The sequence below is a fragment of the Delftia sp. WSY_10 genome, assembly GCF_043104705.1.
GTDB lineage: Bacteria > Pseudomonadota > Gammaproteobacteria > Burkholderiales > Burkholderiaceae_C > Comamonas > Comamonas tsuruhatensis.
Window position 1 is genome coordinate 675,509 of the sequence record NZ_JBICKY010000012.1, and the last position, 115,343, is coordinate 790,851.

Below are 115,343 nucleotides of genomic sequence, written 5' to 3' on the forward strand. Positions count from 1 at the left end.
AAGACGACCCGGCACGGCCCGGCAACTGAGGTGCCCGCGCTTCACTCCATACAGGAGCAACCCCATGCCCGACATTCCCGACTGGCTCCAGTGGCCTGCCTTTCTGGCCTCCATCGCCGGCGCCTGGTGTGTGGGCTCGCGTTCTGCGCAAAGGCGCAACCTGGGCTTCTGGATCCTGATGCTCAGCAATGCGCTGTGGGCGCTGTGGGGCTGGTCCACGGCGGCCTGGGCGCTGGTGAGTCTGCAGTTCTGCCTGGCCATCACCAACATCCGCGGCTCCATCAAGGCCGAGCGGTGAGCAGGCCATGGCAGCAGACGCTTTCCTGATGTCGTTCCACGAAACCGGCAACCCATACCCTGGCGCCTCCATGGAAACACCCCCATCCCCCACCTGCAGATCCGCACTGTTCCTCGACTTCGACGGCACGCTCGTGCCGCTGGCCGAGACCCCGGACGCCATTGCGCCAGACCCCGGCCTGATCCCGATGCTGACCAGGCTGCAGGGTCTGTTGGGCGGTGCGCTGGCCATCGTCACGGGTCGGCAGGTCGAGATGCTGGACCACTATCTGGCGCCGCTGCATCTGCCCGCCGCCTGCGAGCACGGCCTGCAGCGGCGGGATGCCGCAGGCCGCCTGCACATGCAGGCATCGGCCATGCCAGAGACCGTGCTGCAGATGTGCAATGCCTTGGCGGCCGATCATCCCCGCCTGCTGGTGGAGCGCAAGCGCTCCTCGGTCGCACTGCACTACCGGCGTGCGCCAGAGCTGGCGGCGCTGTGCCTGGACATGTTGGTCCGCGCACTGCGGCACCAGCCCGGGCTGGAGTTGCTGCACGGCAAATGCGTGCTGGAGGTCAGGCCCGCAGGCGTGGACAAAGGCCACGCCATTGCGGCCTTCCTGCGCGAAGCGCCGTTCGCCGGCCGCACCCCGGTGTTTGCCGGTGACGATGTCACGGACGAGAGCGGCTTTGCCGTGGTGCAGGCACACGGCGGCATGGCGATCAAGGTGGGCGAAGGCGCAAGCAGGGCCAGCCACCGGCTGGGCAGCCCGCAGGCCGTGCATGCCTGGCTGAAGTCCGCATGCATGCACCTGGCTGCGCAGACCTGCGCGGAGGTGCTGCCATGAGCCGGCTGGTGGTGATCTCCAACCGCGTGGCCGATCCGCGCAGGGCCGCGGCCGGGGGCCTTGCCGTGGCCATGGGCGATGCGCTGCGGCAGACGGGCGGCCTGTGGTTCGGCTGGAGCGGGGCCGTCACCGACGACGGTGCCCAGGCCGCGCCGGCCGGCCATGTGCACCGCACCCAGGCAGGCAACGTCACGCTGGCCACGGTGGACCTGGACCGCGCGGACCATGACAGCTACTACGCGGGCTTCAGCAACGGCGTGCTGTGGCCCGTCTTTCACGGACGGCTGGACCTGGCGAGCTTCGACACGGGCCATGCGGCCGGCTACCGCCGCGTGAACCAGCTGCTTGCGCGCAGGCTGCTGCCGCTGCTGGCGCAGGACGACATCCTCTGGGTGCATGACTACCACCTGATCCCGCTGGCGGCCGAGCTGCGCGCCCTGGGCTGCCGCCAGCGCATCGGCTTTTTCCTGCACATCCCATTGCCCCCGCCGACCCTGCTGGCGGCCATTCCCGAGCATGCATGGCTGATGCGCTGCCTGTTTGCCTACGACCTTGTGGGCCTGCAGACCCGCCAGGACGTGCAGCATTTCGAGCGCTATGTCTGCGACGAGGCCGGGGGCCAGTCGCTGGGCGATGGCGCCTTGCGTGCCCATGGGCAGCGCCTGGTGTGCCGCGCCTTCCCCATCGGCATCGATGTGGAGGGCTTCGCGGCGCTGGCCCTGTCCGGCGCATCGCAGGACATGCATGCGCGCATGAAGCACGAGTACGCACAGCGTCGCCTGATGCTGGGCATAGACCGGCTGGACTACTCCAAGGGCCTGCCGCAGCGCCTGCGTGCCTTTCGGGAGCTGCTGGCCCGCCATCCCGAGCAGCGCCGGCGCGCCACGCTGATCCAGATCGGCTCGCCCACGCGCGAGGGCCTGGACGCGTATGCCGACATACGGCGGGAGCTTGAATCGCTGTGCGGCGCCGTCAACGGCGACTACGGCGAGCTGGACTGGATGCCCGTGCGCTACATCCACCAGACCCTGCCGCGCGATGGCATTCCGGGCCTGTGCCGCGCGGCGGCCGTGGGCCTGGTCACGCCGCTGCGCGACGGCATGAACCTCGTGGCCAAGGAATATGTGGCGGCCCAGGACCCGGCCGACCCGGGCGTGCTGGTGCTGTCGCGGTTTGCCGGCGCGGCCGAGCAGCTGCAGGAGGCGCTGCTGGTCAATCCCTACGACGTGCACGGCACGGCCGCCGTGGTGCAGCAGGCCCTGCAGATGCCGCTGCAGGAAAGGCGCCAGCGGCACCAGCGGCTGCTGCAGCGCATCGCCGAGCAGGACGTGCACTGGTGGCGCAAGGCCTTTCTGTCTGCCTTGAAAGAGGCCAGGCCGCTGGAGCACAGGGAAAGGGAAGCCTTCGGCATCCCCGTTCCCTCGATCAGGCAGGAGCAGGCACCGCTGCGCCTGGAGCTGGCCGCCTGCCCTGCCGACGGCGTGGAACGGGACGCCTGCCGGTCGGTGGTCTCCGACAGGTAATGCCTTCCTGCTCCTGCGGCGCCGCGTTCATCCTCCCGGCACCATGGCATCGCCCGGCCCCACCCCCATTTCCCGGGCTGCGCACGACACACAAAAGGAAGGCAAGCGGCGATGGCCCAGCACGACAACGAGCACGCCCATGCGTGGACATGCAGCGACACGCTGGCGCAGGCCTTGCGCGGCCACACGGACCTGTCGCCAGCGGACCAGTTGGCCCTGCTGGTGGCGCAGGGCGCCGACCGCCTGCCGCTGCCGGGCCATGGCCACACGCTGCAGCGCTGGCGCGCACTGGCCGAGGTGGCCGCCCACAGCCTGAGCCTGGCCAAGCTCTATGAAGGCCATACCGATGCCCTGGCCATCCTGTCCGAGCTGCAGGCCGACCTGGCCACCGAAGGCCTGCGCTGGGCCGTCTGGTGCGCCGAGCCGCCGGGCGAGCGCGTGCAGGCCACGCCCACGGCCCCCCATGCTGCGGCACATGCCGGCATGGCCGTGCAGCTGTCCGGCCACAAGCCCTGGTGTTCGGGCGCGCGCGCGGTGGACCGTGCCCTGGTCAGCGGCTGGCTGGCCGACGGCCGGCGCTGCCTGATCGCCGTCACCATGGACCAGCCCGGCATCCGCAGGGACGACAGCCACTGGCAGGCCGTGGGCATGGCCGCCAGCGCCAGCGCCGACGTGCACTTCGACGGCGCCACCGGCGTGCTGGTCGGCGAACCGGGCCAGTACCTGAGCCGCCCCGGCTTTCACCATGGCGGCGCGGGCGTTGCGGCCTGCTGGCATGGCGCGGCAGCGCGCATCGCCAGCCATCTGCAGCAGGCCGTCGGTCAAGGCGAGGACCCGCACCGCCAGGCCCACCTGGGCGCGCTGGATGTGGCCCTGGCCGGCGCGGCCGGCCTGCTGCGCGACGCTGCGGCCCGCATCGATGCCACGCCCTCGGACCCCTGCCTGCTGGCCGTGAGCCGCGCCCGCCTGGCCGTGGAAGCCGCCGCCGAAGAGGTGCTGCGGCGCGTGCCGCGCGCCATCGGACCGGGCCCGCTGTGCAAGAACAGGGGCCTGGCGCAGCTGATGGCCGACCTGCCCGTCTTCATCCGCCAAAGCCATGCCGAGCGTGACCAGGCCGCGCTGGGCCGCCTGCTGGCCGACAAGGCACAGGCCTCGCAGGCACCGGGAGGCGCGGCATGGATGCTGTGAAGCCGCGCCTCATCGAGGGCCGGGGCACGCCGGAATCGCGCTGGCAGGCCTGGTTTGCGCAGCGCCGGCCAGCGCAGGTATCCATGGACGACCTGCTGGACGGCCGGCGCCGCGCCGTCATCGTCGCGCCGCACCCCGATGACGAGATCCTGGGCTGCGCCGGCCTGCTGCGCCGCTGTGCCGAGCGGGGCATGCCCTGCCTCATCGTCTCCGTGACCGATGGCGGAGCCAGCCACCCCGACTCGACGCTGTGGCCGCCGCAACGTCTGGTGCGCGAGCGCGTGCAGGAAAGCACCCAGGCCCTGGCCCTGCTTGCGCCGCAGGCGCAGGTGCTGCGGCTGGGCCTGCCCGACGGCCATATCGCCGAGCATGCAGCGCAGTTGCTGCAACGGCTGGAGCCGTTGCTGCAGCCCTCGGATGCGCTACTGTGCACCTGGCGCGAAGACGGGCACCCGGACCACGAGGCCACGGGCCAGGCCTGCGCCACGGCAGCCCGGCACGCGGGCTGCCGGCTCTTCGAGCTGCCGATCTGGGCCTGGCACTGGGCCGAGCCCGGCGACGCGCGCGTGCCCTGGCACCGCGCCGCCGCCATTGCGCTGGCGCCGCAGGAGCTGGCGCTCAAGCGCCAGGCCCTGTCGTGCTTTCGCAGCCAGCTGCTGCCGGACCCGTCCACGGGCCGCGACGCCATCCTGCCGTCCTGGGCCACTCAGCGCCTGCTGCGTCCGTTTGAAGTGGTGTTTCTATGAACGGCGCCAGGCAGCACTTCGAGCACATGTACCAGGCCGACCCCGACCCCTGGCAGGTCGCATCGCGCTGGTACGAGCGGCGCAAGCGCGACCTGCTGCTGGCCGCCCTGCCGCGCGAGCGCTATGCCTACGGCTTCGAGCCCGGCTGCGGCAATGGCGAGGCCACGCAGCGCCTGCTGCAGCGCTGCGACCGGCTGTGCGCCGTCGACTTCTCGGACAGGGCCGTGGATCTGTGCCGCCAGCGGATTGCGCCGCAGGACCGCGCCCGCCTGGACCTGCAGGCCCTGCCCCTGCCCTGGCAATGGCCACAGGTGCCCCAGGCGCCGCAGCAAGGCTTCGATCTCATCGTGGTCTCGGAGCTTGCCTACTACTTCGACGACGCGGCACTGGCGCATTTCAACCGCCAGTGCCTGGCCTCGCTGCAGGGCGGCGGCCACTGGCTCATGTGCCACTGGCGGCATGGGGCGCACGATCACCTGCAGAGCACCCGCGCCCTGCATGACAGCGTGTCGGCCCATGCGCAGCTGCACTTGCTGCTGAGCCACAGCGAACCGGATTTCCAGCTGGACATCTGGCAGAAAACCCCTGAAAGGACGGACAGATGATCGGCGTGTGCATCCCAGCCCATGACGAGGAAGACCTCATAGGCCGCTGCCTGGACAGCGTGTTTTGCGCGGCCGCCCATGCCGACCTGCAAGGCGAGACCGTGGCCGTCGTGGTGGTGCTGGACAGTTGCCAGGACGCCACCGAATCGGCCGTGCGCCGCTGGCCCGCCATCCCGTTGTCCATTGCCGCGCGCAACGTGGGCAAGGCGCGGGCCCTGGGCTCGGAGTACCTGCTGCTGCTGGGCGCCCGCTGGCTGGCCTTCACGGACGCCGACACCACCGTCTCGCCGAGCTGGCTGGCCGACCAGCTGGCACTTCAGTCCGACGTGGTCTGCGGCACGGTGCAGGTGGCCGATTGGTCGGACCACGGCGTCCAGGCGGACACGGCGCGGCGGCACTTCGAGACCACCTACACGGACCGCGACGGCCACCGCCACGTGCATGGCGCCAACCTGGGCATCTCGGCCTGGCACTACCGCCAGGCCGGCGGGTTCGACGCACGCACCTGCGGCGAGGACCAGGACCTGGTGGACCGCCTGGCGGCCGGCGGCGCCCGCATCGCCTGGTCGGCCCGGCCCCGGGTGATGACCAGCGGCCGCGCCTACTCGCGCGTGGCCGACGGTTTTGCCGGTGCGCTGCGCCAGGGATGGGCCCTGCCCGGCGACGCGCCGCCTGCGCTGCCCGTGCGCCAGGGCGCCCTGGCGCAGCAGGCCCTGGCCCTGCCTCAACCGCAGGCCGGCTCGTCCACGCGGTAGCAGTCCCTGAGGAACACCGGCAGGTCGTTGGCCGGCGGCACGAAGGGCACCTGGTACATCATGTCGCTGACAAAGCCACGGTGGTAGCTGCCGTGGTTCACCACATGCAGCACGATCTGCTCGCGCGTCATGGCACCCTGCCCGCCGCCCACGAACTCGAAGTGCACGACCTTCGCCAGTTCCTCGTCCGGGCACGCATCGACGAACTCCACATACCAGCGGTCCATTGCCTGCACCGATTCCCACAGCGCCTGCAGCGTGGGCGTGTGGTCGGTGTTGCGCATGGTGTAGCCATGTTTGCGGCCCTGCAGGTGGTGCCTGAAGATGTCCTCCACCACAAGGACGTGGTTCAGCGTGCGCACCATGTTGCCGAAGCTCGTGGGCCGCTGTTTCAGAGCCTCGCCTTCGGGCAGCTCCATCACGCTCTTGAAGGTCAGGCCGTTGGCCCAGGCCTTGTAGCGCACCAGCATTTTCAGGTTGGCCCTGGCCGATGAGACGGGAGCGCGCGGGCTCTCTTGGATCGCTGTCATTCGTGGGTTCTTTCGGTGTGGATCAAAGGCCGCTCAGTGCGCCTTCGACATGGGTGCGCGCCGTGCCGCCCACCCAGACCTGGCCCGTGCCGTCACGGGTCAGGAAGATGCGGCCGTCACGGCCCAGACAGCGGCCCTGGGCGGCAACGTAGTCGCTGTCCATCACCCCCGTCGCAAACAGCCACTGCGCCAGCGAGGCGTTGAGGCTGCCGGTGACGGGGTCTTCGACGATGGCGCCCTGGTGATCGGAGAAGAAGGCGCGCACCTCGCAGGCGGCAGGGCTGGCATCGCTGGCACCGCTGGCACCACCGATACCCCTGGCATAGGGCCCCACCACGCCCACGTCCATGCGCGTGGGCCACTGCCGGGCCGGGTTCAGCGCCAGCACCTGCTCGGCCGAGGCCAGGCGGATGCCCAGCCAGCCGGGGCCGTTGTCTATCCACGAGGCGGCCTGCACCTCTTCGGCGGTGATGCCCAGCATGCGCAGCGCGGCATCCAGCTCGTCGGCGGTGGGCGCGCCAAAGCGCAGCATGGGCGGCGCGGCGAATGCCAGCCGCCCATGCTCCTGCCGTATCTGCACCAGGCCCGCCCCGCACTCCTGGACGATGTGGCCTGCGTTCCTGGGCGCAACGCGCTGGGACAGCCAGGCATGGCAGCTGCCCAGCGTGGGATGGCCGGCAAAAGGCATCTCCCGGTCCAGCGTGAAAATCCTCACGCGGTAGTCGGCCTGCGCCTGCGTGGGCGGCAGCAGGAACGCGGTTTCGGAGAGATTGAACCAGCGCGTCAGCTGCTGCATCTGTGCGGTGGTCAGCGCCTGCCCACCGGTGATCACGGCCAGCGGATTGCCGGACAGCGGGCCGCTGGCGAAAACGTCGACCATATGAACGGCAATGCTCATGAAGACAGTCCTTGTTGCATGGGAAGGAAAAGAAGGGGAAACGGACGGCGGTCCCGATCTGCGCTACGGCCGCACATCGGCGCGATGCACCACATGGACCTTGTTGCCGTCGGGGTCGCGCAGGTAGGCACCGTAGTAGCCATCGCCGTAATGAGGTCGCGGGCCGGGCGGGCCTTCGTCGCTTCCGCCACGCGCCAGGCCGGCGGCATGGGCCGCATCCACCGCCTCGGGCGACGGCGCCAGAAAGGCCGCCATGCTGCCGTTGCCCGCCGTGGCCGGCTCGCCGTTGAAGGGGCTGTAGACATAAAAGCGCGGCAAGGAAGCCTGCGGCGCCACCCAGCACAGCGCGGCCGGCCCGCCATCGGGCTGGACGGCGCGGCGCTGCAGTCCCAGCGGGGAAAGCACCGCGTCATAGAAGCGGCCGGCCCGCTCGAGATCACGGGCGCCGACGGTGATGTGGCTGAACATGGGGTGAACGTTACACTATCGAGAAATGAAATAGTGTCACGGCACACTCTTTTTTTCCTTGCCCCGACCATGCTCCTGCCCTCCCCCTGGACACCCCGTCTTGCGCGCATTGAAGCCAGTGCCGCCGAGCGGCTGGCGCGCGCCCTGGCCGACGACATCGTCGAAGGCCGGCTGGCCGGCGGCGACCGCCTTCCCGCCCACAGAGACCTGGCCGACAGGCTGCAGATCGGCCTGGGCTCGGTGACCAGGGCCTATGCGCTGCTGGAGCGCCGGGGGCTGACGCGCAGCGTCAAGGGCAGGGGCACCTTCGTGGCCGCCCGGCGGACGCAGGGCGGCGAGGCCATCGACCTGTCCTCCAACGCGCCGCCGGCCGCCATCAGCGAACGCCTGCTGGCGCGCACGCTGACCGCGATTGCGCGCCGCATCGATGCCGATCACTTCAATTCCTACGCGCCGCCGGGCGGACATGCGGAGCATCGCCGCGTGCTCGCGCGCTGGCTGCAGACGCTGGGCCTGAACGTGGAACCCGGCCACATGGTGCTGACCAGCAGCGCGCGCCAGGCGCTGTCCCTGGCCCTGGACCTGGTCTGCCAGCCCCGGGGCCGGCTGCTGACCGAGCGCATCACCTACCCCGGCGCCATTGCCCTGGCCCGGCGCAAGGGCTGCGCCCTGCAGGGCCTGGCCATGGACGCGCAGGGCCTGCTGCCGCAGGCGCTGGCCGATGCGCTGGAGGGCATTCCCGCCGCCGAAGGCAAGGTGGTCTACCTGACCCCCACGCTGCACAACCCGACCACGGCCACCATGGGCGCGGAGCGCAGGCGGGCGATCGTGGATATCTGCCGGAACGCAGGCGCCTGGATCATCGAGGACGGCGTGTATGCCGCCTGCTCGCCAGATCACGCGCGCCTTGCGCACCTGGCGACCCTGGCGCCCGAGATCACCCTGCATGTGAACGGGCTGTCCAAGTCGCTGGGCCCGGGGCTGCAGGTGGGCACGCTGGTGCTGCCGCCAGCGCTGTGCGGCGCCGCGCTGGCGACGCTGCAGGAGCTGTCCATGGCGCCTTCGGCCCTGTCATGCGCCGTGGTCGATGAATGGCTGTCCCAGGGCGTGGTCGCCTCCCTGCAGGCCGACCTGCGCCATGAGGCACAGCGGCGCGTGCGGCTGGCCGCATCGCACCTTGCCCCACACCTGGGCGACAGCCGCCTGGTGCTGCACCCCGAGGCCTACAACGCCTGGCTGCCCATGGAGCGCGAGGCCGCCGACCGCCTGGTGTCGGCCGCAGCGGCGCTGGGCGTGACGCTGACCGATCCGGGCTCGCTGATGGTGGAGCCGCACGACCGTGCCAGCGGGCTGCGCATCTGCCTGGGCGCCCCAGGCCTGGACGACCTGGACGGCGCCCTGGCGCAATTGGCCCGGCTGCTTACTGCGGAGCCCTGAGCTTGTTCTGCAGCGCCCTGGCCACGGCACCCAGCACGGGCACCTTGGCAAAGATTTCCTCCACCGGGTCCCAGAAGTCGCGGTGCACTGCCACCAGTCCCTGCGCATCGAACTCCAGGTAGCTGGTGCCGCAGATGTGCATGGGCTGGCCCGATGCCCTGACAAAGCCCAGCTCCCACAGCAAAAAGCCGCTGTCCCCCTGCACCGCGCCCTGGCTGACGGCGAAGCGGGGCCGGTCCAGTTGCTCGAACATGTGGGCGAACACGCGCTGTATCGCTGCGTGGCCGCGCACATCGTTGAACGGGTCCTTGAACCGGGCCTGTTCCGCATAGAGGGCCAGCAGCGCCGGCAGGTTGTCGCGGCGCAGCGCCTCATAGGCCTGGGCCAGCCGGTCCAGTCGGGGATCGCCGAGGGCAGTGCTCATCGGTTTCAGGCTCCTGTGATGCGGCGAACCGCCGAGAAATACCAGGCATCGGGCAGGCAGCGCAGCAGCCGCACCCAGCGCGTGAAGCGGCGCGGAAAATTCATCTCGAAGCGCCCCTGTGCCCAGCCCTGCAGCATGTGCCGGGCGGCCTCGTCGGCACCGATCAGGGCCGGCATGCTGAAGCTGTTTTGCGCCGTCAGCGGCGTATCGACAAAGCCGGGGTTGATGATGGACACGCCCAGGCCCGGGCCGTGCAGGTCCAGGTAGAGGTTTTCTGCCAGGTTGTTGAGCGCCGCCTTGGTAGGACCGTAGGCCAGGGACATGGGCAGCCCGCGATAGCCTGCCACCGAGCCGACCAGGGCCAGATGCCCCTGGCCGGCCTCCAGCAGCATGGGCAGCACCGCATCGAGCAGGTGCAGCGCGCCGCCATAGTTCACGGCCAGGTGGCGCTGCATCTCGGCCAGGTCGAACTCGGTGGCGCGCTGGGGCCGGTAGTGGCCGGCACAGTACACCACCAGGTCGGGCGCCCTGCCCACATGGGCCCGCACGGCACGGGCTGCCTGTGCCACGGCCTGGGCATCGGTCACGTCCAGCGGCAGGGCCAGGCAGCCTTCGCGGCCGCGCACGAAATCCTGCAGCGCACCGCCATGCCGCGCAGAGACAATCACGCGCGCGCCCTGGCCGTGCAGCGCTTCGGCCGTGGCGCGCCCTATGCCCGAGGAGGCGCCCAGAAGCCATGCCGAGCGGCCCTTCCAGTCGCGCAGCGGCGGGTTCAGCCGGCGGGATAACAGTGGCATGGCCATCACTCCTTGATGATGGCCAGCGTCACGTCGCCCAGGTGCAGGCCGAGCTTGCTCATGGCCGTGCGGTTGAGCAGGGTGCGCCCGTCCATCAGGTACATCCAGTCGTCCATGCTGACGTTCCAGACCCTTCCGTCCACGGGCAGGGCCAGCACATAGCTCCAGCGGATGGCATTGCCCGCGCTCTGGCCCTGGGCCTCGCCCACCACGTCGTCGGCCCGGCCGCTGTAGCGGCCCTCGCCCAGGTGGCGGATATGCCAGATGCGCTGCTGCGTGCTGCCGTCGCTGTAGACGAAGTGCTCATCGAGCGTGCCCTCGTCGCCATTCCAGCGGCCCGTCATGCGCACGGTGAATCGCTTGACCACCTTGCCCGAGCGGTCCGTGAACATGCCGTGGGCCGTCAGCGGCCCGTTGAAGTACTGGCGCAGGTCCAGCGTCGGCTGCTCCTTGGCGTAGTCCTGCACGGAAGGACCGGCGCAGCCCGCCAGAGACAGCGCCAATGCCGCCCCCAGGCAGGCGCGCCGCAGTGGTGAAAACGAAGCGCAGTGGGTGATGTGGCTCATGTGTGCCTCCAGGAAGAATGCAGTCGCTCGGCGCGCCAGAGCAGCCCGGCCGCCGCCAGTTTGAGCAGGCAGGGCAGCCCGCCATAGGCCCAGGCCAGGGCCTGCAGGCCGGCCGGATCGGTGCTGCCGCTGCGGTAGCCCGCAACGGACAGCAGGGGCAGGGCCAGGCCCGCGGCCAGGGCCAGGTTGAGCTTGGTGGCGCAGGTCCACCACCCCAGGTAGCGGCCCTCGCCCTGGCCGCCCTGGCCGGACTCGTGGATCACGCCCGTGAGCAGTGCGCCCGGCAGGGCCAGGTCCGCGCCCAGGGCCAGCCCGCTGGCCAGGCAGATCACGGCGAAGGCCAGGCCGTCACCCGTGCCCAGCCAGGGCGTGAAGCCGAAGGCCAGCACGCTGGCCAGCATGCCCGCGCGCCAGCTGGGCGCCAGGCCCCAGCGCGAGACGGCCTTCACCCACAGCGGCAGGCCCAGGGCGGCCGCGCCAAAAAAGCACAGCAGCAGCAGGGGCTGCATCCCGGGCACCTGCAATCTGTCGGCCACGAAGAAGGGCAGCAAGGTGGCCGGAATGGCCGCGGCCACGCCGTTGACCATGAAGACGGCCAGCAGCCGGCGAAAGCCGGCATCCGCCCATGGTGAGATCCGAGAGGTGTCCGCCGTGGCCTGCTGCGGCAGCGTCACCGGCGCCTTGAGCCGGCACAGCCCCACCAGCCCCAGCGCCAGCCCCAGCGCCAGCACGGCGCTGGTGGTGTCGAACCCCAGCCAGGCCGGCAACACGCTGGCCAGCAGCACACCGCCCAGCGTAGCGCCCTCGCGCCAGGCCGTGACGCGGGCCCGCCAGGCGGGCTGCCCGCCCCAGCGCGTGCCCCAGGCCTGGTGGACGATGGTGACGAAGCTGTAGGCCAGCGTGCACACCAGCAGGCTGCAGGCCAGCCAGCCCAGCATGGCGGCCTGGGCACCGCGCGGCGGATGCCACAGCGCCCAGAAGCCCAGGACCATCAGCAGGCTGGCCAGTGCAGCCGCCCACCACGCTGGCCGCATGCCCCGGCGCAGCAGCCGGTCGGCCTGGCGGCCGATGGCGGGGTCCACCAGGGCATCGAAGGCACGCGTGGCCAGCAGCACCGCGCCCAGCCCCGCCAGCGGCGCACCGGCCACGCTGGCGTAGTGGTAGGGCAGGTTCACATACAGCGGCAGGGACACGAACGCCAGCGGCGCGGCCAGGCCGCCATAGGCCAGCCCTGTGCGCCAGGGCAGCAAGGGGGCGGCGGCAGGGTGCGAGGCCATGGCGTGGTCCCGGGCGCTCAGGATTGGCCCAGCAGCGAGCTGCGCATGGCAGGTGCCGAGGTCTGGGGCGCGAGCCAGATGCCGAAGAACAGGCGCGCATAGTCGGCATCGCGCAGCTGTGCAGTCTGGCGGCCGTTGTGGAAGAAGCGCACCTCGCCCTGGCCGTCGTTCAGGCCCAGCAGCCGGTCCTGGGCCGCCACATCGGGAAATGCCTGCTTCATCAGCGCCAGCCATTGGCGGGACTGCTCCTCGGTGAAGCCGTCGACCCTGCGCATTTCGGCGATGGAGCGCTCGGCGATGGCCGCGCCTTCGAGCTTGCGGTCATAGACCAGCTCCAGCGCGAACGGGTGGCGGGCGTAGTCTTCGGGCACAAAGCCCGGTGCGGCCCACAGCCGTGCCTCGTACACGCGCAGGCCGAAAAAGCGCAGCACGCCCGTGCCCACCAGGCGCGCGGCCGGCAGGGCGCTGCGCAGTTCGGCCGGAAGGTCGGCAGTCGGAGTCTTGGCGTGGAGTTCGTTGGGCATGGCGATCAGTGAAGGGACAAGGGCGCAGGCGGCGCCCCAGGCCAGCGCCTGGCGGCGCGGCATGTGACGTGGTGGCGATTTCATGGCAGGGGCCTGCGCAGCGTGAACTGGACGACATCGGTGTTGCCGGTGTCGAAGGCCGCCTCGCAGTAGGCGAGGTAGAAGGTCCAGATGCGCACGAAGCGCTCGTCAAAGCCCTGGGCCCGCACGGCGTCGAGGTGGTGATCGAAGGCCTGGCGCCAGCGCCGCAGCGTCTCCGCATAGTCGCGGCCGAAGGCCATGCGGCGCTCCACCACCAGGCCGGCGCGCCGTGCCTCCTGCTCGAAGGCAGGAATGCTGGGCAGCAGCCCGCCCGGGAAGATGTACTGCTGGATGAAGTCGGTGGAGCGCAGATAGCGCGCGAACAGGTCCTCGCGCAGCGTGATGGTCTGTATGCAGGCCAGGCCCCCGGGCTTGAGGCAGTCGCGCAGCGTCTGGAAGTAGCCGCGCCAGTATTCTCGGCCCACGGCCTCGAACATCTCGATGGAGACGATGGCATCGAAGGGCTCGCCCGCATGCTGTGCCGGCAGGTCGCGGTAGTCCTGGTAGCGCAGCTCCACGGCGTCGGCCAGGCCGGCCCGCCGCATGCGCTGCTGACCCCAGGCAAGTTGCTCGCGCGACAGCGTCACGCCCGTGACCCGGGCGCCGAACTCCTGCGCCGCCGCCTCGGCCAGCCCGCCCCAGCCGCAGCCGATCTCCAGCAGGCGCTGGCCGGGCTGCAGCCGCACCTCGTCCAGCGTGCGCCTGAGCTTGGCCTGCTGGGCGTCCTGCAGGTCGGCGTGGCGCAGCGATTCACCCGTGCGCCCCTGGAACCAGGCGGCGCTGTAGCTCATGCCGGGGTCCAGCCACAGGCGGTAGAAATCGTTGCCCAGGTCGTAGTGGGCATGGATGTTCCTGGCGCTGCCGGCCCGCGTATTGCGCTGCAGCAGGTGGCGCAGGCGGTAGCCCAGCCGGCCCCACCAGCTGCCGTACACCAGGCTTTGCACATGGTCGCGGTTGGCCATGCACAGGCGCAGCAGGGCGGCCAGGTCGGGGCTGTCCCATTCGCCGGCGATATAGCCTTCGGCCAGGCCGATGTCGCCCGATTTCAGGGTGCGCTCCAGCGCCCGCCAGTCGTGCAGCACGCAATGCGCGTCGGCAGCCCCCGACGGCGGACGGGGCAGGTGCAGCAGGCGGCCATCGGGCTGCTCCAGGTCCAGCTGCCCGTGGGGCAGGCGTTCGAGCAGGCTCAGCACACGGCGTGCCCGCGCAGGCGTGCGGCGCGGCGCTGCGGCGGTGGGGCTCAGCAGGGGGGCGGCGGTAGTGTTCATCTTGTGACGAAGCGCTTGGGCGCGGAGGGTTTGCCATGGAAAGGCACGCGCTTGGCCCAAAGGCGCAGCGCGTGCCAGTGGATGCGGGCGACCACGCCCAGCGTCATCAAAGGGGTGCCGAAGAAGGCGCGGCGCACGGCGGCGGCATCCAGCGCCTGCAGCACGCCGCCCACGCTGGTCTGCAGCAGCGGGCCGTCCTCGTCATGCAGGTCCACGCGCGCCAGGGTGCGGTCTTCGCTGCGCTCGAAGCGGAAGCGGTACTCGCCGCGCACCTCGCAGAACGGCGAGACGTGGAATTGCTTGCGCGCCACCTGCTCCCGGCCCCAGGCCAGGTCCGGCCCCGCCAGCAGATAGGCATGGCGCTCGCCAAAGGTGTTGTTGACCTCGGCCAGCACGGCGGCCAGCGTCCCGTCGGCGCGGTGCGCATACCAAAAGCTCACGGGCTTGAACACGTAGCCCAGCACGCGCGGAAAGGTGTGCAGCCAGACTTCGCCATCGGCGTCGGCTATGCCTTCGCTGTGCAGCAGCTGCTCGAACCAGGCCAGTGCGTCGCAGCCGCCCTCGCCGTGGTCGCCGTCATGGAAACTCAGCCAGCCACGGCGGTTGCGCCTGAGCGCGGCGTCCGGGTGCGTGCGCAGGCTGCGCATGGGCAGCATGAGGAAATAGCCCGGGTAGCGGAAGGCATGCTCCACCGGCCGCAGGCGGCGGTGCCAGACATGGCCGAAGCCGATGAGCGGCCGGGCCGTCATGCGACCCCCTCGAAGGCCGCGCTGGCGGGCAGGACGGGCAAGGTCGGCAGGGCATGCAGCAGGCCGTCGGCCGCGACCAGGCCCGAGCGCAGGCCGTCCTCGTGGAAGCCGTAGCCGCACCATGCGCCGCAGAACCAGGTCCTGCGCTGGCCTTGCAGGGCATCCACCCGGCCCTGGGCCTCGATGGCGGCCAGGTCGAACACCGGGTGGCTGTACTCGATGCGCGCGTGGACCTGGCTGTCATCGATGGGGCGCACCGGGTTCAGCGACACCATCACGGGCTGCTGCCACGGCAGGGGCTGCAGGCGGTTGAGCAGGTAGTGCAGGCAGACGCCGGCCCGGTCTTTTCCGGGATCGGCGGCGCGTTCGTAGTTCCAGGCGGCCCAGGCCGCCGGGCGGCGCGGCAGCACGCCGGCATCGGTGTGCAGCACGGCCTGGTTGGGCTGGTAGCGGATGGCGCCCAGCACGCTGCGCTCGAGCGGCGTGGCATCGGAGCCCAGCAGGCGCAGGGCCTGGTCGCTGTGGCAGGCCAGCACCACGGCGTCGAACCGCTCCGTGCCGTGCGCCATCTGCAGCAGCACGCCGTGCGCGGCGCGGCGCAGGCCCAGCACGGGCGCGTTCAGCCGGACCTCGTGGCGGCCGTCCTTTTGCAGCGCGGCCACCATGCGCCGCACATACTGGCGCGAACCACCGCGCACGGTGCGCCACTGCGGCCGGTCCGTGACCTGGATCAGGCCGTGGTTGTGGCAAAAGCGGATCAGCGTGGCCACGGGAAAGCGCAGCATCTGGTCGGTGGGGCAGGACCAGATGCAGCCCATCATGGGCAGCAGATAGTCCTGGCGAAAGGCCGGCCCGAAGCCGTGGTCGTCCAGGAAATCTTCGATGCAGCTGCGCAGCCGCGCTTCATCGCCTTCCTCGGCGATGCGCGTGGTCAGGCGGTTGAAACGCAGGATCTCGGCCAGCATCTTCAGGAAACGGGGCCGCAGCAGATTGCTGCGCTGGGCGAACACACCGCCCAGCGAACTGCCGCTCCACTCCAGGCCCGCCCGGCCGCCGGCCTGCGGCACCTGCACGGAAAACGACATCTCGGCCTCCGCCGTGGGCACCTGCAGCTCTTCGAACAGACGGGTCAGCAGCGGATAGGTGCGGTGGTTGAACACCAGAAAGCCCGTGTCCACCCCCTGGCTCACGCCGCCCAGCGCCAGATCGACCGTGTTGGCATGGCCGCCGAAATGGCTGCCTGCCTCCAGCAGGGTCACGCCATGCCCGCCCGGCGCGCCGGCCAGCCGCCGTGCTGCTGCCAGCCCCGCAATCCCCGACCCGATGACTGCAATGCGATGCATGGGAGCGTCCTTCCTGGTTGAATCGATCAGTCAGACCATGAAGATCAAACTGTGAACTGATGAGTTCAAACTATATACCAAACGTATCCGCTTTGCACTATTTGGTATCGGATATGACCTGCCGGGTCTAAAATATGGCTATGACAAGCCGCTCCTCCATCAAAGAACAGATACAGCGCGTGCGCGAGCAGGCCATCGTGGCGGCCGTCAACCGGCTGCTGGCCACCAAGGGCTACGACGCCATGACGGTGGACGAGGTGGCGGCCGAGGCCGGCATGGCCAAGGCCAGCCTGTACAAGCTGTTCACCTCCAAGGAAGAACTGGCAGGGGCCGCCATGGTGGGCGTGCTGGACCGCGCCCTGGCCTTCGTGGACGGCCTGCGCGACGAAGCCAGCCTGGCGGCCGAGGCCGGCACGCCCACGCGCCCGCTGGACCAGCTCAAGGCCGTTACGCGCTGGGCCATGCAGACCCAGCTGGAAGGCGAGATGCCCTCCCTGCCCGCGCAGAACTCCAACCTCAGCGCCTCGCTGCAATCCAACGACGACTACATGGACCGGCTGATCGCGCTGAGCAACCGCCTGAGCATCTGGATCACCGAGGCCCAGACCAGCGGCCAGATGCAGGCCACGCTGCCGGCCGAACTGGTGCTCTACACGCTGTTCGCGCGGGCCTGCGATCCGGTGGTGGCCCTGCTCAAGGAGTCGGGCCAGTACACGCACGCGCAGATCATCGACTGGGTGACCAGCACGACCTTCGACGGGCTGGCGGCGGCGGGCTGATCCGGTGCGCGGGATCGCACCGATCCCAATGCAAATGAGAATTCATATCAACTGGATAAAATGCCGGCAGTTTCTTGACGCACAAGAGGAAAGGCCCGGCACGTGCATCCATCCACCGACAGTGGCGCCAGCCAGGCTCTGGGCAGCATGTACGCGCAGCACAACCCTTGGCTGGTCGCGTGGCTGCAACGCAGGCTGGGCAACCGCTGCGATGCGGCCGACCTGGCCCAGGACACGTTCACGCGCATCTGGGTCAGCGCCAGGACGCAGGCCATCGAGGACATCCGGGAGCCCCGGGCCTATCTGACGACAGTGGCCCGGCGGCTGCTGGTCAATCACCTCGAACGCCGCTCGCTGGAGCAGGCCTACCTGGCGTCGCTGCACCTCCTGCCCCAGGCCACCGTGCCGTCCGTGGAGGCGCGGGCCATCCTGCTGGAGACGCTGCAGGAGCTCGATGCGCTGCTGGACGCCCTGCCCGCCAGGGTGCGCACGGCCTTTCTCATGTCCCAGCTGGAAGGCCTGTCCTACGAGGACATTGCCGACCGGATGCAGCTGAGCGTGCGCACCGTGACGCGCTACATGGCCCAGGGCTTTCGGCAATGCCTGCTGGTGATGCTGGAGCGCTGAGCATGCAGGCCGCAGACGCACGCATCCTGGACGAGGCCGCCCGCTGGCTGGCCCGCAGGCACGCCTCGGACTTCAGCGCGGCCGAGCAGGCCGAACTGGCGCGCTGGCGCAGCCAGAGCAGCCGGCATGAACAGATCTGGCAATGCGCCGAGCAGCTCAAGGGCCGCTTCAACACCGTGCCCGCCGCCGTCGGCATGGCCACGCTCAACCGCACGCGCCCCTCGGCGGCACGGCGCCAGTTGCTGCGCTCGGCCGTGCTGGCCCTGGCCACGCCTGCGCTGGGCTGGCTGGCCTGGCGCCATCTGCCCTGGCAGGACTGGACGGCCGACTACCGCACGGCCAGGGGCGAGCGCCGCGCGGTCACGCTGGCCGACGGCAGCCGCGTCCAGCTGAACACAGCCTCCGCCATCAGCGTGCGCATGGATGGCACGGCGCGGCGCATCCGCCAGCATGCCGGGGAAATCCTGGTCGAGACCGCGCATGCGCCGCCCTACGCCTCCCAGCCTTTCATGGTGCAGACAGACGACGGCCAGATGCAGGCCCTGGGCACGCGCTTCATCGTGCGCAAGCTGGAGCGGGGCACGGCGCTGGCCGTGCTGGAGGGCGCGGTGCGCGTCACGCCGGCAGCATCGGCCACGGCCGTGGTGGTGCATGCGGGCGAGCAACTGCAATTCGATGGACAAGGCGCCAGCGCCACCCGCCCGGTGGCGCCGCGGGACTCGGCCTGGACGCTGGGCGTGCTCTATGCCGAGAACCTGCGGCTGCAGGACTTCCTGGCCGAGCTGTCGCGCTACCGCGAAGGCCTTGTGCGGTGCGACGACGATGTCGCCGACCTGCGCGTCTCCGGCACCTACCAGCTGCATGACACCGACCGCATCCTGGCCCTGCTGGCCCAGACCCTGCCGGTGCGCGTGCACGAGCGCAGCCGGTACTGGGTGACGGTGGCGCGGCGCTGATTCGATTTTTTTCTGCCGTGGCTGTCCGGTTTTTCGCTCTCGCCTGTCAAGGCTTACGAAGACCACTTTCATCGACAGCCCAGAGGACAGAACACCATGCACTCCCCTTCTTCCACCGCCGGACCACGCGCCAGCCTGCGCGCCACCGCCTTGGCGGCCCTGGCCGTCAGCACCTCGCTGCTGCTGCACGCGCTGCCAGTCCAGGCGGCCGAGCCGGCCGCCAGCGCCGCTGCCAGGAGCTACCAGATCCAGCCGGGTCCGCTGGGCCCGGCGCTGATGGCCTTTGCCGCGCAGGCAGGCGTGAACCTGGGCATGGACCTGCAGCAGCTCGGCGGCATGGAGACACGCGGCCTGTCCGGCACGTTCTCCGTGGAAGACGGCTTTGCGCAGCTGCTGAACACGTCAGGCTGGACAGCGCGCCGCGTGGGTGCGGGCAACTACGCGCTGGAGAAGCTGCCTGCGGCGGCCCGCCAGGCGCCGTCTGCCGCAGCGGCCGTGCCCTCACCCTCAGCCCCAGCCGCAGCACAGGCCACGGAGCTTGCCGCCATCACGGTGACCGCACGCACGCAGAACAACCTGGTCGCACCCTCGCGGCAGGTCACGATCCTGGAAGGCCAGGAGGTGGAGCAGCTGCGCCAGGGCTCGGACAGCCTGGCCACCATGCTCAGCAAGGTGGTCCCCGGCATGGCGGACTCCAGCCACACCATCACCGACTACGGCCAGACGCTGCGCGGCCGCAACATGCTGGTGCTGGTGGACGGCGTTCCGCTGAACACCAACCGCGACTCGTCCAGGAACCTGGCCAACATCAACCCGGCCGACATCGAGCAGATCGAGGTGCTGCGCGGCAGCAGCGCCATCTACGGCAGCGGTGCGGCGGGCGGCATTGTCTCCATCCGCACCAAGCGGCCCTCGGGCGAGACGCGGGCCGAGACCATCGTCACCGGCTCGACCCCGCTGTCGCGCCTGCGCGGCGCGGGGCTGGGCGGCGAGGTGCAGCACTACCTGTCCGGCGGTGGCGAGGTGGTCGACTATTCGGTGAGCCTGGGCGCCAGGCACATGGGCGGCGCCTTCGACGCCAGGGGCGACCGCATTGCGCCCGAGCCCAGCCAGGGCGACCTGTTCGACTCCAACATCTACAACGCCTCGGCCAAGATCGGCTTCAAGCTCGATGCCGACCAGCGCCTGCAATTGACCGCCAGCCACTACAACGCGGCCCAGGACACGGACTACGCCTCCGACCCGTCGGTGGCGCGGCTGCCGGCAGGAACGGCGGCGGCCCGCCCCATCAAGGGCCTGGTGCTGGCCGACCAGAACCAGATCAAGAACACCATGCTGGGCCTGGACTACGAGAACCGGGACATCGCAGGCAGCACGCTGGCCGCCCAGCTCTACTACCGGGACTTCTTCACGCGGTTTGCGCCCTTCGACGCACGCGCCGTGCCGGTGCGGGGCGCCAATGTCGACCAGTCCATGCAGAACTCCGAGGTCTTTGGCGGGCGCCTGACCCTGAAGACGCCGCTGGGCGCCGGCAAGAAGAGCCTGCTGATCTGGGGTGCGGACTTCAACCAGGAGCGCACCGACATGCCCATCGACATCTTCGATCCCCGGGCCTATGACGCCAGCGGCGGCCTGGTCTTTCACAAGACGGGCCAGCTGATCTACATGCCGCCCGTCACCACGCGCAGCATCGGCGCCTTCGCCCAGCTGCAGCACCGGTTCAATGCGCAATGGTCGGCGGAAGGCGGCCTGCGCTACGACCGCGCCCAGGCCAGCTTCAATGACTTCACGCCGCTGTCGCAGTCACGCGCCCCCAGCCCCCAGTCCGTGAACGGCGGCACCGTCAGGTACAACGCCTGGACCTACAACCTGGGCACGGTCTTCACGCCGGTCCCCGGCCAGGAGCTCTATGCCTCGTACAGCCAGGGCTTCGAGCTGCCGGACATCGGCGTGGTGGTGCGCAATGCCACGCCGGCCTTCAACCTGGGCAACTCCAACCTGCAGGCGGTCAAGACCAACACCTATGAAATGGGCTGGCGCGGCAAGTTCTCCAACGTGATGGCCAACCTCAGCGTCTTCCAGTCGCGCTCCAACCTGGGCGCCGTGCAGAGCTTCAACAATGGCCTGACCCTGCTGCGCACCCGCGAGAAGATCCATGGCATCGAAGGCGGCCTGGACTACTTCAGCGACGACGACCACTGGAGCGTGGGCGGCAGCTTCACCTGGATGAAGGGCCGCGAGCTGCCCCAGGCCGCCAGCGGCTACCAGGACATGACGGGCTTTCGCATCCCTCCGCTCAAGCTCACGGCCTATGTGGAGTACCGGCCCGACACGCGCTGGAGCCACCGCCTCCAGGCCACCGCCTATGCCTCCAAGGACTACCGCCTGGACGGCAAGACCGGCTTCGGCCGCTATGACACACGGGGCTACACCACGGTGGACCTGATCAGCCAGTGGAAGATCGCCCCCAAGAACCGTGTGTCCCTGGGCGTGGAAAACCTGTTCAACCGCCAGTACTTCCCGCTCTACAGCCAGCTGCTGCGCAGCAACAACAACACCAGCCGCCTGCCAGCGGCCGGCACGGTGCTGAAGATCAGCTACGCGCACACCTGGTGACCCCATAGGCAGGCACCGGTCGCCGCAGCCCGCCAACAATCGGCCGGGCACGGAAAGGGCAGCCACCCGACGCAGCCGATCAACGACCATCGGCCATCGGCTGCGCCCGGACCTCAAGGCCCCTTGCGCAGCGAGATCGGCGTGCCCCAGATCGGATCGACGGCGCCCTGGCGGCCCAGGGTGGTGACCTGCATGGGCACCAGCCGCGCCATGAGTTTTTCCTGGTCAGAGGTCAGGTTGGCGCGGGAGGCCAGATAGGTGCGCGTGAATTCCATGGGCACCGGCAGCGTGTGGACGGTGAAGTCCTCCAGCGGGCATTCGACCTTCTCGGCCGCCACCTTGCGGCAGCCCGCCTGGCGGAACTGGTAGCTGGGCGTCTTCAGATACGAGCGCTGGCTCAGCACCAGCTGCCCGCCTTCCAGCGTGAAACTGGCCAGGGCCTGCCGGGGCGGCACGCGCACCTGGACCTTGAGCGCGGGGATGTCGCGCGAGTCCGTGTCCTGGTAGTAGCCCGCACCCATGCCCGGCGTACTGTCCGTGACCTGCCGCTCGCCCCAGGCCACGCAATGGCCCGAGGCACGGTGCACCGTGGTGCAGTACTTCTCGGTGCGGGTCTGCGTGTGCGTGGTGGCCTCCTTCCAGTTCATCTCGGTATAGAACTCTCGGTAGGTCTCGGGCGCCAGGGACACCGTGCCGCTGGCGCCGCGGCCTGCGCCCGCAGCGCCCGCCTTGGCCCCCAGCTGGTCGAGCCGGGCATTGAGCCAGTAGTCATCGCCGCCCGTCAGCAGGTACTTGCCGGGGGGCAGGACATGGACCTCGAAGGCCTTGAAGAGGTAGGTGGTCTTGGGATCGCGCTGCAGCGCGTTGTTCTGGAACTTGCGGCCGAACACGATCTCCGGCCTGTCCTGGTGGGTCCACAGCACGTTCGAGGTCCATTTGGACATGCCTTCGGCGTCGGCCAGCGACTTGTGCGGCGTCAGGTCAGCCACCAGCACCACGGCCATGTGGGCCTTCAAGGCCTCGCTGATCACCCACAGCGTCTTCGCCTGCTCCGCTTCCTCCTTCTCGAGCTGCCCGCTGGAAGGCGGCGCGGCACACCCCGACAATCCCAGGGCGAGCACCAGGGTCGGCAAAACGAAGCAGGGGCGCTGCAGTGTCATCGTTGAAATCCTTGGAGGTTGATGCTGGAAAGGCGTCATTGTGCTGGGAGATCTCCGGCGGCCCCGGCCAGGGCAGGCCCTCGACACGGAAAAGCCGCCCGAAGGCGGCCGGTTCCAGGGAGCGCTGCACCAGCGCTGGCTGCGATCAATCAGCGTTGCTGTGGCTGGCGCAAAGGCTGCCCTTGTTGGCGGACGTTCGCCTTGCACTGCATCTGGCTGTAGTTCCTGTCCGTGATGGGTTGCCCCATCTGCATGGGAACATAGGCCGGATGCTGCGGGCCTCTCGTGGGAAGAAGCTGTTTCATGGTTCCATCCTCACGTCAAACGGAACGCCGCCCAGCCTGTCAGAGGGGCTGATTGGGCTGCTGCTGGCCTGGCTGGTTCTGGCCAGGCTGCTTGTGCTGGGGGTTGTCCTGCTGCTGCTGTCCCGGGTTTTGCTGGTTCGGGTTCTGCTGCTGCGGGTTGTTTTGCTGCTGTTGCTGGTCGTTTTGCTGAGCCATGGGTATCTCCTTCACATGGTGGTCAAAGAGGCGCGTCAAACGAAGCGCCCGACTGCAGCGCAGATATGCACTGCGCTGGTAACCAGTGTGGGCCCGGACATGCGGCTCAGCCGTAGGACCGGCCAGAGCGTGCGCAGCCCCATGTTGCGACACCGCAGGTAGGCCAGCCGCCGGGTGTCCGACGGACATTTCGCACAGGGGGCAACGAAGGACCAGGGCAGGCCACGGCCTGCGCCCTACCCCGCCCCCGCCTCACTCCACCGTCACGCTCTTGGCCAGGTTGCGCGGCTTGTCCACATCGGTGCCGCGTGCGCAGGCCGTGTGGTAGGCCAGCAGCTGCAGCGGGACCACGTGCAGGATGGGGCTGAGCGCGCCGTAGTTCTCGGGCATGCGGATGACGTGCATGCCTTCGCTGCTTTCGATGTTGGTCTTGGCATCGGCCAGCACATAGAGCACGCCGCCGCGCGCACGCACTTCCTGCATGTTGCTCTTGAGCTTTTCCAGCAGCTCGTCGTTGGGCGCCACCGTGACCACGGGCATGGCGCTGTCCACCAGGGCCAGCGGGCCGTGCTTGAGCTCGCCGGCCGGATAGGCCTCGGCGTGGATGTAGCTGATTTCCTTGAGCTTGAGCGCGCCTTCCAGCGCAATCGGGTAGTGGATGCCACGGCCCAGGAAGAGCGCGTTCTCGCGCTTGGCGAAGTCCTCGGACCAGCTGATGACCTGGGGCTCCAGCGCCAGCACGGATTGCAGGGCCACGGGCAGGTGGCGCATGGCGGCCAGATATTGCTGCTCCTTTTCCTCGCTCAGCCGCCCTTGCGACTGGGCCAGGGCCAGGGTCAGCAGGAACAGGCCCGCCAGCTGGGTGGTGAAGGCCTTGGTGGAGGCCACGCCGATCTCCACGCCGGCGCGCGTGATGTAGGCCAGCTCGCATTCGCGCACCATGGCGCTGGTGGCCACGTTGCAGACGGTCAGCGTGTGCTTCATGCCCAGGTTCTGGGCATGGCGCAGCGCGGCCAGGGTGTCGGCGGTCTCGCCCGACTGGCTGATGGTGACGACCAGGGTCTTGGGATGGGGAACGCTGGTGCGGTAGCGGTATTCGCTGGCCACTTCCACGCTGCAGGGCAGGCCGGCCAGCGACTCGATCCAGTACTTGGCCGTGCAGCCGCTGTAGTAGCTGGTGCCGCAGGCCAGGATGAGCACGCGGTCGATCTCCTTGAACACGCGCCAGGCCGAAGTGCCGGCCTTGCCGTCCGAGGCCACGCCGTCGAACAGCTCGGGCACGATGGCCTGCACGCCTTCCAGCGTGTCGGCAATGGCGCGCGGCTGCTCGAAGATTTCCTTTTGCATGTAGTGGCGGTAGGGACCCAGCTCGGCCGCGCCGCTGTGGGCGTGCACGGTGCGCACGGGGCGCTGCTCGGGCGCCAGCCGCTCGCCGCCCTTGCCCACCAGCCAGTAGCGGCCAGGCTGCAGGTCCACGATGTCGCCCTCTTCCAGGTAGACGATCTGGTCGGTCACGCCGGCCAGGGCCATGGCGTCGCTGGCCAGGAAGTGTTCGGCACCATCCTGGCACACGCCCAGGATCAGCGGCGAGCCGGCGCGCGAGCCCACCACGCGCTGCGGTTCGTCCTTGTGCATGACGGCGATGGCGAAGGCGCCATGCAGGCGCTGCGTGGCGGCCTGCACGGCCTCGAACAGGTCGCCGCCGTAGAGGCTGTCCACCAGGTGGGCGATGACCTCGGTGTCCGTCTGGCTGGCGAAGACATAGCCCTTGGACTGCAGCTCGGCGCGCAGGGCTTCGTAGTTTTCGATGATGCCGTTGTGCACCAGGGCCACGCGGGCCGGCTGGTCGGTGTCGGCCACGGGCGAGACGCCAGGGCCGTGGCTGAAATGCGGATGGGCGTTGCGCACCGCCGGCTCGCCATGCGTGGCCCAGCGCGTGTGGGCAATGCCGGTGTGGCCGATGACCTTGTCCTGTTGCACCTGGTCCATGAGTTCGGCCACGCGCGCCGTGGAGCGGGCGCGCCGCAGGCCCAGGCTGTGCACGCCCTGTGCGTCCAGCGCCTGCACGGCCACGCCGCAGGAGTCATAGCCGCGATATTCCAGGCGCTGCAGGCCCTGGACGAGAACGGGGACGATATCGCGGAAGGAAACCGCTGCGACGATGCCACACATGGACAAGCTCCTTGTTTCGAGATGACGACGGATGCTACGCAGGTTGAAAAGAAATTTCTCTCCAGATTTCCTTATCTATTGAACTAATATTTCATCATCAGGCATTCAAGAAATATTATTTCAATATAAATAACAAAATGAACCAAAATTCCATTCAACTGGACGCTACCGACCTGCAGTTGCTGCAGCTGCTGCAAGAAGACTGCAGCCGCAGCAACCAGGCACTGGCCGCGCTGCTGCAGCTGTCGCCGCCCACCTGCCTGCGCCGCGTGCGGCGGCTGCAGGAGTCCGGGCTGATCGAGCGGCAGGTGGCCATCCTGCAGCCCGAACGCCTGGCCGCCGCCCTGGGCCATGGGCTGCAGGCCATTGTGGAGGTCTCGCTGGACCGCCAGGACAGTGACGCGCTGGACGGATTCGAGCGCCGCGCCGTGGCGCTGGACGCCGTGCAGCAGTGCTGGCGCGTATCGGCGGGGCCTGATTTCATCCTCGTGGTGGCCGCGCCCGACATGCCGGCCTACCTGGAGTTGAGCCGGGCGCTATTCACGGGCGACGCCAACGTGCGCAATGTCAAGAGTTTTTTCAGCATCAGGCGCGCCAAGTTCTCCACCGCCATGCCGCTGCCGCCGGCAAATCCCGGAACAGGCGCCCAATGAGGCCTGGACGCTTGATTTTGCGAGTAATTGTGCGCATCAGGAAACTGCGCGGCGGCGGGACTGCGTAGGACAGCAAGCCTGCAATGTGTCCCGAACGCCAACTTTGGGCAACGTTGGACTTTAAGGCGTTGCGCACGCACGGGGACAATGATACAAATTGATGCAACAACACTTTCTGACGCGCTAGGCAATCGGCGCGCACTCGGCTCGCACCGCCATGTCCTTGCGCCAGCGCATCCATCGCCGCACCTATCCCTTGCGCGTCTCCAGCATGGCTTTGGGTGGCCTCGTCGTGGGCACGACCATGACCGAGCTGGGCGCCAGCACGGCTGTCTGGGGCTTTGTGCTGGTGAGCGCCCTGGTCTGGCCGCACATCGCCTTTCTCCACGCCCGCCACAGCCGTGACAGCCACCGCGCCGAACACGCCAATCTGAAGATAGATGCGCTGATCATCGGCAGCTGGATTCCCGTCATGCATTTCTGTGCATTGCCCAGCATTGCGCTGCTGGCCATCAGCATTGCAGACCGCAACCACACGGCCACGCGCGACGGCTGGCTGCAATCGCTGTTCGCCACCTTCCTGGCCGCCGCCGCGGGGGCCCTGCTGCTGCGGCCCGCGCCCGAGTGGGAGGCCAGCCTGGCAGTGCAGCTGAGCATGCTGCCCCTGCTCCTGCTGCACAGCGTGTTCTCCAGCTGGTCCACGCGCCAGCTGGTGCGCAAGCTGGCACGACAGAACGTGAAGCTGCAGGTGCTCAGCCGCATCGACCCCCTGACCACGCTGTACAGCCGCGACTACTGGTGGCAGAAGGCGCGCGCCGCGCTGCGCGACTACCGGCAGACGCAGACCTCGGCCTGCCTGCTGATCGTGGACATAGACCACTTCAAGCGCATCAACGACAGCTTTGGGCACACCGTGGGTGACGAGGTGCTGCAGGCCATCGGCCTGACCATCCGGCACTGCCTGCGATCGCATGACGCGGCCGGCCGCTACGGAGGCGATGAATTCGCCGTGCTGTGCATGCACACCCATCTGGACGATGCCTATGCGGTGGCCCTGCGCATACGCAACCAGCTGAGCCAGCTGCGCGTGCGCGAGCACCCGCATCTGCGCGTCAGCGCCAGCATTGGCGTGGCGGCGGCGGACCCCAGCTTTCTGTCGGTCAAGGACTGGATCAATGCGGCCGACAGCGCGCTCTACAGCGCCAAGGACGCCGGGCGCGACCAGGTGATACCTGCTGCGCCGCTGATGGCCGGCAGCGCGCCCACCAGGTCGGGCACGGACGCGGGCAGCGAGGCCTCGCGCCAGGCACACCAGCCCGAGCCGGACGACACGCTGATCTGAGGGCTGGCGCAAGCGGCAGGCAGACTCAGAGCCCGCGATCCGTGCGCCGCACTTCGCCGCCGGGCCAGTTCAGGCATACGCTGCAGCCGCCCGCGGGCGTGGCGCGGATGGTGGCCTCGCCGCCGTGGCGGCGCATGACGCCGCGCACCAGGGCCAGGCCCGTGCCCAGGCCCGGAAACTCCGACTCACGGTGCATGCGCTGGAAGATGCCGAACAGCGCGCCCGCACGCGAGGGGTCGAACCCCACGCCGTTGTCCGTCACGCTGAGCGTGATGCCGCCGTCGGCATGGCGCTCCACATCGATGGCAATGCGCGGCTGGTCCACGGGCCGGGTGAACTTGACGGCGTTGTCCAGCAGCGCCTCCAGCACCTGGCGCAGCAGGGCCGCGTCGGCACGCACGGCGGGACTTTGCTGCGGAAGGCTCCATTGCAGCCGCGCCGCCGCGCCGCAGGCCGCCCAGCGCGGCTGCGCCAGCACCGCCGTGCGCGCCTGCTCCAGCAGTTCCTGCAAGGCAATGGGCTGCCACTGCATGGGCGTGCGGGCGGCGCGCGCCAGGGCCAGCAGGCCGTCGAGCATGCCGCCCATGCGTCGGGCGGACTGGTCCATGGTCTGCAGGAAGCCGCGTGCCTCCTGCAGTTCCTGCGGCGAAGGCGCGGCCTGCGACAGCAGCTCGTCCACCAGGGGGCCGAAGGACAGCACATGGCGCAGCGGCGCGCGCAGGTCGTGCGACACCGCGTGCAGCCATTCCTGCTGCGCGGCGCGCAGGGCCTGCAGCTCCTGCTCGCGCTGGGCCAGGCGCTCCAGCGCGTCCTGCAGCGTGCGGGGCGGGCCTTGCAGGTCGGCGGCAGGGTCAGGCGGAGGGTGGGCGAAAGGTTCCGTCATGGCATGAACAGGGTCAGGAGATTCGGAAAATCGGCTTGCCCCGTACGGGACCCGCCGGCGATGCGGGCCCTCGAGCCCACGTGTCTCGGAAGTCTCAGGACTTGGGCAGTTTGACCGGGCGCTTCCAGCTGGTGATGCTCACCTGCCTGCCCCGCGATACCGTGAGCACGCCAGGCTCGGTGCTCTTGGTGACCGTGGAGCCGCCGCCCACCGTGCCGCCCGCGCCAATGGTCACGGGCGCCACCAGCACGCAGTTGCTGCCGATGTGCACGTCGGCCTCGATCACCGTGCGGTGCTTGTTCACGCCGTCGTAGTTGGCCGTGATGGAGCCGGCGCCGTAGTTGACGCGCTCGCCCACCGTGGCATCGCCCAGGTAGGCCAGGTGGTTGGCCTTGGCGCCATCGGCCAGCACGGAGTTCTTGACCTCGACGAAGTTGCCGATGTGCACTTCGCGGCCCAGCTGCGCCCCGGGGCGCAGGCGCGCAAACGGGCCCACCAGGGCGCCCTCGCCCACGCTGACGCCGGCCTTCTCGCCATCGACATGCGTGTACGGATGGATGACGGCGCCCGCCGCAATCGTGGCGTTGGCAATGCTGCAATAGGCGCCGATGCGCGCGCCTTCGCCAATCTCCACATGGCCGCTGAAGATGCAGCCCACGTCGATCTCCACATCCTGCCCGCAGACCAGGCGGGCCGCGCGGCCGGTGCGCGGGTCATCGCGCAGGTCAAAGCGCGCGGGGTCGGCCAGGCGCACGCCCTGCTCCATCAGCGTGCGGGCCTGGGCGCCCTGGTGGGCGCGCTCCAGCTCGGCCAGCTGCAGCGGGCTGTTGACGCCTGCCACCTGCACGGGGTCGGCAATGCAGTGCGCGACCACGGGCACGCCGTCGGCCACGGCCATGGCGACCACGTCGGTCAGGTAGTACTCGCCCTGGGCGTTGTCATTGGTCAGGCGGGCCAGCCAGCCGGCCAGGTGGCGGGCCGGCACGGCCATGATGCCGCTGTAGATTTCCTGGATGGCGCGCTGGGCGTCATTGGCATCCTTTTGCTCGACGATGCGCTGCACCGTGCCGTCTTCGCCGCGCACGATGCGGCCGTAGCCCGTGGGATCGGGCAGGCGCACGGTCAGCAGCGCCAGCCGCTGGCCATCGGCCGCATCGACCAGGGCGCGCAGCGTGTCGGCCTGCGTCAGCGGCACATCGCCCGAGAGCACGATGACCATGCCGTCGCCCGCCAGCGCAGGCACGGCCTGCTGCACCGCATGGCCCGTGCCCAGCTGCGGCTCCTGGCGCACGAACTTCAGCGCCATGGAGCCGCCCTGGCAGGCCGCCGCCATGGCGGGCTCCACCTGGTCCGCGCCGTGGCCCGTGACCACCACGGCCGAGCGCGCATCCAGCTGCGCCGCCGTGGAAAGCACATGGCCCAGCAACGGGCGCCCCGCCAGGCGCTGAAGGACTTTGGGCAGGCGGCTTTTCATGCGCGTGCCCTTGCCCGCGGCCATGATGACGAGATCCAGAGGTGCTGTCATAGGTGATTCATCCAAAACGCCAGAACCTGTGCCGGCAACGCCGCCGATTATCTGTCCGCCAAGGGCTGCGGCCGGTCACACGATTGACGTATGCTGGCGGCGCCATGCCCCATGCCACCACTGCACCCGTTCCCCTGCTGCGCACACGCGCCATCGGAGCCGGCCATCTGCGTGCCTTCCTGGCCGTGGCCCGGCACCTGAATTTCCGCGCGGCCGCCGACGAGCTGTCGCTGACGCAGTCGGCCGTGAGCCGCCAGATCCAGTCGCTGGAGGATGAAGTCGGCGTGCCGCTGTTCCTGCGTCACACGCGCGCCGTGGAGCTGACCGGGGCCGGCGCCCAGCTGCTGCGCTCGGTGGCGCCCGCGCTGGAGCAGATCGACGCCTCGGTGCGCCAGATCCGCCAGACCGTGGGCCGCAAGAGCGTGGCCATCACCACCTGGGCCAGCTTTGCCGCCATGTGGCTGATCCCGCGCCTGGAGTCCTTCCAGCGCGCCTGGCCCGATATCGACATCCGCATCGACACCAGCGACACCGTGATGGACCTGGACACCACCGATGTGGACCTGGCCCTGCGCTACGGCCGCGCGGGCGACGGCTGGCCCCAGGCGCAGCGCCTGTTCGGCGAGCAGCTGGCCGTGGTGGCCAGCCCGCGCCTGCTGGCCGGCGGCCCGCCGCTCAGGACGCCGGCCGACGCGGCCCGCTACACGCTGATCGAGACCGGCGACGCCCACCGCATGCCCCAGCTGGAGTGGCTGGGCTGGCAGCGCTGGTTCGGCGTGCAGGGCTGCGACCAGCTGCAGCCGCCGCGCTGGCTGTACTTCAACTACGCCCACCAGATCGTGCAGGCCGCACTGGCCGGACAGGGCCTGGCCATTGCACGGCTGCCGCTGGTGGCCGATGCGCTGGCGGCTGGCGACCTGGTCGAGGTGCTGCCCGCGCACCGGCTGGAATCGCCGCTGGCCTACTGGCTGATCGTGGGCCCGCGCAGCGCCGCGCGTCCCGAGGTGGCCGCCTTCTGCCGGTGGCTGCAGGAGCAGGCCGAGGTCACGCGCGAAACCGTCGAATCGCCCCCGGCTTGAAAAATAACCCCCACGCTCCCCTTGCTGCGCAAGGTCCGCGCCCCCCCGAGGGGGTCATTTTCATCTTGGGGCGGCCCGGCGATGAAAAAAGGACGCGGGCATGCCGGCGTCCTTCATTCCTGTGCAGCCGGGCGCATGGCCCGGCGCGGGCATCAGCCCAGCGTCACGCGCGCAAACTTGCGCTTGCCCACCTGCACCACATAGGTGCCGGCTTCGAGCTTGAGGCCCCGGTCGCTGATGGCCGTGCCGTCCACGCGCACGCCGCCGCCGTCGATCAGGCGGTTGGCCTCGCTGGTCGAGGGCGCCAGGTTGGCCTGCTTGAGCAGGGCACCGATGCCCAGCGGCGCGCCCGACAGGCTGACCTCGTCGATCTGGTCGGGAATGCCGCCCTTGCTGCGGTTGTTGAAATCCTGCTCGGCCGCATCGGCCAGCGCCGCGCTGTGAAAGCGCGCCGTGATTTCCTTGGCCAGCAGCACCTTGGCGTCCTTGGGATTGCGCCCGCCTTCCACCTCGGCCTTGAGCGCGGCGATCTCGGCCAGGCTCTTGAACGACAGCAGGGTGTACCAGTTCCACATCAGCGTGTCCGAGATGCTCAGCACCTTGGCGAACATGGTGTTGGCGTCCTCGGTGATGCCGATGTAGTTGTTCTTGGACTTGGACATCTTGTGCTCGCCGTCCAGGCCCACCAGCAGCGGCATGGTGAGCACGCACTGCGTGTCCTGCCCGTATTCCTGCTGCAGGTGGCGGCCCATGAGCAGGTTGAACTTCTGGTCCGTGCCGCCCATTTCCAGGTCGGCGCGCAGCGCCACCGAGTCATAGCCCTGCAGCAGCGGGTAGAGGAATTCATGCAGGCTGATGGAGCTGCCCTCGGTGAAGCGCTGGTGGAAGTCGTTGCGCTCCATCATGCGGGCCACCGTGTACTTGGCCGACAGCTCGATCATGCCGCGCGCGCCCAGCTTGTCGCACCACTCGCTGTTGTAGCGCACCTCGGTGCGCGCCGGGTCCAGCACCTTGGCGGCCTGGGTGTAGTAGGTCTCGGCGTTGACCTTGATCTGCTCGGCCGTCAGCGGCGGGCGCGTGCTGTTGCGGCCCGAAGGGTCGCCGATCAGGGTGGTGAAATCGCCGATCAGGAAGATCACCTGGTGGCCCAGGTCCTGCAGCTGGCGCATCTTGTTGAGCACCACGGTGTGGCCCAGGTGGATGTCGGGCGCCGTCGGATCCAGGCCCAGCTTGATGCGCAGCGGCACGCCCGTGGCCTCGGAGCGGGCCAGTTTCTGCACCCAGTCGGCCTGGGGCAGCAGTTCATCCACGCCGCGCAGGGTGATTTCAAGCGCTTGGCCTACACCTTCAGTGACCGGGTATGTTGTAACAGCAGATTGATTCATAAGGGTTTTTCGCCAGGCCGCGTAGGACCGCGTCGGTATACTCCGGGGATTTTCCCGCTGCGGCGAATTCTAGACGCCCGCCTTTCCGCACCACAGAGCGCGGACTTGTTGCCCGTCTGGAGAGCGTATCCCGCCGCTGCGATGCTGTCCGGCCCCCAGGCCGGATGCGCGCAACCCAAGGATCTGATGTTGTGAAATATGGCTTGAACCATGCCAGCGGTGCTCTTGTTGCGCGGCTGACCTCCGTGATCCAGCAACACCCCAAGCGTGTCACCGCAGCACTGGCAGCCATCTTGCTCACGGGCGGCGGCGGCGCCTTCGCCGTGGCCAACCTGGGACCCGATCCGGCCGACCTGCCGGTGCGCATGCTCTCCACGCCCGTGGAATCGCTGGCAGAAGGCCAGACCCTGGCCGAGCTGACCGACAGTGTGCAGGGCATGTCCCTGTACCGTTCCGAATACACGCGTGGCAGCGACACGGCCGAAACCCTGCTGCAGCGCCTGGGCGTGGCCGATCCGGCCGCCGCCGCCTTCATGCGCGGCAACGACCAGGTGCGCCAGCATGTGCTGGGCCGCGCCGGCCGCCTGGTGACGGCCGAGACCACGCCCGACCACCAGTTGTCCCTGCTGACCGTGCGCTGGGCACCTGACGAGGACGGCAGCTTCCGCCGCCTCGTGGTCGAGCGCAAGAACAATGAACTGAGCACACGCATCGAGACGGGCAAGCTGACCGCCTCGCCGCGCCTGGCCGGCGGCATCATCCGCAGCTCGCTGTTCGCCGCCACCGATGCGGCCTCCATTCCCGACGCCGTGGCCATGCAGATGGCCGACATCTTCCAGGGCGACGTGGACTTCCGCCGCGGCCTGCGCAAGGGCGACCGCTTCTCGGTGGTCTACGAATCGCTGGAAGCCGATGGCGAGCCGCTGCGCGCGGGCCGCGTGCTCAGCGCCGAGTTCCACAACAACGGCAAGGTCGTGCAGGCCCTGTGGTTCCAGGACGAAGGCAAGGCCAAGGGCGACTACTACACCATGGACGGCAAGAGCCGCCGCCAGGCCTACCTGACCTCGCCCGTGGAGTTCTCGCGCATCAGCAGCGGCTTTGCCATGCGCATGCACCCCATCCACAAGACCTGGCGAGCCCACCTGGGAACGGACTTCGCGGCGCCCACGGGCACCAAGGTACGCACCGTGGGCGACGGCACCGTCTCCTTCGCGGGAGTGCAGAACGGCTACGGCAACGTGATCTTCGTGGACCACGCCAACAACCACACCACGGTCTATGCCCACCTGAGCCACATCGGCGTCACGCGCGGCCAGCGCGTGGAACAGGGCGACATCATCGGCAACGTGGGCTCCACGGGCTGGGCCACGGGCCCGCACCTGCACTTCGAGTTCCGCGTCAATGGCGAGCACCGCGACCCCATGACCATCGTCCAGGCCACCGATGCCGCCCGCCCCGTCTCCAAGGCCGGCCGCGCCTCCTTCGACAAGATGGCCGCGCAGATGCGCATCGAGCTGCAGGCATCGAACGAGGCGCTGGCCTTGGCCAGCGAACGCTGAACCATCGCTGCGATCACGCAAAGGCTGCCCTGGCAGCCTTTGTTGTTTCAGGCGCATCCTTTTGTGATCGCCAGCCCCGGGGTCCCGCAGGGCTACCATTGCCGGCATGAACCAGCCAGCCCCCTCCCCCATCGCCCACCGCTACTGCATCGGCCTGATGTCCGGCACCTCGCTCGACGGGGTGGACGGCGTTCTCGTGGACTTTGCCGAAGGCACGCAGGTGCTGTGGCATGCCAGCCGGGGCTTTGATGCCGCGCTGCGCGCCGAGCTGCTGGCCCTGAACACCCCCGAGGGCCGCGACGAGCTGCACCGCGCGGCGCTGGCGGCCAATGCGCTGGCGCGCAGCTATGCCGAGGTGGTGCGGGAGCTGCTGCAGGCCACGGGCCTGGCGCCCAGCCAGATCGCAGCCATCGGCGCCCACGGCCAGACCGTGCGCCACCGGCCGCAGATGTTCGACGGCACGGGCTACACGCTGCAGCTCAACAGCCCGGCCCTGCTGGCCGAGCTCAGCGGCGTTGCCGTGGTGGCCGACCTGCGCAGCCGCGACGTGGCCGCTGGCGGCCAGGGTGCGCCACTGGTGCCCGCCTTCCACCAGGGCGTGTTCGGCCGGCCCGGCGAGACGGTGCTGGTGCTCAACATCGGCGGCATCGCCAATCTCAGCGTGCTGGCCGGCGATGGCACGGTGCTGGGCTTCGACTGCGGCCCCGGCAATGCGCTGATGGACGGCTGGTGCCAGACCCACACGGGCCAGCCCTATGACGACGGCGGCCAGTGGGCGGCCACGGGCCAGGTGCTGCCCGCCCTGCTCGACCGCCTGCTGGCCGAGCCTTTCCTGCAGCAACCGCCACCCAAGAGCACGGGGCGCGACCTGTTCCACGCGGACTGGCTGGCCGGCCATCTGTCCGCCAGTGCAACCAGCGCCGCCGATGCCCGCCCCGCCGAAGTGCAGGCCACGCTCACCGAATTCACGGCCCGGGCCTGCGCCAGTGCCGTGCAGCGCTTCGGGCGTGGCGGCGGCGAGCTGCTGGTCTGCGGCGGCGGCGCCTTCAACACGCAGCTGATGCAGCGCATCGCCGCCCTGCTGCCCGGCGTGGCCGTGGACACCACGGCCGCGCGCGGCCTGCCGCCGCAGCAGGTGGAGGCCGCCGCCTTCGCCTGGCTGGCGCGCCAGGCCCTGCTGGGTTTGCCAGGCAACTTGCCCGCCGTGACGGGCGCACGCGGCCCGCGCATCCTGGGCGCCATCCACCCCGCATAAAAAAACCATGCAAGGCATCCGCCAAGCATGGGCCCACCAAACATCTTGCCTGAGCCCAAAGCCTATGAAACTGGCGCGGCCCAAAAGCAGGGACGCCGAGCAAGAGCCGCCTCGCGGCGAGGGCGTCGTCCCCCTCCCGCGAAGCGAGAGAGGGCGCCGTGCATACGGGGGAAGGCGCGCAAGCGCCTCAGGGGGTGCTATCCGCCTATATAGACGAACTTGAAGAGGAAGACGCCGCCGATCAGCCACACCATCCAGTGCACTTCCTTGGAACGGCCCGTGAACAGCTTGAGCACGGCATAGGTGATGAAGCCGAAGGCCAGGCCATTGGCCACCGAGTAGGTGAAGGGCATGAGCAGTGCCGTGACGGCAGCGGGGATGGCCTCGGTGGTCTCGCCCCATTCGATCTCGGTCAGCTCCTTGAGCATCAGGCAGGCCACGAAGAACAGTGCAGGCGCCGTGGCGTAGCCGGGCACCACGCCGGCCAGGGGCGACAGGAACAGGCAGCACAAGAAGAGCGCGGCCACGGTCAGCGCCGTCAGGCCCGTGCGGCCACCCGCTTGCACACCGGCCGCGCTTTCCACGTAGGCCGTGGTGCTGGAGGTGCCCAGCAGCGAGCCCGCGAAGATGGCGCCGCTGTCGGCCAGCAGCGAACGGTTGAAGCGGCCCATGCGGCTGGGCACCAGCAGGCCCGCGCGCTTGGCCACGCCCATCAGCGTGCCCGTGGCGTCGAACAGCTCGACCAGGAAGAACACCAGCACCACGTTGAGGATGCCGCCCGTCAGCGCGGACTTGATGTCCAGCTGCAGGAAGGTGGGCGCGATGGAGGGCGGCGCCGAGAACACGCCGTGGAACTCGTTGCCCGCGAAGAAGAACGAGGCCACGGTGACCACGACGATGCCGATCAGGATGGCGCCCGGCACCTTCAGGCGGTCCAGCACCACGATGATCAGAAAGCCCAGCGAGGCCAGGATGACTTCGGGCTTGTGCAGGTCGCCCAGGGTCACGAAGGTGGCCGGCGATGCCGCGACGATGCCCGCGCTCTTGAGCGCGATCAGCGCCAGGAACAGGCCGATGCCCACGGTGATCGCTATGCGTATGGACTGCGGTATGCCCTTGATGATCAGCTCCCGCAGGCCGAACAGCGTCACCAGCAGGAACAGGCAGCCCGAGACGAAGACCGCGCCCAGCGCGGCCTGCCAGGTGAAGCCCATGTGCAGCACCACCACGTAGGCGAAATAGGCGTTCAGGCCCATGCCCGGCGCCAGCGCAATGGGATAGTTGGCGTACAGCGCCATGATGGTCGTGCCCAGCGCCGCGATCAGGCAGGTGGCCACGAAGACGGCCCCCTTGGGCATCCCCGCATCCCCCAGGATCGAGGGATTGACGAAGATGATGTAGGCCATCGTCAGAAAGGTCGTCAGGCCCGCGACCAGCTCGGTTCTTACATTGGTGCCGTGCTCACTGAGCTTGAACACCCGTTCCATCCAGTTCATCGCATTGTCTCCGTGTTGTTTTCGCATGCGGGGCGCAACGGTTGTGAAAGCGCCCAGGGTTGAGCACCGGCTGTCCAGGCCGGCACAAGGCATGGCACCCTGCCGGGCGGCCATGGACCTGGTTGCGCGCATCGCTGCGCGCGGATTCAAGGAATGAGGGGGCGGCGCCGGTCCGCTCAGCTCCCGGCGGCCTGCACGGCCTCGATGGCGCGCAGGATGGATTCCGGCGTGGCCGGCGATTGCAGCGGCGGGTTGCTGCGGTGCCCGCCCGCGGCCGAGACGGCATCGCGGATGGCGAAGAACACCGAGAACGGCAGCAGCAGCGGCGGCTCGCCCACGGCCTTGCTGCGGTGGATGGAGTCCTCGAAGTTGTCGCCCTCGAACAGCCGCACGTTGAACACGGGCGGGCAGTCGTTGGCCGTCGGGATCTTGTAGGTGCTGGGCGCGTGCGTGGTGAGCTTGCCGCTTTGCGGGTGCCAGACCAGCTCTTCCGTGGTCAGCCAGCCCATGCCCTGGATGAAGGCGCCCTCGACCTGGCCCACGTCCACGGCCGGGTTCAGCGAGCGGCCCACGTCGTGCAGCACGTCGGCGCGCAGCAGCTTGAACTCGCCGGTCAGCGTGTCCACCACCACCTCGCTCACGGCGGCGCCGTAGGCATAGTAGAAGAAGGGCCGGCCCTGCATGGTGTCCTTGTTCCACGACAGGCCGGGCGTGGCATAGAAGCCGTCGGACCACAGCTGCACGCGCTCGATGTAGGCCTCGCCCACCACGGCCTTGAAGTCCAGCACCTTGCCGTTGACGTGGACCTGGTCGTTGGCGAAGCGCACGTCCTCCGCGCGACCGCCATGGCGCTCTGCGGCGCAGGCGGCCAGGCGCTCGCGGATCTGGCGCGCCGCGTCCTGCGCGGCCTTGCCGTTGAGGTCGGCCCCCGTCGATGCCGCCGTGGCCGAGGTGTTGGCCACCTTGGTGGTGTCGGTGGCCGTGACGCGCACGCGACCGAAGCCCACGCCCAGCTCGTGCGCCACGACCTGGGCCACCTTGGTGTTCAGGCCCTGGCCCATCTCGGTGCCGCCGTGGTTCACGAGGATGGAGCCGTCGTTGTAGACATGGACCAGGGCGCCGGCCTGGTTGAAGTGCTTGACGTTGAAGGAGATGCCGAACTTGAGCGGCGTCAGCGACAGGCCGCGCTTGAGCACGGGGCTGGCCGCGTTGAACTCGGCGATGGCATCGCGGCGCGCGCGGTAGTCGCTGCAGGTTTCCAGCTCGGCCACCAGCTCGTGGATGATGTTGTCGGTCACGACCTGGCTATAGGGCGTGACGTTGCGCTCGGTCTTGCCGTAGAAGTTGACGCGGCGCACGTCGAGCGCGTCGCGCCCCAGCTCGCGCGCCACCGTCTCCATGATGTTCTCGATGGCGATCGCGCCCTGCGGGCCGCCGAAGCCGCGGAACGCCGTATTGCTCTGCGTATTGGTCTTGCCGGAGTAGCCGTGCATGGACACATCGGGCAGCCAGTACGTGTTGTCGAAGTGGCACAGCGCGCGCGTCATCACGGGGCCCGACAGGTCGGCCGAGTGGCCGGCGCGCGAGACCATGGAGATCTCGGCGCCGAGGATGCGGCCCTCGTCGTCGTAGCCCACCTCGTACTCGTACCAGAAGCAGTGGCGGCGGCCCGTGATCATGAAGTCGTCATCGCGGTCCAGGCGCAGCTTGACGGGGCGGCGCAGCCGCGTCGCGGCCACCGAGGCCACGCAGGCGAACAGGGCCGACTGCGACTCCTTGCCGCCGAAGCCGCCGCCCATGCGGCGGCACTCCACATGCACGGCGTGCGAGGCCACGCCCAGCGCATGCGCCACCAGGTGCTGCATCTCGCTGGGGTGCTGGGTGGAGCAGTACAGGTGGACGGCGCCGTCCTCCTTGGGAATGGCGTAGCTGATCTGGCCTTCCAGGTAGAACTGCTCCTGGCCGCCCACGTAGAACGAGGACTTCAGGCGGTGCGGCGCCTCGTCCATGGCGCGGCGCGCGCCGCCTTCATTCGTGCTGCGCGCCAGGTGCATGGGCGGCAGCACGTACTGGCCCAGCTCATGCGCCTGCTGGGGCGTGAGCACGGGCGGCTCGGCCGTGATGTCGGCCGCCGCCTTGGCCTGGGCCGCAGCCAGACGCGCCGCCTCGCGGCTTTCGGCGATCACGGCGAACAGCGGCTGGCCCAGGTAGCGGATCTCGCCGCTGCACAGGATGGGGTCGTCGTGGATGATGGAGCCGCAGTCGTTGACGCCGGGAATGTCCTCGCCGGTGAGCACGGCCACCACGCCGGGCATGGCGCGGATGGCATCCAGCCTGAGCGCATTGAGCCGGCCATTGGCCACGGGAGACAGGCCCAGCGCGCAGTGCAGCGTGCCGTCCAGCTCGGGCAGGTCATCGATGTAGGCGGCCTCGCCGGCCACATGCAGATGGGCCGATTCATGCGGGCGGCTGATGCCCACGCGCTGGCCCTGGGTGTGGGCGCCGGCCTCGGCACGCTCGTCCACGCGGAAGGCGGCGTTCTTCAGGTAATGCGCAAAGGCCTCGGACGAGTGCAGCAGGGAAGGGTCGATGGGGCGGTTCATTTCAGGCTCCTTGGTGCACTGCGTGGGGCATCACGCTCCAGACGCTGGTGGCCTGCAGCGGCAGCGGCTGCTGCGGACGTGTCTCCAGCCACAGGCGCTGCAGCAGGTTCTGCGCCACCTTGAGCCGGTAGTCGGCGCTGGCGCGCATGTCGGACATGGGCTTGAAGTCCTGGGCCAGCGCGGCCTGGGCGGCCTTCACTGCGGCCTGGTCCCAGGGCTGGCCCACGATGGCCGCCTCCGCCAGGGCCGCACGCTTGACCACGGCGGCCATGCCGCCAAAGGCCAAGCGGGCGGACTTCACCACCTCGCCATCGAGCTCGATGGCCAGCCCCGCGCACAGCGCCGAGATATCGCAGTCAAAGCGCTTGCTGATCTTGTAGGCACGGGTCTGGCGCCGTGCAGCGTCCAGCGGCACGGCCAGTGCCTGCACGAACTCGCCCGGCTCCAGCTGGTTCTTCATGTAGTCCAGGTAGAAGTCATGCAGCGGCATGCGGCGCACGCGCGCGCCCTTGCGCAGCTCGATCTGCGCGTCCAGCGCCATCAGCACGGGCGGGGAGTCGCCAATGGGCGAGCCATTGGCCACGTTGCCGCCCATGGTGCCCGCATGGCGGATGGGCACGGAGGCAAAGCGCAGCCACACATCGGTCAGCCCCTCGAAGCGCTGCGACAGCGCCGACCAGGCCGATTCCAGCGAGGCACCGGCGCCGATGTACAGCTCGCCGCCGTCCAGGCTGCCTTCGCCGCGGCGTTCCTCGACACGCTTCATCTCGGCCACGTCGCCCACATAGACGATGTCGCCCAGGTCGCGGAACTGCTTGGTCACCCACAGCCCCACATCGGTGGAGCCTGCCAGCAGGCGAGCGCGGGGCTTGGCCTCGCACACGGCGGCCAGCTCGTCCAGCGTGCGCGGAGCGTGGAAGCTGTCCACACGGCCGCCCTGGGCGGCGTTGGGCGCAGCGTAGTCCAAGCCGGCATCCTGCGCGCGCAGGCCCTGCAGCGCCTGCACCACGGGTTCGGTGGCCATGCGCGTGGCGGGCAGGTCGAACATGCGCTGGCCTGCGTCCAGGATGGGACGGTAGCCCGTGCAGCGGCACAGATTGCCCGACAGCTCGTCGGCCAGCTGCTGGCGCGAGGGACGCGTGCCGGCCTGCTGGTGGTGCTCGTAGGCCGACCACAGCGACATCACGAAGCCCGGCGTGCAAAAGCCGCATTGGGAGCCGTGACAGTCCACCAGCGCCTGCTGCACGGGGTGCAGCTCGGCGCCGCCTGCGGGCTCGCCCGTGGCACAGCCCTGCTTGCCGGCGCACTGGCCCTTGACGTCCTCCACCGTGAACAGCGCCTTGCCGTGCAGCGTGGGCAGGAACTGGATGCAGGCATTGACCGTCTGCAGCTGCAGGCCGCCCACGGCGTCGGGCGCGCCGTCTTCGGCCAGCTCGGCGATGACCACGGTGCAGGCGCCGCAGTCACCTTCGTTGCAGCCCTCCTTGGTGCCGGTGCAGCGCGCGTCGCCGCGCAGCCAGTCGAGCACCGAGCGCGTGGGATGCGGCCCCTGTACCTCGACGATCTGGCCGCGGTGATAGAAGCGGATGGGTTGGGAACTGGGGCTCTGGCTCATGCTCGTGGGGGCAACTGCTGGTGCGTGGACTGTTCGGATCACGACTTACGCAAATTCCGAGGAAGAAAGCCGCTGGCCCTGTGGCGATGGCGTGTTTGCGTTCTTGCTTGCGTAAGTCCTGCGGATGTACCCGAGATTAAGTCCAGCCCCGCCCAAACGCATAAGACGGCCTCGATATTTCCTATGCGGGCTGCCATATATCCTTGCCAAAAACAAGGGTAAACCCGCAACAAAAGTGTGGATTGCAGCGGTTCAGGGTTCAAAAGCTATGCACAGCCCTCACTCGTGCTCGGCCGGCTCCAAAGGCTTGGGCCGCACATCCTCATCGTCGCCCAGCTGCGAGAAGATCATGGTCGAGGCCAGCGTCACCGCGCCCATGCAGACGAAGGTGGCGCGGAAGGCATTGAGGGTGTGCTGCGGCGTATCGCCGCCGAACCATTCGCTGAAACCGGCCAGCACCGCACCTGCGGCGGCCACGCCCATGCCCATGGCCAGCATCTGCACCATGGACAGCAGGCTGTTGCCGCTGCTGGCGTTGCCGGCATCCAGGTCCTTGAGCGTGACGGTGTTCATGGCCGTGAACTGCATGGAGTTGGTGGCGCCGAAGATCAGCAGCTGGACGATGACCACCCACAGCGGCAGCGCCGTGGAGACCGTGCCGAAGCTGGCGATCATCAGCGACAGCACCAGGGTGTTGCCCATGAGCACGCGGCGGTAGCCGATGCGCTGGATGAGGGTGGTGGTCTGGCGCTTCATGGCCATGCTGGCCAGCACCGTGGGCAGCATCATCATGCCGGCCTGCAGCGGCGAAAAGCCCAGGCAGACCTGCAGCACCAGCGGGATCAGGAAGGGCATGCAGGAGCTGCCCAGGCGCGAGAACAGGTTGCCCAGCAGGCCCACGCGCAGGCTGCGCACGGCAAACAGCTCGGGGGCGAACAGCGGGTCTGGCCGGCGCAGTGCGTGCAGCCAGTAGGCAGCCAGGCTGGCCAGGCCGAAGATCAGCAGCACGAAGACCATGGCGCCATGGATGCCCTTGCCCGACATGCTGTCCAGCGCCAGCGACACGGCCACCATGCCGAAGGCCAGCAGCGCATAGCCCACGCCGTCGAAGCGCTTGACGGCGAAGCGGTCGCCCACGGGCATGAAGCGCAAGGTAGCGGCCAGGCCGATCAGGCCCACGGGCACGTTGACCAGGAAGATCCAGTGCCAGCTCACGTACTCCACCATCCAGCCGCCCAGCGTGGGGCCGATCAGCGGCCCGACCAGGCCGGGGATGGCCACGAAGCTCATGGCCTTGAGGAACTGCTCGCGCGGGAAGGCGCGCAGCACGGCCAGCCGGCCCACGGGCATGAGCAGCGCACCGCCCATGCCCTGCAGCACGCGTGCGGCCACCATCAGCTGCAGGTTGGGAGCAATCGCGCACAGCACCGATCCCAGCACGAACAGCGCAATCGCCCACAGGTAGACGCGCCGCGTGCCGAAGCGGTCGGCCATCCAGCCCGATGCCGGGATCAGCATGGCCATGGTCAGCGAATAGGCGACGATGACGGACTGCATGCGCAGCGGGCTCTCGCCCAGGGCCTCGGCCATGGTGGGCAGCGCGGTATTGACGATGGTGCCGTCCAGCGTCTGCATGAAAAAGCCGATGGCCACGAGCCATAGGAGCACCGAACGCGAGGAGGATGTGGTGGAGGCGGAAGCGCTTTTGTCTTCAGGAATCATGGCAAGGCAGCAATGCGCAGGCGTTAAAAAACCGCCTGCGCATTGCTGCGCGGCGGTTGGTGGCGTGTTGTGCGGCGGGCTGCTGCGGGCTTCACTGCAGCGCGGCCGACACGGCTTACACCGAGAAGCTCGATCCGCAGCCGCAGGTGGTAGAGGCGTTGGGGTTCTTGATCACGAACTGCGCGCCCTGCAGGTCTTCCTTGTAGTCGATCTCGGCGCCGACCAGGTACTGGTAGCTCATGGCGTCGATCAGCAGCGACACGCCATTCTTGGTCATGGTCGTGTCGTCTTCGTTGGTGATCTCGTCGAAGGTGAAGCCGTACTGGAAGCCCGAGCAGCCGCCACCTTGCACGAACACGCGCAGCTTCAGGTCAGGGTTGCCTTCCTCGGCGATCAGATCGGCCACCTTGGCAGCTGCGCTGTCGGTGAAGACGATCGGGGTGGGCATTTCGGCGGTGGTGGTTTCGGTGATTTCTGCGACGGCGCTCATGGGGATACTCCGAAGTTCTCAATTGGCCCGAATGGTACAGCAAAGGGCTCGGGAATTCCCGGGGCTGCCGGCTTGACGACAGTGCAAGTGGGGGCATTGCCCACTGAATGAGAAAGGTTTGCATCGCCCAGAAAAAAACCGCCGGCAAAGGCGGTTTTTTTCTGGGGAAAGCCCCGGGGGACTTTCCTGCAGTGCCAGCGGATTAACGCTTGGAGAACTGCTTGGCGCGGCGTGCGGAGCGCAGGCCGACCTTCTTACGTTCGACTTCACGAGCGTCACGCGTCACGAAGCCGGCTTGGCTCAGGACGGGCTTGAGCGCTGCGTCATAGTCGATCAGGGCGCGGGTGATGCCGTGGCGGGTAGCGCCGGCCTGGCCGGATTCACCACCACCGTGGACGTTCACTTGAATGTCGAAAGCTTCCAGGTTGCTCGTCAGAGCCAGGGGCTGCTTTGCGATCATGATCGAGGTTTCGCGGCCGAAGTATTCCTGAATGTCCTTGCCATTCACGGTAATCTTGCCGGAGCCCTTCTTCAGGAACACGCGTGCGACGCTGGACTTGCGACGGCCGGTGCCATTGTTCCAATCACCAATCATCTAGGTCTCCTTAGATTTCCAGAGCCTTGGGCTGCTGGGCGGTGTGGGGATGCTCAGCACCGCCGTACACCTTGAGCTTCTTGATCATTGCGTAGCCCAGGGGACCCTTGGGCAGCATGCCCTTGACGGCCTTTTCCAGAGCGCGGCCGGGGAACTTGGCCTGCATGTCGCGGAAGTTGGTGGCAGTGATGCCGCCGGGGAAACCAGAGTGGCGGTAGTACACCTTGTCCAGGTTCTTGGTGCCGGTGACCTTGAGCTTGGAGGCGTTGATGATGACGATGAAGTCGCCGGTGTCAACGTGAGGTGTGTAAATGGCCTTGTGCTTGCCGCGCAGACGGAGTGCCACTTCGCTGGCGACACGTCCGAGCACCTTATCGGTGGCGTCAATCACAAACCACTCGTGTTGCACCTCAGCGGGCTTTGCGCTGAATGTAGACATGAGTTTTCTCTTTCAAGAAAGGTTTGGCGGGCCCTTTTCCGCGGTCGGTGCTTCTTCAAAAAGGAAGCCTCTTAGGCGGGGATGTAAACTTCGCCGCGGGACCCATAAAATCGCTGCGAAGCCCGCCATTATACAAAACTGGCGCAACCGCACCATCCCCCCGATCCGCAAGTCCCCGGCAGCCCTCGCCGCGAGGCGCCAGCGCCGGGCAACCTTGCAGCCGCCATGGGTGTCCACCCGCCAGCGCGGCTGGTTACCATCACGCCTATGTTCAGTTACCGCCACGCCTTCCATGCAGGCAACCATGCCGATGTGCTCAAGCACACCGTGCTGATCGCCACCCTGCAATACCTCCTCCAGAAGGAGGCCGCCCTTACGGTGCTGGACACGCACGCCGGCGCCGGCCTGTACCGTCTGGACGGCGACTATGCCAACAAGAGCGGCGAGGCCGCAGACGGCATCCTGCGCCTGGCCCAGGCCAAGGAGTCCGAGCTGGCCCCGGTGCTGCAGGCCTACATCGCCTCGGTGCGCTCCTTCAACCAGGGCGCGCAGCTGCGCAACTACCCAGGCTCGCCGTTCATCATCCAGTCCCTGCTGCGCGTGCAGGAGCGCGACAAGCTCAAGGTCTTCGAGCTGCATCCCACCGACATGCGCTCGCTGGCCGGCAACATTGCCCAGCTCGAAGCGGGCCGCCAGGTGGCCGTGCTGCACGAGGACGGCTTCGAGGGCATCAAGAAATTCCTGCCGCCGCCGTCGCGCCGAGCCCTGGTGCTGTGCGACCCCAGCTACGAGCTCAAGAGCGACTACGCCAAGGTGCTGGACATGGCGGCCGACAGCCTCAAGCGCTTTGCCACAGGCACGTATGCGTTCTGGTATCCGATCATCCCGCGCCCCGAGGCGCACGATCTGCCGCGCCGCCTGAAGACCATGACCACCAAGGCCGGCAGGAGCTGGCTGCATGTGGAGCTCACGGTCAAGAGCAACAAGACCTCGGAGCGCGGCGGCCTGCCGGCCAGCGGCATGTTCCTGATCAATCCGCCGTTCAATCTCAAGGAACAGCTCAAGCCGGCCATGCCGCAGCTGGTCAAGCTGCTCGGTCAGGACGAGAACGCGGCCTTCACGCTCGAATCCGGCGGCTGAGCCCGTTCAGCGCGCGTTCGAGGCCGCAGAGGCCACTGCGGTGGACGAGGCAGCGGCGGGCGCCGCAGCCTTCGCCACCGGCTTGGCGGCAGGGACGGCACGGCTGGCCACGGCCGTGCGTGCATTGGGCCTGGGTGCAGGCGCCTTGGCCTGGACACGCGGACGCACTGGCGCCTTGGCCTGAACCCGGGTCCGTGCCTGTGTTGTCTGTGCCTGTGCCTTGGCCTGCTGCGTCTTCTCGATGGACTTGGCCTTCCTGGCCGTGACCAGGGTTTCGGGGCATTCCTGCTCACCATCGTCGAGCTGCCACAGCTCCACGGGCTTGATGCCCAGGCCGACCATGCCCAGCTCCTGCGCTGCGGCCTGGCTCAGATCGATCACGCGGCCAGGCGCAAACGGCCCGCGGTCGTTGATGCGCACCACCACCGTCTTGCCCGTGGCGGCGCTGCGCACGCAGACGCGGCTGCCGAAGGCAAAGCTGCGGTGCGCGGCCGTCAATTCTTCCTTGTCGAAACGCTCGCCGCTGGCGGTCAGCCGGCCATGCAGGCCCGGGCCATACCAGGAGGCCAGGCCTTGCTGGTCGCTGTCGCGCGAGGGCACGAGGGCGAAGTCGGGATTGGAGGGAGCCTCGGCACTGTCTTCGGGCGAGGCCGACTCGGAGGGCTTGGCATCCGGGGATTTGCCGGCCGGCTGCGCGGTCCGCGATGTGCGGCCACCGCGCTTGCCGGCCGAGGGCACGGCCGCTGGCGTCTGGCCTTCATCCATTGCCGCCGCACCTGCGGTCAGGGCGCCGGACTCGGCATCGCTTTGTGCCACGGGAGCTGGCGCGCAGCCGGCCAGGGTGGCGGTGATGGCGCACATGGCCAGCCAGCGCCAGTGCAGGCGTCGAAAACCACGATCCATGGGCAAAAACCTCCAGGGAACGCCTGACCGTTCCCAAGTTCTAGAGGGTCGCCCGGGGCCGGCGCAGTGGCTGCGCGCTCAAAGGCCCAATCGATCGCAGATTTCCAGCGTGGCGACGCTCTGGTTCATCGTATAGAAGTGCAGCCCGGGAGCGCCCTGGCTGCGCAACTGCTCGCATAGACGGGACACGACATCAAGGCCGAAGGCGCGAATGGACGCCGTGTCATCTCCGTAAGCCTGCAGACGCAGGCGGATCCAGCGCGGGATCTCGGCGCCGCAGGCGTCCGAGAAGCGCATCAGCTGCGTAGAGCTGGTGATGGGCATGATGCCGGGAACAACCGGTGCATCAAGCCCCATGCCGCGCGCCGCATCAACGAAACGGCAGTAGGCGTCGGCATTGTAGAAATATTGGGTGATCGCGGAATCCGCGCCAGCGCGCACTTTAGCCGCAAACGCATCCAGATCGGACTGTGGGGATTTCGCCTGCGGATGGACCTCCGGGTAGGCCGCCACCTCGATGTGGAACCAGTCGCCGAACTCGCGGCGGATGAATTCCACGAGATCGCTGGCGTACTGGAATTCGCCACCCAGGCCATAGCCGCTGGGCAGGTCGCCGCGCAGCGCGACGATGCGGCGCACGCCCATGGCCTTCAGCTCCTGCAGTTCGGCGCGCACCTTGTCGTGCGTGGCGCCCACGCAGGAGAAATGCGATGCCGCGCTGACGCCTTCGTTCTGGATGTCACGCACCATGGCGAAGGTGCCCGTCTGCGTGGAGCCGCCCGCGCCATAGGTGACGGAGCAGAACTGGGGCTTGCGCGCATAGAGGTTCTTGCGCACCTGAACATGCTTGGTCGCGCCCTCGGGCGTCTTGGTCGGGAAGAACTCGAAGCTGATCGGAAAGCTCATGTAAGACTCGCTGCTCAGTGTTTCATTCGTTGCGTTTGCGCAGCTTGGCGCGGCCCGGACCGGGCACGCCGAACTCGGTGCTGGTGTCGATCACACGCTCGTTGCGCTGCTCGCGCAGCACGGTACGGGACACGCGCTTAGGCGCGGCCGGCTTAGGAGCGGCCTTCACGGCCGAGCGGGGCTCATCGTCGTCCTGCGTTTCAGGCTGCTCTGGCTCCTTCACCACGGCCGCCTGCTGGGCATGCACGAAGAATTCGCGGTTGCCGTCGCCACCTTCGATGGCCGACTCCATCCAGCCCTTGACCTCCAGGCCCAGCTCGCCCAGGCAGGTGCGGATGCGCTGCTCCACCTCGGTGAACAGGGCCGCATCGCGCACGATGCCGCCCTTGCCGACCTGGCCCGGCTGCAGCTCGAACTGCGGCTTGACCAGCATCAGCAGCTGGCCATGCGGCTTGAGCAGGCGCGTGACGGCCGGCAGCACCAGGGTCAGAGAGATGAAGGACAGATCGCCCGTGACGAAGTCGAACTGCGGCGTGATGTCCACGTCGGCAAACTCGGCGCGGCGGCGGCGCTGCGTGGCCACCGTGCCCTCATCGCGCGCCTTGCCCTTGGCTGCGCGCTCGGCCTTGAAGGCCTCGATCTCGTTTTCCTTGGCGTCGTCGCTGTCGTCGTAGTCCTCGTCGACCACGCCGCCGTTGCGCATCCAGGCATAGGGCGCCACGGGCTGGGTGTCGTTGTCGTCGGGATCTTCTTCCCAGCGTTCGGACAGCACTTCCTCGCAGGCCTCCTGCAGGCCCTCGGCCGTCACCGCGCGGGCATTGACGCCTTCGACGCAGATCACGCGCGCATCCGAGCGCAGCCGGTCATGCAGCTGGCCATGGCCCACGTCCACGCCGATGACCTGGGCGGCGCCTGCCTGCAGCAGGCAGTCGGTGAAACCGCCCGTGCTCTGGCCCACGTCCAGGCAGCGCAGGCCGTCCACCGACAGCTTGGTGGCCGCCAGCGCGCCTTCCAGCTTCAGCCCGCCGCGCGAGATGAACCGGGCCTCGGCCCCGTCCAGCAACTGCAGCTCGGCACCTGCGGGAATCTCGTCACCGTTCTTGGCGACCTTCTTCCACGGCGTCAACGGCGTCATGCGCCACTGCACGCCACCCGCAATCAGCCGCTGCGCCTGCGAGCGCGTGGCCGCATGGCCGGCTTCCACCAAAAATACATCTGCGCGCATAGCGTCGCTCCAGGAAATCTCAGTTGACTAATGCCCGAAACCGGCGCGACCCAACTCAGGGACGCCAAGCAAGGGCCGCCCCGCAGCGAGGGCGTCGTCCCCCTCCCTTGCGAAGCAAGTAGAGAGGGGGAAGCGGCGCAAGCCGCTCAGGGGGTGCTTAGTAGCGGTAGGTTTCGGGCTTGTAGGGACCCTGCTTGTTCACGCCGATATAGGCAGCCTGGCCGTCCGTCAGCTCGGTCAGCATGGCGCCGACCTTCTTCAGGTGCAGGCGGGCAACCTTCTCGTCCAGGATCTTGGGCAGCACGTAGACCTTGCCGACCTCGTAGGCATCGGGCTTGGTGAACAGCTCGATCTGGGCGATGGTCTGGTTGGCGAACGAGGCGCTCATCACGAAGCTGGGGTGGCCGGTGGCGCAGCCCAGGTTCACCAGGCGGCCCTTGGCCAGCAGGATGATCTTCTTGCCGTCAGGGAAGGTGATGTGGTCCACCTGGGGCTTGATCTCTTCCCACTGGTACTGCTCGATGGAGGCGACGTCGATCTCGTTGTCGAAATGGCCGATGTTGCAGACGATGGCTTCGTTCTTCATGGCCACCATGTGCTCGTGGCGGATGATGTCGCGGTTGCCGGTGGTGGTCACGAAGATGTCGGCCTTGTCTGCCGCCCACTCCATGGTCACGACCTTGTAGCCTTCCATGGCCGCCTGCAGGGCGTTGATGGGATCGATCTCGGTGACCCAGACCTGGGCCGACAGCGCGCGCAGCGCCTGGGCGCAGCCCTTGCCCACGTCGCCGTAGCCGGCCACCACGGCGACCTTGCCGGCGATCATCACGTCGGTGGCGCGCTTGATGCCGTCCACCAGCGATTCGCGGCAGCCGTAGAGGTTGTCGAACTTGCTCTTGGTGACGGAGTCGTTGACGTTGATGGCGCGGAACTTCAGCGTGCCCTTGGCCGACATCTCGTTGAGGCGGTGCACGCCGGTGGTGGTCTCTTCGGTCACGCCGATGATGTGGGCGCTCTTGCGCGTATACCAGGTGGGGTCCTGGGCCAGCTTGGCGCGGATGGCGGCGAAGGCGATCTTCTCTTCCTCGGAGGCGGGGTTGTCCAGCACGGACAGGTCCTTTTCGGCGCGCATGCCCAGGTGCAGCAGCATGGTGGCATCGCCGCCGTCGTCCAGGATCATGTTGGGGCCTTCGCCTTCGGTACCGGCGGCGCCGAATTCAAAGATGCGGTGGGTGTAGTCCCAGTAGTCGGCCAGCGATTCACCCTTGATGGCGAACACGGGCGTGCCCGTGGCGGCGATGGCGGCGGCGGCATGGTCCTGCGTCGAGAAAATGTTGCACGAGGCCCAGCGCACGTCGGCGCCCAGAGCCTTGAGCGTCTCGATCAGCACGGCCGTCTGGATGGTCATGTGCAGCGAGCCGGCGATGCGCGCGCCCTTGAGCGGCTGTGCCGCGGCGAATTCCTCGCGCGTGGCCATCAGGCCGGGCATTTCGGTTTCGGCGATCAGGATTTCCTTGCGGCCCCAGGCGGCGAGGGAAATGTCAGCGATGGCCGTGTCGGCGGAAACGGGACGAACAGCAGCGTTCATGGTTTTCTCCAAAAGATGAATGAAAAACCACGTTCTGCGGGAGACGAAAAAAAGCTCACCGCACAGAAAGCGTGGGCGAGCGTCGTTGCAGGTATGACTCCGAGCCTCGCAGACCGCATCTGGTGAATGGGCCTGCTGCAACGCTCCTCGGAGAGGCGCTGATTATACCGATCCCGGGGATGCCTCACCGCCCAGCCCCACAAGCCGGTAGCCCACCTGCAGCTCGGTCACCAGGTGGCGCGGCTGGGCCGGCTCGTCCTCGATCTTCTGGCGCAGATTGGCCATGTGCACGCGCAGGTAATGGGCACGGCCCAGGTATTCGGGTCCCCAGACCTGCAGCAGCAGCTGGCGGTGGGTCATCACACGGCCCTGGGCGGCGATCAGCGCCGCCAGCAGGCGGAATTCGATGGGCGTGAGGTGCACCGGCTGGCCCGCACGCCGCACCTCATGCGTGGCCAGGTCCACCTGCACCTGGCCGAAGTGCACCTGGCTGGATGCAACTGCGCCGCCTGCGGCCCCCAGTTGCTGGCGGCGGCGCAGCATCACGCGCAGCCGGGCCAGCAGCTCGGGCACACCGAAAGGCTTGACCAGGTAATCGTCTGCGCCGGCGTCCAGGGCAGCCACCTTCTCGTCCTCGCGCTCGCGCGCGGAAAGCACGAGCACGGGCACGGAGGACCATCCGCGCAGCTCGGTGAGAACCTGCTTGCCGTCGGCATCCGGCAGGCCCAGGTCGAGGATGACCAGATCGGGCTGGCGGCTCGCCGCCTCGATCAGGCCCCGGCGCGCGCTGTCGGCCTCGAAGACCTGCCAGCCCTCGTCCTCCAGCACCAGGCGCACGAAGCGGCGGATGCCGGGGTCGTCCTCGATCATCAGGATGCGGTTGGTGGGCGTGCTCATGGCGCAAGACTCTAATCGAGCAATGGCTGCTCCGGCACCGGAAAGCGCAGCGTGAACACGGTGCCGGGGCCTGGGCGCGCGGCAGCGGCCTCGATGCGCCCGCCATGGGCCTCGACAATGCTGCGCACCAGCGCCAACCCCAGGCCTATGCCCGAGACGGTGGACTCGGCCGTGCCGCGCGTGAAGGGCTCGAACAGCGTCTCCACGGGCAGGTGTGGCGGCAGGCCGGGCCCGCCATCCTGCACGGCCACAAGCACCTCGCCGTCCTGTTCGCGTGCGTGGATGGTCAGCGGCGTGCCGGCCGGCGTGTACTTGGCGGCGTTGTCCAGCAGGTTGACCAGCACGCGCTCCATGAGCACGGCATCGAGCTGCAGCAGCGGCAGGCTGGCGGGCACGTCGGTGCTGACGGGATGCTCGTGCAGGCGCGCGCGCATCTGGCGCAGCGCGCTGCCGACCACTTCATCCAGCGGCAGCCATTCGCGCTGCAGGTGCACGCCGCCTTGCTGCAGGCGCGCCATGTCCAGCAGGTTCTCCACCAATCGCTGCATGGCCTGGGCCTGGATGCGGACCTGCTCCAGCATGTCGGCTGCGCCGCCCGGCGGCACATGGCGCTGCGCGGCCTCGGCCGCGCCCAGGATGGTGGTCAGCGGCGTGCGCAGGTCGTGCGAGACGGCCGACAGCAAGGTGTTGCGCATGCGCTCGCCCTCCATGGCGATCTGGGTCTGCTGGGCCACGGCCACGAAGTGCTGACGCTCCAGCGCCAGCGCCACCTGGCTGGCACACGCCTCCAGCAGGCGCTGCTCCTCGGGCACCTCCAGGCGCTGGGGCGCACGCAGTTGCAGCACCAGTACGCCCCGCATGCGCACGGGCGCCGCCAGCGGCACGTAGCGGGCCGGCGCGGCCGGCAACGTGTCCGTGCCCTGGCCGGCCTGCTGACCGTGGTCCATGGCCCAGCGCGCAATGCTGTCGTCCATGGGGCAGGAGCCGCCGCCGGCGGGGCGCAGGCGCTCGTCGGCATCGGGCAACAGCAGCCCGGCCTGGGCGTCGAACACGCCCGAGACCGTGCTCAGCGCAATCTCCACCACCTGCTCCTGCGTGAGCGCGCCCGAAAGGTCGCGCGCCAGCCGCGCCAGGGCGCCCGCGCGCCGCTCGCGCTCGGCCGCCACGCGCGCCTCGTGGCGCAGCCGCGCCATGAGCTGGCCGCAGACCAGGGCCACGCCCAGCATCAGCACGAAGGTGAACAGGTACTGCGTGTCGTTGACATGGAAGGAACCGCGCGGGGGCACAAAGAAAAAGTCGAAGCACAGTACCGACAGCAGCGCCGCCCAGGCGCCCGGGCCACGCCCCCAGCGCAACGAAGACAGCACGACGATGAGCAGGAACAGCATCACCACGTTGGCCGGGTCGAAGATGCGCAGCAGCTGCTCGGCCAGCACCGTGGCGGTCAAGCAGGCCAGGGTCACGCCGGCATAGCCCTTCCAGGGCAGCGGCCTGCGCCGCAGCGGTGCGGCAGGCGCGGCCTCGGTCCGGGCCGCGCTGGAGCCCCCGGAGAGCACCAGCACGTCGATGTCGGGATGCAGCTGGACGATGCGGTCGGGCAGGCTGCGGCCCCACCAGCGCCAGGGCGACCATGCCGGGCGCGGCGGCTGGGCCAGCACCAGGCGGCTGGCGTTGCGCTCGCGCGCGAAGGCAACCAGGGCCTCGGCCACATCGGCGCCCGGCAGCGTGGCCGTCTCGGCCCCCAGGCGTGCGGCCAGGGCCAGGGTCTTGAGCACGGCGGCCTGCACGCTGCGTGGGCGGTGCTGGCGCTGGGGCGCGTCCACGTACACCACCATCCAGCCAGCATCCAGCCGGCGTGCCATGCGCGCCACCTGGCGCACCAGGGCGTCGTCGCCCGCGTGCCCTGCCACGGCCACCAGCAGGCGCTCACGCGCAGGCCAGACCGTGCCTATGGAGCGCTCGCGCCGGTAGTCGCGCATGTCCTCGTCCACGCGGTCGGCCGTGCGGCGCAGTGCCAGCTCGCGCAGCGCCAGCAGGTTGCCGCGCCTGAAGAAGTTGCGCGAGGCCCGCTCGGCCTGCTCCATCATGTAGACCTTGCCGTCCTTCAAGCGGCGCAGCAGCTCGTCGGGCGAGATGTCGACGACGATGACCTCGTCGGCATCGTCGAAGATCTGGTCGGGCACGGTCTCGCGCACCGTGATGCCGACGATGCCGCCCACCACGTCGTTCAGGCTTTCCAGGTGCTGCACGTTGATCGTGGTCCAGACATCGATGCCTGCGTCCAGCAGCTCCTGCACGTCCTGCCAGCGCTTGGGATGGCGTGATCCTGGCGCATTGCTGTGCGCCAGTTCATCGAGCAGCAGCACGCGCGGACGCCGCGCGAGCGCCGCATCCAGGTCGAACTCGCGCAGCGTCCGTCCCTGGTGCGGCAGCTCGCGCAGCGGCAGTTGCTCCAGGCCATGCAGCTGCTGCGCCGTTTCCTTGCGGCCATGGGTTTCCACGAGTCCCACCAGAACCTCGCGGCCCCCCTGGCGTTCGCGCTGGGCGGCGGCCAGCATGGCGTAGGTCTTGCCCACGCCTGCATTCGATCCGAAGTAGATGCGCAGCTTGCCCCGCCCCTCCTGCGCCCGCTCATGGCGCAGGCGCGCGACCAGGGCGTCGGGATCGGGACGCGGCAGACCGGGCGGCGCCGGCTCGGCAGAGGACGAAATGGGCATGGTTCTCAGCCTAGCACCAGAGCGTGCTCCCACACTAGAACGCCGCCGACAGCGACAGCACCCAGCCGCTGCGGCCCAGGCTTTGCATCTGGCCTGCCGCATTGGCCGCGCGGTAGTAGCGCGTGTCGGCCGAGGTGCCGGCCCAGGCCAGCGTGGCCGTCCATGGCCCCCAGCTGCGGGCCAGCGAGACGCGCCAGTCGGCGTACGACAGTTCGCTGTAGTTGCGCACCTGCGTGTGGCCGGCATGCAGGCCCAGCACCGCCCAGTCGCCCAGCGGATGCTGGTAGTTCAGGTCCAGATAGCTGCTGCCGCGTGAGCTGCCGCTGCCGGGAAGTGCCTCGGCAAAGGCCGTGGCCGCCGTGCTGTCGCGCAGGCCGAAGTAAGGCGTCAGCGCCAGCGACCATTTGGCGCTGAAGCCGCCGTGGGTGACGCCCAGATAGGCCTCGGTGGTGTCGTAGCGCACGCCGCCGCTGCCATCCCCGCGGGGCACGCGCGCGCCGGGGTAGTTGTAGTGCAGCAGGCCGATGTCGCCCGTCCAGCCCGGCAGCAGCTCGGTGCGCCAGCCGCCGTACAGGTCCAGTTCCAGCGCGCGGCCGTCCAGATAGCTGTGGCGCGACACGCTGGAGCCGGACACGCCCAGGTAGGCGCCGCGCGGCAGCGACAGCTCCAGCCCGCCCTGCAGCGCCGGTCCCATCCAGCTTTGCGAGATGCCACGGAAACGGTAGTCGCTGAGCAGCGCCACGCTGCCGGTGAGCGCGTAGGCGGGTGCGGGCGATTGCTGGGCATCGGCACTGGCAGCGTTGACGGGAGAGGTTTCGGCCTGGGCATGGCAGGACGCAGCCGCCAGCGACAGCAGTGCAGCCAGTGAGGCACGGGGGAAGAAGCGGGGGACGGCACAAGCGGCCGTCATGGAAGAAGCGGATTTCATCTTGGTTTTTGTACAGAGAAAGCAAGGCGGTGCCTGCCCGGGCGGGCAGGCTTGCCGCCAAAGATCAGGCCAGGCCGAAAGCCACCAGCAGCATGTCGATCAGCTTGATGCCGATGAAGGGGACGACCAGGCCCCCCAGTCCGTAGACCAGCAGGTTGCGCCGCAGCAGGGCCGAGGCGCCGATGGCGTGGTAGGGCACGCCACGCAAGGCCAGCGGTATCAGGACGATGATGATCAGCGCGTTGAAGATCACGGCGCTCAGGATGGCCGAGCCCGGGCTGGCCAGTCCCATGACATTGAGCGCCGACAGCTGCGGATACGTGCCCACGAAGGCGGCCGGGATGATGGCGAAGTACTTGGCCACGTCGTTGGCCACGCTGAAGGTCGTCAGCGCACCGCGCGTCATCAGCATCTGCTTGCCGGTCTCCACGACCTCGATGAGCTTGGTCGGGTTGCTGTCCAGGTCCACCATGTTGCCGGCTTCCTTGGCCGCCTGGGTGCCGCTGTTCATGGCCACGGCCACGTCGGCCTGGGCCAGTGCGGGTGCGTCATTGGTGCCGTCGCCGGTCATGGCCACCAGCCGGCCGGCGGCCTGGTGTTCGCGGATCAGGCGCAGCTTGTCCTCGGGCGTGGCTTCGGCAAGGTAGTCGTCCACGCCGGCCTCGGCTGCAATGGCGGCGGCCGTGAGCGGATTGTCGCCCGTGATCATCACGGTCTTGATGCCCATGCGGCGCAGCTCGGCAAAGCGTTCGCGTATGCCGTGCTTGACCACGTCCTTGAGCTCGATCACGCCCAGCACGCGGGCGCCATCGGCCACCACCAGCGGCGTGCTGCCGCGCCGCGACACATCCTCCACCACCTTGAGCATGGCGGGCGGGAACTTGCCGCCCATGGCTTCGACGTGGCGGCGCACGGCGTCGGCCGCGCCCTTGCGCAGGCTGCGCGTGCCGCCGTCGGGCTGCGGCATGTCCACGCCGCTCATGCGCGTCTGGGCCGTGAAGGGCACGAAGACGGCATGCAGGGTTGCCAGGTCACGCTCGCGCAGGCCATGCATTTCCTTGGCCAGCACGACCACGCTGCGGCCCTCGGGTGTCTCGTCGGCCAGTGATGCCAGCTGCGCCGCATCGACCAGCTGCGCGGCCGTCACGCCGGGAGCGGGCAAGAATTCGCTGGCCTGGCGGTTGCCCAGCGTGATGGTGCCGGTCTTGTCCAGCAGCAGCACGTCCACGTCGCCGGCCGCCTCCACGGCGCGGCCCGAAGTGGCGATCACGTTGGCCTGCATCATGCGGCTCATGCCTGCCACGCCAATGGCCGACAGCAGGCCGCCGATGGTGGTCGGGATCAGGCACACCAGCAGGGCGATCAGCACCGTCAGTCCCACGACCTGCCCGCTGCCCGTCAGCTCCACCGCAAAGGCCGAATAGGGCCGCAGCGTGACGATGACCAGCAGGAACAGCAGCGTCAGTCCGACCAGCAAGATGGTCAGCGCCAGTTCGTTGGGCGTCTTGTGGCGGCGGGCCGACTCCACCATGGAGATCATGCGGTCCAGGAAGGACTCGCCGGGGTTCACGGTGATCTGCACCACCAGCCAGTCCGACAGCACGCGCGTGCCGCCGGTGACCGAAGAGAAGTCGCCGCCGGCCTCGCGGATCACGGGGGCCGATTCGCCGGTGATGGCGCTCTCGTCCACCGAGGCCACGCCCTCGATCACCGTGCCGTCCAGCGGTATGGTGTCGCCGGCCTCGACCAGCACCCACATGCCCGAGCGCAGTTCTTCCGCCCCCACGGGATGCCAGCGGCTTTGGTAGCTGGCCTGCTCCAGCTTCTTGGCGACCGTGCTGCGCTTCATGCTGCGCAGGCTCGCGGCCTGGGCGCGGCTGCGCCCCTCGGCCAGCGCCTCCGCAAAATTGGCGAACAGCACGGTGAACCACAGCCACAGCGCAATGGCCAGGATGAAGCCCGCAGGCGCCTCGCCCTCGCCCGCCAGGGCCTGGGCCCAGAGCAGGCTGGTGAAGATGGCGCCCAGATAGACCACGAACATCACCGGGTTGCGCCATTGCGCGCTCGGTGCCAGCTTGCGGATGGAGTCACCCAGCGCCTGGCGCACCAGCGAAGGATCGAACAGGGACAAAGCAGTTTTGCGCGACATGGCTTACTCCTTGGCGGCATTGGCTGCCGCAGGCTGCAGCGTCGCGGCCGAGAGATCGTCCAGCGCCAGATTCAACTGCAGCACGTTCACGCGCGGCTCACCCAGCAGGCCCAGAACGCGCGGCTGCATCTGCTGGCGCAGCAGTTCCTGGACCTTGGCCACAGGCAGCTGGCGCTCGCGTGCCACGCGCGGCAGCTGCAGCTCGGCATTGGCCACAGAGATGTGCGGATCCAGGCCGGAGGCCGAGGCCGTCACGGCATCCACAGGCACAGCGGCATCTGCCGCAAGACCATTGAGTTCGCGGTAGGCCGCCACGCGCGCCGCCACGGACTCCTTGAGCGCCGCGTGGGTCGACCCCTGGTTGGTGGCAGCCGACAGCGCGGCGTTGTAGGGCGCGGCCACCGTGGCATCGGCCTTGTCGGGATCCGGCGCCGTGGTGGCGCTGGGCCGACCCTGGAAATAACGGGGCGAAGCGAACTCCTGCCCGATCAGGGCCGAGCCCACGACCGAGCCCTGGCGCGTGATCAGGCTGCCATTGGCGGCCTTGGGAAACGCGGCCTGGGCCACGAGCGTGGTGACCAGCGGATACGCCAGGCCCGTGACCACGGCGACGAACAGCGCCGACCGCAGGCTGGGGCCGAACAGCGAGCGCAGCCCGCCGGCATCGGTCTGGGATGGAACCTGCGCATCGGTGCGCAGCACCGGCAACGGGCCGGAAGTGTGTGTTTGAACTTGCATTTCGGAAACCTCCGCCGCGCTGCTGTGTCAGGCACAGCAGGCGGCCAGGAAAAAAACGGGCTCAGGGGTGTTCAGGGGTAGACCTGTCCTGACAGCATCTGCAGTTGCTCGACCACAGGACCCAGGGCCAGCGAAGGCAGGAAGGTCAGTCCACCGACCACCACCACCACGAAGACCAGCAAGCCCATGAACAGCGGCGTGGCCGTCGGGAAGGTGCCCGGCCCCGCAGGCACGGTGGGCTTGGCCGCCAGGCTGCCGGCCAGGGCCAGCATGGGCAGCAGTGTCAGATAGCGGCCAGCCAGCATGGCCAGGCCGATGGTGGTGTTGAAGAACGGCGTGTTCGCATTCAGGCCCGCAAAGGCCGAACCGTTGTTGGCCGTGCCCGAGGCATAGGCATAGAGCACCTCCGAGAAGCCGTGCGGCCCCCGGTTGGTCAGACTGGCCATGGTGTCGGGCCAGACCGCAGCCAACGCCGTGAAGCCCAGGATAGAGATCGGGTGCGCCATCACGGCCAGCATCACCAGCTTGATCTCGCGCGCCTCGATCTTCTTGCCCAGGAACTCGGGCGTGCGGCCGATCATCATGCCGGCCAGGAAGACCGTGAGGATGGCGTACTGCAGCAGGTTGATCAGGCCCACGCCGTCGCCGCCGAACACACAGTTGAGCATCAACTGCGCCAGCGGTACCAGCCCGCCCAGGGGCGTCAGCGAGTCATGCATGGCATTGACCGAGCCCGTGGTCGCGGCCGTGGTCGTGGTCACGAACAGCGCCGTATCGGCGATGCCGAAGCGCAGCTCCTTGCCCTCCATGTTGCCGCCCGGCTGGGTGGCGCTGATCTGCTGGTCGGCACCTGCGGCCGTGAGCAGCGGATTGCCGGCCTGCTCGGCCGTGAACACCAGCGCCAGAAAGCCCACGAACATCACCAGGCAGGCGCCGAACAGCACCCAGCCCTGGCGACGGCGCAGCAGCATGGAGCCGAGCGCATAGGTCAGCGCCGACGGGATCAGCAGCATGCCCAGGATGTGGAATGCGTTGGTCAGCGGCGTGGGGTTCTCGAACGGATGGGCCGCATTCATGCCGAAGAAGCCGCCACCGTTGGTGCCGATGTGCTTGATGCTCTCCAGGCTGGCCACGGGGCCGAGAAGAATCTGCTGGCGAGCGCCTTCCAGCGTCGTCGCCCAGACCTGGCCATCCAGCGTCTGAGGCACACCCTGCCACACATAGACCAGGGCCACCACAAAGCTCAGCGGCAGCATCACGCGCCAGAGCATGCGCACATAGTCCACCCAGTAGTTGCCCAGGTCCGAGGCACTGGAGCGCGCCAGGCCGCGGATGACACCCGCCGCGGCGACCACGCCCGTGGTCGCGCCAGCGAACATCATGAAGGTGATGGCCACCATCTGCGTGGCGTTGGACAGGCTGCTCTCGCCCGAATACGCCTGCCAGTTGGTATTGGTCACAAAGGACACGGCCGTGTTGAAGGCCAGGTCCGGTGTCTGCGCCGCATTGCTCAGCGCATTGAGCGGCATCCAGCCCTGCAGGCGCAGCAGCGCATAGCCCAGCAGCAGCATGGCGCCGTTGGACAGCAGCAGCGCCAGCCCGTAGCGCTGCCAGCCCATGCGCTCGGCCGGGTTCACGCCCAGGGCGCGAAAGCTCAGCCGCTCGATCCAGGCATGGTGCTCACTCGTGAAGCAGCGTGCCAGCCACTGCCCCATGGGCACGGCCAGCGCCGTCATCAGCAGCAGCACCAGTGCATATTCCATCCAGGTCAACCACATGGAGGTCTCCTTTCAGGCAGTCAAATCCGGCCCAGCGCCGCCACGAAGGCCAGCAGGCCCCCGAAGCAGCCCAGGCTCAGGGCGATAAAGATCAGGTCTTGCATCTGCGCCACCTCAGAACTGTTCGGGCCGCAGCAATGCGTATCCGAGGTAGACAAACACAGCCAGGGCGCCCAGGGCGCCCAGCCATCCGGTGATTTCGGTCAGGGTCATAGGGATTTCTCCCGCATCGGCGCCGCATGGCGGCACCTGTTGTTGCGATGGGGAAAACTCTAGGGCCGGGGCTGTCAAGGATGGGTTGAGATTGGCAGGGGCCGTATCAAGACGGCATCAAGAAGATGAGCGGCTCACCGCTGACCGCACTGCCACTACCCAATGACCTGAGCGCATCGTCAACGGCCCATGAACAGCAGATACATCCCCGCCACCGGCCCACCGACTTCCGCATCCGTGCCCGCGCAGGCCCGTCTTGAAGGCTCCACAGAGCGCCGCGCCTTCCTGGCCAGCGCCGGCCTGCTCGTGCTGATCTATGTGGGATGGCTGCTGGTCTTCTGGCCCGGCGTACTGGGCGAGGACAGTTCGGCCATCCTTCAGGAAGTGGACAGGCCCGAACACTTTCGCTCGGGCAAGAGCGTGGGCTGGTACTACTTCGTGCGCTGGACATATGGCGTCACCCACCGGGTGGAAGTGCCAGTGGCCATCCTCCTATTGCTGTGCGCCCTCTTCTTTGCGCGCATGTTGGCCTGGTACTGGGCACGCGGGCACCGCCTGCTGTACGCCGTGCTGCTGGTCTTCGTCTGCGCGGCCCCTCACATGGTCTATTTCATGGCCACGCTGTATCCAGACGCCATCTTCGCCGTGGCCTCCTGCGCCCTGCTGTTTGAGCTTTGGTGGATTTGCAGCCAGAAACGGCACAGCCGGGCCAGCCTGGTCCTCATAGCGCTGGCACTGCCGTTTTCGGTTTTTGTGCGTGCCAACGGCATCCTCTTTCTGGCACCGGCCGTGGTTGCGATCTTTCTGGTCCACCGCAAAAGCCGCTTGCCGCTGTGCGCCATCATCGGCCTGTGGTGTGCTCTGGCCTATGCGGGCACGCAGATGCACAGGCCCGCTGCGCAAAGCGCCACGGATTCACTTGTGCTCTTCGAAACAGTCAAGCTGCTGCAGCCCAGGGCCATGAACGACCTCTGGCAAAAGCAACCCCTCATGAACGACCCCTGGGTACTGCAGTCGCCCAAGCTGTCGGCACGCACTTTGGAAATCCTGGAAGGCCATGCTCCGCGCCAGCTCATGCTCGCCTACTCGGACCCGGCCTACTGGGATATGTTGGTGTTCCATCCGCAGGGCCCTCAGCTCTTCAGCCTGACCGAAGAACAGCGCAAGGAGCTGGCGCAGGAGTTCCTGCGCTACAACCTTTGGCACAACCTGCCCGATGTGACGGCCAGCCGCGTCAATGTGCTTCTGTCGGCCGCGCTGGCCCAGGGCGGGTTTCCGGCGCTCGACTATGCCCGCTATGTGATCAAGCGCACCCAGGTGCAATCGCAAATGCGGATTTTCAGGCTGGATTCCGCAGAAACCGCGCTGCGCGGCCTGCTTCGCCAAAGTCATGCCTGGCGCTGGCTGCTGTGGACGCCCTGGCTGGGCTTCGCGCTGCTGGCCATGGTCCTGTGGCATGGCGTGCGCCAAAAGAACGTGCCAGCCTTGCTGATCAGCGTGCCAGCAGCCATTCACCTGATCGCCATTGCGGTCTTCGCTACTGCAGGCGAATATAGATACCTGCTGCCATTCTTCGCTCTCACGCCAGCTCTTTTGGCTGTACTCATATCTCGTCCCAGCATCTCCGGAGCAAATGCTGTAACAACCGTTTCGCCGAAGGCATTGGCGGATTCCTCCGACAACCCGCTTGCGACACACGCTCTGTAAAATGCGCCGGTTCGCCGCAGCCGCCAGCCGGTACGCGCGCCCTGCTATTTACCCATCTCCTGGACTCCCCCTTGACTTACGCCCTGGAAACCCGGCGCCGCCGGACTTTTGCCATCATTTCCCACCCCGACGCGGGCAAGACCACGCTGACCGAAAAGCTGCTGCTGTTCTCGGGCGCGATCCAGATCGCGGGCGCCGTCAAGGGCCGCAAGGCCAGCCGCCATGCCACCTCCGACTGGATGGAAATCGAAAAGCAGCGCGGCATCTCGGTGGCCAGCTCGGTCATGCAGATGAGCTACCGCGACCATGTGGTCAATCTGCTCGACACCCCGGGCCACAAGGACTTCTCGGAAGACACCTACCGCGTGCTCACGGCCGTGGACTCGGCGCTGATGGTCATCGACGCCGCCAACGGCGTGGAATCGCAGACCCGCCGCCTGATCGAGGTCTGCCGCCAGCGCGACACCCCCATCATCACTTTCGTCAACAAGATGGACCGCGAAGTGCGCGATCCGCTGGACATTCTTGACGAAGTGGAGCGCGAGCTGGGCATGCCCTGCTGCCCCGTCACCTGGCCCGTGGGCCAGGGCAAGCAGTTTGGCGGCATCATCAACCTGCTCACCCAGACCATGACGGTGTTCCAGCCTGGCAGCGAACGCCGCCCCCAGGACTTCGAGGCCATTCCCCTGGCCGAGGCCGACAAGCTGCGTGCGCGCTTCGGGCAGGCCTTTGACGATGCGCTGGAAAGCATGGAACTGGCCCAGGGCGCCTCGGCCCCCTGGGACCACGAGGCCTTCCTGGCAGGCAAGCTCACGCCGGTCTTCTTCGGCTCCGGCGTGAACAACTTCGGTGTCATGGAAGTGCTGGATGCCGTGGTCGACATGTCGCCCCCGCCCGGCCCCCGAAAAAGCTCGCTGCTGGTCAACAAGCAGCCTGTGGAAAAGATCATCCACCCCGAGGACGAAGGCTTCTCCGGCGTGGTCTTCAAGGTCCAGGCCAACATGGATGCCAACCACCGTGACCGCATCGCCTTCGTGCGCGTGGCCTCGGGCAAGTACACGCCCGGCATGAAGATGAAGGTGCAGCGCACCGCCAAGGAACTGCGCCCCACCTCGGTCGTGACCTTCATGAGCCAGCGCCGCGAAGCCGTCGAAGAAGCCTATGCGGGCGACATCATCGGCTTCACCACGCATGGTGGCGTGCAGTTGGGCGACACCATCACCGACGGCGCGAGCCTGCAATTCACGGGCCTGCCTTTCTTCGCCCCTGAAATGTTCATGACCGTGGTGCTCAAGAACCCGCTGCGCACCAAACAGCTGCAGCAGGGCCTGATGCAGCTGGGCGAGGAAGGCGCCATCCAGGTCTTCAAACCCGAAGCCGGCGGCAACATGCTGCTGGGCGCCGTGGGCCAGCTGCAGTTCGAAGTGGTGCAGCACCGCCTGAACACCGAATACGACTGCGACATCCGTCTGGAAGGCTGCCAGTACACGGCCGCCCGCTGGATCACGGCCGACACCCCGGCCGAGCTGCGTGAATTCGAGAACGCCTACCCGCTGCGCATGGCGCGCGATGCGGCCGACACGCTGGCCTATCTGTGCACCTCGCCCTATGACGTGCGGCTGGCGCAGGAGCGGTTTCCGAAGATCCATTTCCATCCGCTGCGCGAGCATGCGGGGTTGGCGTTGCAGGCCAATTAGCGTGGCAAGGACGTGTTGCCCCTCCGCTGCGTCGATTCGAACATAGCGATTCGCCTGCCAAGCCAGCATCACGATAACGCCGAAAGACGTCCCCGTTTTTTGCAAACCAGCGAGTGCGCCAGACATAGCAATGCGTGCCCGCTGGCCAGCCCAGGTAGCGCTGGAGCAGCACCAGGAAATTCCAGGCTGTCCTGCAGACAGCGCCGCTCAGCGAAGAGGAGATCGCGACTTACTGCCGAACCAGGGGCATCCTGCCAGAGCAGTTGCAGCAATGGCGCCAAGCCTGCGAGCAGGCCAACGGCGGTGCAGGTCCTGTACATGAACAGGGCCGTGTGATCAGCGCTGACACGCAGCAGCAGTTACGCAATCTCGAGCGGGAACTGCAGCGCAAGACCGAGGCGTTGGCGGAGGCAGCAGCATTGCTGGTTCTCAGAAAAAAAGCGGATGCGATTTGGGGCAAGGACGAGGACGTCTGATCAACACCCAAGATCGCAAACAGGCCATGGAGTTGATCGACGAAGCCATTGGCAGCGGCGCCCGGCAAGGGCCGGCATGTGCTGTGCTGGGCCTGAGTCTTCGTACTATCCAGCGCTGGCGAACCCGGCCCTCGGATGGACGCCCAGGTGCCCGGCACGAACAACCCGCCAACAAGCTCAGCGAAGCCGAGCGTCAGGCTGTGCTCGATGCCGCCAACCGTGCCGACTGCGCCAGTCTCACGCCGCACCAGATCGTGCCCAAGCTGGCTGACGAGGGCCTGTACTTGGCCAGCGAATCGACGTTCTACCGCGTGCTCAAGGCCGCTGGCATGAACTGGCGACGGGGACGCAGCAAAGCGCCGGTGGCGCGGCCCTTGACCACGCACAGAGCGGACGCACCCAACCAGTTGTGGTGCTGGGACATCACCTGGATGCCCAGCACCGTCAAAGGCCGCTTCTTCTACTGCTACATGGTCAAGGATGTCTACAGCAGGAAGCTCGTCGCCAATGAAGTGCACGAAGCCGAATCCTCGCAGCATGCATCCCAACTGCTGCACAAGGCCTGCCTGCGTGAGCAAACGGCAGGTAGCCCGTTGGTGCTGCACTCAGACAATGGCTCGGTAATGAAGGGCTCGGACCTGCTGATGGCAATGCAGACACTGGGTGTGGTGCCGTCATACAGCCGGCCTCGGGTCAGCAACGACAACGCCTACGCCGAGGCCTTGTTCCGCACGGCCAAATACTGTCCGCTGTGGCCCGAGCGCCCGTTCGACAACGTGCGGCAAGCCAGGCAATGGGTGCTGCGCTTTGCAGATTGGTGCAACGAAGAGCATCGCCACAGCGCGCTGAAGTATGTAACGCCGGGCCAGCGTCACAGAAGACAGGACCGGCGGTTGCTGCAGCAACGCATCCAGCTGTACGCGCAGGCCAGAAAGCGCAACCCGCAGCGTTGGAGCGCGGGGCCGCGCAACTGGCATCTGCCGGATGAGGTGTACCTCAATCCGGAGCGTGCGCAACATGAGATGAGCAGGCGAGTGGCCTGACGACTGAAGCGACAGCTACCTTGACACACGCCGATTCTCAGAAAAAAGCGGATGCGATCTGGGACAAGGTGAACTGCCCCCTTTAGACGTGCCAATGTTCACTTAGCGAGTCCAAGGTTGTGGAGACTACTTGATCTCCGGTGATTGCCTTGCATCGCCAGCGCGCTGGCGATGCAAGGCAGCGAAGCTGGCCGGCGAGATGCGCCCCAGTGAACTGTGGGGCCGCACCTCGTTGTAGTCCCGCCGCCAGCGTGTTATCTCCTGGCGAGCCTGCACCAGCGTCTCGAACCATTGCTCGTTCAGGCACTCGTCCCTGAACTTGCCGTTGAAGCTTTCGATGTACGCGTTCTGGGTCAGGCATCCGGCATCGTTGAGCAGATGCCGAACGCCGCGTGCCGCTGTCCACGCCATGAAGGCCCGACTGGTGAACTCAGGCCCCTGATCGGTGCGGATGGCCAGCGGGTAGCCGCGGAACTGCGCTGCCTTGTCCAGCAAGCGCACGACGTACTCGCCACCCATGCCGTGGTCCACCGCGATGTCCACACACTCGCGGCTGAAGTCATCGACCACCGTCAGGCACTTGATGCGCCGGCCGTTGGCCAGTGCGTCCATCACGAAGTCTGCGCTCCAGGTGTCATTGACGTGCTGGCTGGCAGCCAAGGGCTGGCGCTAGCCAGTGGGGCGTTTGACCTTGCGGCGCTTGCGCACCGACAGGTTGGCCAGCTTGTACAGGCGCCACACGCGTTTGTGGTTCACCTGGTGGCCTTCAAGGCTCAACAGGTCGTGGATGCGCCGGTAGCCAAAGCGCCGGCGCTCGTGCGCCAACTCGACGATGCGCGTGCTTAGGCTGGCCGTGGACTGGTTCATGCTGGGCGGCTCCCGGTAGCTGGTTCTGGACAACCCCGCATAGCGACAGGCGCGGCGCTCGCTGATGGACAGTCCCTGAACCATCCTGGCAGCGGCCTCGCGCGTGGCCTGCGGGGTCAGCGCTTTACCCCGAAACCCACCTTCAGCGCTTCGCTGTGCAGGTGAGCCTCGGCCAGCAGCTTCTTGAGCCTGGCGTTCTCGCTCTCGATCTCGCGTAGCCGCGTGGCCTCGCCGGCCTGCATGCCGCCGAACTTGGCGCGCCACTTGTAGAAGGTCGCATCGCTGAAACCGCCCAGGCGACACAGTTCCTTGACAGGCATCCCGCCCTCGGCCTGCTTGAGAAAACCGATGATCTGTTCGTCGGAGAATCTGCTCTTCTTCATGTCCGTTCTTCCTCTGAAAACGGACTCTACTAACCTTCGACTGGTATGTCCTATGGGGAGCAGGTCAAGTCCGCACGCACGCATGAGGGCCGTGTTGCGGTCTCGCGCAGCGACCTTCGATGGTGCTCCGATGGTCTGGCAATCAAGTGCGATTCGGGTCAAACCGTGACGGCCGCCTTCGCCGAGGACTGCTGCGACCGTGAGGTGCTGGCTTGGCGTGCATGGGAGGGCAAGAGACTGCCAGGCGAGCCGGTTCGCGAGATGCTCATCGAGGCCGTCGAACGCCGATTCGGCTCGGTCGAAGCGCTCCCGCAGGGCCAGGAGTTGGAGTTCCTCAGTGACAACGGCGGTGCCTACATCGCCGCCGAAACGAGGGCACTGGCCCGCGCTCTGGGCCTGAAGCCCATCAACACGCCCGTCTGCAGCCCGCAGAGCAACGGCATGGCCGAGAGCTTCGTCAACACCTTCAAGCGCGACTATGTGGCGCGCATGGACCTGAGTGACGCGCAGACGGTACTGGCGCAACTGCCGGCGGCCTTCGAGCACTTCAACGAGGTGCATCCGCATTCTTCGCTGAAAATGCGGTCGCCTCGGGAGTTCAGGCGGCAACAGGCTGCAGGGGCTGCCCAAGTGCTTTATTGCGAACAGGGTGGGGTCGGGAATAGGGGGGAAACATCACAACGAGTGCTTCAACTTGATCTGCTCTTCCAGCCGTGGACGGAACAGCGCGTCCATTTGCGGGAGAGAAGGCTTCGGAGCCATCAGACGGCGCACTCTCCATAAGCTGATCGCGCATGCCAAGGGGCCACCACGCCCACAGGAACCCGAATATCTAGATCTGGTCTTTCAATCGTTCCACGGCACTCGGCCTCTGGAATTCACGCACACCGAGCAGTGAGCGCCCATGTAGCCCAATGCTGCAGGTGTGCAGGAGCATCTGCAACGCTCTAGACAACTTATCCATCCAACGGCGTGCTGACTCCGGGATGCAAAATGTAAACCCATCAGCTTTATTCAAAGCGCGCAGCACCTAACTCCGCACCTCGAAAACAAAGCAGTCAATCATGGCCCTTTACAGAGAACCAGTGCATTCCTCGGTATTCACCCATCCACGCCACCGAGGGATTGGAGCGCAACTCCTTTTCTTGCGATGCAAGAACGGCAACCCGCTGCGCACCGGTTTTCGAGAAATCGAACCGCTTAGGATGTATTTCGACGCGCACATAGTCCAATGAAGCTGCTATTGCTTTATATCCTACTGACTCCTGTGTTTCCGTGTTGAGATAAAAACCAAGGTGCTGATATCTATTGACAGCACTCCACTGATCATCAGGTAGCTCCATCTTCACCCAAAATTCCCTGTGAGGATAATAGAAAACGCCGTTTGCTATGGGAAACCCCACCGAGGCCAATATTTGAGGGCCGATCCCATCTCCATTGAGAACCAGGGTCCTCAGGTGTCGACCATTGGGATCCATCAGATACGGACGATTTCCTTCAGCCAGGGAAACGCTCTTGGGCGCCCTCGACACGGGATTGAAAGTCAGAGTGGCCAGTAGATGCACGGCGATCAGCATGGATACGGCCGCAGCCGCACGCCCCCTCAGCATCCACCAGCACATCGAGGCACCGACGACAGCCATGGCCGTCGTATAGACCCAGCTGCCTTGCGGCATGAATGCAAGGGGCGTATACGAAAGCATCCAGACAATCAACAGCGTACTGCCCACAGTTGCCAACGCCGGCACAAACCAACTCTGCCATGCGCCGAACCTTGACGACGTGTCCACGCGAGCAGGCGCTGCCGTCAGGGCAATCAGCACGATGGCCGCCAACCCCATGCCCACATCCATGCGGTTGGTAGGCATGTTGCCCCACAGACTGTACTTTGCCAGCCAGACAGGCACGCCGACAAATACATAGGTCCAGTAGCAGGCAATGAAGGCCGCGCAAGCGGTCACGGCCCAGCGCCGCTCCTGACGCTTAACCAGATGCCCCACGCACAGCAAGGCCAGCATCAGAGGCAGCAAAAAGTAGGAGCTTGCCGAGGACTCGTCCGTGTGCGACCCAGGTGTATGCGTGACGACCTCCGCATTGTTGTATCCCCGCAGATGCCACAGCCAATCCAGATCGCCGCCAGGCATGGCCCCTCGCCTGCCCGGATATTCCGTGGCCTTCATCAGTGCCACCGCGTCATGGGTGTCCATCCACCAGCTTCCCAGCAACGCGACTGCAACCCCCCCTGCCGCGAATACCCCGAGAACCTGGGGCCATCCCCATCGCAACTGGCTACGGTGATCGACACACCAACCCACACCCACGAAAAACAACAAGCTGCCAACGATGATGAGCCAAGTAGGATATAGCACGAGGAACCAGCACGCCAACAGCCATCCTAGCGCGAGCCCCAGCAGCAAGCCATGCCAACGATGAGAGGTCTGTACCAGCTTGCATGCCAGCACAAAGCCCAAAGCGGGAAACAGCGTCGCGTACAAGGGCCAGTTGGACCAAGCTGCTGCATAGGGAGCAACGCAAAAAGCGAATGACAAGGCCAAATTGAGCCCACGTCTGTCCGACCGAAACACATTGAGCAGCGACCAGACGGCCAACAGCCCCCCCCAAAATGGAAGTTGCCATTGCCAGCTCATGGCCTGACGCAGTGGGAGGAAGAAGTACCCCCAGGTTGCAGGCTTCGCCAAGGCAGCCCACTGCAAGACAGGAGCTCCCGTCATGCCGATGACCCCCATATTCTGACCACTCAGCCCGATATTTTCATTCACGACCGGGAACTTCGGTTCATGGTTTACCTGTGCCAATACATTTGGCATCAAGACACCCCATTCATCCCCGCGGATCGGACGCTGGTCGAACAACTTCGCCTGACTGCCTTCGAAGTTCACGAAGCTGTGCCCCACCGGGCTTCCGGACACCAGTAAGCCAACGGAACTACCTGTGATGCCAAAGGCCACCAGACCACCAAAAATCCCTCCGATTACAAGATATGCGCCACGACCCTCTATCCACGACCCAAGTTTATATGCCAAGGCTGTGCTTTCCACGCGCCCAAAACGGATAAACAAAGCAACGGCCAATACGATTCCGAGCGCCCACCAGTGGCTTTTTCTTATTTTCTTCACCACTATTTCTGAAGGCTCGCCCTGAACACTTCGTAGGGCAGCATGCTGGCCATTCGGGTAAGCCACATCCACACTAATCGGATGCACTCCCGCTGGCACATCTCCCGACAGGCTCACCACCCAGTCAAAGCCTACTCCAACCTGTCCTCCAGTGAATGGGCTGTCTGCCGTGATGCCCTCCCTGGGTGTCCAGACCAGATCCTGAGACTGAAACTCATTGCCCATAAAGGAAAGCTTGAATATCGGCGGCGTCTTTCCGTCCTTGCCAGCGAGCACCCACCCACGAAGTGACAGCTGCCTGGCCGACGCATCAAATGTCCACGCCTCCAAGGCTCCGAAAGTTTTGGGTTGCTCTGACGCCTGGGCCCCCCAGGAGGACCACAAAAAAACGAGCGAAAAAAGTAAGCGAAACATTAGTATTGCAACAATTGATGAGGATCCCGCAATGGCGACTGGCTGAACAACGACAGCTAGGATCTTCCAAGAAAACCCCGAATCTACCTGATCCTGACGAAGCCTCATGCAACAAAAAACTGCTGCAATGTACTGGATTGCGGCAGTGATAACCCGGCTGCATGATTTTCACCCCCAACACACACTTCGCTCAGACCTCCGTCATGCAGCGGGTGTTCCGGAAAGGCGCTATCAAGGACGGGCCAACCACTGCCGCTGCCTCGGCGGACGTACGATGGCATTTTTTCACACAGCGCCTGCAATAATCTGTCCGGGCAGCACTACCTGCCCCGTCCACCACAGCCCCTCATGAGACCCGACTGCGGGTCACGCAAGCTTGCGCCCTACCCCACCATAACCCCTCGAGGGCAGCGCCCACCAGATCCGACACCGCGGCCCGATCTTGCAATCGTCACCCACTGTGACACCGAAACGACAGTCCATCAAGATTCATCCATCCTCCCATGACCCCTTTTCTCACCGGCCTGGCTGTCGTCTGCGTACTAGGCATCTCCCTAGGACAGCTCCTGTTCAAGAAGGCGGCAGCCGCCATCCCGCCCTCGCCCTCCCTAGCGGATATTGCGCTCAACGGCTGGCTGCTCGTTGCCCTTGCGCTCTATGGCATCACCACACTCGCTTGGGTCTGGGTTCTGCGAAGCGCGCCGCTTTATCTTGCCTATCCGATCATGGGCCTTGCATTCATCGTGGTACCTACACTCGCCTGGCTCTTTTTGAATGAACCGATGCACCCCAAGACCATCATCGGTGGACTGTTCATCGCCATAGGAATCACGATCACATCCCAGGCACCGCATTGATTACTTGAATACCATGAAAATATCCGTTGCCATCCCCTGCTACAAAGTCACACAGCACGTAGTGGGCGTTATAAATAATATTCCTGATTGCGTGACATCGATTTATGCAGTCGACGATTGCTGTCCGGATGGTAGCGGCAAATGGGTTCTACAAAATTGTACCGATCCCAGGGTCAGGGTTCTTTTCCACTCGGAAAACCAAGGAGTCGGAGGAGCAGTCAGCACCGCATACCAGGAAGCCCTCAAGGACGGCATGGATATCGTCGTAAAAATAGATGGCGATGGACAGATGGATCCCAAGTTGCTGCCTCTTTTCGTTCAGCCGATCCTGCAAAAACGCGCCGACTACACCAAAGGCAATCGATTCTTCAGACTGGAATCTGTGCGAAACATGCCAAAGATCCGTCTCTTTGGGAATGCAGCGTTGTCGTTCCTCACCAAGATCAGCTGCGGATATTGGAACATCATGGATCCCTCGAATGGATACACCGCCATCCACACCAGCATTTTGCGCGAGCTGCCCATCAACAAGCTGGAGAAACGATATTTCTTTGAGACGGATATGCTTTTCCGTTTGAACACAATTCGCGCTGTCGTCAAAGATATTCCCATGGATGCGATCTATGCCGACGAGGAGTCGAACCTAAAAATCAGCAAAATTCTACCGGAATTCCTGAAAAAACATACGATTCGCATCGGAAAGCGTTATTTCTATAATTATCTCCTTAGAGACTTCAACATCGGCACGGTCTACAGCATCTTCGGACTGCTGCTGTTAATTTTCGGAATCATCTTCGGCGGTACTCATTGGATCAGCAGTTACCTGAATCACCAACCGGCAAGCAGTGGAACGGTGATGCTGGCAGGTCTTCCTGTGTTGATCGGCATTCAATTCCTCATCGCCTTCTTGCATTACGACGTGAGCAGCACCCCTCAGGAACCACTCAGCGTGATACTATCCGGCGCGGCCATCCCCGACAAAGCCATCGAGAGAAAAACCACCTTCCCAGGAAATTAGGATGCTAAGAAACATACAGACCTTGCGGTTTTTCGCTGCATTCGTGGTAGTGCTTCACCATATGACTCCACCGGTGACGCCATTCACCCTGACTCTTCTTCCTGAGGCAGTGACTCGTCTGGGTTTTGCAGGTGTCGACCTATTCTTCGTTATCAGCGGCCTAATCATGGCCGAAACCACAAAAACCCTCAAGCCCGGCTGGCATTCAGCCACACGTTTCCTGATACAGCGATTTGGCCGCATCTATATCGGCTGGTGGCCCTTTTTCTTCATCTACCTTGTCGCAGCCTGGAGCTTCAAGAGCATAAAGCCGCAGACGAGTCTCTGGGGATCTTTCTTCTTGTGGCCGCAAGACCTGATGCTCTACCTCCTGCCAATCACCTGGACATTGAGTTTTGAGCTCTATTTCTACGTCGCGGTTGCTTTGATCATTCTCTGGCAAAGGCGTAATGCGCCCAAAATACTGGGAGTCATCGGTCTCGTCCTCATCATCTTCAACATCTGGCTTTACATGAATGGCATGTATCTTCCAGAAAATGAGGCAAAAGCCAAGACAAGCCTGCTGATCCCATTCTATGCTTCACCGCTAGTGGTTGAATTCATTGCCGGTTTCCTTCTTGCGGAGTTCATCCGCCGATATCCCAAGCAACCCATCTATATCTGGACCACGGGTGCCATCATATTTTTGGCTGCAGCATATTTCTACCAGATCCATGGAAATTTGAACGCCAGCGGCATGGCTGGTTTTTTTCATAACGGAGAAAGGGCCATTCTTTTCGGAGGATTCTCTTGCTGCCTTATTGCCTGCGCGATGGAATTGGAGCGGCGTGGGATCACTCCCTGGAAATCATTGCAATCCTTGGGAGATGCCTCATACAGCATCTACCTCAGTCACATCATGATCCTGATTGCCATGAGCAAAACATATAACAATTTCCCCATACATCTCCCCAATGTTTTCTGGGCGATCTCCACCCTGGCTGCCACATTGATATTCTCATGGATCTGGTATCGATGGATAGAGCTGCCTATTTATCAGATTCTCAAAAGAAAAATCTCTATCTGGTTTGGTGCATCAGCGTTAAAACGCACAAACCCGACAAAGTCTCAATCCCTGTAGCCAAGATCCAAAGTCCCTTAATTTTCCAAACCTAAGACAACTACGGAAAAGCTCAGCCCGCCATTTTTCGATTAGAAGCCAGTGAAGCTGTCTTGATATCTTGTCTGTAAACATGAATCCAACTCGAACTTCCTCCTGCTTTTCCCGGTTCCATATACTGAGCCGACTGGGACTTGCAATGGTCGCACTAACCAGCGCCGCCCATGCAGCAAATCCGGTGCGGACCACCTCTCAACCACTAGTCATCGCCCCCACCGTGGAAGGCATGCTCCTGTGCGATGAAGCCGTTGCAGACACCAGGATCAAGTCCATGGACGAGGCCTACGCCTTCTGCCAGCAGCGCAAGCTGGACGGCTCCGCGGCCGTCAACCGCCTGCTGGACACGCTGGAACCGGGCGGCCCGAAGGGTAACGTGCAGATCGGCTACACCGCCACGCTGCAATTGCTGGGGCTGTACCAGCGCACGTCCAAGGGCTGGGAAATCGACGAGGCCAAGGTGGACAGCTTCCTGAACGTTATCCGCAAGGTGCAGCGTCCGGTCGTGCTGTATTTCTCGGCAGACCATTTCGACTCGGTCGGCCCCATTGCCGCCGAGCTGGCCAAGGACCCCGTCAACCTGATGCAGCTACGCGACGGCAAGCCTCTGGAACTGGGCTATTTCGGCTACCGCATCCTGCCCTACACGCTCTCCACAGACCCCTCGGTGCCCGTCAATCACTACCGCTTCAAGGCCCTCGAATACATGGCCAGGAAGATCCGGGAGCTGCCCCAGCCCGTACAGGACCGCATCATTGCCTACACCCTGCCCGGTGAACTGCACCACATGTTCCCGGACTTCGAGAACGGCATGGGCGCCTACAAGGACATCCGCGTCACCGACTACAGCCCAGGCTCGGTGGCAGGCTTTCGCCAATGGCTGCAGAGCAAATACAAAGGCATCGCGCAGTTCAAGGCGCAGACCGGGCTGGACTACGCGTCGTTCGACGTCATTCCTGCCCCATCCAAGGACATACGCAAGGAAAAACTCAACGGCTTCGGCGAACACTACGATGCATTTGCCGACGGCACACTGCCCGTGGGTGGCTGGCTGTGGGACCCAAACCAGGCCATAGAACGCCTGGATCTCTATCTGGACGGCAAGCTCGCAGGGCCCATGGCACGTGGCCTCAATCGCCTGGATGTCTACCGCGCTGTGGACAACATCACCAGTCCCAACACCGGGTTCCGCTACAACCTCGACTTCAGCAACCTGACCGCCGGACAGCACATCGTGCAGGTCGTGGCCGAGTCCAAGGGACGCAAATACCAGTTGGCCAATGCCAACTTCGTTGTCGTTCCACGCAATCAGGGCAAGATGGTCAATCTGTACCCCAGACGGCTCGGGTGGATGCCCCCCACGTCCATGCTGGAGAAGCAGGGCGTGCGCTTCTGGCTAGACATGCCTGCCCAGTTGCAGGACGTCTACTACAACCCCCTGGCAAAGGATTGGAACCAGTACCGCGAATCCCAGGTGTATGCGCAGCTTGCGGTATTCCATGAACGTGCCATTGCAGCCGGCCTGCCCGCCGCCAAGCTCTTTTCCCACCAGATCATTCCCGATGTGAACCCCTCCTGGAATCCACAGCTGTTCGCCTCGACCCAGACGCTTGACGGCAAGGCACCCTGGCGGCAGGGCCTGAACATGTACGGCGGCGCCACCGACAGCGACTGGCTTCGCGGCTTCATGAAGCAGCACCAGATCGGCAGCGGCTATGGCGCACCTGAATTCAACCCCCAGCAATGGAAGCTGGAAGGAACGCACCTGGCCGCGCTGAAGGCCCACTATGACGCAGGCGCCACCTTCATCAGCCCCTACTACTTCTCGGTGATCAACCAGCGCTTCAAGGGCGCAGCCGAACACGGCGTCAACCGCATGGAGCTGTCCCCAGACAACCCCAAGGACGGCTCCGACAAGTTCTACAAGGCCATCGTCGAGTTCGCCAGGCAGTAGGATGGAGCCCTTGCGCGCACGGTCCGTGCGCGCAAACGCTGCCCTTCTACAAGCCGCCCCGGGCGGCTTTCTGCATTTTGACGACCGTGCCCACAACCCTCCAGCCGCTGTCCCTCTGGACACCTCCCGCATCGCCGCTCGGCATCCTCACCGACATCGACGACACCCTGACCACGGAAGGCGTGGTGCCGGCCCATGTCGTTGATGCCATTGCCCAGCTCAAGCAGTCCGGGCTGCGCGTGGTACCGATCACCGGCCGCCCCGTAGGCTGGAGCGAGCCGTTTGCCCAGGCCTGGCCCGTGGATGCCATCGTGGCCGAGAACGGCGCCGTGGCACTGCGGCGCAATGCGCAGGGCGGGCTGGACAAGCTCTACCAGCAGGACGAGGCCACACGCACTGCCAACTACGCGCGCATGCAGCAGGTGCTGGCCGAGATCGAGGCCACCGTGCCCGGCGCGCTGCGCGCCACCGACTCGGCGGGCCGCGAATGCGACATTGCCGTGGACCACAGCGAATTCGCGCAGATGCCCCAGCAGGACATTGACCGGTGCGTGGCCATCATGAAGGCGGCGGGCATGAACGCCACCGTCAGCTCCATCCACATCAACGGCTGGTTTGGCGCGCACAACAAGCTCGAAGGCGCGCGATGGATCCTGCGCACCCTGTTCGACATCGACCTAGACGCCACGCTGGACCGCTGGATCTACATCGGCGACTCCACCAACGACCAGCTGATGTTCGAGCACATGCCCCACAGCCTGGGCGTGGCCAACATCGCGCGCTTCGTGCCCCAGCTCAAGCACCTGCCTCGCCATGTCACGCAGGCCGAGCGCGGCGACGGCTTTGCCGAAATGGCGCAGTATTTGCTGTCCCAGCGCCCCTGATCCACAGGGCCGAGGGCCGGTGCTGCCCTTGCAGGCCTTCGCCCTCGACCACCCCTCCTGATCTGCGGGACCCGCGCCCCCTCCGCAGACACCATCACCCTCAGCACAGGCAACCGCCCGGCGCAGGCGGGCTGCGCACCCTCTTTCCCCCATTCGACAGAGCAAATCTAGGACTATTCCTAGATTCAGGCTCAAATAATCAGAATGCGCCCTATTTCATATAACGGCGGCGCACACCTAGAATCCATCACATACCCAAAGAACAGGTTTTTTCACCTCTTTCTTTGACATATTCTCTCCTGAACCCCGTCCGCGCCATTGGGCACTGGTGTCTTTGAGCAATTCAATTTCAAACATGCCAGAGAAACAAACCTCGCCCATCCCTCGCCAACGCTCCCTCATCCGAACAATTTCTCCATGTCAGCGCCACCACCTATTCCAGCATGATCGCAACCCCTGCAAATCATTGACCATGCTGACAGTTACCAACCATTGGATTGATGAGGTGAACATGGAACACTGATGATTTATTAACCACTCAACCATTCACACACTCTCCTATTCCATCAGCGCATTCATCGCTGCTGGAATTTCATTTATCTCTTCAACTCGAGGGAATACCCATGAAAAAGATCGCATTGCTGACATCGGTCGCCGGCCTGGTCATGATGGCCATGAACACCGCTCAAGCAGCAGACGGCACCATCAACTTCACGGGCGAGGTGGTCACCACCACCTGCAAGGTGGACACCACGGTCGCCGGCGCCGCCAAGGACGGCGTGAAGCTGCCCAACGTGGCGAACAACCAGCTGGCCACCGTGGGTGCCACTGTCGGCCGCCAGGCGTTCTCGCTGGAACTCAGCGGCTGTGAGCTGGCCACCGCCACCTCCACAGCGCCCGTCTCCAAGGTCGCCGTGTTCTTCGAAGCCGGCCCCAACGTGGACCTGGTCACCGGCATGCTCAAGCCCGCAGCGGCCAGCGGTACTGGTGCGCCCGCCGTGGCCTCCGGTGTCCAGATCGCCATCGTGGATCCCAGCAACAACGAGCGCCTGAAGATCGGTTCCGCCCAATCGCGCTTTGTGGACATCGACAACAAGGTCGGTGGCAATGGCCGGGCCATCATGCGTTTCGCCTCCGAATACGTGGCCACCGGCCCCGTGACGGCCGGCCGCACCGACACCTCGGTGACCTACTCGCTGGTCTATCAGTAATCACTGACTTTCAGGCATATCGGCCGCCTTGCGGTGGTCGATATGCCGTGTCTTCTGCTTTCGTGACATGGGCCCGGCCCCATTCTTTCGCTCAAAACCCAGAGAGTTCTCCGATGCTGACGATCAAACGTTCATATGGGCTTGCTGCCATCCTGTTGTCCCTTCTTCTTGGAACGGCGGCACAGGCCAGCGTGACATTGACGGGCACGCGCATCATATTCCCCAGTGGCGAGAAGGAAGCCACCATCCAGCTCACCAACGAAGGCAGCAAACCTGCCCTGGTGCAGACCTGGCTGGACAAGGGCAACAACCAGGAATCGCCTGAGAACATCGACGTTCCCTTCGTCATCACGCCCACCATCATGCGCATCGAGGCGGGCAAGAGCCAGACGTTGCGCATCATCTATTCGGGCGAAGCACTGCCTGCCGACAAGGAATCCCTGTTCTGGCTCAACGTGCTGGACGTCCCGCCCAAGGCGGAAATGGAAGGCGACTCCAACAACCTCCAGTTCGCCTTTCGCACCCGTGTCAAGCTCATGTACCGACCCAGCAACCTGCCCGGCAATGCCCAGGAAGCTCCTACCCAGCTTCAATGGTCGGTAGACGTTGACGCCAAAAACCAGCCTGTATTGAAAGCACGCAATCCCAGCGCCTTTGTGGTCAATGTGGCTGGCGTTGAAGTGCAACTCGGCGGCAAATCCTTCGAGGCAGGCGTCGGGCCCGTTCTTCCCGGCCAGGTGGCCACCTTCCCAATCAAGGAACCTGCGGGTGCCAACATGGCTGGCGCGGCAGGTGCCACGGTGATGTTCAGCAGCATTAATGATTGGGGCGCCAGTCTCAACCACGAAGCCAGAATCGGAAATTCCGCCCAATAAACAGGGCAATGCGAGCAAAGCCACGCGAATCCCCCGTCCTTTCCGGCCTGATTATCTAATGCCACTGCATTTTCAGCCCGGCCAGCACACCGATACCCAGCGTTAATACCCGGCGAAACGGCATCGGTCTCTTTACCGGGACTGGCACATCGGCCTTGGCCGTTCGCTTTGCATCGGGCGCACAGCATTAGGAGATAAGCAAATGATCAGGCCAGTCTTTCCAGATTCAGAAAAGGGAATCAAAAGCCGGCACACAAGGCAAGGAAAAGGAACAATGCCGGGGCCAGGCCAAGGCCCTGCCGGATATTTCCAACTGAAGCCCGGCCATGCGCTGCTGCTCTCCGTGCTGGTGTGCTGGCAGTCCGAGGCCCAGCAGGGGCAGCAGGTCAAGGAAGTCACGACCTCCACGTCCACCGGCCAGTGGCAGCCCACGCCGGCTGCCGTCGACTTCGACCCCAGCTTTCTGAACACCGGCAAGCAGACCATTGACGTCTCGCGCTACTCGCGCGCCAACGTGGTCACGCCCGGCAACTACAGCCCCGACATCTACATCAACGGCAACTGGGTTGGCCGCCGCGAAGTGCAGTTCAAGGCCCAGTCCGGCTCACAGGACGCGCTGCCCTGCCTGGACAAGGCCCTGCTGGAGAAGGTGGGCATCGACCTCTCACGCCTGCCGCCCGAGGCCGCCTTGAAGCTGGCGGCCGACGGTGGCTGCAACCGTCTGGACCAGATCGTTGCGGGCGCCTTGACCAGTTTCGACTTCGGCAAGCAGCGACTGGACCTGAGCGTGCCCCAGGCCTCGCTACGCCGTTCGGTGCGCGGCTATGTCAGTCCCGACCAATGGAGCGCCGGCGTGCCTGTCGGCCTGCTCGGCTACCAGTTCAACACCTACCACGGGCGCTCCAGCAACGCAGAAAACACCACGCAGAGCTACCTGGGCCTGAACGGCGGCGTCAACATCGACCGCTGGCATTTCCGGCACAACGGCTCCTTCAGCTGGGCGGACACTGGACGGGGCAACTACCAGAACATCTCCACCTACGCACAGCGCGACATTGCCGACTGGTCTTCCCAGCTCATACTGGGCGACACCTACACGGGTGGCGACCTGATGGACTCCACCTCGTTTCGCGGCATACGCTTGAACAGTGATGACCGCATGCTGCCCGACTCCCAGCGCGGCTACGCGCCCGTGGTGCGCGGCGTGGCCAACACCAATGCCCGAGTCACCATCACGCAGAACGGCATCAAGCTCTACGAAACCACGGTGGCGCCCGGCGCCTTCGTCATCAACGACCTCTATCCCACGGGCTACGGTGGCGACCTGCAAGTCAGCATCACCGAGGCCAATGGCGCCGTGCGCAGCTTCTCCGTTCCCTACGCGGCCGTGCCGCTGTCGCTGCGTGAAGGGCAGAACCGATACAGCCTCACTGCGGGCGTGGTACGCCACCTGCCCAACACCTCGCCCATGTTCTCCCAGGCCACGTGGCAGCACGGCTTCACCAATATGCTGACAGGCTACGGCGGCCTGTCCCTGGCCAAGGGCCATATCTCGCCCATGATTGGCGCAGCGCTCACCACGCCCTGGGGCGCCTTCGGTGCAGACATCACGCACGCCTCCACCAGCATCCCCCACGACGGCTCCTTTTCCGGGCAGAGCCTGCGGGCCAGCTACGCAAAGTCCTTTGCGCAGACCGGCACCCACGTGGCCATTGCCGCCTATCGCTACTCCACCAACGGATTCTTCGGCCTCAACGACGCCATGCGCGCACGGGATCAGTCCAATCTGCTACGGCCCTCCACGGACCTGTACCGGCCTCGCAACCGCGCCTCTCTGGTCATGGGCCAGCAGTTTGGCCCCGGGGGAGGCAGTCTCAGCCTCACGGCGTCCACTGCCAAGTACTGGAACCGACAGGGCTCCAACGTCGACTACGCCATTGGCTACAGCAACTCGTTCCGCAACATCTCCTACAACCTCTCTGCGGCGCGCCAGCGCGATGCCTGGGGACAGTCCAACACGTTCCTGCACGTGGGCCTGTCGATTCCGCTCAGCATGGAGCGCGGCATGATGCTCTCCACCAATACCAACCGCGACTCGCGCGGCCGCGTGCAGGCCCAGGCCAACCTGTCCGGGCTGCTGGGCGACGACAACGCCATCTCCTACGGCCTCAGCGCCAACCACAACACCGGTGGCATGAATGGCAGCAGCACCAGTGCCAGCGCCAACGCCACCTACCGCGCATCGCAGACCGAACTCAGCGGCAGCGTCAGCGCCAGCAGCGGCTACCAGCAGTTCTCGGTAGGCGCGCGTGGCGCCATCGTGGCCCACCCGGGCGGCGTGACGCTGTCGCAATCGGTGTCTGACACCTTTGCCATCGTGGAGGCCAAGAACGCGGAAGGCGCGCGCATCAACAACGCGCCCGGAGTGAAGGTGGACAGCCGGGGCTATGCCGTCGTGCCCTACCTCACACCGTTCTCGATGAACGAGGTCTCCATTGATCCAAAGGGCCTTTCCACCGACGTTGAGCTCAAGGAAACCAGCCAGCACGTCGCGCCGCTGGCCGGTGCCGTGCCGCTGCTGGTCTTCAAGACGGCCTACGGCCGCTCGGCCGTGATCCGCGCGCGGCAGGCCGGCAACATGCCTGTGCCCTTTGGCGCCAGCGTGCTGGACATGGACGGCAAGGAGTTGGGCGTGATCGGCCAGGCCGGCAAGCTGCTGGCGCGCGGGCTATCAGACCAGGGTGAGCTGCAGGTGCAGTGGAAGACCGACACCGGCATGGTGGGCTGCAACCTCTCCTATACCCTGCCTGAAAGAAAGCGCAGCACCACCCACCAGCCGCCGCAAAGCCTGGAACTGCCCTGCGTGGCCAGCAACAAGCTGCTGCCTGCGGCCACCGACGTGGCATCTGCCAAGCCGGGCAAGACCGCGGCAACCTCAACCGCAACCACCAATGCCAAGACAGCCGTGGCCGGCGCCCCGGCCTCCAACGCGGCGTCGGCCGTGGCTCTGGCCGGCATGACCCAGGAACGCACGGCAGCAACGGCACCGGCCACGGTAGTCGCCAGCGCGCCGGCAGTCACTGCGGCTGCAGTGCTGCCCGCTCGTGCCACACAGCCGAGCGACAGCCAGCAGGCACTGAAGCTGGAGCGCAACCTGGACGGCCTGCGCATGAGCGTCAAGATCAGCGCCTTGCCCACCACGGTGCCAGTCACCAGCAACGCGGGCAGAACTCCCGTGGCGGCAGGGCACGACGCAGGCACCGGCAAGCACAAGCCGCCGCAGCAAACCTTGCGGGCTGACCGTCCGCTGGCCATCCTGCAGCCCAGCTTGAAGATCAGGGTCCTGGCATCGGCCGATCAGACATAAGCACCGGAAAGCAACCCAAATGGGCCGCTGCCAATGCAGGGCCACGTTGATTGCCTGCACCGGCAGGCTTCCATTTCCGACTCCCGCGCCGACTGCAGATACGTTGGTACGGGTAGCCATCGGCATGCAGCTATTTGCCGTCACGGCCCAAACGCTGTTCATCAAGACCCGCAAGATTGACTGCGGGCCTTGTGCCGCAGGGCGGCACAGCCGAGACCTTGCTCTTCTCGCAAAGACCATCGTCCGCTTGTCTGCCGGCATCAGCTGCATCGCAGATCCCCCCAATCCATAGGCGACAGCCTTCCCACAAGGCTTTGCCCCGCCATTTCTGGACCCGCGCACGCACAGTTCGGATCACCAATTCGTAAGCAATTGAAGAAAAGATAGGACTATTCCTAGGGAATCCCGATAAATTCGCTCAAAAAATCAGGGAATTCCTAGAGAGAAAATCGCGAAATTCAGAATTATCCAATTTCATTTCAGCGAGCATGTGTTGACAATAAGCCGATCCGATAAATTGCCAAGAATCAGAATCTGATTCTTCGAAATCTCGTCATCAACGAGAACAATCCACCGTCAATTCATATTCCCAAAAAGTCTCTTCAGCCACACCCAATTGACGCATAAAAAAATATATTACCTGCAACTTTCAGCAGCAGCAACTCTATAGCCATCGATATCTGGAATCATTCAAAAATATCCAATATCAAATCAAAAATGGAGGTGCGTCAAAGAAAAAAGTTTCAAACAAGATCATTACTTCAATCCACCATATTCATCAAACTCAATTTCATCAGGCATAAATATGAAATTTTCTGCATTGAAATTTTCGGTTGCGGGCTTGTCCTTGCTTGCACTGAGTTCTGTCCATGCCCAATCCACTCAGAGTGGAATCGTCAGATTCACAGGAAATATTTCTCCTGTCACTTGCATCGTCAATCTGGGAAGTCGAGACCAGAAGATCGATTTCGGTATCGTACCTCCCAATGACCGCGGTTTCACGTCTGGCGGTGGTGCCGTGGGCAACGTTGCTCTTCCCGCCCATCAGAGAACGATCACCATCAGGCTGGATGGCTGCTCAACCCCAGGAGCGAACAATCAGCCCACCACTGCCACGGTCCGTTTTGATGGCCCCATCAGGAACGGCCGCATCAATACGAGCAATGCCACGGCCGACATCCAGTTACTGGAGAACAACTCGACAACGGCCATCTGGGATCTGAGCGGCCCGTCTGCGCCTGTCAACCTGCAATCAGGAACCAATACGCTCAACTACATCGCCAGGTACTACGTGGCTGCCGTGCCCCTTGCCTCAGGAGAGGCGAATGCTGAAGCGACTTTCACCATGAACTATCAATAGGCAGTCCACCGCCTCAGAGAAGCGCCGGCCACCTTCTGGTGGCTGGCGCATTCAACCCCGATGCCTGTGGCATTTCTCTCATATACAGAAATTCAGGATCTCCTATGCCGGTGAAAAATCGCCGATCCAGTCTGCTGTCACATTGTTTCGCCATGGCCGCATTGCTTATTTGCGTCCTCCCGGCCAATGCCAGCATAGTCCTCTATGGAACACGGGTCATATTTTCAGGCGACGAGACGGAAGCCACTCTCAAGATTTCCAATGAAGGAAAATTGCCATCGCTGGTGCAGTCATGGCTGGACACGGGCGATGGAGATATGGCGCCCGAGGGCATAGATGTGCCCTTTGTGATCGCGCCGTCGCTCACCCGCCTGGAAGCCTCGGACCAGCAGATGCTGCGCATCATCCATTCCGGCCAGCCCCTACTCCAGGACAGAGAGTCATTGTTCTGGATCAACGTGCTGGACGTGCCGCCCAAGACCGAGAACGCGAAAGGCTCCCAGGGCAGCCTCGCACTGGCCTTTCGCACGCGCATCAAGCTGATCTATCGCCCCAAGGGCCTGCCGGGCGAGCCCAGGGATGCGCCTGAACAGTTGCAGTGGTCCGCAAGCACCACCCAAGACGGACAGGCCGTACTTCATGCCCGCAATCCGACCGCGTATGTCGCCAATCTGGGTCATATCGCCATAGAGGCAGCTGGCCAGAGTTTCAAGATGAATGTAGGACATGTGCTGCCAGGAGAAACGGCAAAGTTTGCATTCCAGAAGCCCGCCGAAAACGAACAACTACCCAAGGAGCTTCCCGCGGACGCAGTCGTGGTCTACACCAGCCTCAACGACTGGGGCGGGGCCGAGGGCCACAGGGTCGAACTTGGGCGCTGACGGTAGCCGAAGCCCTAACGCAGCACCGAAAGCCTCCATGCCGGTCACGCGTGACTGGCCGAGGTAGGCAGCACGGCACAGCAGGTGCAAAAAAAGGCATGTCCATCGAGAGGGATTGCTATGAAGAAAAAAGCCGACAGGGTACGGAAGCCAGGCTGTTTCGCGTTCAAGGCCAAACCACTACATGCCTTGCTGCTGGCAGTACTGGCCTGTTGGCAAATGGATATGCGCGCCTCGCAAACAGAGCACACCGCCGGCAGGATGCCGCCCGCACGCGCACAGCACATCGAATTCAACAGCAGCTTTCTGCGAGGAGGCGACGGGATCGATGTCTTGCGTTTTGCAGAGGGTAATTCTGTGGAACCGGGTCTCTACAACCCGGACCTTCTGGTCAACGGCAACTGGATGACCCGCACCGAGATGCGGTTCACTCAACGCAGTCGGGGTACCAGTGCCCAGCCCTGCTTCAACATGTCCCTGCTGGAGCAAATGGACATTGACATGGCGAGCCTGCCGGCGAACGAGGATGTTGTGGATGGAGACCCAGCGTGCCTGCGCATTGAAAAGGCCGTCCCCGGCGCTTCCGCAAGCTTCAACGTAGGTTTGCAACGACTGGATGTGAGCATTCCCCAGATCCTGATGCGGCGCGTGCCAAGCGGCTACGTGAGTCCGGAGCAGTGGAACGCGGGCGTGACGACCGGCACGCTCGGCTATGACTTCAACACCTACCATGCGCGCGGCGGGCCAGCGGGCAGCAGCACCCAGGGCTACCTGGGCCTGAACAGCGGCTTCAACTATGCGCGCTGGCATTTCCGGCACAGTGGCTCGTTCAGTTGGAGCGATCAGGGACCGAGCCGTTATCAGAGCATCTCGGCCTATGCGCAGCGCGACATCGCCGACTGGTCATCGCAACTGATCCTGGGCGACACCTACACCGACGGGGAGATCATGGACTCGGTCTCCTTCCGCGGCCTGCGGCTGCGCACGGACGACCGCATGCTGCCCGAGTCGCAGCGCGGCTTCGCGCCCGTGGTGCGCGGCGTGGCCAATTCCAACGCCCGGGTGGTTATCCGCCAGAACGGCATCAAGCTGCAAGAGACCACGGTGGCACCGGGCGCCTTCGTGATCAATGACCTGTACCCCACCGGCTATGGCGGCGACCTGCAGGTGGACATCGAGGAGGCTGACGGCTCCGTGCGTTCCTTCTCGGTGCCCTATGCGGCCGTTCCTCGTTCGCTGCGCGAGGGCCAGCACCGCTACAGCCTCACAGCGGGCGCGGTGCGCGGCCTGCGTGAGAGCGCTCCGTTCTTCTCGCAGGCAGGCTGGCAGTACGGCTTCTCGAACATGCTCACGGCCTATGGCGGCGCCACGGTCGCCAAGGGCTATTTCTCGCCCACGGTGGGCGCCGTGTTCAATACACCATGGGGTGCCTTTGGCCTGGACCTCACACACGCCAACACCCGTATCCCCCATGACCGCAGCTACTCAGGACAAAGCCTGAGAGTCACCTACGCCAAGACCTTCCCGGAGTCCGGCACGGGCATCACCCTGGCGGCCTACCGCTATTCCACCAACGGGTTCTTCGGCATCAACGAGGCCATGCGGGCGCGCGACCTGACCCGGCCCGCTGCCAGCGGCGCACCGCCCCTGCTGTCGCGCCCGCGCACGCGCACGCGCGCCGCAATGACACTGAGCCAGCGCCTGGGCGAGCAAGGCGGCAACCTGAGCATTTCCGCCTCCATGGACAACTACTGGAACCGCGCGGGCCGCCGCGTGGACTACACGCTCAACTACAGCAGCTCGTGGCTGGGCGTTCCCTACAACCTGTCGGCCTCGCGCCAGCGCGATGCCTGGGGCCGCCCCAGCACGCAGCTGTACGCAGGGGTGACAATTCCGCTGGGGGCGGGAAAGCCCAGAGTCATGAGCCGTTTCACACATGACTCGAGCGGCGGCAACCAGTTGCAGGCCAGCACCTACGGGCAGGTCGGCAGCGATCTCTCCTATGGCCTGAATGCCGAATACGGCAGCAGCGGCAACCAGGGATCGCGCCTCAATGCAGGCGCCAATGCCCTCTACCGCCGCCCGTACACGCTGTTCAGCGGCAGCGTGAGCGCGGGCCGGGCCGGCCAGCAACTGTCACTGGGCGCGCGCGGCGCCTTGGTCGCCCACCCCGGAGGGGTCACGCTGTCGCAGCCCCTGGGCGAGACCTTCGCCATCGTGCAGGCCCCGCATGCCGAGGGCGCGCGCCTCACCAATGCGCCCGGTGTACGCATCGATGCACGGGGCTATGCCGTGGTGCCCTACATGACACCCTATGCCATGAACGAGGTGTCGCTGGACCCCAAGGGCATGTCCATGGATGTGGAACTGCAGGAAACCAACCGGCGCGTCGCACCGGTGGCCGGTGCCGCCGCCATGGTGGTGTTCAGGACGGCCTACAGTCGCTCGGCCGTGCTGCGCCTGACACAGGCGGACACGTCGCCCGTGCCTTTCGGCGCCGTCGTCTCGGACGAGAGCGGCAAGGACCTGGGCATGGTCGGCCAGGCCGGCAAGCTCATGCTGCGCGGCCTGTCGGACCAGGGGCAGCTGCACGCCCAGTGGAAGGCCGGAGATGGCACGGCCCATTGCAGCATGGCCTATTCGCTGCCGGCGCGGGAGCGCTCCACCGGCTCCCGTGTGCCAGCCAGCATGGACCTGCACTGCGTGCCGTCCCATCTTGCCGCAGCGCCGTCCCATCAGGCCGCGCTGACACACAGAGCCGAGACCTCGCGCCCCATCGCCATCCGCCAGTCCAGCCTGCCCTTCCAGGCCGAGAAGCATCTTGGCGATTTGCGGCTGAGCCTGCGCATCAGTGTCTTGCGCACCACGGCCGATGCGAAGCAGTACACGGGCCAGGCGCAGCCGCCCTTGGTGCCGGACGGCCAGGCAGACAACAGCCCTGGCCTGCGGATCGATCGCAGCCTGGTGGGTGAATTGCGGGACTCGCCGACGCAAGCCCAGGCCTCGGTCGGCGTCTGAACCGACGCGGTACATGGCTGTGCCCACCCCCTTTCCGGCACGCGGTCCGCCGGTCACCTGCCCTGCGATATTGAAATCCAAGAACCGCTTTTTCATTCAGCAACGGAGCATTTTCATGACCATTACCCGTGCCATCGCATTGTCCTTAGTACTCTTCATTTTTTCCATAGGTCAGGCACACGCGCAAGCTTTTTGTTCTAACGATGGAGTCGGCAATTCCATCAACGATGGCAAAAATCACTATGTCCTCCTGCCCAGTAGAACGCTGGAGGTCCCACTGCCGTTTGATATTGAATCTCGTGCAATCGGCAGTGTAGTGGGCCGCGTCGCCTTTCTCCCTTATATCATCAACAAGAAATATACTGGAATGAAAGGGGGTGCAATGTTCTGTGCAAAATACCAAACCTCTGGCTGGTATGGCGTGGGCACCTTTCACCAGAAGCACCGGGCTTATGAGAGCTCCATTCCCGGCATAGGACTGCGCATAGATTTCAGAAAAATGCCTGTTCCGACCGACCCAAGCAATGCAATACAGAGCTACTTTCCCATCCAGGAACTGTCCGATGCTCCCATCTTTATCTATCTGGTGAAGATTGGCCCGATCAAACAGGCAGGGCCCCTCAAAGGGGTTTTCCTTCAATACAAGGTCGACGACGTGGTCATCGCCCAATACCAGTTTGACCGTGAGGCCGCCGCTCCGACCGGTCCGTTCTGCACCGCGAGCCTCAGCGCAGAGAACCCGGCCACGGCCGCCGTCGCCCATTCTTCCGGTCGCCCCGCTGCTGAGGGCAGGCTGCCGAAAATGATCGCCAAAGCTCCATCCTGCCTTGCGGATGAACTGCCAGGCATCAAGCCGGTCATGGGAAGTTCCAGTGTCGCCCAGCTTTCGTTCAACCGCCACTGATCCCAAGCCTGCCTTTGCGAGGGCCTTGGAGCAGGCGCTGCACTCCTCAGAGATGCCATGCGCCTGCACATGCCAGGGCTAACGGCACACGGCACAAGACGCCACGTTGTTCTTTCGAAGTGGCGCCTTGATTCCAGATGGAGAACCAGAATGAATATATACAAGCTTTTCGCATTTTCCATGGGAATCATTTTTTCCACCATTTCCGCATCCCATGCAGCAATCTGCATGCCGGCTGACTCCAATCCGACCACTGATGGAAAGAACCATTACATTGCATCTTACCCCGTGAATCAGGTCCTGAGTTTACCCATCAACATAAACTCCGAACCAAACGGCAAAGTGTTTGCAACAATTCCGATTAAACCAGTAGTCAACAACAAGACTCATTCATCAATAATTGCGCAAGTGGTTTGCTCCGGCGCTAGCAGACCTTCATTTTCAGGAATTGGAGCACCTGATGTCAGAATCTACCCCAGCAATGTCTCCGGAATAGGATTGCGAATATCGATGAAGGGGATTGGAACAATTCCCAACGAACTGCCCATACTAACAAATTCGTATCCCATTCCCGAGGGAGAAAATTTCATCATTACAATAGAATTCATAAAAACAGGACCCATCAGTACTATTTTTGGAGATATCCAACTGGCAGGACCATACATGGAAATGAAAATTGCCGGAGCACTCGCCGCGCAATACGTTTTCTCCGGTGTCACCCTGGTCCCCACCAATCCCACCTGCACGCTGGTGTCGGACAGCATCAGCGTACCGCTGGGCACGCATCCCGACACACGCTTCACGGGTTTGGGTGCGACCACGGACAAGGTGCCCTTCTCCATCGAGCTGAGCTGCTCCGGCGGCGACCCGAACACCCAGATCAAGCCTTTCGTGACGCTGTCGGGCACGACGGACACGCAAGTCCCCTCAGTGCTGGCGCTGACCGGCTCGCAGGTCAGCGGCGTTGGCGTGGAGGTGCTGAGAAATGGCGCGATCCAGGGCTTTGGCGCAGCCAACGGCTGGCAGGCGGGCACGATTTCGCAGGGCACGGCAAATTTCCAGATCGACCTGGAGGCGCGCTACCGGCAAATCAGGAATACCGTGAGCGGCGGTGGCAGTGCAAATGCCTTGGCGACCTTCACCATCGACTACCAGTAGGCCGGTCGCAGCACGGCCGTAACACGGCGGTATCGGCTTGGGCCACGAGACGAAAGGGTTAACCCCAGTCCAAAAACGTCGCAACCTCTGCGACATTTCAACCAAGCAAGGTTGCACCATGTCTTCTTCATGGTGCATCTCCATTCGCATTTCCCACCTCTTCCATTCCTCACTGGCACACCATGTCCACCACCGTAGGCATCAAAGTCGACGACGCCTTGCGCGAGCGCATCCGCGTCGCAGCCCAGCAGATGGGTCGCACACCGCACTGGCTGATCAAACAGGCCGTCGTCCAGTACGTCGATGCGCTGGAGCGCGGCGCAACCACCATCCGGCTTGCAGGCGCAGGCGACAGCCCTGGCGATGTCGCGATCGAAGAGGCGCAACCCAATGCCAGCCAAGAGGTGCAACCCTTTCTGGAATTCGCCCAATCCATCCTGCCGCAGACGCCGTTGCGCGCTGCCATCACGGCCGCCTGGCACCGGCCCGAGCCCGAGTGCCTGCCGGTGCTGCTGCCGCTGGCACGCGCCCAGGATGCCCAGCAGGCCGACAAGGTGCGCGAGCTGGCGACCCGGCTGGTGCAGGGCCTGCGCGATGCGCCGGCCGGCAGCGGCGTGGCGGCGCTGGTGCAGGAGTTTTCCCTGTCCAGCCAGGAAGGCGTGGCGCTGATGTGCCTGGCCGAGGCGCTGCTGCGCATTCCCGACCGTGCCACGCGCGATGCGCTGATCCGCGACAAGATCAGCAAGGGCGACTGGCGCGCCCATGTGGGCCGCTCGCCCTCGCTGTTCGTGAACGCGGCGGCCTGGGGCCTGGTGCTGACGGGCAAGCTCACATCCACCAGCAGCGAGAAGAACCTGTCTTCGGCGCTGACGCGCGTGATCGGCAAGGGCGGCGAGCCCCTGATCCGCCAGGGCGTGCACCGCGCCATGAAGCTGATGGGCGAGCAGTTCGTGACGGGCCAGGACATCGCCGAGGCGCTGGCCAACAGCCGCGCCTATGAAAAGCAGGGCTTTCGCTACAGCTACGACATGCTGGGCGAGGCGGCCGCCACCGAGGCGGATGCGCAGCGCTACCTGCAGGCCTACGAGCAGGCCATCCACGCGATCGGCGCGGCGTCCAACGGGCGCGGCATCTTCGAGGGGCCGGGCATCTCTATCAAGCTGTCGGCCCTGCACCCGCGCTACAGCCGCGCGCAGTACGAGCGTGTGATGGCCGAGCTGCTGCCGCGCGTGCTGCGGCTGGCCGAGATGGCCAAGCAGTACGACATCGGCATGAACATCGACGCCGAAGAGGCCGACCGGCTGGAGCTGTCGCTGGACCTGCTGGAGTCGCTGTGCGCGGCGCCCTCGCTCAAGGGCTGGAACGGCATAGGCTTCGTGGTGCAGGCCTATCAAAAGCGCTGCCCGCAGGTGCTGGACCACCTGGTGGACCTGGCCCGCCGCAGCCGCCGCCGCCTGATGGTGCGGCTGGTCAAGGGCGCCTATTGGGACAGCGAGATCAAGCGCGCCCAGGAAGGCGGCCAGGCCGGTTACCCCGTCTATACGCGCAAGGTCTATACGGACGTGAGCTACCTGGCCTGCGCGCGCAAGCTGCTGGACGCACCCGACGCCGTCTACCCCCAGTTCGCCACGCACAACGCGCAGACGCTGGCCAGCATCTACCACATGGCCCAGGCTGTGGGCGGCAGCTACTACAGCGGCCAGTACGAGTTCCAGTGCCTGCACGGCATGGGCGAGCCGCTGTACGCACAGGTGACGGGCCCGGCCTCCGAAGGCAAGCTGGCCCGCCCCTGCCGCATCTATGCGCCCGTGGGCAGCCATGAGACGCTGCTGGCCTATCTGGTGCGCCGCCTGCTGGAAAACGGTGCCAACACCTCGTTCGTGAACCGCATCGGCGACGCCTCCGTGCCGGTCTCCGAGCTGGTGGCCGACCCGGTGGACGAGGTGATGAAGATCGCCCGCGTTGAAGGCCGGCTGGGTGCGCCGCACCCGCGCATTGCACTGCCGGCCGACCTGTTTGCACGGCAGGGCGAGAAAGACGCGCAGGCCCGCGCCAATTCCCAGGGCCTGAATCTGGCGCACGAGCAGCAGCTGGCCTCATTGGCCGCCGCACTGCTGCACAGCACGCGCCAGACCTATCTGGCCGCGCCCGCAGAGGCCGACCTGCCTGCCGACCCGGCGCGTACCGAGGGCTGGCAGGCCATGCGCAATCCGGCCGAGCTGTCCGACATCGTGGGCTGGGTGCGCGAGGCCACCGCTGCGGAGGCCGAGGCCTGCGCCACCCGCGCCGCCCAGGCCGCGCCGATCTGGGCCGGCACGCCTGCCGCCGCCCGCGCCGATGCGCTGGCCCGCGCCGCCGATCTGCTGGAGCAGCGCAGCCAGCCGCTGATGGGCCTGATCATGCGAGAGGCCGGCAAGACCCTGCCCAACGCGGTGGCCGAGATCCGCGAGGCGGTGGACTTCCTGCGCTATTACGGCGCCCAGGTGGCTGCGCATTTCGACAACGCCACGCAGCGCCCGCTGGGCGTGGTGCTGGCCATCAGCCCCTGGAATTTTCCGCTGGCCATCTTCTGCGGACAGGTGGCCGCAGCCCTGGCTGCCGGCAATACCGTGCTGGCCAAGCCCGCCGAGCAGACCCCGCTGACGGCCGCCGCCATGGTGGCCCTGCTGCACGAGGCCGGCGTGCCGCGCGATGCGCTGCAGCTGGTGCCCGGTGCGGGCGAGACCGTGGGCGCCGCCCTGGTGGAGCATCCGCTGGTGGCCGGCGTGATGTTCACGGGCTCCACCGAGGTGTCACGCCTGATTGCGCGCCAGCTGTCGCACCGCCTGTCGCCCGCAGGCCGCCCCATTGCGCTGGTTGCCGAGACCGGCGGCCAGAACGCCATGGTGGTGGACTCCTCGGCCCTGGCCGAGCAGGTGGTGGCCGATGTGCTGGCCTCGGCCTTCGACTCGGCCGGCCAGCGCTGCTCTGCCCTGCGTCTGCTGTGCCTGCAGGAAGAGGTGGCCGACCGCACACTGACCATGCTGCGCGATGCGCTGCAGGAGTGGACGCTGGGCAACCCCGACCGCCTGAGCACCGATGTGGGCCCCGTGATCGACGACGCGGCACGCCGCCAGATCGAGGAGCACATAGAGCAGATGGCCGCAGCGGGCCAGAAGGTCACCCGCGTGGAACGCAAGGACGGCGTGCTCAATGGCCACTACGTGGCCCCGGCCCTCATCGAGATCGACAGCACTACGCGCCTGCAGCGCGAGGTCTTCGGCCCCGTGCTGCATGTGATCCGCTTCAAGCGCGAGCAGCTGGACGCGCTGGTCGATGGCATCAACGCCACTGGCTACGGCCTGACCTTCGGCGTGCACAGCCGCATCGACGAGACCATTGCCCACCTCACCCAGCGCGTGCATGCGGGCAACATCTATGTGAACCGCAATGTGATCGGCGCCATGGTGGGCGTGCAGCCCTTTGGCGGCATGGGCCTGTCGGGCACGGGCCCCAAGGCCGGCGGCCCGCTGTATCTGCACCGCTTGGTGCAGGGGCCTGCCAGCGCGGCGCTGTCGGTCTTCGCACGGGCGGAGTCGCCCGTCCAGGCGCCGCTGCAGCTGCTGGGCCTGCTGCGCGAGACGCTGTCCAAGGCGCCGCCGGATGCCATGTCCGCCGACGAGCAGGTGCAGGCCCTGGCCGCTTGCGACGCGGCAGCCTCCGCATCGCGCCTGGACGCGGCCATGCCGCTGCCCGGCCCCACGGGCGAATCCAACCGCTACCGCCTGCTGCCGCGCGGCCCCGTCTGGGCACTGCCGCGTACGCCGCTGGGCCTGGTGGCCCAGGTGGCAGCAGCCCTGGCCAGCGGCAACGCCTGCCATGCGGTGCTGCCCGACAACGGAACAGGCGCCGACAGCGGCTGCGCCGCCACCTGGCAGGCGCTGCGCGCCGCTGCGGGCGATGCCGGTGTGCCATGGCTGCACAGCGCCAGCGCCGACTCCCTGGGCGATTCGGCAGCGCCCATGGCGGCCTTGCTGTTCGAGGGCGATGGCGACGCCCTGCTGCAGGTCTGCGCCCAGGTCGCCGCGCGCGACGGTGCCCTGGTGCGCGTGGAAAGCCGCAACAGCGACGAACTGCATGCGGGCCGCGGCTATGACCTGGCCGCGCTGTTCCACGAGCAATCCATCAGCACCAATACCGCCGCCGCAGGCGGAAACGCCCAACTCATGACCATGGCTTGAACCGCCGGGGCCGGCACAACCGGCCCCTGGCAAGCGCCCCGCACCACCCGAAAAAACACGACCAACGCAGGACACTTCAATGCAATTCAACTGGAACGACCCGACGGCGATCATGTTCGCCATCTACCTGGTCGCCATGCTCGGCATCGGCGCCATCGGCTACTTCAGCACCAAGAATCTTTCCGACTACATCCTGGGCGGCCGCAGCCTGGGCAGCTTCGTGACGGCGCTGTCGGCCGGTGCCTCGGACATGAGCGGCTGGCTGCTGATGGGCCTGCCCGGAGCCATCTACCTGTCCGGCCTGTCGGAAGCCTGGATCGCCATCGGCCTGATCCTGGGCGCCTACCTGAACTGGCGCCTGGTGGCGGCGCGGCTGCGCCTGTACACCGAGCGTGCCGGCAATGCGCTGACGCTGCCCGACTACCTGGCCAACCGTTTCGAGGACCACTCCAGCGTGCTGCGCATCGTGACGGCCGTGGTGATCCTGGTGTTCTTCACGCTGTACTGCGCCTCGGGCGTGGTGGCGGGCGCGCGCCTGTTCGAGAACATGTTCGGCATGCCCTACAGCACGGCCCTGTGGGTGGGCGCGCTGTGCACCATCGCCTATGTGTTCATCGGTGGCTTCCTGGCCGTGAGCTGGACGGACACCATCCAGGCCTCGATGATGATCACGGCCCTGATCCTGGCGCCCGTGATCGCCTGGCTGGCCGTGCAGGGCCATCTGCAGCCGGGCCAGGACCTGCACGCCATCGTGGCGGCAGAGAAGTTCGACCTGTTCCGTGGCGCCAGCTTCGTGGGCGTGGTCTCGCTGCTGGCCTGGGGCCTGGGCTACTTCGGCCAGCCGCACATCCTGGTGCGCTTCATGGCGGCATCGTCGGTGCAGACCATTCCCTCGGCCCGCCGCATCAGCATGACCTGGATGATCCTGTGCCTGGCCGGCGCCGTGGCCGTGGGCTTCATCGGCATCCCCTACTTCGCGGCCAACCCCGCTGGCGCCGCCGCCGTGAACGCCAATGCCGAGACGGTGTTCATGGAAATCACCAAGCAGCTGTTCAACCCCTGGATCTCGGGCGCACTGCTGGCGGCCATCCTGGCGGCCGTGATGAGCACGCTGTCGTGCCAGCTGCTGGTGTGCTCCAGCGCGCTGACCGAAGACATCTACCGCACCTTCCTGCGCAAGAACGCCAGCCAGATCGAACTGGTCTGGATCGGCCGCGCCATGGTGCTGCTGGTGGCCTTGATCGCCATCGCCATCGCCAGCAACCCCGACTCCAAGGTGCTGGGCATGGTCAGCTACGCCTGGGCCGGCTTCGGCGCCGCCTTCGGCCCGGTGATCATCCTGTCGCTGTTCTGGAGCCGCATGACGCGCGGCGGCGCGCTGGCCGGCATCATCACCGGCGCCGTGACGGTGCTGGTGTGGAAGCAGTTCGGCTGGCTGGGCCTGTACGAGATCATCCCCGGCTTCATCCTGGCCTGGCTGGCCACGGTGGTCGTCAGCCGCATGGGCCCTGCGCCTTCGCAAAGCATCCTGAAGGCGCATGCGGCGGTGGAGAGCGAGTTCGAGCGGATCGGGGCACGCTGAGCCGTGCGCACGAAGACGGCACCCCTGCCATGACGCAAAACGCCCGATGCCTGCGCCTCGGGCGTTTTTGCTTTGATGCACGCACTCGAAAGGCCCTACAGCCGCTTTACGCCTTCGGCATGCCTGTATAAAATTTTATACAAGGATCTTCCATGGAGCAGGACAAAGACATCCGCTGGGTCGGATCCTCATACGACGACCTGCGGGACTTTCCCGCAGGCCCCAGGCGAGATGCGGGCTTTCAGTTGAGCAAGGTTCAGGCAGGCCAGGAACCGGAGGACTGGAAACCCTTCGACGACGTGGGCGCCGGGACACGGGAGATCCGCGTGAGGGACGCCAGCGGAGCGTTCCGGGTGATGTATGTGGCCAAGTTCGAGGAAGCGGTCTATGTATTGCACTGCTTCCAGAAGAAATCACAGGTGACAAGCCGGCACGACAAGGACATCGCATCGGCGCGCTACCGTGCCGTGGTCCACATGAGAAAGGCCAACAAATGAAGATCGATACAGAAATCCGCCATGTGACCAAGGCGAAGGCAAACCTCTTTCTGGAGCTGGGCTTTCCTGAAGACGAGGCATTGAAGCTGCAAGCTGCATCGCGCCAGCAGATCAACGACACCCATCTTCTCAAGGAGCAGCTGATGGCGGAGCTGGCGCAATGGATTGCACAGCATCACCTGAAGCAGTCAGACGCGGCAGAGATCCTGATGGTGTCCCGCCCGCGCATCTCGGATGTGGTGAATAGAAAGACTGCAAAGTTCACCATTGACGCCCTGGTTGAAATGTTGAGCCGCGTGGGAAAGCCGGTGCGTCTGTCCATTGATTGATATGCCGGTCGCTGCCCACGACATCGCCAAATCAGATGTACCTCAACGCACATGACGAGCGCTTTGTACGTGGTCGCCACAAGGGGAGTGGTCACTACAATCCAGGGGCTCTTTTTTTCATCGCCGGGCCGCCCCAGGATGAAAAGCGGCCCCCTGCGGGGGACCGCGGACCTTGCCCTGCAAGGGGAGCGTGGGGGCCATTTTTCAACACACAACAAGTGAGACTGCCGCTATGCAAATGATCCGCCGCACCCTTCTTTCGACCTGCGTGGCCGCCATGGCGGCTGCCTCGGCTGGCGCCGTCCTGGCCCAGACCAAGGAGGTCAAGGTGGGCTACGCCCTGGCCGTGAATTCGCACTACGGCGCGGCCGCCCAGGCCTGGTCCGATGCGGTGGAAAAGGGCACGAACGGCGCCTACAAGTTCAAGCAGTTCCCCGCCTCCGCCCTGGGCGGCGAGCGCGAGCTGATCGAGGGCCTGCAGCTGGGCACGGTGGAGGCGGCCATCGTCTCCACGGGCGCCATCAGCAACTTCGTGCCCGATGTGGGCGTGGTGGACATTCCCTTCCTGTTCCGCGACACGCAGCATGCGCGCGCCGTGCTGGACGGCGCCTTCGGCCAGGAGCTGCTGGCCAAGTTCAGCAAGCGCGGCCTGGTCGCGCTGGCCTGGGGTGAGCAGGGCTTTCGCCACCTGTCCAACAACAAGCACGCCGTCAACGGCGTGGCCGATCTCAAGGGCCTGAAGATCCGCGTGACCGAGAACCCCGTGCACATCACGGCCTTCCGCACGCTGGGCGCATCGCCCACGCCCATGTCCTGGCCCGAGGTGATCGGTGCGCTGCAGCAGGGCACGATCGACGGCCAGGAGAACCCGATCTCGGTGCTGGCCTCGGCCAAGCTGTGGCAGGTGCAAAAGCACCTGACGCTGACCGCCCATGTGTACGCGCCCATGGCCCTGCTGGTGTCGCCCTCGTTCTGGGGCACGCTGAACGACAGCCAGAAGGCGGCCTTCACGCAGGGCGCCAAGTCGGGCGCCATCGCTTCGCGCGTGTTCGTGGACACGGTGGAGAAGAAGGGCGTGGAAGAGGCCAAGAGCCACGGCATGCAGGTGGTGGAGAAGGTGGACCAGGCCGCCTTCCGCACGGCGCTGGAGCCGGCCTACAAGGAATACGCAAAGAAGTTCGGCCAGAAGACGCTGGACACCATCGCCAACGCCAAGTAATCCCCTGAGGCATTGCGGGCTGCGGCCCGCAATGCAGGGCGACCCGCTGCGGGCAACACCTGTGGCCCCGCACGGCGCCCGCGCCGATGATCTGACCTCCGGCGGCAGCCCGGCCCTTGCGCCACTCCCCTCCTGCCCTCGCCCACTCCTATGCTCAACCGAATCGAACGCGCCCTTGTGGCCTGCAACCGCTGGCTGCTGATCGTGCTGCTGCTGGCCATGGCCTGCATCGTGTTTGCCAATGTGGTGCTGCGCTACACCACGGGCGACTCCATTGTCTGGGCCGAGGAAGTGGCCCGGCACATGATGATCTGGGTCACCTTCCTGGGCGCGGGCCTGGTGCTGCGCTTCGGCGGCCATGTGGCCATCGACAACCTGCACCGCTCGGTGGGCACGCGCAAGGCGCAGTGGCTACGCCGCCTTGTGGTGCTGGGCGTGGGCCTGTTCTGCGCGGTGATGGCGGTGGCCTCGTCGCAGTACGTCTGGGCCACGCGCTTCCAGACCACGGCGGCCACGGACATTCCCATCTCCTTCGTCTACGCGGCCATGCCCGTGGGCTTCGTGCTGATGCTGGTGCATCTGCTGTTCATTGCGCGCGGCTATATCGCAGACGGCTCGTTCGCGGAGTCGGATGAGATGGATGCCGACGCAGCCGCATCGATCTGATCCACCAGGCAGACACATCATGGGTATCACGCTTTTCATCGCCATCATCGTCCTGCTCACGCTGGGCTTTCCGGTGGCCTTCGCGCTGGCGATCTCCGCCGCACTGGCCGTCTTCGTGGGCGGCCGCTATCCGCAGCTCATCGTGTTCAAGGAGATGTTCACGGGCATAGACAGCTTTCCGCTGATGGCCGTGCCCTTCTTCATCCTGGCGGCCGAGCTGATGTCGGGCGGGGCGCTCACGCATGTGCTGCTGCGCTTTGCAGCGCAGTTCGTGGGCCATCTGCGCGGCGGCCTGGGCTATGCCAATGTGCTGTCGCTGACGCTGTTCTCGGGCATTTCGGGCTCAGCCCTGGCCGATGCGGCCGGCCCCGGCTCGATGATGGTCAAGATGATGGACAAGGCCGGCTACGCACGCTCCTACGCGGCGGCGCTGACGGCTAGCACGGCCATCGTGGGACCCATCATTCCGCCGTCGGTGAGCATGATCATCTACGCGCTGCAGGATGAGAACGTGTCGGTGGGCGGGCTGTTCATGGCCGGCTTCATCCCCGGCATCCTGATCGCGCTGGCCATGGCAGCCGTGAACTGGTGGGTGTGCAGGAAGCGCGACTACCGCTCCACCGAGCCGCGCCCTGACGGCCGCACGATGTGGATCAACAGCTTCAAGGCGATTCCCGCGCTGATGCTGATCGTGCTCATCGTGGTGGGCATCCGCTTCGGCATCTTCACGCCCACCGAGGCGTCGGTGGTGGCCGTGTTCTACGCCCTGGTCTGCGGCAAGTGGGTGTACCGCACGCTGCAGTGGTCGGCGCTGCCGGGCATTGCGGCGCGCTCGGCCATGCTGACGGCCTCGGTGCTGCTGGTGATGGCGACTTCGGCGGCCTTTGCCTGGGTGCTGACGGTGGAGGGCATTCCGCAGTACCTGTCCGAGCTGATCGTGAGCTGGCAGCTGTCGCCCACCCTGTTCCTGATCGCGGTGAACATCCTGCTGCTGGTGTTCGGCATCTTCATGGAGCCGCTGCCCGGCGTGATGATCCTGGTGCCCATCCTGGCGCCCATTGCGTTCAGCCTGGGCATCGATCCCACGCACTTCGCCATGGTGGTGATCGTGAACCTGACGCTGGGCATGATCACGCCGCCCGTGGGCGGGCTGCTGTTCGTGACCTCGGTGGCCACGCGCGTGTCCATCACCGATCTCACGCGCGAGATGCCGCTGTTCCTGCTGGCCCACTTCGTGGTGCTGTGCCTGCTGACCTTCATCCCCGCGCTGTCCACCTGGTTGCCGCATACACTGGGCTTCCAGTGACGACAAGGGCCTCCGAGTGAGGCCCTTTTTTTTGCCGCCTGGCCGCCCCAAGGCATAAAGCGCCCCCCTGGTGGGCAGCGGACCTTGCGCAGCAAGGGTAGCGTGGGGGCCTTTTTTCCGGGGTGCCCAGCGCCTCAGAAGAGCAGGCCGGCCATGCGCTGGGCCGTTTCCTTCAGGTGCGGCAGGCCCTCCAGCGCCTGCGCCAGCGGCATGCGCGCCTCCGGCGCATGTACGGCCAGCGTGGCGCGGCACTGGCCCTTGGCATCGCGCACGGGCACGGCCACGGCGATCATGCCGCGCATGAATTCCTCGCGGTCGCAGGAGTGGCCTTCGCGCACGATGCGCGCGCACTCCTGTGCCAGCGCCTCGGGCGTGGTCAGCGTGTTGGCCGTGCAGGCGGTGAGTTCCACGCTGTCCAGGATGGCGGCGCGCCGGGCCGCAGGCATATGGGCCAGGAACAGCTTGCCGCTGGCCGTGGCGTGGATGGGCACCATCGATCCGGCCTCCAGCTGGATGCGCAGCGGCCAGTGGGTCTCGACACGGTCCAGGTAGCGCACGCGCGTGCCGTCCAGCACAGTGAGGTTGCAGGTCTCGCCCAGACGGGCCACCAGCTGGGACAGCAGCTCATGGCGCAGGGCCTGGCGCGGGTCGGCTTGCAGGGCGCGCACGGCCAGGCTCAGCAGCTTGGGGCCTGGCGAGAAGCTGCGGTCACCCTCATGGCGCAGCAGCCATTGCCGCGCCTCCAGGTGGGAGCACAGGCGCGAGGCCGTGGCCTTGGGCAGGTTGAGCGCGGCTGCGATGTCCATGAGGCCCGGCGGGGCCTCGGCCTGGGTCACGAAATCGAGCACGGCCAGCGAGCGGTCGGAGACCGAGTTCGCTTCGTCCTGCCGTGCAGGGGTGGGGTCCGGGGCAGCGCTGGCAAGGGATGGCGGCATGGGGCGGTGTCGTGTCGTGTGGAAGGCCGGAAACGCTTTCGATCATGCCTGATCGCCAGGAGGCGGCAAGGGTTTGCGCGGGGTTGCAGTCCACGGCGGCAACGAATAAGTTTCACCCAAAGGAACAAATAGTTCCTTCAAAAGAAACTCAAAAGGAGCCACTGCATGCCGGATCCCATCGACAGCTATGACTACGTGATCGTGGGAGCAGGCTCTGCCGGCTGCGTGCTGGCCGCGCGCCTGTCCGAGGACCCGGCCACGCGGGTGCTGCTGCTGGAGGCAGGCCCGCCGGACCGCTCGCCCTGGATCCACCTGCCCATCGGCTACGGCAAGACCATGTGGAGCCCCGTCTACAACTGGAAGTTCGAGACCGACCCGGACCCCAACATGAACGGCAGGCGCATCTACTGGCCGCGCGGCCGCACGCTGGGCGGCAGCAGTTCGATCAACGGCCTGATCTACGTGCGCGGCCAGCGCGAGGACTACGACCACTGGGCGGCGCTGGGCAATGCGGGCTGGTCGTATGAGGAGGTGCTGCCCTACTTTGTGAAGTCCGAAGGCAATGCGCGCGGCGCCTTCCCGGGCCATGGCGCGGACGGGCCGCTCAAGGTCTCGGACATCGGCGCCCGGCATCCGCTGATCGAGGCCTTCATTGCCGGTGCAGGCCAGGTCGGCGTGCCCCGCACCGAGGACTTCAACGGCAGCGACCAGGAGGGCGCAGGCTACTACCAGCTCACCACCCACAAGGGCCTGCGCTGCAGTACGGCCAAGGCCTATCTGGGCGAGGCCCGGCGCCGCCCCAATCTCCGCATAGAGACCGATGCCATGGCCACGCAGCTGGTGCTGCGCGGCCGGCGCGCCACCGGCATCCGCTACCGGCAAGGCGGGCAGGAGCGCCAGGCCCAGGCGCGGGCCGAAGTGATTCTGTCGGCAGGCGCCATCCAGTCGCCGCAGCTGCTGCAACTGTCGGGCATAGGTCCGGCCGCGCTGTCGCAGTCCCTGGGGATTCCCGTGGTGCACGATCTGCCGGGCGTGGGCGAGAACCTGCAGGACCATCTTCAGATACGCCTGGGCTACGAATGCAGCCAGCCCATCACCACCAATGACCAGCTCAATTCCTGGGTGGGCAGGACCAAGCTGGGGCTGGAGTGGCTGCTGTTCCGCTCGGGCGCGCTGGCCGTGGGCATCAACCAGGGCGGCTGCTTCATGCGTGCGCTCAGGGACGAGCAGGGCCGGCCCGTGGCCGCCACGCCCGACATCCAGTTCCACGTCTCCACGCTGTCGGCCGACATGGCAGGCGGCCAGGTACATCCGTACTCGGGCTTCACCATGTCGGTCTGCCAGCTGCGGCCCGAGTCACGCGGGCAGTTGCGCATCCGCTCGCGCGATGCCTTCGAGCCGCCCTCCATCCAGCCCAACTACCTGGCCACCGACCTGGACCGCCGCACCAACGTGGCGGCCGTGCGCGCGGCACGCGCCATTGCCGACACACCGGCCATGCGCCCCTTCGTGAAGCGCGAGGTCAAGCCCGGCCCCGATGCGCACAGCGATGCGGAGCTGCTGGAGTTCTGCCGCAACCACGGCGCCACCATCTTCCACCCCAGCGGCACCTGCCGCATGGGCAGCGACGCCCTGGCCGTGGTCGATGCGCGCCTGCGCGTGCATGGCATGGCCGGGCTGCGCGTGGTCGATTGCTCGGTCATGCCCACCCTGGTCTCGGGCAACACCAATGCGCCCGTGGTGATGATGGCCGAGAAGGCCGCCGACATGGTTCGCGAAGACAGGCACGGAGAGACAGGGCAGCTCAAGGTCGCATGACTGCCCGTTCCTGCATCCCGGCAATGCGACAGACAACCAGGAGACAGCATGACGACGGCAACCGATCCCAGGGTCATCCGCAAGGTGGTGACCTCCGCGCTCATCGGCGCAACCATCGAGTGGTATGACTTCTTCCTGTACGGCGTGGTCGCCGGCATCGTGTTCAGCAAGCTGTACTTTCCCAGCGACGATCCGCTGATCTCCACGCTGCTGGCCTACACCACCTTTGCCGTGGGCTTTGTCACGCGGCCGCTGGGCGGGGTGATCTTCGGGCACTTCGGCGACCGCGTGGGACGCAAGAGCATCCTGGTGGTCACGCTGATGATCATGGGCGTGTCCACCTTCCTGATCGGCCTGCTGCCCACGCATGCGCAGATCGGCGTGGCCGCGCCCATCCTGCTGCTGCTGCTGCGCGTGGCCCAGGGCATAGGCCTGGGCGGCGAATGGGGCGGTGCCGTGCTCATGGCCTACGAATACGCGCCCAAGGAAAAGCGGGGCTTCTACGCCTCCCTGCCCCAGGTGGGCCTGGCCATCGGCCTGTTCATGGCCTCGGGCGTGGTGGCCCTGCTGTCCTGGCTGTGTACCGAAGAGCAATTCATGGCCTGGGGCTGGCGCATCGCATTCCTGATCTCGGGCCTCATGGTGGCCGTAGGCATGTACATCCGCCTGCATGTGAAGGAGACGCCCGAATTCGCAGCCGTCAAGGCACGCAATGCCGAGACCGCGATTCCCTTCATGGACATGATGCGCCGCTATCCGGGCAATGTGCTCAAGGGCATGGGCGCACGCTATATCGACGGCGTTTTCTTCAACGTCTTCGGCGTGTTCTCGATCAGCTACCTGACCTCTACCCTGCAGATCAGCCGCACCGACGCATTGATCGGCGTGATGGTCGCCGCCGTGGTGATGTGCTTCACGATTCCGCTGTTCGGCCGCCTGTCCGACCGCATGGGCCGCAGCCGCGTGTATCTGTGGGGATCGCTGATCACCGCGGTCTCGGCCTTCCCGGCCTTCTGGCTCATGGCCCACAGCGGCGGCAATGTGCTGCTGATATGGATCGCCATCGTCGTGCCCTTCGGCATTCTCTACGCGGCGGTCTACGGTCCCGAAGCCGCCCTCTTCTGCGACCTGTTCGACGCCAAGGTACGCTACACCGGCATTTCCTTCGTCTACCAGTTCTCGGGGATCTTCGCGTCCGGCATCACGCCCATCATTGCGACGGCGCTGGTCAAGACAGCCGGTGGCAGCCCGTGGCTGGTGTGCCTGTATGTGGTGTTTGCGGGAGCGGTATCGGCGTGGTGTGCCTGGGCGATCGGGCGGGATGGACAGGGTGCCCGCGCCTTTCGGCCCGTGGGCAATGCCAGGGCAGGCCTGTGAATGGATGGAACTCGGGCGCTTTCAAGAAGTTTGAATACGCACGCTGGAAAACACATTGCCGGCGTACGAACCCATTTCAGGGACTCCAGCAAAAGCCACTCAAAACCATCGCACTGTTTCTCTTTGTAAAGACGATGGCTAGAATGCCCATGCATTTTCTTAATCAGACAGAGAGGGACCATGTTCAAGAAAGCATTGGCAGCAGCCATCTTGCTGGGCTGCGGCCTGGCGCACGCATTCATGCCCAGCAATGGCACCTGGGTCGTGACTTCCGAACTCAACGGCAAGCCGGGTCGCGGGCTGGCCATCGATGCACAGAACGGCACGCTGGTCATGCAGATGTATGCCTACGAGCCCAGCGGCCAGCCCACCTTCTACATGACCTCGGGCGCGCTGACCAATAACCGCTTTGCCGCTCCGCTGATCCGCTACAAGGGCGGCCGCTTTCTGGGCAGCGGCCCGATGTCGGGCTCCGAAGACCGGAACATGGGCCAGGTCAGCATGCGCTTCACCAGCGGCGTGTCGGGTTTCATCACGCTGCCCGGCGAACAGGAAGTGGCGATTTCGCGTTTCAACTTCGGTTACCCCGCCGTGGCATCCAGCCTGAGGGGACTCTGGGCGCTGACTTCGTTCGGCAGCGAAGGCGTTGCTTCCGAAGTGGTGAATATGCAGCTGCAAACGCCTGCCACCGCGAACGGCAATGGCCTGATGGAAACGGCGGACAGGCTGTTTGGTTGCGAACACCAGATCCGGGGCAATCTGGCGGGCGGCGTCCTGTGCGTCAAGGTCAACAACTACGGCCAATTGCTGCGCTCCTACTACTTCGTCTACAGCGTGAACGAGGGTGAAGGCAGCTCCCGCACCAATGGCACCCGCCCCGAACAGGTGCTGGTGGTCAAACGCCTGCTTGACCCGAAGGGCGTGGGTACAGGCATCGTCTACGCGGCCGACGCACCCGTGGACCCAGTGCCCACCGTGCTGCACGACATCATCGAGAACCTGTCCTTCAACGCCGCACCTCTGCCAGCCGAGCAGGAGTGACGCCCTCGCTGCCGGCCACCCCTCAGGGCAGCGCCGGCAGCTGCTCCGCATGCCGCAGATCCACATGCGCCTGCAGGAAGTCGAGCACGGCGCGCGTGCGCGGGGGCAGGCGGTCGGGCTTGCCCAGGTAGACGGCGTGGATGGGTTCCAGGTCGCCCGTGTTGAATTCCTCCAGCACGGGCACCAGCCGGCCGGCGAGCACGTCGGCCCAGGCGTGGTACAGCGACAGGCGGGCCAGGCCCGTGCCGTGCAGCGCCAGCTCGCGCATCACATCGCCGTCGTTGACGCGCACCACCTCCCCGATATCGACGGCCACGCGCTGGCCGTCCACCAGAAACGGCCAGTGCGGTATGGCGCGCTGGTAGCTCCAGCCCAGGCGCACATGGTGGCCCAGCTCATCGGGATGGGTGGGCCGGCCCATGCGGGCCAGGTACTGCGGAGAGGCCAGGATGACCTGCCGCGTGTGGCCCAGCAGCCGCGCCACCATGTCCGAGGGCGGAAGCTGGCCCCAGCGCACGGCGATGTCGGTGCCGGCCTCGACCAGGTCCACGATCTGGTCCGTGAAGCTCAGTTCCAGGCTCAGCCCGGGATGGCGCTGAAGCAATTGCGGCACCAGGGGCACGAGCAGCATTTTTCCGGTCGATGAGCTGGTGTTGATGCGCACCAGGCCGCGTGGTTCGCTGCGCACGGCCACGCAGGCCTCCAGTTCCTCCAGGTCGGCCAGCACGCGCTTGCCGCGCTCGAACAGCTGGCAGCCTTCGGGCGTGAGATGCAGGCGCCGCGTGCTGCGCTGCAGCAGCTGCACGCCCAGGCGCGCCTCCAGCCGCGACATGTTTTTGCTCACGGCCGAGGGGGAGATGCCCAGGTGGCGCGCAGCGGCCGAGAGGCTGCCGCGCTCGGCGACCAGGATCAGCATTTCCAGCTCGGCAAAGCGGTTGGCATCGGCGCTGCCCGTGTCGGCGGCGGCGAGAGGAACAAGTGCGGGCATGGTGTCTCCGAGAAAAGGATCATCTATTCCACACAGGAACAGATCCGTTTCCATTATTCCATCTACACAAAGGTATGTTGCAGTGCGACATTACTGGACATCACACCAAGGATCACAAGGAATCCGTCCATGCCTCTTTCCCTACTCGCCCTGGCGGCCGGTGCCTTTGGCATCGGCACCACGGAATTCATCATCATGGGCCTGCTGACCCAGGTCAGCCAGGATCTTCACATCAGCATTCCCACGGCGGGCTCGCTGATTTCGGGCTACGCCATCGGCGTGGCCGTGGGCGCGCCCGTGCTCACGCTGCTGACGCGCCAATGGCCGCGCAAGCGCCTGCTGCTGGCGCTGATGCTGATCTTCATCGCCGGCAACCTGGCCGCCGCGTTCGCGCCCAGCTATGAATGGCTGATGTCGGCACGCGTGCTGACCTCGCTGACCCACGGCACCTTCTTCGGCGTGGGCGCCGTGGTGGCCACGGGCCTGGTGCCGGTGGACAAGAAGGCGTCGGCGATTGCGCTGATGTTCTCGGGCCTGACGCTGGCCACCCTGCTGGGCGTGCCTGCCGGCGCCTGGATCGGCCAGATGTTCGGCTGGCGCAGCGCCTTCCTCGCCGTGGCCGCGATCGGCGTGCTGGCCTTTGCCATCCTGGCCGCCTTCGTGCCGCGCGACCAGGGCCGCCCCGAGGTCACGCCGCTGGCACAGGAGCTGGCCGTGCTGGCCAACGGCCAGGTCTGGCTGGGCCTGGGCATCACGGCCTTCGGCTTTGCGGGCGTGTTTGCGCTCTACACCTATGTGGAGCCGCTGCTGACCCAGGTGACCCGCATGGGCGACAGCCTGGTGGCACTGACCCTGCTGCTGTTCGGCGCGGGCCTGGCCGCAGGCAATCTGCTGGGCGGCAAGCTGGCCGACCGGGGCGTGATGCGCGCCCTGGTGTGGAGCATTGCGGCGCTGATGGTGGTGCTGGCGGCAGGCCGCTGGGCCTTCGGGAACCAGGCCGTGGCCATGGCCTATGTGATCGTGCTGGGCATCGTGGCCTTCGCCACGGTGGCACCCATGCAGATGCGCGTGCTGGACCAGGCCGGCCCCCAGGGCGCCAACCTGGTCTCCAGCCTGAACATTGCGGCCTTCAACCTGGGCAACGCCCTGGGTGCCTGGGTCGGCGGCCTGGCCCTGGCCGGTGGCCTGGGTCTGGTCAACCTGGGCTGGGCCGCCGCCGCGCTGACGGCCGTGGGCCTGGTGCTGGTCTTCTGGAGCAGCCGCCTGCCCGCAGGCTCCGCACGCAGCGCAGGCGTGGCCTGCGCCTGAGGCTCAACGGGCCAGCACGGGCTTGAGCGCCTTGCCCGTGTGCGTGCCCGCAGCCACCAGATCCTCGGGCGTGCCGGCCGCAATGATGCGGCCGCCGTCCTTTCCGCCTTCGGGGCCGAGGTCGATGATCCAGTCGGCCTCGGCGATCACGTCCAGGTCATGCTCGATGACGACCACGCTGTGGCCCGCATCGACCAGGCGATGCAGCACGCGGATGAGCTTGTCCACATCGGCCATGTGCAGGCCCACCGTGGGTTCGTCCAGCACATAGAGCGTGTGCGGCGCCTTGTTGCCGCGCCGGGTCACGTCGTCGCGCACCTTGGTCAGCTCGGTGACGAGCTTGATGCGCTGGGCTTCGCCGCCCGACAGCGTGGGCGAGGGCTGGCCCAGCGTGAGATAGCCCAGGCCCACGTCCTTGAGCAGTTGCAGCGGGTGGGCGATGCTGGGCATGCTGGCGAAGAACTCGACGGCCTCGTCCACCTCCATCTGCAGCACATCGCCAATGCTCTTGCCGCGCCAGGAGACGGCCAGGGTCTCGGGGTTGAAGCGCGCGCCGTGGCAGACCTCGCAGGGCACCTTCACGTCGGGCAGGAAGCTCATCTCGATGGTGCGCATGCCCTGGCCCTCGCAGGCCGGGCAGCGGCCTTCGCCGGTGTTGAACGAGAAGCGGCCGGCCGCGTAGCCGCGCGCCTTGGCCTCCAGCGTTTCGGCATAGAGCTTGCGGATGGTGTCCCAGAAGCCGATGTAGGTGGCCGGGCAGCTGCGCGGGGTCTTGCCGATGGGGGTCTGGTCCACTTCCAGCACGCGGTCAATGCCTTCGAAGCCCTGCAGGCCCTTGCAGCCCGACAGCGCAGGCGCCTTGCCCGCGTCCATGGCATCGCGCCCGGCCTTGGTGGCGCGCTGGCCCACCCAGGCGGCCACATTGGCCAGCATCACGTCACGCGCCAGCGTGGACTTGCCCGAGCCGCTGACGCCGGTGACGGCCACCAGGCGCTTGAGCGGCACGCGCGCATCCACGTTCTGCAGGTTGTGCAAATGGGCGCCGCGCACGGTCAGCCAGTCCAGTGCGTCGGAGGCGGGTTCGGCTTCGACAACGACAGGCGCGGCCTTCTTTTTGGATTTGGATACCTTGACAGGCGCGGGTTCCGGCACCGGTTCGGCCACTGCTGCAAGCGCGGCGGCCGCCTGCGGCGGCTGGCCCTCGCCCACCCAGCGGCGCGGCTGGAACGGGTGGCGCATGGCGTGCAGCAGGTAGCGGCCCGTGATGGAGTCCTCGGCCGCCATGATGTCGGCCGCCGTGCCCTGGGCCACGAGGCGGCCGCCACGTATGCCGGCGCTGGGGCCGATGTCGATGATGTGGTCGGCGCGGCGGATGGTGTCTTCGTCATGCTCGACCACGACCAGGGTGTTGCCCTTGTCGCCCAGCTTGTGCAGGGCGTTGAGCAGGATCTGGTTGTCGCGTGCATGCAGGCCGATGGTGGGCTCGTCCAGCACATAGCACACGCCCTGCAGGTTGCTGCCCAGTTGCGCGGCCAGGCGGATGCGCTGGGCCTCGCCGCCCGACAGCGTGGGCGCGCCACGGTCCAGCGTCAGGTAGCCCAGTCCCACTTCCTCGAGGAATTCGAGGCGGCTCTGGATCTCGGGAATGAGGTCGCGGGCAATATCGGCCTCGCGGCCCGACATCGCCAGCGCCTGCACCCATTTGCGCACGTCGTTGACCGACAGTTGGGCGATCTCGGCAATGCCCACGCCATGGAAGCGCACGGCGCGCGCCGTGGCGTTCAGGCGCGTGCCCTGGCAGGTGGGGCAGGTCACTTCGGCCAGGTCCTCGATTTCCTGGCCTTCGAACTTGACTTCGCGGCCCCGGTTGTCCTCGACCAGCAGGGTGTCGTCATAGACCTTGCGCTGGTCCTTGGTGAGCTTGACGCCCGTGCCCACGCAGTCAGGGCACCAGCCGTGCTTGCTGTTGTAGGAAAACAGGCGCGGGTCCAGCTCGGCATAGCTGGTGGCACAGACCGGGCAGGCGCGCTGGGTGGAGAACACCTGCAGGCTGCCGATGCCGGCCGTGCTCCGGCCGCCGGCCATGGCATCGGCCAGGTTGTCCAGGCCGGACAGCACATGCAGCACGCCCTTGCCTGTTTCCAGCGCCTGCGCCAAGTGGCCGCGCAGCTCGCGCTCGCTGGCCGCCGTGACGGTGATGCTGGCCACGGGCAGCTCGATGGTGTGTTCCTTGAAGCGGTCGATGCGCGGGAATCCCGTGGTGGGCAGGAATTCGCCGTCCACGCGCAGATGGGTGTAGCCGCGTGGCCGAGCCCAGTCGGCCAGCTCGGTGTAGACGCCCTTGCGGTTGACCACCAGCGGCGCCAGCAGGCCGATGGTCTGGCCCCGGAACTGCGTGAGCAGCTGGGCCGCGATGCTTTCCTCCGTCTGCGGCTGCACCGCGGCGCCGTCGTGGATGCAGTGCTGCGTGCCCAGCTTGACGTACAGCAGGCGCAGGAAGTGCCAGACCTCGGTGGTCGTGCCCACGGTGGACTTGCGCCCGCCACGCGACAGGCGCTGCTCGATGGCCACGGTGGGCGGAATGCCGTAGACGGCATCCACCTCGGGCCGGCCCGCAGGCTGGACGATGGAGCGCGCATAGGCGTTGAGCGATTCCAGGTAGCGTCGCTGGCCTTCGTTGAACAGGATGTCGAAGGCCAGCGTGGACTTGCCCGAGCCCGAGACGCCCGTCACCACGTTGAACTTGCCGCGCGGGATCTCCACCGACAGCTGCTTGAGGTTGTGCTCCTTGGCGTTGACGATCTCGATGGCATTCCTGGCGGCCGCCCCCGACATGGCATGCGCCTTGCGCTGGCTCTTGTAGAGCATGGGGGCTACCTCGCGCACGGCCTCGCCGCCCACGCCCATGGCCAGGTCGTACTCGCGCAGGGCCTGGGCCGTGTGCGAGCCAGGCACCTGGCGCACTTCCTCGGGCGTGCCCTGGGCCACGATGGCGCCGCCGCCGTCGCCGCCTTCGGGACCGAGGTCGATCAGCCAGTCGCTGGCACGGATCACGTCCAGGTTGTGCTCGATGACGATCAGCGAGTGCCCGGCCTCCAGCAGCTTGCGCAGCGCGCGCATGAGCTTGGCGATGTCGTCGAAGTGCAGGCCCGTGGTGGGCTCGTCGAACAGGAACAATGTGCCCTTCTTGGCCAGCGCCTGCTTCGACTTGGCCTGGGACTTGGCCGCCTCGGCCAGGAAGCCCGCGAGCTTGAGGCGCTGGGCCTCGCCGCCCGACAGCGTGGGCACGGGCTGGCCCAGCTTCACGTATTCAAGGCCCACATCGACGATGGGCTGCAGGGCGCGGATGACCTCGCGGTCCTGGGCGAACAGCAGGGCCGCCTCGGCCACGGTGAGCTCCAGCACATCGGCCACGTTGAGCTTGCGCGGCTGCAACTCGCCGGCCGCGTGGCGCTCGATCGTGACTTCCAGGATCTCGGGGCGGTAGCGCGTGCCGTTGCAGTCGGGGCAGCGCAGGTAGACGTCGGAGAGGAACTGCATCTCCACATGCTCGAAGCCCGAGCCGCCGCAGGTGGGGCAGCGGCCGTCGCCGCTGTTGAAGCTGAACTTGGCGGCCGTGTAGCCGCGCTGGCGCGACAGCGGCGCAATGGCGAACAACTCGCGGATGGAGTCCCAGGCGCCCACGTAGCTGGCCGGGTTGGAGCGCGCCGTCTTGCCGATGGGCGACTGGTCCACGAACATCACGTCGCTCAGGTGGTCGGCGCCCAGCAGGCGCTCGAAGGCGCCGGCCGCATCCGTGGGCTTGCCGAAGTGGCGCATCAGCGCGGGCACCAGCACGTCCTGGATCAGCGTGGACTTGCCCGAGCCGCTGACGCCGGTGATGGTGACCAGGCGCTGCAGCGGAAAGTCCACGTCGATGCTGCGCAGGTTGTGCTCGCGCGCGCCTTCGAGGATGAGGCGCGGCGTGGACTCGGTCACCATGCGCTTGAGGCCGAAGCCCACCTGCTTGCGGCCGCCCAGGTAGGCGCCGGTCAGCGTGTCGGCATGGCGCAGGTCGTCGGGCGTGCCGTCGAAGACGATCTGGCCGCCGCGCGCGCCGGGGCCGGGGCCCATGTCGATCATGCGGTCGGCCGCGAACATCACGGCCGGGTCATGCTCGACCACGACCAGGGTGTTGCCTGCATCGCGCAGGCGCTGCATGGCCTCGGTGATGCGTTCCATGTCGCGCGGGTGCAGGCCGATGCTGGGCTCGTCGAGCACGAACAGGGTGTTGACCAGCGAGGTACCCAGGGCCGTGGTCAGGTTGATGCGCTGCACCTCGCCGCCCGACAGCGTGCGGCTCTGGCGGTCCAGCGTGAGGTAGCCGATGCCCACGTCGCACAGGTACTGCACGCGCGCCATGATTTCGGCGTGCAGCATCTTGAGGGCCTGGGCCTCGCCGTCATGCAATGGGGCGTCGACTGCCGGCGCCAGCTGTTGGAAGAAATCACGCAGCCGCACCAGGGGCAGCTGCATCAGGTCGTGCAGGCACAGGCCCGGCAGCGCGTCCAGCTGCTCGCGGCTCCAGGCCACGCCCTTCGGCATGAAGCGGCGGTAGCGGCCTTCGTCGCCGGGCGGCAGCACGGCATCGGCGGCCTGCTTGCCGCCCAGGCGCCACAGCAGGCTTTCGGTCTTCAGCCGCGCGCCGCCGCAGGTGGGGCATTCGGTATAGCTTCGGTACTTGGACAGCAGCACCCGGATGTGCATCTTGTAGGCCTTGCTCTCCAGGTATTCGAAGAAGCGCTTGATGCCGTACCAGGTCTGGGTCCACTTGCCATTCCAGTTGGGCGAGCCGTCCAGCACCCAGCTCTTTTGCGCGTCGGTGAGCTTGGCCCAGGCCGTGTCGCGCGGAATGCCTTCGGCCTCGGCGTGGCGCATCAGGTCGTCCTGGATCTCCTTCCAGGCCGGTGTCTGCACGGGCTTGATGGCGCCCGTGCGCAGGGTGAGCTTGTCGTTGGGGATGACCAGCCCCCAGTCCACGCCGATCACGCGGCCAAAGCCCCGGCAGGCCTCGCAGGCGCCCACGGCGGAGTTGAAGGAGAACAGCGAGGGAATCGGCTCCTGGTAGCTCAGGCCGCTTTCGGGGCAGTGCAGGCCCAGCGAGAACTTCCACAGCTGGGGCTCGGTGGGCTGGGCACCTGCGGCTTCCACGGCGGATTCAGGCAGCACATAGACCGTCATGTGGCCGCTGCCGCGTTTGAGCGCGACCTCGATGGCCTCGTAGGCGCGGGCGCGCTCGACGTTGCCCAGGCGGAAGCGGTCGGCCACCACGTCCAGCATCTTGACCTTGAGCGGCGCCGCCGCCTTGGCCTTCTTGCCCTTGGCGTCTGCGGCAGGCTCCACGGCGCCGGCCTTCTCGGCCTCGCGCTCGGCCTGGACCTTGGTGAAGCCGCTGGCCGACAGCCATTGCTCCACCTCGGCAGCCGTGGTGTTGGCGGGCAGCTCGACGGGGAAGGTGATGGCGATGCGCGGATCACCGGCCTGCCGGCAACGCTCGGCCAGTTCCTCCAGCACGCTGTCGGGCGTGTCGTGGCGCACGGGCACGGCGGTGTCGCGGTCGAACAGCTGCGCCGCACGCGCGAACAGCAGCTTCAGGTGGTCGTTGAGCTCGGTCATCGTGCCCACGGTGGAGCGCGAGTTGCGAACGGGATTGGTCTGGTCGATGGCGATGGCCGGCGGCACACCTTCCACACGGTCCACGGCCGGCTTGTCCATGCGGTCCAGGAACTGCCGCGCATAGGCCGAGAAGGTCTCGACATAGCGGCGCTGGCCTTCGGCATACAGGGTATCGAACACCAGACTGGACTTGCCCGAGCCGCTGGGCCCCGTGACCACGGTCAGCTCGCCGGTACGGATGTCGAGATCCAGGTTCTGGAGATTGTGCTGGCGTGCGCCGCGAATTCGAATCAGACCGTGCGTCATGGATGTTGTGTGGTCAGTGGGAGCCAAACATTCTAGGCAGTCCATGCGTCAGGCATCGGACGCTTCTCAATACCTGTATTTTCATACAGGTTAAACAAAAAAGCGCCTCCTCAACGCATCCGCGCGACCATAAAAAAAACCCCGGAACCAGTCCGGGGCTCGTGCCTCTTTCTAGGTCTTACTTGGCCATCTGCACGGAGGCAGGCATGGCCTGCCCGTCCGGCACGCCCTTCACCTGGGTGATGGCCAGCAGCGACACGACAACAAAGGCCAGGCAACCGGCCGCGATGATCCTCATGGGTATTTCCTTGATCAGGCTGTGAAAAGACGGGCCCAGACAAAAAGGCCCCGCACCTTTCGGTACGAGGCCTGATGGCAGGCAGGTGCTGATTGGAACAGACCTGCTTTGCTCGCGGCTTACGCCGCGCGGCGATCAGAATGCGTGGCGCACGCCGACGGCGAAGGACGAGAAGTCCGCGCCCTTCACGCCGGTCATGTAGTTGGCGCCGGCCTTGTTGTCCACCTTGGTGTAGTAGCCGTAGACCTTGGTGCGCTTGCTCAGGTTGTAGTTGTAGCCCAGGGTCCACTGGTTGGCGCCGGAGTCGGCAATGTTGCTCCACTTGTTGGCGTGGCCCAGGTTCACGTGGAACTCGGAAGCGCCCAGGGTGTACATGCCCGACAGACGGAAGTTGTTGCGCGTGCCGCGGATTTCTTCGTCGTTGCGCTGGTAGTAGCCGCCCAGCACGAACTGGCCGAGAGTGTAGGCAGCGCGGAAGGCCAGCTGCTTGTCTTCGTCGAACTGGCTGTAGCCGGCGCCCAGGGCCAGGGGGCCCACGTTGTAGTTGGCGGCCAGGTCGTAGCCGTTCTTCTTCTTGGCCAGGGCGGTGGCCTTCTCGTGCATGGAGACCGAGCCTTCCACCGTCAGGCCGCCGAAGTTGGGCGTGGTGTAGGAGATCTTGTTGGCGGTGCCCAGGCCGCTGGCGAACCAGACGGGATCGAAGTACAGCGCGTCGGAGGACGAACCCGTGTCATGGTTGTGCATGCTCACGTAGTCGGCCGTGGCGAAGTACGAGCCGGGGAAGAAGTTGCCCAGGCGCAGCATACCGAAGTTGCCCGACAGGTTCACTTCGCTCTGGCGGCCGAAGGTCAGCGCGCCGGTGGAGGAGGAGCCCATGCCGGTGTCGGAAGCGAAGCCGCTTTCCAGCACGAAGCCGGCCTTCAGGCCGCCGCCCAGATCTTCGACACCGCGCATGCCCCAACGCGAGGAGTTGTTCTCCATCTTGCTGACGCTTTCGTCACCGATCTTCTGGCGCTCGATCGTGGTGTTGATACGGCCATAGATCGTGACGCTGCTTTGCGCCATCACGGTGGTGGAACCCAGCACGGCCAGCACGGCCAGGGCAACGCGGTTCATCTTGATCATCTCGGCATCTCCTTGGGATTGTTGAGTGGGTATTCTTGAAATCTCAGGGCCGACTCCGGCTCTAGATCAGTGCCATTTGCGGCTGCTGCGAATTCTAGGTGCGGGCATGTCAAAAAATGTACGGCCGCCTCTGAAAATGCGCGATCTGATGCTTTGCTGCCACAGGCATGACATGGAAAACCAGTAGAAGCGCCATACGAAAAAAGCCCATGGCAAACCGCCATGGGCTTTCGTCAATGCAGCGCCACAAAACACAGTCGGATACTGCGCACACCGCATGCAACCGGCGCGGCCCAACTCAGAGACGCCGAGCAAGAGCCGCCTCGCGGCGATGGCGTCGTCCCCCTCCCGCGAAGCGAGAGAGGGCGCCGTGCATACGGGGGTAGGCGCGTCAGCGCCTCAGGGGGAGCCCTCAATCATTCGCGTAGATATCCACATCCTTGGTCTCGCGCAGGAACAGCGTGCCGATGATGGCCGTGGCGCCCGCGATGACGATGGGATACCAGAGGCCGCTGTACATGTTGCCGGTCTGGGCCACGATGGCGAACGACATGGTGGGCAGCAGGCCGCCGAACCAGCCATTGCCGATGTGGTACGGCAGGCTCATGGAGGTATAGCGGATGCGGGTGGGGAACAGCTCCACCAGCATGGCGGCGATGGGGCCGTAGACCATGGTCACGAGGATGACCAGGTAGGTCAGGATGGCGACCATCATCACCTTGTTCATCTTCGCGGGGTCGGCCTTGGTGGGATAGCCGTCCTCGGCCAGCACCTTGGCCACGGTCTTCTTGAACTCGGCGTCCTTGGCCTTGGCTTCCTCGGGGCTCAGGCCCTTGACGGAGAACGAGGGGATCTCGGTGCTGCCGATGCGGATGAAGGCCGTCTTGCCGGGCGCTGCGTCCTCGGAGTCATAGCTGACCGAGCCGGCGGCCAGCAGCTGCTTGGCCACGTCGCAGGAACTGGTGAACTTGGAAGTGCCCGTGGGATTGAACTGGAACGAGCATTCCTTGGGATCGGCAACGATCACCACCTTGCTCTTGGCCTGGGCCGCGGCCAGGTCGGGGTTGGCCGCTTCGGTCAGCGCCTTGAACACGGGGAAGTAGGTCACCACGGCCAGCACGCAGCCCAGCATGATGATGGGCTTGCGGCCTATCTTGTCGGACAGCGAACCGAAGATCACGAAGAACGGCGTGCCGATGATCAGTGCCGCCGCGATCAGCAGGTTGGCCGTCACCGCATCGACCTTGAGCTGCTGGGTCAGGAAGAACAGCGCATAGAACTGGCCCGTGTACCAGACGACAGCCTGGCCGGCGGTCAGGCCGATCAGCGCCAGGATCACGATCTTGAGGTTGCGCCACTGGCCGAAGGACTCGGACAGCGGAGCCTTAGAGACCTTGCCCTCGGCCTTCATCTTCTGGAAGGCCGGCGACTCGGACAGCGTCATGCGGATCCACACCGAGATGCCCAGCAGCACGATGGACAGCAGGAAGGGAATACGCCAGCCCCAGTCCGCGAAGGCCTGCTCGCCGATGGAGGTGCGCACGCCCAGGATCACCAGCAGCGACAGGAACAGGCCCAGCGTTGCCGTGGTCTGTATCCACGAGGTGTAGGCGCCGCGCTTGCCGTGCGGCGCGTGCTCGGCCACATAGGTGGCCGCACCGCCGTACTCGCCGCCCAGGGCCAGGCCCTGCAGCATGCGCAGGCCGATGAGGATCACCGGCGCCGCCACGCCGATGCTGGCGTAGGTGGGCAGGATGCCGACGATGAAGGTCGACAGGCCCATGATCAGGATGGTCACGAGGAAGGTGTACTTGCGCCCGATCATGTCGCCCAGCCGCCCGAACACCAGCGCGCCGAAGGGCCGCACGATGAAGCCGGCCGCGAAGGCCAGCAGCGCGAAGATGAAGGCCGATCCCGCATCGAGCCCGCTGAAGAATTGCTTGGCGATGATGGCCGCCAGCGATCCGTAGAGATAGAAGTCGTACCACTCGAATACCGTGCCTAGCGACGAGGCAAAGATCACCTTGCGTTCTTCCGGAGTCATGGGCCGCGGGGTCGCCTTGACCCCCGCGCCTTGCGATGCGTTGATAGCCATGTCTGTCTCCTTGATTTATTGAATATTTAGCGGGCTTGCCATAGGCCCGCCGATTCACTATCCGCCTGCCTGCTGACGCGAATCTGACTCACCTCTTACAGAAATTGACGGCGAACTGAACGATTTCTTACTAACTCAGCAGCAACCCTGATGCCGTCTTTTTCCATGTGAAAAGCACCGTAAAAACCCTGGCAAACCATGCTGCACTGCGTAAGCACTCGGTCAGAAGCGCTTTCCAGAATGCGCCGCAAGGCTGCAGATCCATGGGGCTGCCGCCGCGATTCCAACTTCAGGAGACAAACCATGACCGATCCGGTGGTAGACAAGATACAGCGCCATCCCAAATACCAGGAGCTGCGGTCCAGACGCAATCGCCTGGGCCTTTTTCTGACGCTGCTGATGCTGGTCGTTTATTACGGCTATATCGCGCTGATTGCCTTCGACAAATCCTTTCTGGCCCAGCCCATTGGCGCGGGCGTGACCTCGCTGGGCATTCCTATCGCCATGGGCGTGATCGTGTTCTCGGTGATCGTCACCGGCCTCTACGTGCGCCGTGCCAATGGCGAGTACGACAAGCTCACCCAGGACATCCTGAAGGACGCCACGAAATGAAGAATTCCGCACAACGCATGCTGCTGGCGCCCGCCGTGGCGCTGGCCCTGACGGGGCCCGTGCTGGCCGCCGGCGGCGATGTCGGCGTGGCCGCCAAGCAGGCCACCAACTGGACCGCCATCATTCTCTTCACGGCCTTCGTCGTGGCCACGCTGTGGATCACCAAGTGGGCCGCGGGCCGCACCAAGTCGGCGGCCGATTTCTACACGGCCGGCGGCGGCATCACGGGCTTCCAGAACGGCCTGGCGATTGCGGGCGACTACATGTCGGCCGCCTCCTTCCTGGGCATCTCGGCCTCGGTCATGGCCAGCGGCTATGACGGCCTCATCTACTCCATCGGCTTCCTGGTGGGCTGGCCCATCCTGACCTTCCTGCTGGCCGAGCGCCTGCGCAACCTGGGCAAGTTCACCTTCGCCGACGTGGCCGGCTACCGCTTCTCCCAGACACCGTTCCGCGCCTTCGCGGCCAGCGGCACGCTGGTGGTGGTGGCCTTCTACCTGATCGCGCAGATGGTGGGCGCGGGCCAGCTGATCAAGCTGCTGTTCGGCCTGGACTACTGGATCGCCGTGGTGCTGGTGGGCGGCCTGATGATGATCTACGTGCTGTTCGGCGGCATGACGGCCACGACCTGGGTGCAGATCATCAAGGCCTGCATGCTGCTGG

Annotated in this window: 89 protein-coding genes, 3 pseudogenes and 1 riboswitch (1 of these 93 cut by a window edge); of the genes and pseudogenes, 49 read left to right on the forward strand and 43 right to left on the reverse strand. The window is 66.0% G+C overall.

Going from position 1 to position 115,343, the window contains the following annotated elements; all coding sequences use genetic code 11:
• Positions 1-64 precede the first annotated feature (64 nt).
• From ACF8ML_RS05185 to ACF8ML_RS05215, 7 genes are all read left to right on the forward strand, one after another.
• Entirely contained in the window at positions 65-298 is a 234-nt protein-coding gene (locus ACF8ML_RS05185; RefSeq protein WP_016452716.1) for a hypothetical protein, read from the forward strand.
• A 7-nt stretch (positions 299-305) separates the two neighbouring features.
• Positions 306-1,124 (forward strand): trehalose-phosphatase, encoded by an 819-nt coding sequence (gene otsB / locus ACF8ML_RS05190; RefSeq protein WP_047327893.1) that lies wholly within the window; start codon positions 306-308, stop codon positions 1,122-1,124.
• Positions 1,121-2,647 carry a trehalose-6-phosphate synthase gene (locus ACF8ML_RS05195; RefSeq protein WP_392406549.1) on the forward strand — a complete coding sequence of 509 codons (1,527 nt, stop codon included), beginning with the start codon at positions 1,121-1,123 and terminating at the stop codon, positions 2,645-2,647. The genes otsB and ACF8ML_RS05195 overlap by 4 nt, the downstream gene beginning before the upstream one ends.
• Before the next feature lie 111 nt (positions 2,648-2,758).
• A complete protein-coding gene (locus ACF8ML_RS05200; protein ID WP_016448415.1) occupies positions 2,759-3,835 on the forward strand; it encodes an acyl-CoA dehydrogenase family protein in 1,077 nt (358 codons plus the stop codon).
• Positions 3,823-4,581 (forward strand): PIG-L deacetylase family protein, encoded by a 759-nt coding sequence (locus ACF8ML_RS05205; RefSeq protein ID WP_074922447.1) that lies wholly within the window; start codon positions 3,823-3,825, stop codon positions 4,579-4,581. The genes ACF8ML_RS05200 and ACF8ML_RS05205 overlap by 13 nt, the downstream gene beginning before the upstream one ends.
• The gene (locus ACF8ML_RS05210) at positions 4,578-5,186 is read left to right on the forward strand and encodes a class I SAM-dependent methyltransferase (RefSeq protein WP_392406550.1); all 609 of its coding nucleotides are present in this window, start codon (positions 4,578-4,580) and stop codon (positions 5,184-5,186) included. Before ACF8ML_RS05205 ends, ACF8ML_RS05210 begins: the two co-directional genes overlap by 4 nt.
• Positions 5,183-5,941 (forward strand): glycosyltransferase, encoded by a 759-nt coding sequence (locus ACF8ML_RS05215; RefSeq protein WP_392406552.1) that lies wholly within the window; start codon positions 5,183-5,185, stop codon positions 5,939-5,941. The genes ACF8ML_RS05210 and ACF8ML_RS05215 overlap by 4 nt, the downstream gene beginning before the upstream one ends.
• Here the strand turns inward: ACF8ML_RS05215 and ACF8ML_RS05220 are convergent.
• The 3 genes from ACF8ML_RS05220 to ACF8ML_RS05230 form a co-directional block, all read right to left on the reverse strand.
• Positions 5,911-6,471, reverse strand: a complete 561-nt coding sequence (locus tag ACF8ML_RS05220; RefSeq protein WP_016448419.1) for a DinB family protein — start codon at positions 6,469-6,471, stop codon at positions 5,911-5,913. The two genes, ACF8ML_RS05215 and ACF8ML_RS05220, sit on opposite strands and share 31 nt — an antisense overlap.
• Before the next feature lie 22 nt (positions 6,472-6,493).
• Positions 6,494-7,369: a PhzF family phenazine biosynthesis protein gene (locus tag ACF8ML_RS05225; protein WP_392406553.1), complete on the reverse strand. Its 876-nt coding sequence runs from the start codon at positions 7,367-7,369 to the stop codon at positions 6,494-6,496.
• A 63-nt stretch (positions 7,370-7,432) separates the two neighbouring features.
• Positions 7,433-7,837, reverse strand: coding sequence for a VOC family protein (locus ACF8ML_RS05230; RefSeq protein WP_016448421.1), 405 nt, complete (start codon positions 7,835-7,837; stop codon positions 7,433-7,435).
• Between the two features lie 69 nt (positions 7,838-7,906).
• Here ACF8ML_RS05230 and ACF8ML_RS05235 point away from each other — a divergent pair, with 69 nt between their 5' ends.
• The gene (locus tag ACF8ML_RS05235; protein WP_392406555.1) at positions 7,907-9,274 is read left to right on the forward strand and encodes a PLP-dependent aminotransferase family protein; all 1,368 of its coding nucleotides are present in this window, start codon (positions 7,907-7,909) and stop codon (positions 9,272-9,274) included.
• Here the strand turns inward: ACF8ML_RS05235 and ACF8ML_RS05240 are convergent.
• From ACF8ML_RS05240 to ACF8ML_RS05275, 8 genes are read right to left on the reverse strand one after another with little or no spacing between them, the layout of a single operon-like run.
• Positions 9,258-9,698, reverse strand: a complete 441-nt coding sequence (locus ACF8ML_RS05240; RefSeq protein WP_016448423.1) for a nuclear transport factor 2 family protein — start codon at positions 9,696-9,698, stop codon at positions 9,258-9,260. The two genes, ACF8ML_RS05235 and ACF8ML_RS05240, sit on opposite strands and share 17 nt — an antisense overlap.
• A 5-nt stretch (positions 9,699-9,703) precedes the next feature.
• Positions 9,704-10,495 carry an SDR family oxidoreductase gene (locus ACF8ML_RS05245; protein WP_016448424.1) on the reverse strand — a complete coding sequence of 264 codons (792 nt, stop codon included), beginning with the start codon at positions 10,493-10,495 and terminating at the stop codon, positions 9,704-9,706.
• A gap of 5 nt (positions 10,496-10,500) precedes the next feature.
• Positions 10,501-11,061, reverse strand: a complete 561-nt coding sequence (locus ACF8ML_RS05250; protein ID WP_016448425.1) for a DUF3833 domain-containing protein — start codon at positions 11,059-11,061, stop codon at positions 10,501-10,503.
• Positions 11,058-12,338, reverse strand: coding sequence for an MFS transporter (locus ACF8ML_RS05255; protein ID WP_392406557.1), 1,281 nt, complete (start codon positions 12,336-12,338; stop codon positions 11,058-11,060). Before ACF8ML_RS05255 ends, ACF8ML_RS05250 begins: the two co-directional genes overlap by 4 nt.
• A gap of 17 nt (positions 12,339-12,355) precedes the next feature.
• A complete protein-coding gene (locus ACF8ML_RS05260) occupies positions 12,356-12,925 on the reverse strand; it encodes a chalcone isomerase family protein (protein WP_016448427.1) in 570 nt (189 codons plus the stop codon).
• Positions 12,926-12,942: 17 nt separating this feature from the next.
• On the reverse strand, positions 12,943-14,211 hold the full coding sequence (locus ACF8ML_RS05265; RefSeq protein WP_392406558.1) for a class I SAM-dependent methyltransferase: 1,269 nt from the start codon (positions 14,209-14,211) through the stop codon (positions 12,943-12,945).
• Entirely contained in the window at positions 14,208-14,960 is a 753-nt protein-coding gene (locus ACF8ML_RS05270; protein ID WP_392406559.1) for a DUF1365 domain-containing protein, read from the reverse strand. The genes ACF8ML_RS05265 and ACF8ML_RS05270 overlap by 4 nt, the downstream gene beginning before the upstream one ends.
• Complete coding sequence (locus ACF8ML_RS05275; RefSeq protein ID WP_017407120.1) at positions 14,957-16,303, reverse strand: NAD(P)/FAD-dependent oxidoreductase; 1,347 nt, start codon at positions 16,301-16,303, stop codon at positions 14,957-14,959. Before ACF8ML_RS05275 ends, ACF8ML_RS05270 begins: the two co-directional genes overlap by 4 nt.
• A gap of 140 nt (positions 16,304-16,443) precedes the next feature.
• On the opposite strand from ACF8ML_RS05275, the gene ACF8ML_RS05280 reads away from it, so the two are divergent.
• From ACF8ML_RS05280 to ACF8ML_RS05295, 4 genes are all read left to right on the forward strand, one after another.
• Complete coding sequence (locus ACF8ML_RS05280; RefSeq protein WP_017407121.1) at positions 16,444-17,082, forward strand: TetR/AcrR family transcriptional regulator; 639 nt, start codon at positions 16,444-16,446, stop codon at positions 17,080-17,082.
• 147 nt (positions 17,083-17,229) lie between these two features.
• A complete protein-coding gene (locus ACF8ML_RS05285; protein WP_070081029.1) occupies positions 17,230-17,709 on the forward strand; it encodes a sigma-70 family RNA polymerase sigma factor in 480 nt (159 codons plus the stop codon).
• Between the two features lie 2 nt (positions 17,710-17,711).
• Positions 17,712-18,665: a FecR domain-containing protein gene (locus ACF8ML_RS05290; RefSeq protein WP_392406561.1), complete on the forward strand. Its 954-nt coding sequence runs from the start codon at positions 17,712-17,714 to the stop codon at positions 18,663-18,665.
• A gap of 96 nt (positions 18,666-18,761) precedes the next feature.
• Complete coding sequence (locus ACF8ML_RS05295) at positions 18,762-21,281, forward strand: TonB-dependent siderophore receptor (protein WP_392406563.1); 2,520 nt, start codon at positions 18,762-18,764, stop codon at positions 21,279-21,281.
• A gap of 113 nt (positions 21,282-21,394) precedes the next feature.
• On the opposite strand, the gene ACF8ML_RS05300 is transcribed toward ACF8ML_RS05295, so the two are convergent.
• The 4 genes from ACF8ML_RS05300 to glmS form a co-directional block, all read right to left on the reverse strand.
• On the reverse strand, positions 21,395-22,441 hold the full coding sequence (locus ACF8ML_RS05300; RefSeq protein WP_392406564.1) for a hypothetical protein: 1,047 nt from the start codon (positions 22,439-22,441) through the stop codon (positions 21,395-21,397).
• A 149-nt stretch (positions 22,442-22,590) separates the two neighbouring features.
• Entirely contained in the window at positions 22,591-22,746 is a 156-nt protein-coding gene (locus ACF8ML_RS05305; RefSeq protein ID WP_016448436.1) for a hypothetical protein, read from the reverse strand.
• A 39-nt stretch (positions 22,747-22,785) separates the two neighbouring features.
• Positions 22,786-22,941 (reverse strand): hypothetical protein, encoded by a 156-nt coding sequence (locus ACF8ML_RS05310; RefSeq protein ID WP_392406566.1) that lies wholly within the window; start codon positions 22,939-22,941, stop codon positions 22,786-22,788.
• 252 nt (positions 22,942-23,193) lie between these two features.
• A complete protein-coding gene (glmS, locus tag ACF8ML_RS05315) occupies positions 23,194-25,113 on the reverse strand; it encodes a glutamine--fructose-6-phosphate transaminase (isomerizing) (protein WP_392406568.1) in 1,920 nt (639 codons plus the stop codon).
• A 137-nt stretch (positions 25,114-25,250) separates the two neighbouring features.
• Here glmS and ACF8ML_RS05320 point away from each other — a divergent pair, with 137 nt between their 5' ends.
• Both ACF8ML_RS05320 and ACF8ML_RS05325 read left to right on the forward strand, forming a co-directional pair.
• Positions 25,251-25,766, forward strand: coding sequence for an Lrp/AsnC family transcriptional regulator (locus tag ACF8ML_RS05320; RefSeq protein WP_392406570.1), 516 nt, complete (start codon positions 25,251-25,253; stop codon positions 25,764-25,766).
• Positions 25,767-25,983: 217 nt separating this feature from the next.
• Positions 25,984-27,108: a diguanylate cyclase gene (locus tag ACF8ML_RS05325; protein WP_016448446.1), complete on the forward strand. Its 1,125-nt coding sequence runs from the start codon at positions 25,984-25,986 to the stop codon at positions 27,106-27,108.
• A 25-nt stretch (positions 27,109-27,133) separates the two neighbouring features.
• Here ACF8ML_RS05325 and ACF8ML_RS05330 read toward each other — a convergent pair whose 3' ends face one another.
• On the reverse strand, positions 27,134-27,991 hold the full coding sequence (locus ACF8ML_RS05330; RefSeq protein ID WP_392406572.1) for an ATP-binding protein: 858 nt from the start codon (positions 27,989-27,991) through the stop codon (positions 27,134-27,136).
• A gap of 94 nt (positions 27,992-28,085) precedes the next feature.
• Positions 28,086-29,516, reverse strand: coding sequence for a bifunctional UDP-N-acetylglucosamine diphosphorylase/glucosamine-1-phosphate N-acetyltransferase GlmU (gene glmU / locus ACF8ML_RS05335; protein ID WP_070080840.1), 1,431 nt, complete (start codon positions 29,514-29,516; stop codon positions 28,086-28,088).
• 104 nt (positions 29,517-29,620) lie between these two features.
• Between glmU and ACF8ML_RS05340 the strand changes: the two genes are divergently transcribed.
• Positions 29,621-30,595: a LysR substrate-binding domain-containing protein gene (locus ACF8ML_RS05340; RefSeq protein WP_012207701.1), complete on the forward strand. Its 975-nt coding sequence runs from the start codon at positions 29,621-29,623 to the stop codon at positions 30,593-30,595.
• A gap of 152 nt (positions 30,596-30,747) precedes the next feature.
• Here the strand turns inward: ACF8ML_RS05340 and tyrS are convergent, their stop codons facing one another.
• Complete coding sequence (gene tyrS, locus ACF8ML_RS05345; protein ID WP_016448449.1) at positions 30,748-31,980, reverse strand: tyrosine--tRNA ligase; 1,233 nt, start codon at positions 31,978-31,980, stop codon at positions 30,748-30,750.
• 164 nt (positions 31,981-32,144) lie between these two features.
• Here tyrS and ACF8ML_RS05350 point away from each other — a divergent pair, with 164 nt between their 5' ends.
• Positions 32,145-33,539 (forward strand): peptidoglycan DD-metalloendopeptidase family protein, encoded by a 1,395-nt coding sequence (locus ACF8ML_RS05350; RefSeq protein ID WP_392406574.1) that lies wholly within the window; start codon positions 32,145-32,147, stop codon positions 33,537-33,539.
• A 106-nt stretch (positions 33,540-33,645) separates the two neighbouring features.
• Complete coding sequence (locus ACF8ML_RS05355; protein WP_209671788.1) at positions 33,646-34,794, forward strand: anhydro-N-acetylmuramic acid kinase; 1,149 nt, start codon at positions 33,646-33,648, stop codon at positions 34,792-34,794.
• Between the two features lie 197 nt (positions 34,795-34,991).
• Here ACF8ML_RS05355 and ACF8ML_RS05360 read toward each other — a convergent pair whose 3' ends face one another.
• The 7 genes from ACF8ML_RS05360 to rplM form a co-directional block, all read right to left on the reverse strand.
• Positions 34,992-36,290, reverse strand: coding sequence for an NCS2 family permease (locus ACF8ML_RS05360; protein ID WP_016448452.1), 1,299 nt, complete (start codon positions 36,288-36,290; stop codon positions 34,992-34,994).
• A 176-nt stretch (positions 36,291-36,466) separates the two neighbouring features.
• Complete coding sequence (xdhB, locus tag ACF8ML_RS05365; RefSeq protein ID WP_154833397.1) at positions 36,467-38,893, reverse strand: xanthine dehydrogenase molybdopterin binding subunit; 2,427 nt, start codon at positions 38,891-38,893, stop codon at positions 36,467-36,469.
• Position 38,894: 1 nt separating this feature from the next.
• On the reverse strand, positions 38,895-40,508 hold the full coding sequence (xdhA, locus tag ACF8ML_RS05370; RefSeq protein WP_392406577.1) for a xanthine dehydrogenase small subunit: 1,614 nt from the start codon (positions 40,506-40,508) through the stop codon (positions 38,895-38,897).
• Between the two features lie 279 nt (positions 40,509-40,787).
• A complete protein-coding gene (gene mdtD / locus ACF8ML_RS05375; RefSeq protein WP_016448457.1) occupies positions 40,788-42,230 on the reverse strand; it encodes a multidrug transporter subunit MdtD in 1,443 nt (480 codons plus the stop codon).
• 115 nt (positions 42,231-42,345) lie between these two features.
• On the reverse strand, positions 42,346-42,720 hold the full coding sequence (gene erpA / locus ACF8ML_RS05380) for an iron-sulfur cluster insertion protein ErpA (protein WP_016448458.1): 375 nt from the start codon (positions 42,718-42,720) through the stop codon (positions 42,346-42,348).
• Between the two features lie 202 nt (positions 42,721-42,922).
• Positions 42,923-43,315, reverse strand: coding sequence for a 30S ribosomal protein S9 (gene rpsI / locus ACF8ML_RS05385; protein WP_012207710.1), 393 nt, complete (start codon positions 43,313-43,315; stop codon positions 42,923-42,925).
• A 10-nt stretch (positions 43,316-43,325) separates the two neighbouring features.
• The gene (rplM, locus tag ACF8ML_RS05390) at positions 43,326-43,754 is read right to left on the reverse strand and encodes a 50S ribosomal protein L13 (protein WP_012207711.1); all 429 of its coding nucleotides are present in this window, start codon (positions 43,752-43,754) and stop codon (positions 43,326-43,328) included.
• Positions 43,755-44,021: 267 nt separating this feature from the next.
• Here rplM and ACF8ML_RS05395 point away from each other — a divergent pair, with 267 nt between their 5' ends.
• Complete coding sequence (locus tag ACF8ML_RS05395) at positions 44,022-44,894, forward strand: 23S rRNA (adenine(2030)-N(6))-methyltransferase RlmJ (RefSeq protein WP_017406717.1); 873 nt, start codon at positions 44,022-44,024, stop codon at positions 44,892-44,894.
• A 6-nt stretch (positions 44,895-44,900) separates the two neighbouring features.
• On the opposite strand, the gene ACF8ML_RS05400 is transcribed toward ACF8ML_RS05395, so the two are convergent.
• The 11 genes from ACF8ML_RS05400 to ACF8ML_RS05450 all read right to left on the reverse strand — a co-directional run bounded on the left by ACF8ML_RS05400 (position 44,901) and on the right by ACF8ML_RS05450 (position 58,936).
• Entirely contained in the window at positions 44,901-45,797 is an 897-nt protein-coding gene (locus ACF8ML_RS05400) for a septal ring lytic transglycosylase RlpA family protein (protein WP_209671780.1), read from the reverse strand.
• A 78-nt stretch (positions 45,798-45,875) separates the two neighbouring features.
• Positions 45,876-46,703, reverse strand: coding sequence for a methylenetetrahydrofolate reductase [NAD(P)H] (metF, locus tag ACF8ML_RS05405; protein ID WP_016448461.1), 828 nt, complete (start codon positions 46,701-46,703; stop codon positions 45,876-45,878).
• Between the two features lie 22 nt (positions 46,704-46,725).
• Entirely contained in the window at positions 46,726-47,928 is a 1,203-nt protein-coding gene (locus ACF8ML_RS05410; protein ID WP_016452756.1) for a TlyA family RNA methyltransferase, read from the reverse strand.
• A 157-nt stretch (positions 47,929-48,085) separates the two neighbouring features.
• Complete coding sequence (ahcY, locus tag ACF8ML_RS05415) at positions 48,086-49,516, reverse strand: adenosylhomocysteinase (RefSeq protein WP_209671778.1); 1,431 nt, start codon at positions 49,514-49,516, stop codon at positions 48,086-48,088.
• Between the two features lie 70 nt (positions 49,517-49,586).
• Positions 49,587-49,671: riboswitch (S-adenosyl-L-homocysteine riboswitch) on the reverse strand.
• 7 nt (positions 49,672-49,678) lie between these two features.
• Positions 49,679-50,413, reverse strand: a complete 735-nt coding sequence (locus ACF8ML_RS05420; protein WP_016448464.1) for a response regulator — start codon at positions 50,411-50,413, stop codon at positions 49,679-49,681.
• Between the two features lie 11 nt (positions 50,414-50,424).
• A complete protein-coding gene (locus tag ACF8ML_RS05425; RefSeq protein WP_016448465.1) occupies positions 50,425-53,130 on the reverse strand; it encodes a sensor histidine kinase KdpD in 2,706 nt (901 codons plus the stop codon).
• Positions 53,131-53,164: 34 nt separating this feature from the next.
• Positions 53,165-54,040: a TorF family putative porin gene (locus ACF8ML_RS05430; RefSeq protein WP_016448466.1), complete on the reverse strand. Its 876-nt coding sequence runs from the start codon at positions 54,038-54,040 to the stop codon at positions 53,165-53,167.
• Between the two features lie 82 nt (positions 54,041-54,122).
• Positions 54,123-56,207, reverse strand: a complete 2,085-nt coding sequence (gene kdpB, locus ACF8ML_RS05435; protein WP_047327914.1) for a potassium-transporting ATPase subunit KdpB — start codon at positions 56,205-56,207, stop codon at positions 54,123-54,125.
• A gap of 3 nt (positions 56,208-56,210) precedes the next feature.
• A complete protein-coding gene (gene kdpC / locus ACF8ML_RS05440) occupies positions 56,211-56,945 on the reverse strand; it encodes a potassium-transporting ATPase subunit KdpC (RefSeq protein WP_016448468.1) in 735 nt (244 codons plus the stop codon).
• Positions 56,946-57,016: 71 nt separating this feature from the next.
• Complete coding sequence (gene kdpA / locus ACF8ML_RS05445) at positions 57,017-58,723, reverse strand: potassium-transporting ATPase subunit KdpA (protein WP_392406584.1); 1,707 nt, start codon at positions 58,721-58,723, stop codon at positions 57,017-57,019.
• A 114-nt stretch (positions 58,724-58,837) separates the two neighbouring features.
• On the reverse strand, positions 58,838-58,936 hold the full coding sequence (locus tag ACF8ML_RS05450) for a potassium-transporting ATPase subunit F (RefSeq protein WP_013800438.1): 99 nt from the start codon (positions 58,934-58,936) through the stop codon (positions 58,838-58,840).
• A gap of 189 nt (positions 58,937-59,125) precedes the next feature.
• Between ACF8ML_RS05450 and ACF8ML_RS05455 the strand changes: the two genes are divergently transcribed.
• The 4 genes and pseudogenes from ACF8ML_RS05455 (at position 59,126) to ACF8ML_RS05470 (ending at position 63,859) form a co-directional block, all read left to right on the forward strand.
• Positions 59,126-60,643 (forward strand): hypothetical protein, encoded by a 1,518-nt coding sequence (locus tag ACF8ML_RS05455; protein WP_047327915.1) that lies wholly within the window; start codon positions 59,126-59,128, stop codon positions 60,641-60,643.
• A gap of 71 nt (positions 60,644-60,714) precedes the next feature.
• The gene (locus ACF8ML_RS05460; protein WP_047327916.1) at positions 60,715-62,340 is read left to right on the forward strand and encodes a peptide chain release factor 3; all 1,626 of its coding nucleotides are present in this window, start codon (positions 60,715-60,717) and stop codon (positions 62,338-62,340) included.
• Between the two features lie 170 nt (positions 62,341-62,510).
• Positions 62,511-62,816, forward strand: a pseudogene (locus ACF8ML_RS05465) (IS3 family transposase); the annotation flags it as partial.
• A complete protein-coding gene (locus ACF8ML_RS05470; protein ID WP_284702779.1) occupies positions 62,792-63,859 on the forward strand; it encodes an IS3 family transposase in 1,068 nt (355 codons plus the stop codon). The pseudogene ACF8ML_RS05465 and the gene ACF8ML_RS05470, both read left to right, overlap by 25 nt.
• 126 nt (positions 63,860-63,985) lie before the next feature.
• Here the strand turns inward: ACF8ML_RS05470 and ACF8ML_RS05475 are convergent.
• Positions 63,986-65,109 (reverse strand): annotated as a pseudogene (locus ACF8ML_RS05475) (IS3 family transposase).
• 66 nt (positions 65,110-65,175) lie between these two features.
• Here ACF8ML_RS05475 and ACF8ML_RS05480 point away from each other — a divergent pair.
• Positions 65,176-65,754, forward strand: a pseudogene (locus ACF8ML_RS05480) (integrase core domain-containing protein); the annotation flags it as partial.
• A 413-nt stretch (positions 65,755-66,167) separates the two neighbouring features.
• Here ACF8ML_RS05480 and ACF8ML_RS05485 read toward each other — a convergent pair.
• Positions 66,168-68,768 (reverse strand): hypothetical protein, encoded by a 2,601-nt coding sequence (locus ACF8ML_RS05485; protein WP_235434690.1) that lies wholly within the window; start codon positions 68,766-68,768, stop codon positions 66,168-66,170.
• A gap of 395 nt (positions 68,769-69,163) precedes the next feature.
• On the opposite strand from ACF8ML_RS05485, the gene ACF8ML_RS05490 reads away from it, so the two are divergent.
• The 20 genes from ACF8ML_RS05490 to ACF8ML_RS05585 all read left to right on the forward strand — a co-directional run bounded on the left by ACF8ML_RS05490 (position 69,164) and on the right by ACF8ML_RS05585 (position 97,122).
• On the forward strand, positions 69,164-69,517 hold the full coding sequence (locus ACF8ML_RS05490) for an EamA family transporter (RefSeq protein WP_047327919.1): 354 nt from the start codon (positions 69,164-69,166) through the stop codon (positions 69,515-69,517).
• A 13-nt stretch (positions 69,518-69,530) separates the two neighbouring features.
• Positions 69,531-70,535, forward strand: a complete 1,005-nt coding sequence (locus ACF8ML_RS05495) for a glycosyltransferase (protein ID WP_047327920.1) — start codon at positions 69,531-69,533, stop codon at positions 70,533-70,535.
• 1 nt (position 70,536) lies between these two features.
• Positions 70,537-71,655, forward strand: a complete 1,119-nt coding sequence (locus tag ACF8ML_RS05500) for an acyltransferase (RefSeq protein WP_047327921.1) — start codon at positions 70,537-70,539, stop codon at positions 71,653-71,655.
• Positions 71,656-71,833: 178 nt separating this feature from the next.
• Entirely contained in the window at positions 71,834-73,645 is a 1,812-nt protein-coding gene (locus ACF8ML_RS05505; RefSeq protein ID WP_047327922.1) for a hypothetical protein, read from the forward strand.
• An 86-nt stretch (positions 73,646-73,731) separates the two neighbouring features.
• On the forward strand, positions 73,732-74,529 hold the full coding sequence (locus ACF8ML_RS05510) for an HAD-IIB family hydrolase (RefSeq protein WP_034349002.1): 798 nt from the start codon (positions 73,732-73,734) through the stop codon (positions 74,527-74,529).
• 623 nt (positions 74,530-75,152) lie between these two features.
• Entirely contained in the window at positions 75,153-75,740 is a 588-nt protein-coding gene (locus ACF8ML_RS05515) for a fimbrial protein (protein ID WP_034363243.1), read from the forward strand.
• A 113-nt stretch (positions 75,741-75,853) separates the two neighbouring features.
• Entirely contained in the window at positions 75,854-76,615 is a 762-nt protein-coding gene (locus tag ACF8ML_RS05520) for a molecular chaperone (RefSeq protein ID WP_133074233.1), read from the forward strand.
• Positions 76,616-76,889: 274 nt separating this feature from the next.
• Positions 76,890-79,982, forward strand: a complete 3,093-nt coding sequence (locus ACF8ML_RS05525; protein ID WP_392406589.1) for a fimbria/pilus outer membrane usher protein — start codon at positions 76,890-76,892, stop codon at positions 79,980-79,982.
• An 805-nt stretch (positions 79,983-80,787) separates the two neighbouring features.
• Complete coding sequence (locus tag ACF8ML_RS05530) at positions 80,788-81,342, forward strand: fimbrial protein (protein WP_012207733.1); 555 nt, start codon at positions 80,788-80,790, stop codon at positions 81,340-81,342.
• 104 nt (positions 81,343-81,446) lie between these two features.
• The gene (locus ACF8ML_RS05535) at positions 81,447-82,223 is read left to right on the forward strand and encodes a molecular chaperone (RefSeq protein ID WP_052195805.1); all 777 of its coding nucleotides are present in this window, start codon (positions 81,447-81,449) and stop codon (positions 82,221-82,223) included.
• Between the two features lie 261 nt (positions 82,224-82,484).
• Positions 82,485-85,241, forward strand: coding sequence for a fimbria/pilus outer membrane usher protein (locus tag ACF8ML_RS05540; protein ID WP_392406628.1), 2,757 nt, complete (start codon positions 82,485-82,487; stop codon positions 85,239-85,241).
• 13 nt (positions 85,242-85,254) lie between these two features.
• On the forward strand, positions 85,255-86,145 hold the full coding sequence (locus ACF8ML_RS05545) for a hypothetical protein (RefSeq protein WP_392422597.1): 891 nt from the start codon (positions 85,255-85,257) through the stop codon (positions 86,143-86,145).
• Between the two features lie 150 nt (positions 86,146-86,295).
• A complete protein-coding gene (locus ACF8ML_RS05550; protein WP_160310758.1) occupies positions 86,296-87,303 on the forward strand; it encodes a fimbrial protein in 1,008 nt (335 codons plus the stop codon).
• 182 nt (positions 87,304-87,485) lie between these two features.
• Positions 87,486-91,523, forward strand: a complete 4,038-nt coding sequence (gene putA, locus ACF8ML_RS05555; protein WP_392406591.1) for a trifunctional transcriptional regulator/proline dehydrogenase/L-glutamate gamma-semialdehyde dehydrogenase — start codon at positions 87,486-87,488, stop codon at positions 91,521-91,523.
• 79 nt (positions 91,524-91,602) lie between these two features.
• Entirely contained in the window at positions 91,603-93,105 is a 1,503-nt protein-coding gene (putP, locus tag ACF8ML_RS05560; protein WP_209671753.1) for a sodium/proline symporter PutP, read from the forward strand.
• 152 nt (positions 93,106-93,257) lie between these two features.
• On the forward strand, positions 93,258-93,602 hold the full coding sequence (locus ACF8ML_RS05565) for a type II toxin-antitoxin system RelE/ParE family toxin (protein ID WP_013800422.1): 345 nt from the start codon (positions 93,258-93,260) through the stop codon (positions 93,600-93,602).
• A complete protein-coding gene (locus ACF8ML_RS05570) occupies positions 93,599-93,931 on the forward strand; it encodes a helix-turn-helix domain-containing protein (RefSeq protein WP_392406593.1) in 333 nt (110 codons plus the stop codon). Before ACF8ML_RS05565 ends, ACF8ML_RS05570 begins: the two co-directional genes overlap by 4 nt.
• 232 nt (positions 93,932-94,163) lie before the next feature.
• Positions 94,164-95,150, forward strand: coding sequence for a TRAP transporter substrate-binding protein (locus ACF8ML_RS05575; protein ID WP_046237939.1), 987 nt, complete (start codon positions 94,164-94,166; stop codon positions 95,148-95,150).
• A 150-nt stretch (positions 95,151-95,300) separates the two neighbouring features.
• On the forward strand, positions 95,301-95,816 hold the full coding sequence (locus ACF8ML_RS05580; protein ID WP_013800419.1) for a TRAP transporter small permease: 516 nt from the start codon (positions 95,301-95,303) through the stop codon (positions 95,814-95,816).
• A gap of 19 nt (positions 95,817-95,835) precedes the next feature.
• A complete protein-coding gene (locus ACF8ML_RS05585; protein WP_034363235.1) occupies positions 95,836-97,122 on the forward strand; it encodes a TRAP transporter large permease in 1,287 nt (428 codons plus the stop codon).
• A gap of 134 nt (positions 97,123-97,256) precedes the next feature.
• Here the strand turns inward: ACF8ML_RS05585 and ACF8ML_RS05590 are convergent, their stop codons facing one another.
• A complete protein-coding gene (locus tag ACF8ML_RS05590) occupies positions 97,257-98,057 on the reverse strand; it encodes an IclR family transcriptional regulator (RefSeq protein WP_012207743.1) in 801 nt (266 codons plus the stop codon).
• Positions 98,058-98,222: 165 nt separating this feature from the next.
• On the opposite strand from ACF8ML_RS05590, the gene ACF8ML_RS05595 reads away from it, so the two are divergent.
• The 3 genes from ACF8ML_RS05595 to ACF8ML_RS05605 all read left to right on the forward strand — a co-directional run bounded on the left by ACF8ML_RS05595 (position 98,223) and on the right by ACF8ML_RS05605 (position 102,293).
• Positions 98,223-99,875, forward strand: coding sequence for a choline dehydrogenase (locus ACF8ML_RS05595; protein ID WP_209671749.1), 1,653 nt, complete (start codon positions 98,223-98,225; stop codon positions 99,873-99,875).
• 48 nt (positions 99,876-99,923) lie between these two features.
• Positions 99,924-101,252: an MFS transporter gene (locus ACF8ML_RS05600; protein ID WP_126312704.1), complete on the forward strand. Its 1,329-nt coding sequence runs from the start codon at positions 99,924-99,926 to the stop codon at positions 101,250-101,252.
• A gap of 180 nt (positions 101,253-101,432) precedes the next feature.
• Positions 101,433-102,293 (forward strand): hypothetical protein, encoded by an 861-nt coding sequence (locus ACF8ML_RS05605; protein ID WP_046237941.1) that lies wholly within the window; start codon positions 101,433-101,435, stop codon positions 102,291-102,293.
• A gap of 22 nt (positions 102,294-102,315) precedes the next feature.
• Here ACF8ML_RS05605 and ACF8ML_RS05610 read toward each other — a convergent pair whose 3' ends face one another.
• Positions 102,316-103,281: a LysR family transcriptional regulator gene (locus ACF8ML_RS05610; RefSeq protein ID WP_392406595.1), complete on the reverse strand. Its 966-nt coding sequence runs from the start codon at positions 103,279-103,281 to the stop codon at positions 102,316-102,318.
• 129 nt (positions 103,282-103,410) lie between these two features.
• Between ACF8ML_RS05610 and ACF8ML_RS05615 the strand changes: the two genes are divergently transcribed.
• Positions 103,411-104,589, forward strand: coding sequence for an MFS transporter (locus tag ACF8ML_RS05615; protein WP_133073113.1), 1,179 nt, complete (start codon positions 103,411-103,413; stop codon positions 104,587-104,589).
• 3 nt (positions 104,590-104,592) lie between these two features.
• Here the strand turns inward: ACF8ML_RS05615 and uvrA are convergent, their stop codons facing one another.
• The 3 genes from uvrA to ACF8ML_RS05630 all read right to left on the reverse strand — a co-directional run bounded on the left by uvrA (position 104,593) and on the right by ACF8ML_RS05630 (position 114,068).
• Entirely contained in the window at positions 104,593-110,550 is a 5,958-nt protein-coding gene (uvrA, locus tag ACF8ML_RS05620; protein WP_392406596.1) for an excinuclease ABC subunit UvrA, read from the reverse strand.
• A gap of 433 nt (positions 110,551-110,983) precedes the next feature.
• Positions 110,984-111,973, reverse strand: a complete 990-nt coding sequence (locus tag ACF8ML_RS05625) for a porin (protein ID WP_016450048.1) — start codon at positions 111,971-111,973, stop codon at positions 110,984-110,986.
• 412 nt (positions 111,974-112,385) lie between these two features.
• Positions 112,386-114,068, reverse strand: a complete 1,683-nt coding sequence (locus ACF8ML_RS05630) for an MFS transporter (RefSeq protein ID WP_016450047.1) — start codon at positions 114,066-114,068, stop codon at positions 112,386-112,388.
• Positions 114,069-114,371: 303 nt separating this feature from the next.
• Between ACF8ML_RS05630 and ACF8ML_RS05635 the strand changes: the two genes are divergently transcribed.
• Complete coding sequence (locus tag ACF8ML_RS05635; RefSeq protein WP_012207753.1) at positions 114,372-114,680, forward strand: DUF485 domain-containing protein; 309 nt, start codon at positions 114,372-114,374, stop codon at positions 114,678-114,680.
• Positions 114,677-115,343, forward strand: the beginning of a protein-coding gene (locus tag ACF8ML_RS05640; RefSeq protein ID WP_016450046.1) for a cation acetate symporter. Its footprint extends 1,067 nt past the window's final position; only the first 667 of its 1,734 coding nucleotides appear in the window; it begins with the start codon at positions 114,677-114,679; the stop codon falls past the right edge of the window. Before ACF8ML_RS05635 ends, ACF8ML_RS05640 begins: the two co-directional genes overlap by 4 nt.

Bases quoted from the DNA above. Each gene is read 5' to 3' on its own strand.
- ACF8ML_RS05185 (WP_016452716.1), top strand. From the start codon at position 65: ATGCCCGACATTCCCGACTGGCTCCAGTGGCCTGCCTTTCTGGCCTCC.
- otsB (WP_047327893.1), top strand. From the start codon at position 306: ATGGCAGCAGACGCTTTCCTGATGTCGTTCCACGAAACCGGCAACCCA.
- ACF8ML_RS05195 (WP_392406549.1), top strand. From the start codon at position 1,121: ATGAGCCGGCTGGTGGTGATCTCCAACCGCGTGGCCGATCCGCGCAGG.
- ACF8ML_RS05200 (WP_016448415.1), top strand. From the start codon at position 2,759: ATGGCCCAGCACGACAACGAGCACGCCCATGCGTGGACATGCAGCGAC.
- ACF8ML_RS05205 (WP_074922447.1), top strand. From the start codon at position 3,823: ATGGATGCTGTGAAGCCGCGCCTCATCGAGGGCCGGGGCACGCCGGAA.
- ACF8ML_RS05210 (WP_392406550.1), top strand. From the start codon at position 4,578: ATGAACGGCGCCAGGCAGCACTTCGAGCACATGTACCAGGCCGACCCC.
- ACF8ML_RS05215 (WP_392406552.1), top strand. From the start codon at position 5,183: ATGATCGGCGTGTGCATCCCAGCCCATGACGAGGAAGACCTCATAGGC.
- ACF8ML_RS05220 (WP_016448419.1), bottom strand. From the start codon at position 6,471: ATGACAGCGATCCAAGAGAGCCCGCGCGCTCCCGTCTCATCGGCCAGG.
- ACF8ML_RS05225 (WP_392406553.1), bottom strand. From the start codon at position 7,369: ATGAGCATTGCCGTTCATATGGTCGACGTTTTCGCCAGCGGCCCGCTG.
- ACF8ML_RS05230 (WP_016448421.1), bottom strand. From the start codon at position 7,837: ATGTTCAGCCACATCACCGTCGGCGCCCGTGATCTCGAGCGGGCCGGC.
- ACF8ML_RS05235 (WP_392406555.1), top strand. From the start codon at position 7,907: ATGCTCCTGCCCTCCCCCTGGACACCCCGTCTTGCGCGCATTGAAGCC.
- ACF8ML_RS05240 (WP_016448423.1), bottom strand. From the start codon at position 9,698: ATGAGCACTGCCCTCGGCGATCCCCGACTGGACCGGCTGGCCCAGGCC.
- ACF8ML_RS05245 (WP_016448424.1), bottom strand. From the start codon at position 10,495: ATGCCACTGTTATCCCGCCGGCTGAACCCGCCGCTGCGCGACTGGAAG.
- ACF8ML_RS05250 (WP_016448425.1), bottom strand. From the start codon at position 11,061: ATGAGCCACATCACCCACTGCGCTTCGTTTTCACCACTGCGGCGCGCC.
- ACF8ML_RS05255 (WP_392406557.1), bottom strand. From the start codon at position 12,338: ATGGCCTCGCACCCTGCCGCCGCCCCCTTGCTGCCCTGGCGCACAGGG.
- ACF8ML_RS05260 (WP_016448427.1), bottom strand. From the start codon at position 12,925: ATGCCGCGCCGCCAGGCGCTGGCCTGGGGCGCCGCCTGCGCCCTTGTC.
- ACF8ML_RS05265 (WP_392406558.1), bottom strand. From the start codon at position 14,211: ATGAACACTACCGCCGCCCCCCTGCTGAGCCCCACCGCCGCAGCGCCG.
- ACF8ML_RS05270 (WP_392406559.1), bottom strand. From the start codon at position 14,960: ATGACGGCCCGGCCGCTCATCGGCTTCGGCCATGTCTGGCACCGCCGC.
- ACF8ML_RS05275 (WP_017407120.1), bottom strand. From the start codon at position 16,303: ATGCATCGCATTGCAGTCATCGGGTCGGGGATTGCGGGGCTGGCAGCA.
- ACF8ML_RS05280 (WP_017407121.1), top strand. From the start codon at position 16,444: ATGACAAGCCGCTCCTCCATCAAAGAACAGATACAGCGCGTGCGCGAG.
- ACF8ML_RS05285 (WP_070081029.1), top strand. From the start codon at position 17,230: ATGTACGCGCAGCACAACCCTTGGCTGGTCGCGTGGCTGCAACGCAGG.
- ACF8ML_RS05290 (WP_392406561.1), top strand. From the start codon at position 17,712: ATGCAGGCCGCAGACGCACGCATCCTGGACGAGGCCGCCCGCTGGCTG.
- ACF8ML_RS05295 (WP_392406563.1), top strand. From the start codon at position 18,762: ATGCACTCCCCTTCTTCCACCGCCGGACCACGCGCCAGCCTGCGCGCC.
- ACF8ML_RS05300 (WP_392406564.1), bottom strand. From the start codon at position 22,441: ATGACACTGCAGCGCCCCTGCTTCGTTTTGCCGACCCTGGTGCTCGCC.
- ACF8ML_RS05305 (WP_016448436.1), bottom strand. From the start codon at position 22,746: ATGAAACAGCTTCTTCCCACGAGAGGCCCGCAGCATCCGGCCTATGTT.
- ACF8ML_RS05310 (WP_392406566.1), bottom strand. From the start codon at position 22,941: ATGGCTCAGCAAAACGACCAGCAACAGCAGCAAAACAACCCGCAGCAG.
- glmS (WP_392406568.1), bottom strand. From the start codon at position 25,113: ATGTGTGGCATCGTCGCAGCGGTTTCCTTCCGCGATATCGTCCCCGTT.
- ACF8ML_RS05320 (WP_392406570.1), top strand. From the start codon at position 25,251: ATGAACCAAAATTCCATTCAACTGGACGCTACCGACCTGCAGTTGCTG.
- ACF8ML_RS05325 (WP_016448446.1), top strand. From the start codon at position 25,984: ATGTCCTTGCGCCAGCGCATCCATCGCCGCACCTATCCCTTGCGCGTC.
- ACF8ML_RS05330 (WP_392406572.1), bottom strand. From the start codon at position 27,991: ATGACGGAACCTTTCGCCCACCCTCCGCCTGACCCTGCCGCCGACCTG.
- glmU (WP_070080840.1), bottom strand. From the start codon at position 29,516: ATGACAGCACCTCTGGATCTCGTCATCATGGCCGCGGGCAAGGGCACG.
- ACF8ML_RS05340 (WP_012207701.1), top strand. From the start codon at position 29,621: ATGCCCCATGCCACCACTGCACCCGTTCCCCTGCTGCGCACACGCGCC.
- tyrS (WP_016448449.1), bottom strand. From the start codon at position 31,980: ATGAATCAATCTGCTGTTACAACATACCCGGTCACTGAAGGTGTAGGC.
- ACF8ML_RS05350 (WP_392406574.1), top strand. From the start codon at position 32,145: ATGCGCGCAACCCAAGGATCTGATGTTGTGAAATATGGCTTGAACCAT.
- ACF8ML_RS05355 (WP_209671788.1), top strand. From the start codon at position 33,646: ATGAACCAGCCAGCCCCCTCCCCCATCGCCCACCGCTACTGCATCGGC.
- ACF8ML_RS05360 (WP_016448452.1), bottom strand. From the start codon at position 36,290: ATGAACTGGATGGAACGGGTGTTCAAGCTCAGTGAGCACGGCACCAAT.
- xdhB (WP_154833397.1), bottom strand. From the start codon at position 38,893: ATGAACCGCCCCATCGACCCTTCCCTGCTGCACTCGTCCGAGGCCTTT.
- xdhA (WP_392406577.1), bottom strand. From the start codon at position 40,508: ATGAGCCAGAGCCCCAGTTCCCAACCCATCCGCTTCTATCACCGCGGC.
- mdtD (WP_016448457.1), bottom strand. From the start codon at position 42,230: ATGATTCCTGAAGACAAAAGCGCTTCCGCCTCCACCACATCCTCCTCG.
- erpA (WP_016448458.1), bottom strand. From the start codon at position 42,720: ATGAGCGCCGTCGCAGAAATCACCGAAACCACCACCGCCGAAATGCCC.
- rpsI (WP_012207710.1), bottom strand. From the start codon at position 43,315: ATGATTGGTGATTGGAACAATGGCACCGGCCGTCGCAAGTCCAGCGTC.
- rplM (WP_012207711.1), bottom strand. From the start codon at position 43,754: ATGTCTACATTCAGCGCAAAGCCCGCTGAGGTGCAACACGAGTGGTTT.
- ACF8ML_RS05395 (WP_017406717.1), top strand. From the start codon at position 44,022: ATGTTCAGTTACCGCCACGCCTTCCATGCAGGCAACCATGCCGATGTG.
- ACF8ML_RS05400 (WP_209671780.1), bottom strand. From the start codon at position 45,797: ATGGATCGTGGTTTTCGACGCCTGCACTGGCGCTGGCTGGCCATGTGC.
- metF (WP_016448461.1), bottom strand. From the start codon at position 46,703: ATGAGCTTTCCGATCAGCTTCGAGTTCTTCCCGACCAAGACGCCCGAG.
- ACF8ML_RS05410 (WP_016452756.1), bottom strand. From the start codon at position 47,928: ATGCGCGCAGATGTATTTTTGGTGGAAGCCGGCCATGCGGCCACGCGC.
- ahcY (WP_209671778.1), bottom strand. From the start codon at position 49,516: ATGAACGCTGCTGTTCGTCCCGTTTCCGCCGACACGGCCATCGCTGAC.
- ACF8ML_RS05420 (WP_016448464.1), bottom strand. From the start codon at position 50,413: ATGAGCACGCCCACCAACCGCATCCTGATGATCGAGGACGACCCCGGC.
- ACF8ML_RS05425 (WP_016448465.1), bottom strand. From the start codon at position 53,130: ATGCCCATTTCGTCCTCTGCCGAGCCGGCGCCGCCCGGTCTGCCGCGT.
- ACF8ML_RS05430 (WP_016448466.1), bottom strand. From the start codon at position 54,040: ATGACGGCCGCTTGTGCCGTCCCCCGCTTCTTCCCCCGTGCCTCACTG.
- kdpB (WP_047327914.1), bottom strand. From the start codon at position 56,207: ATGTCGCGCAAAACTGCTTTGTCCCTGTTCGATCCTTCGCTGGTGCGC.
- kdpC (WP_016448468.1), bottom strand. From the start codon at position 56,945: ATGCAAGTTCAAACACACACTTCCGGCCCGTTGCCGGTGCTGCGCACC.
- kdpA (WP_392406584.1), bottom strand. From the start codon at position 58,723: ATGTGGTTGACCTGGATGGAATATGCACTGGTGCTGCTGCTGATGACG.
- ACF8ML_RS05450 (WP_013800438.1), bottom strand. From the start codon at position 58,936: ATGACCCTGACCGAAATCACCGGATGGCTGGGCGCCCTGGGCGCCCTG.
- ACF8ML_RS05455 (WP_047327915.1), top strand. From the start codon at position 59,126: ATGAACAGCAGATACATCCCCGCCACCGGCCCACCGACTTCCGCATCC.
- ACF8ML_RS05485 (WP_235434690.1), bottom strand. From the start codon at position 68,768: ATGAGGCTTCGTCAGGATCAGGTAGATTCGGGGTTTTCTTGGAAGATC.
- ACF8ML_RS05490 (WP_047327919.1), top strand. From the start codon at position 69,164: ATGACCCCTTTTCTCACCGGCCTGGCTGTCGTCTGCGTACTAGGCATC.
- ACF8ML_RS05495 (WP_047327920.1), top strand. From the start codon at position 69,531: ATGAAAATATCCGTTGCCATCCCCTGCTACAAAGTCACACAGCACGTA.
- ACF8ML_RS05500 (WP_047327921.1), top strand. From the start codon at position 70,537: ATGCTAAGAAACATACAGACCTTGCGGTTTTTCGCTGCATTCGTGGTA.
- ACF8ML_RS05505 (WP_047327922.1), top strand. From the start codon at position 71,834: ATGGTCGCACTAACCAGCGCCGCCCATGCAGCAAATCCGGTGCGGACC.
- ACF8ML_RS05515 (WP_034363243.1), top strand. From the start codon at position 75,153: ATGAAAAAGATCGCATTGCTGACATCGGTCGCCGGCCTGGTCATGATG.
- ACF8ML_RS05520 (WP_133074233.1), top strand. From the start codon at position 75,854: ATGCTGACGATCAAACGTTCATATGGGCTTGCTGCCATCCTGTTGTCC.
- ACF8ML_RS05525 (WP_392406589.1), top strand. From the start codon at position 76,890: ATGCCGGGGCCAGGCCAAGGCCCTGCCGGATATTTCCAACTGAAGCCC.
- ACF8ML_RS05530 (WP_012207733.1), top strand. From the start codon at position 80,788: ATGAAATTTTCTGCATTGAAATTTTCGGTTGCGGGCTTGTCCTTGCTT.
- ACF8ML_RS05535 (WP_052195805.1), top strand. From the start codon at position 81,447: ATGCCGGTGAAAAATCGCCGATCCAGTCTGCTGTCACATTGTTTCGCC.
- ACF8ML_RS05540 (WP_392406628.1), top strand. From the start codon at position 82,485: ATGCCGCCCGCACGCGCACAGCACATCGAATTCAACAGCAGCTTTCTG.
- ACF8ML_RS05545 (WP_392422597.1), top strand. From the start codon at position 85,255: ATGGCTGTGCCCACCCCCTTTCCGGCACGCGGTCCGCCGGTCACCTGC.
- ACF8ML_RS05550 (WP_160310758.1), top strand. From the start codon at position 86,296: ATGAATATATACAAGCTTTTCGCATTTTCCATGGGAATCATTTTTTCC.
- putA (WP_392406591.1), top strand. From the start codon at position 87,486: ATGTCCACCACCGTAGGCATCAAAGTCGACGACGCCTTGCGCGAGCGC.
- putP (WP_209671753.1), top strand. From the start codon at position 91,603: ATGCAATTCAACTGGAACGACCCGACGGCGATCATGTTCGCCATCTAC.
- ACF8ML_RS05565 (WP_013800422.1), top strand. From the start codon at position 93,258: ATGGAGCAGGACAAAGACATCCGCTGGGTCGGATCCTCATACGACGAC.
- ACF8ML_RS05570 (WP_392406593.1), top strand. From the start codon at position 93,599: ATGAAGATCGATACAGAAATCCGCCATGTGACCAAGGCGAAGGCAAAC.
- ACF8ML_RS05575 (WP_046237939.1), top strand. From the start codon at position 94,164: ATGCAAATGATCCGCCGCACCCTTCTTTCGACCTGCGTGGCCGCCATG.
- ACF8ML_RS05580 (WP_013800419.1), top strand. From the start codon at position 95,301: ATGCTCAACCGAATCGAACGCGCCCTTGTGGCCTGCAACCGCTGGCTG.
- ACF8ML_RS05585 (WP_034363235.1), top strand. From the start codon at position 95,836: ATGGGTATCACGCTTTTCATCGCCATCATCGTCCTGCTCACGCTGGGC.
- ACF8ML_RS05590 (WP_012207743.1), bottom strand. From the start codon at position 98,057: ATGCCGCCATCCCTTGCCAGCGCTGCCCCGGACCCCACCCCTGCACGG.
- ACF8ML_RS05595 (WP_209671749.1), top strand. From the start codon at position 98,223: ATGCCGGATCCCATCGACAGCTATGACTACGTGATCGTGGGAGCAGGC.
- ACF8ML_RS05600 (WP_126312704.1), top strand. From the start codon at position 99,924: ATGACGACGGCAACCGATCCCAGGGTCATCCGCAAGGTGGTGACCTCC.
- ACF8ML_RS05605 (WP_046237941.1), top strand. From the start codon at position 101,433: ATGTTCAAGAAAGCATTGGCAGCAGCCATCTTGCTGGGCTGCGGCCTG.
- ACF8ML_RS05610 (WP_392406595.1), bottom strand. From the start codon at position 103,281: ATGCCCGCACTTGTTCCTCTCGCCGCCGCCGACACGGGCAGCGCCGAT.
- ACF8ML_RS05615 (WP_133073113.1), top strand. From the start codon at position 103,411: ATGCCTCTTTCCCTACTCGCCCTGGCGGCCGGTGCCTTTGGCATCGGC.
- uvrA (WP_392406596.1), bottom strand. From the start codon at position 110,550: ATGACGCACGGTCTGATTCGAATTCGCGGCGCACGCCAGCACAATCTC.
- ACF8ML_RS05625 (WP_016450048.1), bottom strand. From the start codon at position 111,973: ATGATCAAGATGAACCGCGTTGCCCTGGCCGTGCTGGCCGTGCTGGGT.
- ACF8ML_RS05630 (WP_016450047.1), bottom strand. From the start codon at position 114,068: ATGGCTATCAACGCATCGCAAGGCGCGGGGGTCAAGGCGACCCCGCGG.
- ACF8ML_RS05635 (WP_012207753.1), top strand. From the start codon at position 114,372: ATGACCGATCCGGTGGTAGACAAGATACAGCGCCATCCCAAATACCAG.